Genomic DNA, 115,343 nt, shown 5'->3' with positions numbered 1-115,343 from the left:
TCGGCATCGACACCAGCACGCGCGAAGGTTTTCTGCGCACGGCGTGGCACGGCTGGCATGGCAGCGATGACGTGAAGTGCTGTGCCGCGTGGCTCACTGGCCAGACGGCGTGAAAGCGAAGGGCCAGCAAGCGCCGGCCCCGTACACATCGCCACTGTTGTGTGCTGTTACGAACAGGCCTTGCCGTGATCGCCGTGGTAACCCTTGGCCTTCGCGTCGCCCTCGCTCATGTATGAGCCGGACTTGGTCTTGCCGTACCACTTGTCGCCCTGGCAGTGATAAACCTTGCTGCTCGAATTGACCCAGACCATGCCCGGTCCACCGCCCGGCGCCTGTGTGGCAGGCGGCTGCGGCATGGACTTGCCGGTGGTTGCGGGAGCAGCGGTCTTTGCCGGTGCGGCCGGTGCCGGCGCGGCTGCGGTGGCCGCGGTCGACTTGGTTTCCGTCGCCGCCGGCGATGCTGCCTTGCCGCTCGCGTCGCCGTACCACTCCTTCACGCCCTGGTGTCCGGAACACGCCCCTTTCTTGGTGGCGTGGTTGCTGTAGCTGCCATCCTTGCATTGGCCAGTGGAGCCGGCGGGCGCCGACGCCTGCTGTGCATGGATCGCGGGACCAGCCAGGAAACCCGCAAGCAAGACTGCGATCAAACCATACGATTTCATCTCGATCCCTCCATCGCGAAGTCGTCTGTTCACAAGGAGACGCTGTCCTGGCGGACGTGTTCCCCGTTCGCGTCGTGCAAGGCGGCATGCAGCCGCTCACGACATGCCATGGCGCCGCCTGCCATGAACCATGCATCAGGCGAACGCCGCGCTTTTACCTTGCGCGGCGTGGCGTTCACGCACCGTGAGGCCGGAACGAAACTTCGTGCGGAAGTGCAGCAAGAAATGGCGATAAGCCGCATCGCGACATGCGCGCGATGCGGCTCGCCCGTCAGTGATTGATGACGATATCGGCGATAAGGCCCGTAGCGACGGCCACCAGCACGAACTCACCGTCGTCGCTGCGCACCCACTGATGGTCGCGCGGCGGCGGTGCAAGGCGATAGGTCTGCCAGTCCTCGACGACATAGCGGCGATCGCGATACTCGACCGGAACATAACCGCCCCGGTGATACCAGCCTTCATGACGGCCCCGATCGTGCACGATCACGTAATCGCGACGGTCGTGGTCGTGGTCGCGATGATCACGGTCATGATCGTTGCCATGATCGTGGTCTCTGTCGTGGTCGTGATCGTGATCGTGATCGCGGTCGTGATCATGATCGTAGTGATCATGGTCTTGGTCGTACTGGATCGGCGCGGCCGATACGGCGGCCGATGCCACCAGGGCACCGAGCATCAGTGCGAACAGGGATTGCTTCATGTGTACTCTCCAAGGATGGTGCCGCCCGGTGCGCGCCCCCTGGCGCCCTTTCCTGCGGCGGCGTCATGATGGGAGTCGCAATGACGCACGATGAGTGACGCCGTTCGCAAAACGACGCCGCTTTGCAGCGCAAGTTCATGCGTTGCATTGGCGTTCGGCAAAGGTCCCTGGCACGGCTCCAGCCACTGCGGCCCCAAGGTCCGAACATGAAACGCCCCGAGCAGGCCGGAGCGTTCCACCGTCCACCGCCTTGCGCACTTGAGTTGCCCCTTCGCCGCAGACTCGGCCAAGGCAGCTCGATGCCAATCAGGGCAAGCGCCGGCCTGCACCGTAGGGTGGCCTGTCCTGCTGCCTGATCCAGTCGGCCAGCAAGCGGAAATAGCCGTCCGTGATGCGCGTGACATGACGCGTGCCGTCGGCGTCCTGCGTGAACTCGTACATGCCATGGTCGGTGCGGGGAAATACGTAAAGATCAATCGGCTTGCCCTGGCGTTTCAGGTCGATCAATCGCTGCTGTGTGATGGCGTTGGGCGCCTCGCGATCCTCGCCGGCAAGCACCCACAGCTGGGGAATGTCGAGCGCACGCAACGCGGCAACAGCGTCATATCTCCACAGGATGTTGAGATTGTCGTAGCGCGGTGCACCGGTGCGCCTGAGGTCCGACTCATCCTCCGCGATCAGCTCGCCGGTGAACTCGCCTTCCACCTTGTGCAGCCACGGTTCGCTGGCATAGCGACGCTTTGCGGCGGCCAATTGCTCGTAGCCGCCGGTAAAGTGGGAGGCCATCACCTCACCCGCCGCATCCGCAACCTCGCGCGCATGGGCGACGCTGGCGTCGTCATAACCCTTTTCCTTCATCTCCAGCACGACCTGCTGCTGGTCTTCTTCCAGTGGCGTCATCACCAGGCCGAATCCCACCGCCACATAGTCGGCATGGGCAAGCGCCGCGGCGCGCGGCGCCACCCAGCCGCCCTGGCTGCCGCCGAAGAAGCCCGCGCGCGAGTAGCGTCCATCCGCCAACTTGCGCGCCCGCCCCAGTGCCGCGGCGGCATCGTCGGCCAGCAATTCGAAATTCTGCGTGTAATCGCCGCCGGAAGCGCCGGTTCCGCGCTTGTCGTACGCAAAGACGGCCAGCCCTTCAGCGGCGAATACGTAGGGGTAATAACCGCCTATGCCCGGCGTCTTCTCCGAACCGTGCACGAACACCACCAGTGGTGGCTTGCCGGCTGCCTGCGCCGGTTCGATCAGCATGCCGGCGAGTTCGGTGCCGTGACTCTTGAATCGCGTCGGTGTCTCGCGCAGTGCAACGCGCGACTGCACGACGTAGTTCCCGTCCGCCTGGCGCACGCTCACCGCACCTTCCGCACAACGCACCAGGCCGTCGGCACCGTTCACATCGCCCCGCCGGCCATCGACGAAGGTATAGCGTTCCGGTGCATCGGCGCCGTTGCTGGTGGGATTGGAAATCGCCACCGGTGATTTGCCGATCTCGCCATAGACGCCGTAGCGACAGGCGGTCGGCGCGGCCATGGACAGACCTGCAAACGACAGGCCCAGGAGGCCTGCAGCCAGACGTTTCATGCGAACTCCTGCCACCGTGGGGACGCTGCCACTATAGGCAACGCCCCACGCGAAACGCCCCTGCTATTGGTCAGGGCGCGCCGGCCGCCTTTGCTTCCTTCACCGGAGCAAGGCGCAGATCCTGGAAGTCGAAACTGAAATCGGTGAGCGGGGAAACAGGCTGCATGCGCACCTCGCGCACCTTGCCGTCCGGATCGAGCGTGTAGCTCACGAATGCATCGGCATTGAGCGAGCGATCGTCCCAGCGCACGATGAAGGTGTCGTGCTGCCATGGCTCCATCGTGCCTGCCAGCTGCGCCGTCTTGGCGAACTTCAGGCGCAGCTTGCCGCCCTGCTGGCTCACCTGGATGTCGCCATACCAGGGGTCGCGGAACGTGCCGGCATAACTGGCCAGCGGCAGCGACGGCTTGCCGTTCTTGTCACGCGCCGCCTGGTGTTTCTGCCAGCTGTCGTCGGCGCCGCCTTCGGACTTCTTTACGGCCGCCGCATACGCTGCCACCCAGTCCTTCTTGTCGCGCCCCATGTACGCATCGAGCACGCGATAGGTGACGGCGTTGAATGCGGCGCCCGATTCCTGGTTGGTCAACACCACCACGCCGAGCTTGAGTTCCGGCACCAGCGTGACGCGCGAAACCATGCCGGGCCAGCCGCCGGTGTGCCATACCAGGCGCTGCCCACGGTAATCAGACAGCGACCAGCCTTCACCATAGCCGGCAAAGTTGGGGCGCATATCCTTCAGCTCCGGCACGGGCGGCTCGGAGATCTTTATCGGGATCAGCATCGACCACATCTGCTTCTGGCTGTCTTCGGAGAACAGCGGCTTGCCATTGGGCAACTTGCCGCCTGCCAGTTGCACGTTCATCCATTTCGCCAGGTCGTGCACGCTGGCATAGATGCCACCCGCGCCGGAGTTGTTCGACCAGGCCATGGCCGGCACCGGCTTGAGCTCTGAGAAATTGAACTTGGCATGGCCAGTGGCGACGTCCATGCCGGGCTTCAACGCCGTCATGTCGACCAGCGATGCGTCCATGCCAACGGGCTTGAAGATGCGTTCGCGAATGAAATCCGCGTAGCTCTGGCCGGACACTTCTTCGATGACCAGCGTCGCTACGGCGAACAGGATGTTGTCGTAGGCGTAGCCGCTGCGAAAACCGTTGGCCAAGGGCACGTTGCGCAGGCGCTGGACGACTTCCTTGGTCGAGTACGAGGTCGGCGGCCAGTACAGCAGGTCGCCCGCGCCCAGGCTCAGGCCGCTGCGATGAGCAAGCAGGTCGCGGATGCGCATCTCGTGCGTCACGTACGGGTCGGACATCTGGAACCACGGCAGATGGTCGATCACGCGATCGTCCATCTTCAGCTTGCCTTCCTCCGCCAGCATCTGCAGCGAGGCGGCGGTGAATGCCTTGGTGTTGGACGCGATGGCAAACAGCGTATTCGCGTCCACGGCTTCCGGCTTGCCCAGTTCGCGCGCGCCGAAACCCCGTTCCATCACGACCTTGCCGTCCTTGACGATCGCCACGGCGATGCCGGGCACGTCGAACTGCTTGCGCGCGCTATCCACGTAGGCGGTGAAGTCCTGCAACTGCTCCGGCAGCGCGGGCTGCGCGTCCGACACGACAGCAGCGGGCACCGGGGCCGGCGCGCCGGTTTGCGCCCACAGCGGCGCGGCGAGGACGAACAGGGCACAACAACCCGCCAGGCGCGGGGACAGGCGTCGCTGGGACATCGTGGACTCCAGGGCTGCAAAGCGCATCACTATCGCGGCAAACCCGGCGCAAGGCCAGCACTGGAAGTCATGGCCCGCTCTCGACGTTCCATGCGCCACGAGGGATCATGCCGCGCCGCCCCACGAAGCTTTGCCCGATGAATGATCTGGTGGAATGGATAGCCGGGCACGCGCTGCCGCTTTGGGCCGTGCTGCTGGTATTGGCCTGTCTTGCGGGCGACGCGGCCTGGCAATGGAACCGACGCCAGCATGAAGCCGCACTGCGCGATTCTCGCGAACCCATCGTGCTGCGCGGACGCACGGCCGCCGGCCTGCTGGTCGCCTCCGCGCTGCTGTTCGCCGCGATTGCCCTGGCCGTGGCGGTGGAAGCCCATAGCTGGCTCTCGGGATTCGACCTTGCACTCGCCCAGGATTTGAGTGAACAGATGCAGCCTCCGGCGCTGCGCCTCGTCGCCGCGGTTTCGCACCTGGGTGACCTCGGTTCCGTCGCCGCTGCTGCCGTGCTGGTGCTTGCCGTCCTGCTATGGCGACGCCAACTGCACCTCGCCACCTGCTGGACCATCGCCCTGGCCGGCATCGTGCCGCTCAACAGTGGCCTGAAGGCGTTGTTCCAGCGACCGCGTCCGCTGCACAGCCATGGCTTCATCGTCGAGCACGGCTGGAGCTTCCCCAGCGGCCACGCCTTCGGCGCCATTGTGTTCTACGGCATGTTGGCCTATGTGCTGCTGCGGCTGCTGCCCCATCGCTGGCATCGGCTCGTGGTGGCCGTCGCGGTGGCAATGGTCAGCGTCATAGGGCTGAGCCGCATCGTGCTCCAGGTCCACTACTTCAGCGACGTGATCGCCGGCTATGCCAGTGGATCGGCGTGGCTGGTGCTTTGCATCGCGGGATCGGAGTACTGGCGTGGAAGAACGAAGGACGCCTGACGCCGCATCTTCCCCTGTAGGAGCGCACCCAGTGCGCGATAGGCGCATGGCAAGGCCAGGCAAAGCCTGCGCTCTACTGAGAGTGCAAAGTAAGTGCACAGGCCTATCGCGCACTGGGTGCGCTCCTACAGGGATAGCGTGCAGGCGCGGCCATGCGTGTGGACCGCGCCCTTCCTTCAGACCATCGTGCGCGCCGCCGCCACCACGTCGGCATCGCCCGGCAGCACCAGCAGCGCCGCACCGGCGAGTGGCGTGTAGGTATCGGCGCCCACCACGCGTTGCAGCGGCGTCGCACCGCAACCACCTTCGACGATGGCGGTGATGATGCCCTCGCCCACGCCCGCGCTCTTGCGACCCTCGTCGAGCACGATGATGCGTTTGGCCGTCTTTGCCTGCGCCGCGATGAAGGCGTCGTTGAGCGGCGCGAGCCAGCGCAGGTCGATCACGCGGACCTTCCAGCCAAGCTCGGCCTCGATGGTCTTCGCTGCACGCAGCGACATCGGCACACCGTTGCCGAAGGTGAACACCACCAGGTCGTTGGCGCCTTCATCGTAGATGCGCCCTTCGCCCAACGTCATGGCCTCACCCGGCGCGGGATAGGCGAACTGCCACTGGCCATCGCCCGCTTCGTACAGATCCTTGGTCATGTACAGCGCGATCGGCTCGAGGAACGCGCACACGCGACCATCCACCTTCGACAGCGCCGTCATCGTGCGCAGCATGGTGGCGGCGTCATCGCCACGGCTGGGACAACCCACCACGAGGCCGGGGATGTCGCGCAGCGCGGTAATCGAGTTGTCGTTGTGGAAATGGCCGCCGAAACCCTTCTGGTAGCCCAGGCTCGCCACGCGCATGACGATCGGATTGCGGTACTGGTCGTTGGAGAAGAACTGCAGCGACGCCGCCTCGCCGCGGATCTGATCGCAGGCGTTGTGGAAATACGCGAGGTACTGGATTTCGGGAATGGGCAGCATGCCCATGTTGGCGTAGCCCTGTGCCAGACCGAGGATGATGGTCTCGTCCAGCAACGTGTTGAACACGCGGCTGCCCTTGAAGGCCTTCTGCAGTCCCTTGGTGACGGTATACACGCCGCCCTTCTGCGCCACGTCCTCGCCGAACAGCAGCGATTCGGGATACTTCGCCATGATGTCGTGCAGCGCCTGGCCGATCTGGATGGCCAGATGACGTGGCGGCTGCTTCTCGGGCAGCTTGTCCTCGCTGCCGAACGCAGCAACACGGCGCTCCTGGTAATCCGCGCGCTCCGCTTCTGCCTTCACCGCTGCGGGCGTGTACGGCGCCAGCGGCTTCATTACCTGTTCCAGCGAGGTGATGCGTGGGCGGCGGTCCGCGTCTTCGGCCGCCTCGAAACAACGCTTGCGCGTGGCTTCATACAAGGCCAGCAGCGATTCCTTGGTGTACAGGCCGGAAGCAAGCGCAATCTCCGCGGAGCGAAGCAAGGGATCGCTCGCCTCCACCGCAAACAGTTCTTCCACGCTGCGCCACTCGATCTCGAAATCGGTGCCGGCGTGGCCCATGACGCGCGTGGTCTTGAGATGCAGGAAGGTCGGCCGGCGCGTGGTACGGCAATGCTCCACCGCTTCCTGCACCTGCGCATAGCCCGTCGCGAGATCAAGGCCGTCCGCAAAGAAGTAATCGAGGTCGGCGCGATGACGGAAGTTGTTCGCCACCCATCCGCTCGGCGTCTTCACCGAAATGCCGATGCCGTTGTCCTCGCACACGTACAGCACGGGCGCGGGCAACTTCTGGTAGGCCGTCCACGCGGCCGCATTGAACGCCGTCTGCGCGGTGGCGTGGTTGGACGAGGCATCGCCGAAGGAGCAGATGGCGATGCTGTCCTCGGGGATCGGCAGCCGGTGTCCGATGCGACGCGCCTGCTCGATGGCCACCGCCGTGCCCAGTGCCTTGGGCAGATGCGAGGCAATGGTGGACGTCTGCGGCAACACCCAAAGCGGCTTGCTTCCCCACACCTTGTGGCGACCGCCGGAAGCGGGGTCGTCCATGCTGGCGGCGAACGACAGCGCGGAATCCATCACGGGGTCCATGCCCGGCAGCTTGCGGAAGCGCTCGGCCATGAAACCGCCGGAGCGGTAATGCAGGAAAGCGGGATCGGTATGGCGCGTGAGACGCGCCACCATCGCGTTGCCTTCATGACCGCTGGAACCGATGGTGTAGAACACCTTGTTCTGTACGCGCAGCACGCGCGCCATGAGGTCGAGGTGGCGACTGATCAGCTGCGATTCCAGCAAGTCGCGGAAACCGCGCGCATCGAGCGTGCTGCCCGGCAATACGGGAGAGTGATCGCCGTGCAGCGCACGCACTTCACCGTTCCACAGCTGCACGAACTCGGTGAAGTTCTGGTCGACGATCTCGGCGCGGTTGAAACCCTTGTGGCGTGCCGTGAGGGAGTACGGAATGGCGGTCATGATGTCTCGTCAACGAACGGCCGCGGGAGCGGCGGACAGGGTAAACGACGAATGCCCCTACGGAGCGAATATCCCCTCTCCCCTGCGGGGAGAGGGTTAGGGTGAGGGGCCAATCTTGCGCCAACGCCAATTCGAAGCGTGCTTCGTAGCATCATCATCGCGAGCACCCGCCCCTCACCACCGTAAAGGTGGCCATGCCTCAGTCCTCTCCCCAGAGGGGAGAGGAGGTGAAAGCGCGCAGCGCTTTCGCGCGCGCCCGATCTTTCTCTCGACCAAAACTTTCAAGAATTCGAATCTGGTCTTCAACCGAAGGCATCGGTACCGCAAGTCCGTTCAAGCCGGCCAACGTGAGGCGCCCCGCTTCGACAGGCATCCATCCATCGCCCTGGTTGAGCTCCAGCCCGCCCATCACTTCCACCGGCAAGCCAGGAAAACGGAACCGCGCGAAGTGCGAACGAAAGCGCTCGGCTCCTGCGGGCTCGTGCGCGGGTTCGCGCCGCTCGGCCCACAGCGCCATCAGACGCTCGGCGTCTTCGGGCGAGGTGAGTACGTCGACGTCAGCCACGCTCACCTCGGCACCTGCCAGCAGCGCGGCGGTGCTGCCGATCACGCACCATGGATCGACGCAATGCACGTGCAACTCCGGCACGATCTCGGCCAGTGTGGCGTAGAGCGCGGGCGTGACATGACTCATGCGCGCCGATGCCGCCATTGATCGCGGGACTGGCCCCAGATTTCGACGGGCAGGTGTTCAAAGGGTGCGGGCAACTGGCCCGGTCCGCGCAACGCGGAACCCAGCTTGCGTGCCACCATCTGGGAAGCCGTGTTGTCTGGTGCGATCATGTGGATCACCTCGGTCCAGCCCAGCGTGTCGAACGCCCAGTCGATGGCGGCAATCGCACCTTCGGTGGCATAGCCCCGGCCCCATGCATCACGCACGATGCCCCAGCCGACTTCGGTACCCGGCCAGCCTTCCGGCTGCCACGGCCCCAGACGGCCGATCCAGCGCCCGCTGTCCTTTTCGATCACCGAGAACATGGCGTAACCCTGGATGGCCCAGGCACCGGCCATCGAGAGGAAACCACGCCACGCTGCAGGGCGCGGCTGCGGGCCGCCGATGTGACGCGAGTTTTCCTCGTCGGCCATCAGCGAGGCCCAGCCTTCGAAGTCCTCCGCCTGTGTTGGGCGAAGGATGAGTCGATCGGTTTCGATGCGGATGTCTTGCCAGCTCATGGAATGAATCCAACCATCATCGCCCGGCTACCCTCACAGTCATCCCCGCGAAAGCGGGATGTGCTCCGCAACAGCGAAGCTGGTCATCCAATGACTCTCACGCCTGGGCAAAGGCGCTGGATTCCCGCTTTCGCGGGAATGACGGTGAGGAGTCATTTGCCCTACGGAAATCGCGATTGTCCCCTCAGAACGCGTTGATACCCGTCAGCTCACGCCCCACCACCAGCTGGTGCACCGTCTCGGTACCTTCATAGGTGATGACCGATTCCAGGTTGAGCGCGTGGCGGATGGCGACGTGCTCGGTGGTGATGCCAGCGCCACCGAGGATGTCGCGGCACTCGCGCGCGATGTCGATGGCGATGCGGCAGTTGTTCCACTTGGCCAGCGACACCTGCGTCGGCTGCATGTTGCCAGCGTCCTTCAGGCGGCCGAGCTGCAGCGACAGCAGCTGCGCCATGGTGATGCGGCGGGCCATTTCGGCCAGCTTGAGCTGGATGGCCTGGTTGGAAGCGAGCGGACGTCCAAACAGGATGCGCTCCTGCGTGTAATCGAGCACTTCCTTCAGGCAGGCCTGCGCGGCGCCGATCGGGCCCCACGTGATGCCGTAGCGCGCCTGCGTGAGGCACCCCAGCGGACCCTTGAGACCTTTGACGTTCGGCAGGCGGTTGGCTTCGGGCACGCGCACGTTGTCGAAGAACAGCGCCGAGGTGACCGACGCGCGCAGGCTCATCTTCTTGTGCACTTCCTGCGCGGTGAAGCCCGGCGTATTGGTGGGCACGATGAAACCCTGGATACCGTCTTCGGTCTGCGCCCACACGATGGCGATGTGCGCCACGTTGCCGTTGGTGATCCACATCTTGGCGCCGTTGATCACCCAGTCGCCGCCATCCTTTTTGGCGTTGGTCTTCATGTTGGCCGGATCGGAACCGCCATGTGGCTCGGTGAGGCCGAAGCAGCCGATGATCTCGCCCGCTGCCATCTTCGGCAGGTAATGCATCTTCTGCTCTTCAGTGCCGTAGGCGTAGATCGGGTACATGCACAGCGAGCTCTGCACCGAGGCAAAGCTGCGCAGGCCCGAGTCGCCGCGCTCCAGTTCCTGGCAGATCAGGCCGTAGCTGACGCCGTTCATGCCGGCGCAACCGTACTTCTCGGGAAGGGTGGCGCCCAGCAAGCCCAGGCTGGCGATCTCGGGAACCAGTTCCTTGGGGAAGCGGCCCTGGTCGAAGCAGTCGCCGATGATCGGCAACACCCTCTCGTCGACGAAACGGCCAACCGAGTCCTGCACCATGCGTTCTTCATCGGACAGCAGCGAGCGGACGTCGTAGAGATCGAGCGGGTTCAGGCGAGCGGACATGCGTGAGTTCCGTGACTGGGACAAACCCTCATTGTAGCGGGCACTTGCGTCCGGGTCATGGCGGGGTGCAACAGGGACGGGGTAGGCGACTGCGGCCAGCTGTGGGACCATGCACCATCCCATTCCCGGCTCCGGCCGGGCCAGGGCGCTGCGACCCCGTACAACCACCCCGCAGCGTCCTATCGGGCGCCAGGCCAATGGACTGGCTGCCTCCCCGCCGGATCATCCATGCTCAAAGGTGTTCTTCTAGGCTTCGCCTGCTACGCCGCCTACGCGATCAGCGACGCCTTCGTGAAATCCCTGCACGGGACGCTGCCCGCCTACGAGGCAGTGTTCTTCGGCGCGGTGCTGATGCTCAGCGCGCTGCCATTCATCCGCAAGCCGCAAGACCGCTACCTCCACGTGTTCTCCGCGCGCAAGCCGTCGCTGTGGTGGATTCGCGCCATTACCGGCGCCATCTGCAACATCTCGGCCGTCATCGCATTTACCGCGTTGCCCATGGCCGAGGCGTTTGCGTTGATCTTCCTGCTGCCGATCTTCGTGACGTTGCTGTCAGTGATCTTCCTCAAGGAGCACGTGGGCTGGCGTCGCTGGTCCGCCGTGATCGTGGGCTTCATCGGCGTGTTGGTGGTGCTGCGCCCGGGATTCCGCGCGCTGGGCGCCGGGCATTTTGCGGCGATGAGCTGCGGCCTCTCCGGCGCGGTGTCGGTGGTGGCGCTGCGCATGGCCGGTCCGCATGAGAGACGCATCAGCCTCTATGGGGCGGGAGTGATCGGTCCACTGGTGAGCGGCGGACTGCTGATGCTGCCTGCCTTCACCTGGCCAGACGCGCACCAATGGTTCCTGCTGGCGGGCTATGGTCTGCTGGCGGGCCTCGCCGGCGTGCTGCTGATGCTCGCCACGCATCACGCACCGGCCAATCGCATCGCACCGACGCAATACAGCCAGATGCTATGGGCCATCTTCTTCGGCTATTGGCTGTTCGGCGATCACCTCGACTGGCCGATGCTGATCGGCATCGCGCTTATCCTTGGTTCCGGCCTGTTTACGCTGGTGCGCGAAGAGAAAGTCACTTCGTGGTGGCGCCGGACGAAGATGGTCTGACGCAACGCGCAATCCCCTGCCCTCACAACTGCCACGCGCATGCCTACCCAACCACACACACGCAACGACCTCGCCCTTTCCCCCATCGTCGCCGGCCTGTGGCGCATCACCAGCTGGAAGCTCAGCATCGCCGAGCGCGTGCGCTGGATCGAGCAGGCGCTGGAGCTGGGCATCACCACGTTCGACCTCGCGGACATCTACGGCGACTACGAGGCGGAAGGCCATTTCGGCGAAGCGCTCAAGGTCGCGCCCGCCCTGCGCGGCCGCATGCAACTGGTGACGAAGTGCGGCATCCGCCTTCGTTCAGCGCAGCGGTCCTATCGCGTCAACTACTACGACACCTCGGCCGCCTATGTACGTGCGCAGGTCGAGCAGTCGCTGTGCAACCTGCACACGGAACAGCTCGACCTCGTGCTGATCCATCGCCCTGATTACCTGATGGACGCCGCCGCGCTGGCCCAGACGTTTGCCACGCTGACCCGCGAAGGCAAGGTGGCGCACTGGGGCGTGTCCAACCACACCACCAGCCAGTTCGCACTGTTGCATCAGCACCATCCGCTGCTCACCAACCAGCTGGAACTGTCCCCGCTGCAGATGGATGCGCTGGACGACGGCACGCTGGACCAGGCGCAACAACTGGGGCTGAGGCCGATGATCTGGTCACCCCTGGCAGGTGGCAACCTGTTCAACGGCGAAGACGGGCGCGCCCTGCGCACGCGTGCGGCGATGCTCGAGATCGCCGGCCGCCATGGCATCAGCCTGACCACGCTCGCCTTCGCCTGGATACTGCGCCATCCCTCGCGCCCGCATCCGATCACGGGCAGCGGTCGCATGGCGAACCTGGGCGACGCGGTGAAAGCGCTGGACGTCGTGCTGGATGCGGAAGACTGGTATGCGATCTGGACGGCGAGCAAGGGGCATTCTGTGCCTTGATGTGCCACCTGTAGGAGAGCACCCAGTGCGCGAAAAGCCTATAGCGCGTTGATGCCGTGATGGCACCGCGAGCACCGATCGCGCACTGGGTGCGCTCCTACAAGAGCGAAAGCTAGCGATTGCTCACGCCATGCGGCACGTGGCCGGTGGCCACGTGCTTGCGCGCCGACTCCACATTGGCCGGCGAATCGTCGAAGAAGATGTCCGCACCGAAGGCATCCAGGAACGGCCCCTTGTCGCGGCCGCCCAGGAACAATGCTTCGTCGATGCGCACGCCCCAGCGACGCAACGTGAGGATCACGCGCTTGTGTGCCGGCGCCGAACGCGCGGTGACCAGCGCCGTTCGAATGGGCGAATCTTCCGCCGGGAACGCCGCCTGCAGGCGATGCACGGCGGTAAGGAATCCGCGAAACGGACCGACCGACAGCGGCTCGTCGGCCCGCTCGTGCTCGCTGCGGTGAAACGCTTCCAGCCCCTCCTCGCGTGACACGCGCTCGCCTTCGTCACCAAAGATCACCGCATCGCCATCGAAGGCAATCCGCAGCTGCTCGGTGGCGCGTGGTGGCGCCGTGGACGGAAGGATGGTGGCCGCGGCCACGCCAGCGGCCAGGGCACGACCCACGTCCTCGGCGTTGGCGGAGAGGAACAGATCGGCCTTGAACGGCGCGATGTAGTCGGACGTCGGCGCACCGCTGGTGAACGCGGCGCGGCTGATTTCCAGCCCGTAGTGCTGGATGGCATTGAAGATGCGCAAGCCGGTGTCGCCGGAGTTGCGCGAAAGCAGGATCACCTCCACCGGCGGAACGTCGCCGGCGAGCTTGTTGAGATCCAGCAGCTTCTGCACCAGCGGAAACGCCACGCCGGGCTTCAGTATGTCGTTCTCATGCTCGATCTGGAACGAACGGTACGCATCCAGCCCTTGTTGCTCGAACAGATCGTTGCTTTCGCCGAGATCAAACAGCGCTCGTGACGAAATGGCCACCACCAGGCGATTGTCGCCAACCGAGGTGGGATCGTGGGCGTCTTGGGCGGGGCGGGTCATGAGGGCAATCTAGCAGGAGTGGGCGGAGAGTAGTGAGTGAAGAGGAGTGAGCAGCGAGAGAAGGCCGTTGCACATGCCGGCTTTCTCTCACTACTCACTACTCATTCCTCGCCCCTAGTCCTGCGCGAACTGCTCGTCCAGGATGCGCTGTTCCAGGTTGTGTTCCGGATCGAACAACAGACGTACGCCCTGCCCGCCGGACTGGCGAATCTGCACTTCGCGGATGTCGCGCACCTCGTGATAGTCGGCGGTGGCGCTCACCGGGCGCTTGCCCGGGTCGAGTATGCGCAGCGTTACCAGCGTGCGATGCGGCAGGATCGCGCCACGCCAGCGACGTGGGCGAAACGGACTGATCGGCGTCAACGCCAGCACATTCGCATCCAGCGGCAAGATCGGACCGTGGGCGGAGAGGTTGTACGCGGTGGAACCCGCGGGCGTGGAGACGAGAATGCCGTCGCACACCAGATTGGGCAGCTTCACGGTGTCGTTAAGCTTCACTTCGAGATGAGCGGCCTGGTTGCTCTGGCGCAGCAACGACACTTCGTTGAACGCCAGCGCGTCATGTACTTCGCCATCGGCCGCCATGGTGCGCATTTCCAACGGATAAAGCACCGCGGCGTGCGCACGGGCGATGCGCTCGTCCAGGTCTTCCACCCGATGCTTGTTCATGAGGAAGCCCACGCGGCCCAGCTTCATGCCGTATACGGGTGCAGGCAGCGCGCGATACGCGTGCAGCGTGCGCAACATGAAACCGTCGCCGCCCAACGCCACGATGACGTCGGCTTCCTCGGGCGGCACGTCGTCATAGCGATCAACGAACTTGCGCCGTGCCTGCTGGGCAACGTGGGTTTCGCTGGCAACGAAGGCGAAGCGCATAGGCCGGGCACGTCTGGAGAACAGGCCCTCAGTTGAACGTAGATGGACGAAGGGCGCAAGACCGTCTCCGGCCCGCGCCCTTCGAGGCTGCCCCACGCGATCGATACCGCCGCCCTGCAGGCGGCGGAGATCGCGATGACGCTTACTGGCTCACCGGCACCTGCGCGAGCTGGGCCAGGCGACGGACGGCCACCGAGGCGATCGGATAGTCCGCGTTCTGGGTGAGGATTTCCGCCAGCATGTTGCGGGTGTACTTCAGCGTGGCGTCGTCACGCTGCAGCCACGCCTGCACTGGCGAGATTTCCTTCGAACCACCGGTAAGCGACAACACCTGCAGGGCCAGCGCGCGGTGCTGGTGGTTCAGCTCGTCCAGCAGCGAACCGCGGGCCTGCGCATGCCATGCACCTTCCACCGGCAATGCCTCGATCTGGCTGCGCAGCCATTCCAGGTCCAGCGACTCGCCCAGCTCGTAGAACACGCTCGCCACCTTGCCGATCGGCTGGCCGCTCTGCTGCGCCACCTCGACGATGTCGAGCATCGCGCGCAGCTCGGGAATACGTGCCATGCGCAGCGACAGTTCCACCGGCAGGCCCAGACCTTCCCACTTTTCCTGGCTGGTGGAGAAATCTGCCTTGCCGGTTTCGGTGAGCGCATCGGGCAACGCAGCGCGCAGCTCGGTGACGCCCGCCTGGTAACGCTCGACGTTGGCGTTGATGTCCAGCGTGCCGCCCGGACGGTTGAGCAACCAGCGAGTCATGTGGCGCAGCAGCGACCACACCTGCAGGATGGCGTCGATCTGCGTGCCTTCGGCCACGTTGCCATCCAGCGCTTCGATGCCGGCCCACAGTTCGCGTGCGCCGAGGATCTCGCGTGCCGCCGTATAGGCCTTGGCGATCGCCGCCGGACCCTGCCCGGTGTCTTCCTGCATGCGCATCATGAAGGTGGCGCCCATCCGGTTTATCGTCGAGTTGGTCACCGCGGTGGCGATGATCTCGCGCTTCAGGCGATGGCGCTGCATGTGGTCCGCATAGGGCACGTGCAGCGGCTCGGGGAAGTAGCGCACCAGTTCCTTGGAGAGGTACGGATCCTCCGGCACGTCGGAGTCGAGCAACTGCTGGTACAGCTTGATCTTGTCGTAGGACAGCAGCACCGACAGTTCCGGACGCGTCATGCCGATGCCGCGCGTCTTGCGCTCGGTGAGCTCGGACTCGCTCGGCAGGTTTTCCACCTGGCGATCAAGCAAACCTTCCTGTTCCAGCATGCGGATGAAGTGCGCCATCGAACCGATGCGATGCACCGACTGATGCTCCATCAGGGTGATGGCCTGGTTCTGGCGGTAGTTGTCCCACAGCACCAACTGGCCGACCTCGTCGGTCATGCTGGCGAGCAGTGTGTTGCGCTGGTCGAGCGTGAGCTCGTTGCGCTGCACGGCGTCGCCAAGCAGGATCTTGATGTTCACCTCGTGATCGGAGGTGTCCACGCCGGCGGAGTTGTCGATGAAGTCGGTGTTGAGCAACACGCCGTGCTGGGCAGCCTCGATGCGGCCCTTCTGGGTAAAGCCCAGGTTGCCGCCCTCGCCCACCACCTTGCAGCGCAGGTCGGCGCCGTTGACGCGCAACGTGTTGTTGGCGCGGTCGCCCACGTCGGCATGCGTTTCGCTGGCAGCCTTCACGTAGGTGCCGATGCCACCGTTCCACAGCAGGTCCACCGGCGCCTTGAGGATGGCACTAAGCAGTTCGGCGGGCGGCAGTTGCGTGACGTCGGGCTTGAGGCCCAGCACCACGCGCACTTCTGGCGAAACCGGGATCGACTTCAGCGTGCGCGGATACACGCCACCGCCGGCGGAGATGAGCGACTTGTCGTAGTCCTCCCAGCTCGAACGCGGCAGCTTGAACATGCGTTCGCGCTCCGCGAACGAACGCTCGGTATCCGGGTTCGGGTCGAGGAAGACATGACGGTGGTCGAATGCTGCCACCAGGCGGATGTGGCGCGACAACAGCATGCCGTTGCCGAACACGTCGCCCGACATGTCGCCGATGCCCACGCAGGTGAAATCTTCGGTCTGGCTGTTGCGGCCAAGTGCGCGGAAGTGGCGCTTCACCGACTCCCAGGCGCCCTTGGCGGTGATGCCCATGCCCTTGTGGTCATACCCGTTCGAACCGCCCGAGGCGAACGCGTCGCCCAGCCAGAAGCCGTGCTCGACGGAGATGGCGTTGGCGATATCGGAGAACGTGGCCGTGCCCTTGTCGGCGGCCACCACCAGGTACGGATCGTCGTTGTCGTGGCGAACCACGTCGTGCGGCGGCACCACCTTGCCTTCGATGAGGTTGTCGGTAATGTCCAGCAGGCCGCTGATGAACATGCGGTAGCAGGCGATGCCCTCGGCCAGCTGCGCGTCGCGGTCGCCGTTCACCGGCGGACGCTTGACGAAGAAGCCGCCCTTGGAGCCCACCGGCACGATCACGGTGTTCTTCACCATCTGCGCCTTCACCAGGCCCAGCACTTCGGTGCGGAAGTCTTCGCGACGATCGGACCAACGCAGGCCACCGCGCGCCACCGAGCCGAAGCGCAGGTGGATGCCCTCCACGCGCGGCGCGCTGACGAAGATCTCGCGGTACGGCACCGGCTTGGGCAGCTCGGGCACGCGATGCGAGTCGAACTTGTAGCTGATGTAGGAGCGATGCGCGCCCTCCCACTGCTGGAAGAAGCTCGTGCGCAGCGTGGAGCGGATCAGCGACATGAAGCTGCGCAGGATGCGGTCGTCGTCCAGGCTGGACACCGTTTCCAGCAGCGTGCCGATGGCTTCTTCCACCGAAGCGATCTGCTCGTCGCGCGAGGTGGAGAGTGCCGCCACCAGCCCATCGATCAGGGCCGGATGTGCGCCACGCACGGACTCGGGAATGAGCACCTGCATTTCACCGCGAAGCAGCTCGCCTGCGTGCTTGAGTTCGTCCGCCGAAAGCGTCTCGCGGCGCGGATCGAACTTGGCGAGGAACAGTTCCACCAGCAGGCCGGCGATGGCCGGATAGCGGTTGAACGCGTCTTCCATGTAGCTCTGCGAGAAGGCGACGCCCGTCTGCAGCAGGTACTTGCAGTAGCCGCGCAGCATGGCCACCTGGCGCCAGCCCAGCTTGGCGCCCAGCACCAGGCGGTTGAAGCCGTCGTTCTCGGCGTTGCCGCGCCAGATCTGCTCGAAGGCATCCTCGAACAGCGTGCCCACCTGCTCGACGCTGAAGGCAAGGCTGCCGGCGGTCTGCACCTCGAAATCCTGGATGTACAGCGTAGTGCCGCCCACGTTGATGTCGTACAGGTGCTCGGTGAGCACGCGCAGACCGAGGTTTTCCAGTTGCGGCAGCACTTCGGACAGCGCGATGTCGCCGCCACTGCGGTAGACCTTGAAGCGCAGTTCGTCCGGACGTGCATCCGGGTGATAGAACGACATGCGTACCGCGTCGTCACCCTTGAGCAGCGACAGCTGGTGCACGTCTTCCGCGGCGGCCGCAGGCGCCACGTCTTCGACATAACCGGCGGGAAGGCCCTTGCTGAAACGGTTGGCCAGCACCACGCCGTCGTGTGCACCCAGCTTGGCCACCAGCGCATCGCGCAGGTCGTCGTGCCAGTTGCGCACGATGGCGGCCACGCCCTTTTCCAGTTCGGCAACGTCGTAGTTGATCTGGTCGCCGATGCGCGGGCGCACCACCACGTGCAGGCGCACCAGGGCGGCCTCGCCCATCAGCACGGACGAATCCAGGTGCTCGCCGCGCATGGCGGTACGCAGCAGCGATTCGATGCGCTCGCGCACCGTGGTATTGAAGCGGTCACGCGGCACGAACACGGTGCAGGTAATGAAGCGGCCGTAACGATCGCGGCGGACGAACAGGCGCGTGCGTGCGCGCTGGCGCAGCTCGAGGATGCCCATCGCGATGCTGTAGAGCTCGTCCTCGCTCGCCTGGAACAACTCGTCGCGCGGCAGGATCTCGAGAATGTGACGCAGCGCCTTGCCCGAATGCGAGTCGCGCTTGAGGCCCGAGCGATCCATGACGTATTCGAACTTCTGGCGCACCAGCGGCACGTTCTGCGGGCGCGCCATGTACGCGCTCGACGTGAACAGACCGAGGAAACGGTGCTCGGCGACGGGCTTGCCGTTGGCGTCGAACTTGAGCACGCCCACGTAATCCATGTAGCCCGGACGGTGCGCGTGCGAGCGCGCATTGGTCTTGGTGAGGATGATGGCGTCCGTCGAACCCGACTGCGGCAGGTCGCTCGCCACCAGCGAACGCAGCGAGCGCGGCGCCAGCGAGCGTTCGCTCTTGTGCAGGATGCCCATGCCCGAGCCTTCGTTGGCACGCAGCACTTCCTCGCCGTCGGCCTCGGTCACTTCGTATTCGCGATAGCCGAGGAAGGTGAAATTGTCGTCCGCCAGCCAGCGTAGGAACTCCGCCGCTTCCTTGACGGCTTCGGCGTCGATGGGCAGCTGCCGCGACGGCAGTTCGCCGGCCAGTGCCAACGCCTGGTCGCGCATCTTCATCCAGTCGTCGACGGCGACGCGCACGTCTTCCAGCGAACCCTCCAGCTGCGTCTTCAGCTGCTCCTGTTCGGCTTCGCCCGCCAGGCGGTCGACTTCGAAATGCATGACCGATTCCGACAAGCCACCGTCGGCACCAATCTTTACCAGCTTGCCCGCGGTATCGCGGGTGACCTCGACCACCGGGTGGACCACGGCGTGGATCTGCAGGTGCTCGGCCGCGACCATGGTGACGGTGTCGACCAGGAAGGGCATGTCGTCGGTGACGACTTCGATGTAGCTGCGTCCGGCATGGCCGGTCTGGGGATTGACCACGCGCACCGCGGCGCGGCCCGGTTGGCGCTGCTGCATGAAGCCGATCAGGTCGGCCACCAGCGCGGCCCATTCGGCCGGGGTATGCAATTCAAGATCGCTGTCGGCGATGCGCGCGAAGAAAGCGCTGATAAAAAATTGCGCCTCATCAAGGCGCTGGGTGGGGAATCCGCTTTGCTTCAGTTCTTCAAAAACAACAGTGGGGAATGAGCTGTTGCTAGCCGCACGAATCGCGTTCATGGCATCTACTGTTTTGGGGAGACGGAATGAGGCTAAAAGAGCCCCAAAAGAATACGCCTCGCACCGGGCCTTATCCAGCTTTGCAACCAGACCACTTCAGCTGCGGTGAAGCCATGACGCCACTGCAGCACGACGCATCGATGCATGGCCATGGGCATCCGCAGCACTCCGTCAGCGCCTGATCAAAGCACTCTCGTCGAGCGGAAAAGCACGGCGGCATAGCGTGTTGGCCTCGGCACGCGTCACGCAGACGCTATCCATGCTGCTGCAATACCAGTGCGTATGTCACCGCAACGACATGCTGGAAGCGCTGCGGCGCAACAGGTGTTGCAGGCCGATGACAGCGGGCCGTTCCGATGGATTTCATTCCCCGACGTGCCATGCGCAGGTGCGCTGTACACGCCGATGCGAAACCGGCAAGTGCCCTTGATCCGAACCATCGGCACGGGTCCGGGGTTCCCTTTGCTGTCAGCATGGGGAGGCTCCGGTCACGTCATGCGCGAGTGCTGACACTGTTCCTTCACGGCACTAAGCCAAAATTGTCATCTCCGACAAGCGAAGGGAACTTCCTGGACCACCGCCATCGGCCGAGCCGCGCACCAGGGCCGAAAAAAGCCGCCTGGAGGCCGCGAAACGGCTCTACAAATTTTAAACTGTACGGTATAGTCCAAACTCGTTTGCTTTTGTACTGAGTCACGGCGGCCCCGCCCTGCACCCTGGCCAGGCCCTCCCCGGGGCCTGCGGGCATGCGGGGTCCACGTGCGCTCCCACCTCAAGCCCGACTTTTGCCGATGCCCGGAGAGGCGCCGGCACGCTGCATCCCCGACCACATTACAAGAATGGAGCCCACATGAAGTCCACGTCACTGCGCACACTCCTGCTGTGCCTTGGCCTGCTCTCTCTGGCCGCCTGTGGCAAAGGCAAGGAACAAGGCCAGCAGCAAATGCCCACGCCGGAGGTCGGCATCATCAAGGCCCAGCCTCAGAGCACGCCACTGACCAAGGATCTGGTGGGCCGCCTCTCCGCCTTCCGCAGCGCCGATGTGCGTGCGCGCGTGTCTGGCGTGCTGCTCAAGCGTGTCTACCAGGAAGGTACCGACGTGAAGGCGGGCCAGGTGCTGTTCGAGATCGATCCGGCGGTATACCAGGCCAACCTGAACTCGGCCCAGGGCAACCTGGCGTCCGCGCAGGCCACCTACGAGAACTACCACAAGGCTGCCGAGCGCTTCCGCAAGCTGCGTCCGCAGGGCTTCGTTTCGCAGTCCGACCTGGACCTTGCCGAGGCCAATGAGCGCAGCAGCGCCGCCGCCGTCCAGCAGGCCAAGGCCGCGGTTGAAACGGCCCGCATCAACCTGGGCTTCACCCGCGTGACCGCGCCTATTGATGGTCGCGCTGGCCAGCAGCAGGTGACCGAAGGCGCCATCGTCGGCAATGGCACCACCGACAGCGGCAGCAACGCCACGCTGCTCACCACCGTCGACCAGCTCGATCCGCTGTACGTCAACTTCACCGTGAGCTCGGCCGATCTCGATCGCCTGCGTGCCGCGCAGAGTGCCGGCAAGGTGGTGTTGAGCGACCGTGCCAAGACCACGGTGCAGGTCACCCTGGCCGACGGCAGCAAGTACGACCAGGCGGGCACGCTGGACTTCTCCGGCGCCACCGTCGATCCGACCACCGGCGCGGTGAACCTGCGCGCGCTGCTGCCCAACCCCGAGCATCGTTTGCTGCCCGGCACCTACGTGACCATCGCGGCCAACCTTGGCGAGCAGCAGAACGTGTTCCTGATTCCGCAGCAGGGCATCCTGCGCGATGTCGCCGGCGCCTATGCACTGGTCGTGGGCCAGGATGGCAAGGTCGCTCGCAAGAACGTCACCGCCGACACCATGCGCGCAGGCAACTGGATCGTCACCAACGGCCTCGCTTCGGGCGACCAGGTGATCGTCTCGGGCCTGCAGACCGTGCAGCCGGGTGCGCCGGCCAAGGCCACGCCGTGGCAGCCCGACCAGAAGGCCCCGCAGGGAGCCGCGGGTAACGCCAAGTCTGCTGCCGGCCAGCAGTAAGGGAGTCGACAGACATGCCGAGTTTCTTCATTGACCGCCCCATTTTCGCGTGGGTGGTCGCCATCCTGATCACCCTGGTCGGCACGATTTCCGTGCTGAACATGGGTATCGAGTCATATCCCAATATCGCGCCGCCGCAGGTGGTGGTGTCGGCAACCTACCCGGGAGCCAACGCCGACACAGTGGAAAAGAACGTTACCCAGGTGATCGAGCAGCAGCTCACCGGCATCGACCACCTGCTGTATTTCAGTTCTTCGTCCAGCGCTAGCGGCTCGGCCTCGATCACTCTCACCTTTGAAACCGGTACCAACCCGGACATCGCCCAGGTGCAGGTGCAGAACAAGGTGCAGCTGGCCCAGCCGCGCCTGCCTACCGCCGTGACCCAGCAGGGCGTGGTGGTAGCCAAGAACAATCCTGACTTCCTGATGTTCGTGTCGCTGGTGTCCACCAATCCGGACATCGACGGCAACCGTCTTGCCGACATCATCGCGTCGCAGGTGGCCGACCAGGTCGGCCGCATTCCGGGCGTGGGCAGCACCCGCGTGATCGGTTCCGAGTATGCCGTGCGCATCTGGCTCAACCCGGACAAGCTGCAGGGTTACGGTCTTTCGGCCACGGCGGTGTACAACGCCATCGCCACGCAGAACGTGCAGTTCGCAGCCGGTTCGCTGGGCGCGGATCCGTCGCCGAACGGCCAGGGTTTCACCGCCACGGTCTCGGCGGAAGGTCGTTTCTCTTCGCCGGAGGAGTTCGGCAACATCATCCTGCGTGCCAACAGCGATGGCACGGCCGTGAAGCTCAGCGACGTCGCGCGCATCAGCTTCGGTCCGGGCAGCTACGGCCTGGGTGCGACGTGGAACGGCCAGCAGGTCGGTGGCCTCGGCGTGCAGCTGCTGCCGGGCGCCAATGCATTGGACGTGGCCGATGCGGTCAAGGCCAAGATGGCCGAACTCGCCAAGGACTTCCCGGAGGGCGTCACCTGGTTCGCGCCGTACGACACCACGCCGTTCGTGAAGATCTCGATCGAGGAAGTGGTGCACACGCTGGTGGAGGCCATCATCCTGGTCTTCCTGGTGATGCTGATCTTCCTGCAGAACTTCCGTGCCACGGTGATCCCCACCCTGGTGATCCCGGTCGCGCTGCTGGGTACCTTCGTGGGCCTGGTCGGGCTTGGCTTCACCATCAACCAGCTGACCCTGTTCGGCATGGTGCTGGCCATCGGCATCGTGGTGGACGACGCGATCGTGGTGATCGAGAACGTCGAGCGCATCATGTCCGAGGAAGGACTCTCGCCCAAGGAAGCGACACGCAAGGCGATGGGCCAGATCACCGGCGCCGTGGTGGCCATCACCGTAGTGCTGGCGGCGGTGTTCGTGCCGTCCGCGCTGCAGCCGGGTGCGTCGGGCGTGATCTACAAGCAGTTCGCCCTGACCATCGCCGTGTCGATGGGCTTCTCGGCGTTCCTGGCGCTGTCGTTTACGCCCGCCCTGTGCGCGACGCTGCTCAAGCCCGAGCATGAGCACAAGAAGAACATCATCTACCGCGGCTTCAACCGCATCTTCGATCGGGTCACGCATACCTACAGCGGCCATATCGGCAGCGCGGCGCGCCATGCACCGCGTTGGATGCTGGTGTTCGCGCTGGTCGTTGCACTGGCCGGCTTCCTGTACACCAAGCTGCCCACCAGCTTCGTGCCCAGCGAAGACCAGGGCTTTGCGCTGGCCATCGTCAACCTGCCGCCGGGTGCCACGCTGCACCGCACGCAGCAGGTGATGACGGAAATGCGCGAACGCCTGAAGCAGAGCCCGCAGAACGACAGCATCATCGGCATGTACCAGATCTCGGGCTTCAGCTTCATCGGCCAGAGCGAGAGCACGGGCATGGCCTTCATCAAGTTGAAGGACTGGAAGGAGCGCTCGGTCACCGCGGACGAACTGATCATGCAGTTGAATGGCGTGTTCCACGGCATTCGCGATGCGCAGATCTTCGTGGTGAACCTGCCGACCATCCGTGGTCTCAGCCAGTTCGGCGGCATCGACATGTACCTGCAGGCACGCGCAGGCCAGACGCATGGCGAGCTGATGCAGGCAATGGGCATGGCGCTTGCCAAGGCCAAGGACAACAAGGCCTTGTTCGGCGTACGCCCCAACTCGCTGCCCGATGCCCCGCAGTGGGACCTGAAGGTGGACCGCGTGCAGGCCGAGTCCATGGGCATGTCGGTGAGTGACGTCTATACCGCCATCCAGCTCACGCTGGCGCCGGTGTACGTCAACGACTTCGTCTACGGCGGCCGCGTGAAGCGCGTCTACATGCAGGCGGACCAGCCGTATCGCATGGGTCCGGATGCGCTGCAGCACGTCTACACGCCCAGCAGCCTGTCGAGCGGGTCCACCAGTGCGTCGACGGTGTCGACCACCAACCCGTACAACATGATTCCGATCTCCAGCGTGGTGCATTCGAAGTGGGACATGGGCTCGCCTGCCCTCACCCGCTACAACGGCTACGCGGCGGTGGAAATCGTGGGCAGCGAAGCGCCGGGCTATTCCACCGGCCAGGCCATGTCAGCGCTGCAAGGCATCGTGGAGAACGACCTGCCGAAGGGCTTCGGCTCCGACTGGACGGGTCAGTCGTACCAGGAAATCCTGGCGGGCAACTCGGCCACGCTGTTGCTGGTGCTGTCGATCCTGATCGTGTTCCTGTGCCTGGCCGCCCTGTACGAAAGCTGGTCAATCCCGGTGGCCGTGCTGCTGGTGGTTCCGCTGGGCCTGCTCGGCACCGTGGTGTTCTCGATGCTGCGCGGCCTGCCCAACGACATGTACTTCAAGATCGGCCTGATCACGGTGATCGGCCTGGCGGCGAAGAACGCCATCCTGATCGTGGAGTTCGCGGTGGAGCAGCAGCAGGAAGGCAAGTCGCTGTTCGATGCCGTGGTCGAGGCGTCCCGCCTGCGACTGCGCCCGATCCTGATGACGTCGATGGCCTTCATCCTCGGCGTGTTCCCGCTGGCCATCTCCACCGGTGCGGGCGCCAACTCCCGCCACTCCATCGGCACGGGCGTGATCGGCGGCATGATCTTCGCCACCTTCCTCGGCCTGCTGCTGATCCCGGTGTTCTACGTGACGGTGCGTCGCCTGCTGGGTGACAAGCTGGACGAAGCATCGCGCACCATTCGCCACACCCATGGCCAGGCGCCGAGTGCCGGAACCCCGCCGCAAGGTGGCTCGCCGCAGGACGGTTCGCCCAATGGCATGAAGCCGTTCGACTCCGATCCGCATCGAGGCTCATAAAGCGGCATCGTTCCAACGAAAAGCCCTGGTCGAAAGGCCGGGGCTTTTTCATGTGCAATGACCGCTTCAGTCCTCGGCTTCGGCGACGCGATTGCGTCCCCGCAGCTTCGCCTGGTACAGGCGTCGGTCGACCAGTTCCAGGAAGGCCAGTCGCTCGTCGCCATGCGTGGGAACAACAGTGCCGACACCGATGCTCATCGTCAGTGCCTTGCCGGCCATCGAGCGTTCGTGCGGAATCCACTCCTGCCCGATCAGCTCCTGGCAACGCTCGGCGACGCGACGCGCGGAGGCGGCATCCGTCTCCGGCAGCACCAGCACGAACTCTTCGCCACCAAAGCGCGCCAGGAAGTCGTGGCTGCGGCGCACCGCCTTCTCCAGCACCTTGGCGACCATCTTCAGGCAATAGTCGCCCTGCACGTGGCCATAGTGGTCGTTGTACTGCTTGAAGTAGTCGATATCGAGCATGAGCAGCGAAAGCGGCTTGCCGCTGCGTCGCGCGTTGTCCCAATCCTCCTCGAACACGGCATCGAAGCGGCGGCGATTGGCGATGCCGGTCAGGCCGTCCTTGAACGACAGCGCCTCCAGTTCGCGCTGCAATTCGATCAGGCGCTGCTCGGTGCGCTTGCGCTCACTGATGTCGAACATGAAGCCGACCAGTGCATCCACCGAGCCATCGTCGCGGCGCACCACATGCACCACGTCACGGATCCATACGTAGCTGCCGTCCTTGCACAACGCGCGATAGTCGGCCTCATGGTCGACGCCGGCCTTGGACTGCGCCACGCAGAAGTTCACCGCCCATTCGCGGTCTTCCGGATGGATGCGCTCGGCCCAGTCCTGCACGCCCACCCAACTGGCAGGATCCCAGCCAAGTAGTGCCTCGATCTGCGGACCGATGTAGGAGAACGTCAGGCTGTCCCAATGAATCCGCCACGGAATGGCGTTGGTGGACTCAAGCAGGGTCTTGTAGACCATGCTTTCTTCTTCCAGTGAAACGTCGACATCGGTCATGGGGCGGCGGCTCGCGTCGTGATGGGTAGACCTCAAGGCCTAGCAACCATCATGCCGGTGGTTCGTGACACATGGCGGCCGCGCTGGCAGCCACTTCCAGGCGCCCATCATCCACAGCGCGCGACAAGCCTGGCGGCCATGTGGCCGCATCTGGTCATTTCCGGACACAGCGGGGAGCACCGTGGCCGCTGCGGGATAGCGTGAACTCCTCCGGCCGCTGATGCGTTGCGCCATAGAAGGAGGCCGCGAGAAGCGGATCACCGCGAAGAAAAAAAGTCGCCGTCCTTGGCTGAGGGGGACCATCCGTGGTTATCGCAAGTATTTGCGATCACGCAGCTACCGTCAACCTTTTGCCATGGCGGCTGCGTTGACCGAGCCTGTGATGAGTGCACGGCTTGGCCTTCTCACGACGGAAACAGAAACGCCCGGTCGCCTGCGCGACCGGGCGCTCGGTCGATCAGGCTTAGCGCAGGCCAGTTTCGGCGCGGGCAATCACGATGCGCTGGATCTCGCTCGTGCCTTCGTAGATCTCGGTGATCTTGGCGTCGCGGAAGTAGCGTTCCAGCGGCATTTCCTTGGAGTAGCCCATGCCGCCATGGATCTGCACCGCCTGGTGGGAGATCCACATCGCCGCTTCGGAGGCGGTGAGCTTGGCAACGGAAGCCTCGGTGCCGAAACGGCCGCCGTTCTTGTCCGTTTCGCCCTTGGTCCAGGCTGCACGCAAGGTGAGCAGCGTGGCCGCATCGAGCTTGCACTTCATGTCGGCAATCTTGGCCTGCGTCATCTGGAACGTGCCGATCGGGTGGCCGAACGCCTTGCGGTCACGTGCCCATTGCAGCGTGGCTTCGTATGCGGCGCGGGCAATGCCGACGGCCTGCGAAGCGATGCCGATGCGGCCGGCATCGAGCACGCCCATGCCGATGGAGAAGCCCTTGCCCTCTTCACCCAGAAGGTCTTCCTTGGGCAGCACGTAATCGGTGAACTCGATTTCGCAGGTGGCTGACGCACGGATACCGAGCTTGGGTTCGGACTTGCCGGCATGGAAGCCGGGCAACTGCGTATCGACGATGAAGGCCGACACACCCTTGGCGCCGATGCCCGGCGTGGTGATGGCGAACAGGATCATGTAGCGCGCCACGGGGCCGGAAGTGATCCAGCTCTTCTTGCCGTTGATCACCCAGTCGCCGTCGGTGTTGCGGGTCGCGCGGGTGTGCATGGCCGAAGCATCGGAACCCGAGTGCGGCTCGGTCAGCGCGTACGCACCGATGGCATCGCCCTGCGCGATGGCGCGCACGTATTTCTGCTTCTGCTCTTCGGTGCCGTGCTTGAGGATGCCGTTGCAGAACAGCGAATTGTTGACCGACATGACGGTCGCCGTCGCCGCGTCCGCTGCCGCGATCTCGATCATGGCAAGCACGTAGGCGATCGGATCCATCCCCGCGCCGCCGTACTCGGTCGGCACTTCGATACCCATCAGGCCCAGCTGGCCCATCTCGCGGATGTTGTCCAGCGGAAACTCGCCCTTGGCGTCCAGCTCGGCGGCGACCGGTGCGATGCGCTTCTGTGCGAAGTCACGCGCGATGGCCTGGATGGACAACTGGTCTTCGGTAAAACGGAAATCCATAAACAGCTCCAAGGGGAGGAGGAAGCCGACTATTTTAGCCCGCCGACGCCCACCGCCTGTGTGCGGGTGCAGCAAAGGGGCCGCCGGTATCTCCCTGCAGGGGCGCACGCAGTGCGCGAAAAGCCTATCCCTCAAGGGGACGTCGCGGAGTGGACACACTTAAGCGCCGCGGTCGCGCACTGGGTGCGCTCCTGTAGCAGATCGCCAAACTTGACGCCCCGCGACCCTGGGCCTAGCCTATTGCATCTCTGTATCGCGATATAAGGATGCACAATGGATCTGGCGACCGCCTCCAGCGTCCTGCGCCTGCTGGCGGACCCCACCCGTGTGCGGCTGCTCGCCTTGCTCGAACGGGAAGAGTTGACCGTCGCCGAACTGGCGGCTGTGCTTCACCTCGCCCAGCCACGCGTATCCACGCACCTGGCCAAGCTCAAGGAAGCCGAGCTGGTCCGCGACCGGCGCGCCGGCGTATCCGCCTACTACCGCGCCAACAGCGAAACCGATGAACACCAGCAGGCATTGCTGAAGTCGTTGCGCGAAAGCATCGACGATGCCCTGCTTCGCGAGGATGCTGCGCGGCTGCCCGGCGTGCTGGCCCAGCGCGCCCGCGAGGAAGGCTGGGCGGACACGGTGGCCGGCGACATGGAACGCCACTACTCGCCGGGCCGCACCTGGGAAACCCTGGCGCGCTCGCTGCTGCAGCTGCTCGAAACCGGCGACGTACTCGACATCGCGTCGGGCGACGGCATCACCGCCGAACTGCTCGCGCCGCATGCGCGTTCCATCGTCTGCGTGGACAGCAGCGAACGCGTGGTGGAAGCCGCCGCGCAACGCCTCAAGCCCTTCGCCAACGTCGAGGTATGCATGGGCGACATGCACGCGCTCGAGCTGGGCGAACGCCGTTTCGACCTTGTGCTGATGCTGCACGCCCTTACCTATGCCGAACATCCAGCGAAAGCCGTGGCGGAAGCCTCGCGCCTTATGCGCAGCGGCGGACGCCTGCTCGCCGTGACGTTGGGCAGGCATGACCACCGTGCCGTGGTGGAACCGTTCGATCACCGCAACCTTGGGTTTTCCGCGAACGAGCTGAGTCGCTTCGCCAACGACGCCGGCCTGAATGTCCTCAGCTGCAACCGCCTCAGCCGCGAGCGCAAGGCACCCCATTTCGAAGTGATCAGCCTGCTTGCACGCAAGCCCTGAAGAGAACTGCCCATGAGTACCCTGCCTTGGCTTCATCCCGAACGCGTCGCCTTGCTGCAACGCCTGCTGGGCGAACGCATCCTCATCATCGACGGCGGCATGGGCACCATGCTGCAGCAGCATCAACTCGACGAGACGGCTTTCCGCGGCGAACGCTTCGTCCACGGGCACGACAGCTCACATGCGCATGACCACCCGGGTAGCTGTGACCTCAAGGGCAACAACGATCTGCTGACCCTCACCAATCCGGACATCATCCAGGGCGTGCACGAGGCTTATCTCGAAGCCGGCGCCGACCTGGTCGAAACCAATACCTTCAACTCCACGCGCATCAGCCAGGCGGACTACCACCTGGAACATCTGGCCTACGAACTCAACCTCGAAGGCGCGCGACTGGCTCGCGCCGCCTGCGATGCCTGGGAGGCCAAGACTCCGGAAAAGCCACGCTTCGTCGTCGGCGTACTCGGGCCCACCAGCCGCACGGCGTCCTTGTCGCCTGACGTCAACGACCCCGGTTTTCGCAACGTGACGTTCGAAGAACTGGTGAGCAATTACACCGAATCGGCAAGCGGCCTGATCGACGGTGGCGCCGATCTCGTCATGGTGGAAACCATCTTCGACACGCTCAACGCCAAGGCTGCGCTGTTCGCGTTGAGCGAGTTGTTCCACCAACGCGGTACGCGCGTGCCGGTGATGATTTCCGGCACCATCACCGACCGTTCCGGCCGCACGCTATCGGGCCAGACGGCGGAAGCGTTCTACTACTCCGTGCAGCATGCGCGCCCCATTTCGGTCGGCCTCAATTGCGCGCTGGGCGCCGCGGACCTGCGCCCGCACGTGCAGGTGCTGTCCAACGTCGCCAACAGCTTCGTCAGCACGCACCCCAACGCCGGCCTGCCCAACGCCTTCGGCGAATACGACGAGACGCCGGAGCAGATGGCTTCCGTCATCGGCGGGTTTGCCCGCGACGGCCTGCTCAACATGGTCGGTGGCTGCTGCGGCACCACGCCGGCCCACATCAAGGCCATCGCCGACGCGGTGCGCGACGTCGCGCCGCGCGCCCTGCCCTCCGCCACTGCCAAGGTTGCCTGAGTTCCGATGATGACCCGCCATACCCGTCTCTCCGGACTCGAACCCCTTGTCATCACGCCGGACCTGCTCTTCGTCAACGTCGGCGAGCGCACCAACGTCACCGGCTCGGCACAGTTCCGCAAGCTCATCAAGGAAGAGCGCTACGAGGAAGCGGTGGACGTGGCGCGCCAGCAGGTCGTCAGCGGCGCGCAGATCATCGACGTCAACATGGACGAGGGCCTGATTGATTCGGAAGCCGCGATGACGCGCTATCTGAACCTGATCGCCGCCGAACCGGACATTGCCCGCGTGCCGGTGATGGTCGACTCCTCCAAGTGGAGCGTGATCGAGGCTGGCCTGCGCTGCCTGCAGGGCAAGGGCATCGTCAACTCCATTTCGATGAAGGAAGGCGAAGACGTATTCCTCGAACACGCACGCAAGGTGCAGCAGTACGGCGCCGCCGTGGTGGTAATGGCCTTTGACGAACAGGGCCAGGCCGACACCTGCGAGCGCAAGGTCGAGATCTGCTCGCGCGCCTACGAACTGCTCACCACCCGCCTCGACTTCCCGCCCGAAGACATCATCTTCGACCCGAACATCTTTGCCATCGCCACTGGCATCGACGAGCACAACAACTACGCGGTGGATTTCATCGAGGCCACGCGCGAGATCAAGCGCCGCTTCCCCGACACCCATGTGTCCGGCGGCGTGTCCAATGTGTCGTTCTCGTTCCGTGGCAACAACACGGTGCGCGAAGCCATCCATTCGGTGTTCCTCTACCACGCCATCAAGGCAGGCATGGACATGGGCATCGTCAATGCCGGCGCGTTGATGATCTACGACGACGTGCCCGAGGAACTGCGCGAACGCGTCGAAGACGTCGTGCTCAATCGCCGGGCGGACGCCACCGAGCGTCTGCTGGAGATCGCCGAGAAATTCAAGGCGAAGAAAGGCGAAGCGGTCGTCGAGAACCTGGCCTGGCGCGAGAAGCCGGTACGCGATCGGCTCAGCCACGCGCTGGTGCACGGCATCGACCAGTTCGTGAACGAAGACACCGAGGAAGCGCGCCAACTGTCCACGCGCCCGCTCGACGTCATCGAAGGCCCGCTGATGGACGGCATGAACGTGGTCGGCGACCTGTTTGGCGCCGGCAAGATGTTCCTGCCGCAGGTGGTGAAATCGGCGCGCGTGATGAAGAAAGCCGTGGCCTACCTTCTGCCATATATCGAAGAAGAAAAGCTCCGCACCGGCGACATGGGCAAGAACAACGGCACCATCGTGATGGCGACCGTCAAGGGCGACGTGCACGACATCGGCAAGAACATCGTCGGCGTGGTGCTCCGCTGCAACAACTTCGAGGTGATCGATCTCGGCGTGATGGTGCCGGCGCAGAAAATCCTGGACACCGCGCGCGAGCACAACGCCGACATCATCGGCTTGTCAGGCCTGATCACGCCCTCGCTGGAGGAAATGAGCCAGGTTGCCCGCGAGATGCAACGGCAGGATTTCCACATCCCGCTGCTGATTGGCGGCGCCACCACTTCACGCGCGCATACCGCGCTGAAGATCGAGCCGCACTACAAGTCGCCCACCGTGTGGGTGAAGGATGCCTCGCGTGCCGTCGGCGTGGCGCAATCGCTGGTCAGCAAGGAGCTGGTCGATCAGTTCATGACCAAGATCCGCGCCGAGTACGCCGAAGTGCGCGAGCGCCATCGCAATCGCGGACCCGGCAAGCAGCTGGTATCGCTTGAAAAGGCGCGCTCGCAGCGCTTCACATGCGACTGGGCGAATTACACGCCCCCCAGGCCTCGCCAGCCCGGCATCACAGTATTCAACCACTACGACCTCGCCACGCTGCGCCCGTATATCGACTGGACGCCGTTCTTCAATGCGTGGGAACTGGCCGGCCGCTACCCGGCGATTCTTGCCGACGACATCGTAGGCAGCCAGGCCACGGACCTGTTCCGCGATGCCCAGGCCATGCTGGACAAGATCATTGCCGAGCGCTGGCTCACCGCACGTGCCGTGATCGGTTTCTGGCCCGCTGCGCAAGTGGGCGATGATACCGAAGTGAGCACGCCCGAAGGCGAGAAACTCGCCGTGCTGCATCACCTGCGCCAGCAGGTCGACAAGCCCGTCGAACGGCCCGACTTTTCGCTGGCCGACTTCATCGCGCCCAAGGGTGCCGGCCCGCAGGATTGGATCGGTGGATTCGCCGTCACCGCCGGTATCGGCATCGACGAGCACGTGGCCCGCTTCGAGGCGAACCACGATGACTACTCGTCCATCATGCTGAAGGCCCTGGCCGATCGCCTGGCCGAGGCCTTCGCCGAACATCTGCACGAACGCGTGCGCCGCGAGTTCTGGGGTTATGCGCCAAACGAGGCGCTCGACAACGAGGCGTTGATCGACGAGAAGTACCGCGGCATCCGCCCTGCTCCGGGTTATCCCGCCTGTCCGGACCACACCGAAAAGGCCACGCTGTTCCGTCTGCTCGACGCCACCGCCAATGCGGGCATCGAGCTCACCGAAGGCTTTGCCATGTATCCCACGGCAGCCGTCTCGGGCTGGTACTTCTCGCACCCCGACAGCCAGTATTTCGTGGTGGGCCGCCTTACCCGCGAACAGGTCGACGACTATGCCAAGCGCAAGGGCTGGTCACGCGAGCAGGCCGAGCGCTGGCTGGCTCCCAACCTGGATTACGATCCGGACTGACGGTAGCCACGCGCATCTTTTTTGCGGGAGCGCACCTTGTGCGCGACAGCGCCGCGCCGTCACCGCTTCGTCGGCTTATCGCGCACGGGGTGCGCTCCTGCAAAGGCGCGGGCGCCCTTCGCCTCAGACCTCGCTCTCCACCAGCGAGCGGCGCTTCACCTCGCGCATATGCACGGCGAGGTTGTACACCGAGACGAAGGCCGGGAAGAAGTTCGAAAGAATGCCGACCGAATCGTTCTTGCCAAAGATGAAGTACGAAAGCAGCAGCGCGCTGCCGACCACCGACAACCACCAGAACGACAGCGGCATCACCACCCGCTTGAGCTTGCGCGTGTAGTAAACCTGCACGAACCAGCGGCTGGTGAACATGACCGAGCCCAGCAGACCCACCATTTTCCAGGGCGTCAGTTCGAACCGGTGCAGGGATTCGAGGATGTGGTTGAGCTCGTGCAGCAAGGCGTCCATGAGTCGGCACCGGTGGTCGTGAAAACCGCACATTTTACTCGCCAACCTTTCAGCGAACTGCCTCGCGGGTCATTTTTTATAGCCAACCCTTGACCAGCGTTTCCCCACCCCGTATATTTGCCTGCTCTCGGGGGCGATTAGCTCAGCGGTAGAGCACTGCCTTCACACGGCAGGTGTCGCAAGTTCGATCCTTGCATCGCCCACCACCGAATCAAACAAAAAGCCCGGCACTGCCGGGCTTTTTGTTTTTCTCCGTCCCGCCCACGCCACAGGCCAAGGCACGCAGGCATTTCCATAGCCACAGCCTATGAGTTCGCCAGGATTCATCGGCACTAGCCGGGCAACCGGACATACGCCACCGAGGTGGCGAGATGACGGCTGGATGACGTGCATTTTTCCGATACACAAAGTACCCGCCCGCGTGGAGAATACGCGCTTCACTTCGCAAGGGGGCGGGGACATGGAACAGGGCAACGCAGTGGCGTATCCCGTCGCGCAGCTGCTTATCGTGACGCGCAGTCTGGTGGAGTTGACCGATCGCGCGGTATCCGACAGCGAACTGTCGCATGCGTCCGCCGACGTGCTGGTGTTCGCTGCGAGGCAGGCGGCTCGACTGGTGGAAGATGTCGTCAGCGCACGGTCGCGCGACATCGAGCAGATGCACGAATTCGTGCAATCGAGCAGCAGCGGCGACCTGGACCGCGCGTACAACGACCTGGAGTGCCTCGCGGAAGCCGCGGGCATGATTCGCGCGCATGGCGTGGGCTCCCAGTACCGCGCGCATCTCGCCTACCTCATGCGCTATGCGGCGGAGTCCGCCTGTCAGGCGTTGGAACGCGCCGAACGCTCCATGACACTTTCCGATGTGGTGGGCCATGCGGGCCTGAATCCGGCAACACTGCACGGCTGAGTCGACTGGCTCACGCACCTGCGACGCAGGTGGCCGAGAAAGATGACTTCGTAGTTGGGCGGCGGGACCGCCCTTCCCTGGACGGCTCGCCACCCTGGACATCCGTCTTCCCTGACGGAGCTGGCGAGCGCCTTGCGGCGTGTCGCCCTTCCCCCTTCGCTATGAAGGATTCCTTGGTGCCTCGTCGGGAGATGGCGGACATAAGGCCCAGGCGAATGCCTGCACATCGCACGACGAGGCGGGCGGAATTTTGGGCGGACGCTGACTTCTCTTCCATGAGAGGACTCTCAATTCGATCTTTGCTCGTCAGTCGATGTGCGTTTGTGTGAACCAGATGCCACTGACAACAGCATCAGCACAGCCGCCAATACCATGTAGGCACCTGCGAACTGCCACACCCGCAATCGCGATGCATCCTCGATCAGCCACGGCGCGTAGATGCCTCCGCTGGGCTGCACGGAGTGAATGATGCCGAACAAGCTTAGCGCGCCGCCGAGCAGGAGAATCGCGCAAGCGCGCATCGTCCGGCCGTCGATGAGCGCCACGAGGAAACTGGCCCAGATCATCGACGTGATGATGAATCCGTTACCCAGGATGGTGATCACCGCGAGTTCCGGCATGCCATGGCTCTGGTCGGTGAACAGCGCCTGGAAATGTTCGGGCGCGACGTATGCAGGATCGCTCAGCTTGATGGTGACCATGCGCGCGATAGCCGGAAAGAAACTGAAAACCACGGCCGCGGCGTAGCGCATCGGTGTGGCTTCGAACGCCTGCACGGTGATGCCTATGGCCACGAACACGAGGATCGGCGCCAACACCGACAGCGGCACCAGTTCCACCAGGTTGGACAGATAACCGAACACTCCACCAAGGCCGATGACTATGCCGGTCAACAAGGTGTAGCCGCTGCGCGCGCCCATGGCCTTGTATGAGGGTTGCCCGATGTAAGGCGTGGTTTGGGCCACGCCGCCGCAGAAGCCCGCCACCAGCGTGGCCAGTGCCTCCACCAGCAGAATGTCCCGCGTCCGATAGTCATCGCCCGCCGCGCGCGCGCTCTCGGTCACGTTGATGCCGCCCACCACCATCAGCAGGCCAAACGGAAGGATCAGCGGCAGATAGGGCACGGCGGCGGGGATGCCCTGGAGCCACTGCAAGGTCGGCACCGGCAGCGCAAACCGCCACTGCCACGCGGCGGGCGGCTGGTAGCCATGCCCCAGCCAGCCCAGCGGACCGAGCACGTAATAGAGCAAGGCCCCGACCACGAATGCGACCAGCACGCCCGGCACGTTCCAGGGCATGCGTGCGCGCGCCACCAGCGCGTACAACACCACACCAAGACCGGCAAAACCCACGACCGGCACCTTGAGTATCTCAACCAACGGCAGGAAACCCATCAGCACCAGTGCGATGCCGGCGATGGACCCAAGCAGTCCGGCGCGCGGAACGTGCCGCTGCACCATCCCGCCGAAGAACGAGAGCACGAACTTGAGCACGCCCATGATGACGAGCGCTGCCATGCCCAACTCCCAGGTAGCGACGCCAGCGGCATGCGTGTCCAGCCCCGCCTGCCGGAAATGCAGGAAGGCCGGGCCCAGCACCAGCAGCGCCATGCCGATGCTGGTGGGGGCGTCCAACCCCAGTGGCATCGCGGTTACGTCCTCGCGTCCGCTCTGTCGCGCCAGCCGGCGTGCCATCGCCGTGTACGCGAGGTTGCCCAGCAGCACGCCGAAGGTGGTGCCGGGGAACATGCGCAGGAAAACGATATCGGCGGGGAAGCCGAAGATGCCGATCAGTGCGGTGGCGAGAAAGGCCATGATCGAGAGGTTGTCGACCACCAGGCCCAGGAACCCGTTGAGGTCACCTGAGGAAAATCCGTGCTGCCGAGCCCACGATGCCTTCATCAGAACGATACCTCCGCCGCCTGCGTCACCCGCAATACCGATTGGTCGCCCGTGCGTCGTTTCCACGCCGCACGGATCGCCTCCACCTTGTCGCGTTCGCCCGCCGTGTCGGCATGGGCGATGACCAGTACGCGCGAACGCAGGCGCTCCGGCGATGCCTGCCCCTTGCCTTGCCACTGGCCATACGCGTCGAGCACGGTGAAACCGTCAGGGAAGCGCGGAGTCACTTCGCTGTCGAGGAAGCTTCGCCAAGCCGCATCACCGACACCCCGCGAGGCATCGTCGGCGGGACCGAGTCCGAAATAGAGACGTGTCTCCACCCAGCCCTGCGCCCGATGGCTGGTTTCCGCCGGCGGTACGGCATGAGTGGCCGCACCGGTCGCCACGCATCCCGCCAGCAAGGACACGGACAACAGGAGGATGGCGCAGCGATGGTGATGCATGGACGGTCCCCGATGGCATTTGGACATCCATACGAGTGAACGTCCCTGCCATCGAGTATGGGCAGGTCCCGTTGCGCGGCGCAACACGCCCCTCGCCCTGTGGTTCTCAGCTTCTGCGATGCCTCCCTGCAAAGATGCGGGACATCCCGTGCCCTCTCGGCGAAAATGCCCCCATGAGCGAAGCCGCCCCTTGCCTGTCGTGAGCCATAGCCTGGACTTGCCCCTGGAGGCACCGGTCAATCCGGGCCTGATGGTCATCCATGGCAACCGCATGGAAGACCTGCGCGACCTGCTGACCGCGTGGCTGTCACGCGCGCCGCTGCGACCGCTGGAAGACGAGCTGATGCTGGTCCAGAGCAATGGCATCGCCCAGTGGTTGAAGTGGGCCTTGGCGCGTCCCGCTGACGAAGGTGGCCTGGGCATCAGCGCGGCGGTGGACGTGCAGCTTCCCGGCCGTTTCCTGTGGTCGGCCTATCGCAGCGTGCTGGGGCGCGACGCGGTGCCTACGACCTCGCCGTTCGACAAGTCGCGCTTGCGCTGGCGGCTGCTCCGGCTGCTACCGCAACATCTGCACGAGGCCGATTTTGCGCCGCTACGGGATTTTCTCCGCGACGATCCGGACGAGCGCAAGCGTTTCCAGCTGGCCGAGCGCGTCGCCGACTTGTTCGACCAGTACCAGGTCTACCGTGCCGACTGGCTCGCCGATTGGGAAAAGGGAAACTACACGCTGCGTGACGATCTGCGGGCGCGCCAGCAACCGCTGGCGGGCGACCAGCGATGGCAGGCACGGCTCTGGCAGCTGCTGCTGGACGATGTGGGCGATGAGCGCCACAACCATCGCGCCGCCGTGCACCAGGCATTTCTCGAACGTATCGCGAGCCTCTCCAGCCGCCCCGCGGCGCTGCCGCGGCGCATCGTGGTGTTCGGCATGTCCTCGCTTCCGCAGCAGACGCTGGAAGCACTGACCGCCCTTGCCCGCTTCAGCCAGGTGATGCTGTTGGTGGCCAATCCCTGCCGCCACTACTGGGCGGACATCATCGAGGATCGTGAACTGCTGAAGGCCAGCCAGCGCCGCCACGCGACCAAGCCTGGCCAACCCAGCGAGCCCCGCTACGAAGACCTCCACCTGCACGCCCATCCACTGCTGGCTGCATGGGGAAGACAGGGTCGCGACTACATCCGCCTGCTCGATGCGTTCGATCGCCCCGAACAGTATCGCCAGCAGTTCAGCCAGTGGAATCGCAGCATCGACGTCTTCATCGATACCGATGGCGGCACGATGCTACGGCAGGTCCAGCAGTCCATCCTCGACCTCGAACCACTGCCTTCCGAAGCGGCGCAACGCAAGCCTTGGCGGGCGCTCGATCATTCCATCCGCTTCCAGGTGGCGCACAGTCCGCAACGCGAAGTGGAAATCCTGCACGACCAGCTGCTGGCCATGTTCGAGCGGGCCGAGCGCGATGGCGTGCCGTTGTCGCCACGCGACGTCATCGTGATGGTGCCGGACATCCAGGCCTATGCGCCCCACGTGCAGGCCGTGTTTGGACGCATCACGCCGGACGACTCGCGCCACCTGCCCTACTCGGTGGCCGACCAGCCGACGCGCGGCGCCGTACCGCTGATGGTCGCGCTGGAACATCTGCTTTCGCTGCCCGATTCGCGCTTCGCCGTCAGCAACCTGCTGGACCTGCTCGACGTGCCCGCGCTGCGTCGCCGATTCAACATCGATAGCGCGGGCATTCCCATCCTGCGTCGTTGGATCGAAGGTGCCGGTATCCGCTGGGGCCTGGACAGCGAACAGAAACGGAGCCTGGATCTGCCGGGCATCGAGCAGAACAGCTGGCGTTTCGGTCTTCGCCGCATGCTGCTTGGCTATGCGACAGGCGATGGTGCCGCATGGCAAGGCATCGCCCCTTACGATGAAGTTGGTGGCCTGGACGCCGCGCTGGTCGGCCCGCTCACGCAACTGCTCGACCAGCTCGAAGCCTACTGGCACGCCCTGCGCCAAGCGGCCACGCCAGAGGCATGGCACGCGCGGCTGCATGCGCTGCTGCAGGATTTCTTCGACGCGGACGATCCGGCCGACAGCGACCGCCTCACTCGCCTGGGTGACGCACTGGATGCATGGCGCGATGCCTGTGCGGAAGGCAGCTTCTCGTTGCCGCTGCCGCTGGGAATCGTCCGTGACCACTGGCTGGACGCCATGGATGAAAGCCGGCTTTCGCAACGCTTCATGGGTGGCGCCGTGAGCTTCTGCACGCTGATGCCGATGCGCGCCATCCCGTTCCGCGTGGTGTGCCTGCTCGGCATGAACGATGGCGACTATCCGCGGCAGCAGGCACCGGCCGATTTCGACCTGATGGCACAACCCGGGCAGGCGCGACCGGGCGACCGATCGCGGCGCGAGGATGATCGATACCTCTTCCTCGAAGCGCTGGTGTCCGCGCGCGATGCCCTCTACATCAGCTGGGTGGGCAGGAATGTACGCGACAACAGCGCGTTGCCGCCCTCCGTGCTGGTCGGCCAGCTGCGCGATTATCTCGCGGCCGGATGGTACGAAGCACAAGACACGGCGGAAGAAAGAGACGCCGGCAAGCGACTGCTCGACGCCATGACCACAGTGCATCCGCTGCAGCCTTTCAGCCGGCGCTATTTCGGTGCTGATGCGGATACGCGCCTGTTCACCTATGCCAGCGAATGGCGGCAGGCCCTGCGTCCCCTCGATGGCGCCGCGCCCTCGTCGCCACTGCCTGACTGGCAGCCGGATGCGGCGGAAAGCATCACCTCGCTTGCAGCGTTTCTTTCGAAGCCGGTGCGCGCGTTCTTCAACCAGCGCCTGAAGGTGCATTTCGCCGGGATCGATGAGGATGCGCTGGACGAAGAACCCTTCGTACTGGATGCGCTGGAGCAGCACGTCGCGACGGCCGCCATCGTGCGCGCGGGCGTTCGCGCCGGTGATGCAGGCGCTGCAGTCACCGACGCAGCGCAGCAGCTCGCTCGACAAGGCCAACTGCCGCCCGGTGGATTTGGCGAACTCGCACAACGGACGCTTGCCCACGAAGGCAGCGAACTGGCTGCGGCATGGCTCGACGCCTGCCACCGCTGGCCGCTGCGCGACGAGAAGATCGAACTGCAATACGCCGCCCACGGCGTACGCGTGGAAGACTGGCTGACCGACATTCGCCAGAACGCGACCGGGACGCTGACGCGACTGGAGCTCGCCACGGGACGTCTCCTGCAGAAGAACGGCACGCTGCGCTACGACCGATTGCTTACCGCCTGGGTGATTCACCTGCTGGCACATGCGCAGGGCCTGCGGATGGAGTCGCGAGTAGTGGGCATGGATGCGCGCGTCGTGCTGCGTGCGATGGAAGCAGAGCGTGCACGGTTCCTGCTCGATGCGTTGCTGCATGGCTTGCGGGTGGGCATGACTGCGCCATTGCCGATTGCGCGCCGCACGGCATTTGCATGGCTGCAGGCGGACGACGAAGACAAGGCAACCCGCCAGGCGCTGGCCGCCTACGAAGGCAACACCTTCGCCAAGATCCCGGGTGAACGCGACGACGATGCTTATCTCGCGCGCGCGTGGCCAAGCTTCGAGGCCCTGCAGGCCGGTGGCTTTGGCCAGTGGCTTTCGCTCTACAGCCCACTGCTGGACGTCGCCGGCAAGGATGAGGACGCATGATGGCCAATCAACCCTTGCAGCCACTCCAGCTGCCGCTGCAAGGCATCCAGCTGATCGAAGCAAGCGCAGGCACGGGCAAGACCTGGACCATCGCCGCGCTTTATCTGCGCCTCGTGCTCGGGCACGGAGCGGGTGGAATGCCGCTGCTTCCCGCGCAGATCCTGGTGCTCACCTTCACCAAAGCGGCCACGGCGGAACTGCGCGAGCGCATTCGCGAACGCCTGGCTGATGCAGCCGATGCCTTCCGCGGCCGCATCGCGCCCGACGATTTCCTGCGCGAACTCATCGCAACCTATCCCGGCGAGGATGAGCGCGCCCAGGCTGCGCGCCAGCTCGAACTGGCGGCGCAATGGATGGACGAGGCCGCCATCCACACGATCCATGCGTGGTGCCAGCGCATGCTTGGCCAGCATGCTTTCGACAGTGGCCATCCCTTCGTGCAGGACACCGATGCCGACGAAAGCGAATTGCTCGCCGAGACGGTGCGTGACTACTGGCGCAACCATTTCTTCCCGCTCGATGGCACCGGCGCCGCACTGGTTTCGCGCTGGTGGAAAAATCCCGCCCAGCTGCAGCAGGCGCTTCGCCCCCTGCTGCGCCAGCATGCGGACCATCTGCGCCTCGATGGCAAGCCACTTCCTCCCCCCGCGCAGGTGATGACACGCCTGCGCAGCGAGGTGGAGGCCGCGCGCCTTGCCGAGGAGCGCGCACGTACGCTCTGGCGCGACGATGTCGAGACCATCGAGGCGATGTTTGCCAAAGCGGTGGCGGCGCGTGCGCTCAATGCGCGGAAGATGCCGCCGGAAGCCATCACCGAGCATCTCGTTGCACTGCGTGCGTGGTCGCAAGGTGGACCCGCCAGTCGCGATCTGCTGCAGCGCTATGCACAGGGTGCGCTCACCGCCGCCCTCAACAAGAACGCCCAGACACTGGCGCACCCAGCCTTCGTGGCCATCGAACAGTGCGCGGACCTGCAATCACAACTCGATACGCAGGAACCGGCCGTGCTGTCCCAGGCGTTGCGCTGGGTGTCCGAGCGACTGGAGCAGACGAAACAGCGGCGCGCCCTGATGGGTTTCGACGACATGCTGCAACGCCTCGACCATGCGTTGCACGGCGCCTCGGGAACCCGGCTGGCCGATACCATCGCACGGCAGTATCCGGTCGCGCTCATCGACGAATTCCAGGACACGGACCCACTGCAGTGGCGCATTTTCCGCACCATCTATGCGCGACGCGCAGGCACCGGGCTGCTGCTGATCGGTGACCCCAAGCAAGCCATCTACGGTTTCCGCGGCGCCGATATCCACACCTATCTGCGCGCGAGGGAAAGCGCGCAACAACCGACGTGGACGCTCGACACCAATTATCGTTCGACCCAGCCCTTGGTGGATGCCGTCAATCGCGTATTCGAACATGCCGACCGACATCCCGAGGGCGCATTCGCTTTCGGACACGATGCCCTGCCGTTTCAGCCGGTAAAGGCGCGTGGTCGCCACGATCGACTCGTGCTTGACGGACAACCGCTGCCGCCGGTGTCGTTGGCGGTATCGGAAAGCGACGAGCCCATCAGTGGTTCGGCCTATACGCACGTGATGGCGCAGCATGCCGCTGCCCATATCGCGCAATGGCTATCCGCCGCAGCGGAAGGCCGCTGCGGATTTGCGGTGGAAGACGGACAACTGATACCGCTGCGGGCCAGCGACATCGCGATCCTCGTGCGCAGCGGCACGGAGGCCCGGCGCGTGCGCGATGAGTTGCGTCGGCGAGGGCTCAAGAGCGTTTACCTGTCGGATCGGGATTCTGTCTATGCCTCTCCTGAGGCAGGCGACCTGTTGCGCTGGCTCCAGGCGTGCGCCGCACCGGGCTCCGATCGCGCCATGCGCGCTGCGATGGCAACGCCAACGCTGGGACAGAGCGATGCCGAGCTGGATCGTCTCAACGTGGACGAACAGCACTGGGAAGCCTGCGGCGAACGCTTTCGCCAGTTGCATGACACATGGCGGCGACACGGCGTGCTGGCCATGCTGCACGATCTGCTGCATGCGTTCGATTTGCCTGCGCGCCTGCTGTCGCGACTGGACGGTGAGCGAGCGCTGACCAACCTGCTTCACCTGGCCGAATTGCTTCAGCATGCGGCATCGAGCCTCGACGGCGAGCACGCGCTGATTCGCCATCTTTCCGCCCAGATGGCCGCGATAGCCGATGGCCACGCCGACACGGCGGACGAGCAGGTCGTACGACTGGAAAGCGAAGCCGAATTGATCAAGGTCGTGACCATCCACAAGTCCAAGGGACTCGAATATCCGCTGGTGCTGCTGCCATTCGTGTGCTCGGCCCGCGAGATCAAGGCGGACGACAGTTTCAGCTGGCACGACGCCAACGGCGAAGTGCGCATGGACCTGCGCGCCGACGATGCGGCCCGCACCCTGGCCGACCGCGAACGCCTGCAGGAAGACTTGCGCCTGCTGTACGTGGCGCTTACACGCGCCCGCTACGCGTGCTGGCTAGGCATCGCGTGTTGCAAGTCGGGCAACAGCAAGACGCCATCCCTGCACAAATCCGCGTTCGGTCACGTGCTGTCCGGTGGTCAGGTCATCCAGGCAGGCGAGTTGAAGCAACAGCTGCGCGAACTGCGCGGCGACCATGCCGGCATGCACATCGAAGTCCTTGGTATGCCGGATGCCCGTCCGCTGGAACCCACCGGTGGAGACATCACGCCATTGTGGGAGGCTCGCAACTACACCGGCTCCGCCCAGGAACGGTGGTGGGTGGCCAGCTACAGTTCACTCAAGGTGTCTGATGAAGCACTGCCCTCGCCCGCCCCCGAAACCCCGGAACAGGATGTGCTGGCCGAACTGGACAGCGAGCAGCCTCCACTCATCGCTCCGTCCACCGCGCAGCCCGAAGGCATCCACGCTTTCCGCGCTGGCGCCGAGCCAGGCACCTTCCTTCACGATTTGCTGGAATGGTCGGCAGCCGAAGGTTTCGCCGCCGTCGCGGCCGATCCGACACCTCTGATTGCTGAAATCGCCCGCCGTTGCCAGCGACGCGGATGGCAATCCGAGATCGATCTGCTGTCACGCTGGTTTCCGACGCTGCTGCGCACACCGCTCACTCTTGCGGACGACGCAACGGCCAGCCTCGCCGATTTGGACGGCTATTACGCCGAAATGGAATTCTGGTTCGAGGCCAGGCGGGTCGACACGCTCGCGCTGGATCAGCTGGTCACCACGCATACGCTGGGCGGATCACCGCGGCCGCCGCTGATGGCCGAACGCATCCATGGCCTGCTCAAGGGATTCATCGATCTGGTAGTGGAGCATCAAGGGCGTTACTACGTCATCGACTACAAATCGAACAAGCTCGGCAATGACGCCAGCGCCTATGCCGACACGGCCATGCGCGAATCGATCCTGCGCGAACGTTACGACCTGCAGTACGCCCTCTATACGCTTGCGCTCCATCGCCAGCTGCGCGCGCGCCTTCCGCACTACGACTACGAAAGACACATGGGTGGCGTGGCTTACCTGTATCTGCGCGGCGTCGATGGCCAGGGCTATGGTGTGCACCGAGAGCGCCTGCCTTTCGCCTTGATCGATGCCATGGACCGCCTGTTTGCCCAGGGAGCACACGCGCATGCAGCCTGATGCCCGCATGGCCTCCATCGAGCCTGCGATCGAGCGCGGATGGTTGCGTCCTCTGGACGTGGCGTTTGCCCGTCTCCTGGCTTCCGAAGACGCGCGTGCACCCGAGGTGCTGCTTCTGCTGGGCGCCTTGACCAGCCGACAGCAGGCGGACGGCCATTTGTGCATGGACCTGTCCGCATGGCCATCGATAGCCGACGAAGCAGGATGGCCGCCAGCATGGCGGACGCAGGTCGCGGCCGTCGCCGGCGATCCGCTGACCCTGGAATCATCGCTCCTGCTCGCCCATGCGGGCGATGCCACGCAACGCCAGACACCGCTGGTACTCGATGGCAGCCGGCTTTACCTGCGCCGCTACTGGAACCATGAGCAACAAGTCGCGCTGGCCATCAGTCGCCGGTTGGCACGTACGGCGGACACGCTCGCGCATCTGCAAGAGCAACTTTCCCGCCTGTTTCCCACGCCCGCCAACGGTGCTCCCGACTGGCAACGCGTGGCGTGCGCGCTCGCCGCGCGCAGCGCATTCACCGTCATCACCGGCGGTCCCGGTACCGGCAAGACCACCACGGTCGTGCGCCTGCTGGGCTTGTTGCAGACCCTGCACCGCAAGGATGCAGCGCGGCCGTTGCGTATCCGTCTGGCCGCCCCCACCGGCAAGGCGGCGGCCCGACTGCAATCGTCAATCGGAACGCAGATCGCACAGCTGGACGTGGACGACCATGTGCGCGACAGCATCCCGAGCCAGGTGGATACGCTGCATCGGCTGCTCGGTGCGCGGCCTGACACGCGCCACTTTCGCCATGACCGCAGCAATCCGCTGCACCTGGACGTGCTGGTCGTGGACGAGGCATCGATGATCGACCTGGAAATGATGTCGGCCGTGCTCGACGCCCTGCCCGACGATGCGCGCCTGATCCTGCTGGGTGACAAGGACCAGTTGTCTTCCGTCGAAGCCGGCGCGGTGCTGGGCGATCTTTGCCAACGAGCGGAAGCGGGCCACTACAGCGAGGACACCGCGAACTGGTTGCGGCAAACCAGTGGCGATCAGGTCGATACCTGGGTGCGCAACGATGCGCTTGCGTTGGACCAGCACGTCGCCATGCTGCGCCAGAGCCATCGCTTCGGTCCCGACAGCGGAATCGGCCTGCTCGCCCAACACGTGAACCAGGGCAACGCGGTGCGCACGCGCCAGCTGCTTGCGCAGGCGCATGCCGATATTGCATGGGGGGATGCTACGGCCGATACGAAACGATTGGCCGAACTCGTCCTCAATGGAGGTCGCGCGCACTTTGCCATTCGGCCCGATGGCATCGAACCGCATGGTTATCGCCACTACCTGGAATGGCTGCGGCACCACCGGCCGGCGGCGCATGCCGATGCCGCCGCATTCGAGGCCTGGGCGCGCGGCGTGCTCCAGGCCTTCGGCAGCTTCCAGCTGCTCTGCGCGTTACGCCAAGGTCCCTTCGGAACCGAGGGGCTCAACCGGCAGATCAGCAGCATCCTGCAGAAGGAAGGGCTCGTCGATGCGAGTCACGAATGGTACGAAGGTCGTCCCGTGCTGGTCACGCGCAACGACTACAACCTCGGACTGATGAACGGAGACGTCGGTATCGCGCTGCGCCTGCCCGACGGCCGCGGTGCATGGCATCTGCGCGTGGCGTTCGAGGTTCCGGGACAAGGTGACGACAAGCGCACGCGCATCCGCTTCGTCCTGCCTTCCAGGTTGGGCGAGCGCGAAACCGTCTACGCCATGACGGTGCACAAATCGCAAGGCTCCGAGTTCGATCATGCCGCACTCGTACTGCCTGCCGCATGGAGTCCGGTGCTTACGCGGGAACTGCTGTATACCGGCATCACACGCGCGCGTAAGTGGTTCAGCCTGCTGGGCACGGAAGAAGTTCTCACGCAGGCTGCGGAGCAATCGACTCGTCGCCACTCCGGCTTATGGCATCGCCTGTCGTCCATCGGCAAGTGACCTCCACTCAGGGCGATGGATCGCAGGCTTCGCCCTCGGCCAGCCGACGCTGTTGCACACTGCCCATGCCATTCAACACGAGTTCGAAACCAATCACGGCTGAGGTCGACGCACCATCCACGGCCTTGGCGTTTCGCATACATACGCGCCACGACTGTTCGCTGCGTCCCTCCACTGCCTTGAGTTGGCCCTGTGGGCCAAAGGTCACTCGATTGCCATCGGCAGCACGTAGCGCGACATTTCCCTGGCGCGTGACGCGCTTCAGCAACCTCAGTTGCGCAATGGATTCATCAAAGGAAACATCGGCCGCGCTGCCATCCGTGCTGGTGTAAATGATCCAGCCTTCGTCATAGGACGCGCCCTGCGAACAGCGTGTGCCGTTGCCTGGGCACAGCGATACGGACGTCCCGCGCTGTACAGCCTCCTGTCGCGCATAGGCCAGGTCGCCCCGCAACGCATTCAACGCCGTATTCACCTCATGGTTGAACCAAAGGCTGCGCAGTTCGGGCGTTGCCACCATGGCAAGGATCGCCAGTACGGCCACGGTAACTAGGAGCTCGATCAAGGTCACACCGTCAGCCACATGGGACCGCTTCATCACCAGCACCGCCCATTGCTGTTGCGGGATGTGTCCGTCGAGGCAGGCGAACGGTTGCCCGTGTCGTCGATCGAAAGATCACCGCACGCGTCGCCCGCCTGCGCTCCCTGCCCCACCGCCTTCGCTACGTACGACTGGCCGGCACCGTGGTCATCGCCAAGCTCGACGTGCGCCATATAGTGGCCAGCCTCCGACATGGCGGTGGTGGTCGCCGAGAAGCCGATCACCTGCAGGTCGCCATAGCGATGACTCACCGCGTAATAGCGTTCCTGTGCATTGGCAATGTGCATCAGCAAGGCCTGGCCATCGGCGCGCCGCGCGCGAAACACATAGCGGCCGTAGGAAGGAATCGCCACCGCGGCGATGATGGCAATGATGGCGACGACAACCATCAGCTCGATCAAGCTAAAACCTCGTCCCTGGTTCACCTCGTGCTCCCTGGTCATTGCCCGTCGATCAGCGCCCGCCATGAACGACGGCGCCATAGATCGTCGCCAAAGGAGACGGTGCTGCCATCGGATGCCAGCGTTACGCCCGGCAGGTAGACCTGGCCACCGCCAACGCTGACCGCCGCCGGCAAATAGCCTCCCGTGGGTGCATTGGTAATGCGTGCACCGGCCTGCGCGAAGTTGGCATTCCAGCCATCCACGGTGCCGAAGCCGACGCCCTTGGCGGCGCCACCTGTCGCTGCGTCGACAACCAGCACGGCTCCCTGCGGCGCCGGATTGCACGGATCGGACTTCTGGGGGATCAAGGTGGTGATGACGGCGCGATTGCTATCGAACAGGGCCGTGGCATCCACCACCACACGTTCGCCCTGATTGGTCGGTTGCCCGCTGCCATCCACGATGTTTAGAAGCACGAACCAGCCGCCGATACGATCACCCGCCGGTGTCGTCGCGGGTACGGCGCGCGTGGTCAGTCCGCGCACGTTGCCCTGTTCGTACAGTGTCTGTTCGACCATGGGTGTTCTCCCCTCGATCACCGGTGCGGCATTCGCCACGCCCGGATCGCGGATGCCATAGATGGCTTGCACCTTGGTTGAGGCGTCAATGACGTTGTCGCTGCTGCCAAGGTATTTGCCCGTGCCGAAGACGACGATCAGGTTTTTCGTGCCCGGCTCGGGAAATAGCCGCGGCATGACGGTGATGGGCCGGTCGCCGGCGGCTGCCGGCTTGAACAGCAGGTCCACCTTCCAGTTCGCCGGGTTTTCATCCTTCAAGTCGAAGCGCCACAGGTTGCCGACCAGATCGCCAGCAAACGCCACGTCATCGATCTGGTCACCGTCGTAGTCACCCAGCACCGGACTGGTCAGCCCGTAGCTGACGATGTTGGAGCCACCACCGCTGGTAGGTGTGCGCAACTCCCTGAGCAGCGCGCCGGTCCGGGCATCGAGCACGAACAGCGAACTGGCGTTGCTTGACGCTGCGGGATCCGTTTCTCCATCGGGAAAATAACCCCCAGGCACGAGAACGACCCATTCTCCGTTAGACAGGCGTCCTACGTTCGGACGTCCAAACGTATACCCAAGGTTGACAGTGGCTTCCTCCGTGCTGCCCGCCACATGGCTGAACTCCCATAGCACCTTGCCAGCCGGTCCCCTCGCCGTGTCGTTGCCGTCCTCGCTTGCGTCCGCATCGGTGACATCGAGCGCATAAACGCCCCGCCCGCCCAGCCGCAGGCCGGCGACCAGCAGGCTGTGCCAGCCCATCTGGCTGCCTTCGCTGAAGAACACATCGCGAACCACAGGCGTTCCGTCCACCGTCGGCGTGTACTGGAAACCGGCAAGCGCGCTCATGCTTCGCAAGTTTCCATAGACGGCGTGGGGCACGTAGGCCCACCGCTCCCGGCCGGGCTGCGAAGGCAAGTCGATCCGGGTCGAGGCAATGCCTTCCACCGTGGCATCAAAGGCGTGCAACATCCCGTCGTTGGCGGCGACATACAGGGTCGGCGCACGCTTGAGATGATCGGCCACGAACTGCTCGTAGCTGTGAAGCAGGCGACCATCCGGAGCCTTGGCCATCTCCGGCGCTGCCACACTGGGCTGGCTGCGCCTGGGAGGAAATGCATCCCGATATCCGCTGATGGGACGCGCCAGGTACACCGCCTGCGCGTTCACCACCGCGCCCAGCGCCGAGCCGCGCTGGCGGAATTGCGTTCCCTCTTTTGTGCGTTCTCCACGAATCCAGTTCAGACGGTCATTGGCCACCGTGCCCACGCCGAATGCCGGGTCAACGGCATGAATGGCATCGACAACGCCGAGGCCCATGAATGCCGCGCCATGCCCCGCGCCCGACGCGGTACTGGTCAATATGACCCGGTCATTGGCACCCGACACGCGCGCATCCAGCAAGGTACCGGCGCTCCACAGCGTGGCGCCAAGGTTGCCCGATTCGTCCAGGCCCATTGCCTGCACGCTACCGCTCCAGTCATCGCTGCTGAAACCGGTGCGGAAATACGAAGCACCTCCGCCCAGCACCGTCGCGCTGATGGCCCCTGCCGCCGCCGATCCATTGCGCGCCACAACGCTGTTGATCACTCCCTTGATCTGGTCGACCAGTTGTTGCGGACTGCGGGCGCTGAACAACGCGCCGCGGCTGTTGATGGCGGCATGCCACGTGTCGTCGGTCTTGGCCGGTGTGTCGGTATTTTCGTTGTTAGGACTGGTCGCCCAGTCGGACCATGTCTTGCCGCCCTTGCGCAGTGCCGTCAGATCGTCCGGAAAACTCAGCTGCCCGCCCAGGCCAAAGGCGACCACGAACTGCACCAGATGCTGCCAGGTGGCGGGGTCGTTCGCCGGATTGAAGTAGACCTCCTCAGGAAGCGTCCTCGGATCGCTTCCGATGGCGGTGGTAATCAGGGTGCCGGTTACTCCGGTGGAACGGTCGGGAAGATACGGGACGACATTGTTGGGCAGATCGGGACGCAGGTCCGTCGCCCAGTAATGAAACGCGACATCCGCGAAGCCCGAAAGATTGCCCTGCGAAGGCCCGCCGCCGTAGATGGTGGCCGAAGGAGACGCGGGATCGTACCGGCGCCCATCCGGAAGGGTCGCCTGACGTTGATCGGGGTTGGCAGGCACGGGCGTGCTCGAACCACCGGCACCGAGGTCGGCCCATTTGCCGGTGAAACCACCGTCATCTTTCCAGCCGCCGTCCGTCACCAGCAGGCTGTAGTTGCGACGACAACTCAACTCCTTGCCGGAGCCAATGTCGAAATAGGGATTGTTCTCCGCGGCAGCCCTGTTGGATGCCCCAAAATAATTGGCAACCCGGGTCATTGCCCCGCGCGTGGGCGTGCCACCGGAAGGTTGGCTGGCGTAGATGAAATCGATCAGCGCCTTGTACTGCGTCTCATCCGAAAGGGGCCTGATTGCGGACGAGTTGCTCAACAGGCCCGTGCTCAGACGCTGCCATTGCATGCGCACGGTCTTGGGGACGCTGGTGAGCGCCAAGCCAAGTGACGATCGCGCGGCATGGTTGCGCGTGCGATAGAAGCCATACCAGATGGCGAAATTTTTCTGCTGATCGGCGCCCAGCCGGGATACATCGACGGCTACGTATTTGCTCGGATCCAGCAAATCGTAGGGATTCCCCGCGTCGCCCGTGAAGCGGTAGAAAAAAGCGTGCGGATTGCCGCCGTTCGGATCGGTAAAGGGAAACGGCATGTACCCGCTCGCCGGATTGCAGCTGGTAGAGGCCGCATGACTGGCATCCGCCGCGTAGATGTTGTCCGGCTTTGGCGTATTGCCGCCCGACCAGGTGATCGCGTAGTTGCTGGACAAATTGCGGGTAGTTCGCGAGCCGCCGGTATTGGCGGCGATGCCATCACTCCAGGCGGCAGTGAAGCTTCCAGGGTCCATGTCGGTGCCATCCCTTTTCTTTGGAACGGCATACGTCTGGCTCTCGTCGTAATACAGCGTGTTGAAGGCTGGTGAAAAATTCCATGGATGGATGCCCTTCATGCCATCGGCACTGAACCATCCGCAGATACGCGCTCCGCTTCGCAAATCGGTGATGTACCCAGAATTTGCGCCATAACGCGCCTCACCCTCACCGATGTAGCCGGGAACAAATCCCTCAAGCATGCTGATCGAATCATCGTAGGTAAGGATGATGTTGGGAGCCACGGCAGGCGTGAGATCAGGCGGCGTAGCGGAGAGATCCACCGTTCCTGCCACCAATCCCGTGGCCTGCATCCAAAAGGCGATCGCCGCCATGGCCGATGTCTTCATCGAGCGCATATGAACTCCTTTCAGTCGCCCTTTGCCGAAAACGTGCTTTCCAGGACCCGCACCATGTCTTCGCTGCCGCCGGTGGATCGCGCCGTAATGCGATACACGTGGCGCGTCGTCGAGCCATAGTCGGCGATGTCGGTGCCGGTAGCGCCGGATTCATGCTGGCCCATCGTGCCCGATGGCAATTCCGGTCCCAGGTCTTCGATGACGTAGCGAGGATTGCGTGCCAGCGCGGCATTGGCGAAATTCGTCGATGGATTGGTGAAATCCATGCCGCCACGGCCTGTGTTGTATTCGGTGCCGTATCCAGCGATCCAACCCGTGCTGTTTCGAAAGACACCCACGGGTGTCAGAGTGGATTCGGAAGGGTCGTAGGGATAGCAGTCCGTCAGGATGTCCGTGCCACAGCGTAAGTTCGATGCCGTGACACTTGCCGTCCACAATCGCCATTCCGCTCCGCGCAGTGCGGCTTCCGCCCCCATCTCGGCGAGCTGCGCGTTGCGCAGGCTGCCAGCCATGCGTTCCTGCAGCAGCGAGCGATTGGCCGCCGCAACGCCCAGCAGCGTGAGAAGGATAAGGATGATCAGCGCGACCACCAGCACGGCGCCCTGCTGGCGGCTGGATGGCTTTCCCGTGACTTGAATATCTGCCTGTCGAACCATGATGCTTCCTGCATTCACGTTGATTCAACCACCGACGTGCAGGTCAGGGGTTGTAGTTACGCACCGAAACCAGCGCGACGAACTCACGCCTCACCTTCTGGCTGAGGAAGCCTTGTGCGCGGGGTGTTACCCGCCGGCCCGGTGCATCGGGCGCGGCAGGCTCGGCAATGCCATCCAGCTGGTACGCGAACATCTGCTCGCTGGGCGTCAAGGTGTAGAGCGGCATCTCTGCACTCACCAAGAGGTGGACTTCGATACTCTTGATTGCCCGCCATAGGCACCCCGGATCTGTCGGCAATGGCAACGGTGCAGGAGGAGGACAAGCAATGGATCCCCCTGCATTGCTATCCACTTCACCGGCCGACAGGTAGCGCGTGTTGCCATTGTTGTCCTCAACGCCATACAGGAAGTCGAGACGCTCGACGCCTCGCACGATTTCCTGATCGCTACCCTTGTCCTTGCGGATCAAGGCACCCGTCGTCGTGCCGTCGTCGTTGGCGATGACCTTCAGGTAATACGTCACCACGACGAAGTCCGTGTTGAAGTCGAACAAGCGAAGCGGTGACTTCGCATGACGCACAACAGGCGCGGCAAAGTTGAGATTCGCATCGGGAACGAAATCGGGGTTGCCATTGACGGCAAACACCTGCGACCCGGAACAGTCCGCCAACAGCGCCAGATGAGCCGATTCGAACTCACTCAACGCCGGCTCGCCAGCGGATGGCGCCACGTGGATCGAAGTAACGGCGCCGCTAGTCGGTTCGGTGACCACATAGCTGCCGCCACCCAACGTCCAACCGCGAGCGGGGTCGACGTAGCGCAACGTCAGTACGCCGCTGCCCACGACACGATTGTCGGCCTGCCTGCCCATGGCGGGAAGGAACGATGTCGGCGGCGTGACCGGCTTGCAGTTTTTTTCGTCGCAGTCGTATCCGCGCATCCACAAGAACGATGGCAACGCATAGGGTGCCGTGGGTGCCTGCGGATAGGTATTACTGCCCGAAGTCTGGCCCCAGCGCGTAGTGAGGTCTTTCGTGTTGATCGCGGCCGCAAGGTTCCTGGCGTAGACCACTGGAGCACGCAGTCCATCGAGGTAGATGCCCGCGCCACCTTCAGAAGCTATGCCGCCCGTGCCGGTGCAGAACTGTGCATTGGCCATGCGCAAGTCTTCGGCCATGCGCTCGACGGCATACCGACCTGTCTCCTGAACCTGCGCAAGCTGATTGTGTGCACGGTAGCTGGACGAGGTGGACAGAAAGACATTGATGATGCCGGCCGCCACCAGCAAACCAAGGACCATGGCCACCATCAGCTCGATCAGCGAAACACCGGCCTGCCGCGCTACAGAAGCTCGCGCGCTCATGGCTGAAACGCCCAGGTGAAGACCTGCTTGGCGGCGCTGGCATGCTCACGGTCCCCTGCGCCACGTTCGACCCAGGTGACCGACATCGCGCAGCTGCCACCATAAGGTGGCCTTCGTCCCAGTCGGCTGACCGGATTGAAGCCGACCTCGCTCATGCCCTTGCATTGGATGGTTGCGCTTGCGCCGGGTAGCTGGCTTCCCAGCAACTGGCTCCATAGCAGCTTGTCGCGCGACGCCACGTCGACCGGCCCGCACGGCTTGACGGCGTCGCACGCCATCGCGCTTCCATTGATCGGATAACCATTGCCGTTGTAGCTGCCGCTCCACACCCCGATGGGATTGGCGCGCATGCGCTCGGCCATGTTGTTGGCGAGAAACGCGACCTGCGTCCGCAGGTAAGCCGACTGGCTTGATCTCGCCGCCATCACCATCAGCCCGGCCATCCCGACCAGTCCAACGCTGAACACGAATACCGCGACAAGTACTTCGATCAGCGAGACGCCTCGCTGCTTGCTATGGCCATCCATGACCGGTTCTCCCACTCGGGTGGAAGAACTCTATGTTGCGAGCGTCGCCAATCAACGCATGCCCCGACGAGCGGACGCGAAAAGCTGACGAACGACGCGGGGCGATGCCGCGATCGATGACTCAATCAAAGGGGTGCGGCACGCTGCCGCGGAGAATTCACGACCATGGGATGCAGACAAAGAGTCGCGCGACCTCAGGGGGAAACCACCTGAGTCCAGGAATGCTCACTACGCCGCGAATGCGCACCGCACCTTCGAAGGACCGGATCGCCACCATGGTGGCGATCCGCGGCCAGTTACGTACAGCTTCCGCCCGATGCCAATGACTTGTTGACGACGCTGCCAGTGGCACTCACGTTAAGCACGGCGCCCGGCACGGCCATCGTGTTGACCGGAGTGCTGCTGGCGTTCTGCTGGAAGCACGTGGTGAAGGTCAGCGTCGTACCCGCGGGCAGCAACTGCCCCTGTTGACCGACGCTAAGCACGGACGTGCTGCTGGCAGTGACGGAAGCATTGGGTCGTGCAGTGGTGTAGCGCAGCAGGAGGTTGCCGTCACTCGCCACCGAACTGTATTTGGTGTTCGCGACAGCCTTGCCAGCGGTGTAGGTGTAAACAATCCAGCCCGATCCGTAGGCCGCGCTGGAGTCCACGCAGCTCTGCCCATCCGTCGATGGACAGATGGACACGACGGTACCTCGCGTAACCGCCTCGCCCCTAGCGTAGGCGAGATCCGCCAACAATGCGTTGCTGGCGGCGCTCACGTCGCCCCGCTGAATGACATTGCGGAAATTCGGCACCGCAATGGCTGCAAGAATCGCCATCACGAAAACCGTAATCATCAGCTCGATGATGTTGAACCCATGTTGGCGTGATGGCTGCATCTTCATGTCCATTACCAACAACTGCCATTGGTCGTTGTGTTTGCAGACGTCTTGTTGCCGACGTTGTTGATGGCGAGACTGCCACAATCATCCTTGGCCTGCGGCCCCAGTGGCCCCGCCGTCGCCGTGAATGTCTGGGAAGTGCTGCCGGATGCGGGAACCGACGTGACCGAGTAATACCCCTTGTTGGATCCTTGGGGGTCGTTGAACCCGATCTCCTGAAGAGACCCATAGTGGTTGGCCGTCGAGTAATAGCGCTCCTGTGCATTTGCGACGCGAAGAAGCACTTCCTGACCGTCAGCTCGCCTGGCCCGATAGCTGTAGCGCAGGTAAGACGGTACGGCGATCGCCGCGAGAAGAGCGATCACCGCCACCACGATCATCAACTCCACCAACGTATAGCCGCGTTTGCGTTGCATGTATGCGCCCCTTTTACTGGCTATTGATCAGCTGGCGCCACGAGCGGCGACGCCAGATGGCATCGTCGATCGACAGGCCGTTGCCGTTGGTGAAGGTGAGGCCAGGAATCAGCTTCTTGCCGCCGCCAACTGCGGAAGCCACCGGCAACCCACCGCTGGTCGGAGGATTGTTCACGCGGCCACCGACCACCGTGATGCCCTGCCCTGCCCATGCACCCACCACCGGCTGGCTGATGCCTGCCGCGCCGCCGCCGGTCGTCGCATCGACCACCATCAACGCACCCTGCACGGTGCCGCTGCAGATATCCGTCGTGCCAGGAATCAGTGTCGTGATGATCGCGCGATTTGTGTCGAACAATGCCGTCGGCGTCACCACCACGCGCTCGCCAGCCACGACATTGAGGTCGAAGTACCAGCCATCCTTTGTCGACGGCACGGCGTTATTGGTCAGGCCGCGCGCAATGGTCGAGCCATCGTCCGCCTTGAGTTCGCTCAACGTCTGCGATACCAGGCCGGAACGCGCCTTGGTACCCGCCGTATCGCGAATGCCGTACACCGACTGGGTGGCCACGCCCGAACTGCTCTTGTCGTTCGAGCCCAGATACTTGCCTGTGCCGAACACCACGATGAAGCGGTTGGTCACCGGGTCAGGGAACAGTCGCGGCATCGAGGTGATGGGCTGGTTACCGGCCGTATCTGGCTTGAACAGAAGCGTCACACTCCAGTTGGCCGGATTGGGATCCGTGAGGTCGTAGCGCCACAGATTGCCGTCCAGATCGCCAGCGAAAGCAACATCATCGACCTGGTCGTCGTCGTAGTCGCCGAGGACAGGTGTGGCCAAGCCATGGCTGAAAAGCCCCTTGCCCGAATCCGTAGTGTCATCCGAAGTCTTGAGTTCGCGGATGAGCTTGCCGGTTTCCGCATCCAGTACGAACAGCGAGCTGAACGCATTGCCCGCAGCCGATGGGGTCTTGCAGTTCGGCAAGGCGTCATTGGACACCGTGCAGTCAGGAAAGTAGCCACCCGGTACCAGCACCACCCAGTGGCCATCGCTCAATCGGCCGATATTGGGCTGGCCATAAGTGAAGCCGAGATTGGCCGGAGAGCCGCCCGGATTGGACGTAGTTGTGGTCATCCAGTCCGACCACGACGCAACATCCGCCATGTCGGCATTGAATTCCCACAGCACCTGCCCGGTACCCACGCTGGTTGGGTCGGTGACGTCGATCGCATAAATACCACGGCCACCGAGGCGCAGCCCTCCCACCAGGATGGTGTGCCAGCCTTTTGTCGTCGAACTCTTGGAGAAGAACACGTCGCGCGTGATCGGCGTGGAATCCACCGTCGGTGCAAACTTGAAGTCGGTGGTGGTGTTGCCGTTGAAGGTGATCTCGCCCAGGTTGCCATAGGCCGAACGTGGCACATAGGCAAACAGCTCGGTACCCGACGTCGACGTCTTGATCATGTTGCCGGAGCTGTCGGTGGTCCATGTGGCATCGAACGCATGCATCATGCCGTCGTTGGCGCCCACGTAGACGGTAGGCCTACGGCTGAGGTTGTTCTGGATGAAGGCCTCATACGTATGGCAGGTCAAAGGCGTCTTGGTCGCGCAATCTGTTGCATCCGCCGTGATGGCGGTCGCCTCGGCCGATCCGGACGGCCACGTATCGCGGTAACCGTCCGCCGGATAGGCCACGTATTCGACCTGCGAGTTGATGATCGCGCCCAGCACCGAACTGCGGTTGCGGAAGATGCCACCGGTCTGGCTGGCCTCCAGCGTACGTACACCGGTGAGGTAATCCACGCGCGCCTGGCCGGTGTCCTTCGTGCCGTTGCTGGCCGGAGTACCGCTAATAAGAGTCTGTCCGGCTGAATCCAGGCTGCTGAATGTGCCGAACGTGATGCCGGTAAAGGTGCCGTCCGAGTTCTGCGTCGCAGTGAGGATGTTGCGCTTGGTCGGGTCCGCTGCCGTGAGGTCGGCTCCCGCGTCGTAGAAGTTAGCCCCCAACGTGCCGTCGGAATTGACCAGGTTCGCCAGGAAGCTGCCACTCCAGTCACTGGAGCTGTAACCCGTGCTGAAGCCCAGCGAATTGGCTGTCAGTACACCCACGTTGAGCGCGCTGGTGATGGAGGGCGAGTTGCGCGCGCTGATGCTGCTCAGCACATTGGATAGCTGATTGATCAGATCTGCGGGGCTGCGGGCGCTGAAGAACTGGCCTCGACCGGACAACGCGGCATGCCATGTATCGTCGATGTTCTGCGCTTCACCTGCGTTGCTGTTCGCCGCCGCACTGGGAGTCGGCCAGGTCGTCGTTCCCTTGCGCAGGCCGCAGGCATCTGAGCTGGTGGATACCAAGCAGTCCGTATCCGTCGAAGCGTTCAGCGTTCCATCCACGCCCAGGCCAATCAGGTACTGCGACATGTGTGGCCACGTCGCCGGATCGTTGGCCGGATTGAAGTAGATCTCGTTGTCGATGTTGTTGGTCGTGGAGACCGTCGTCGTGGACTTGCTAGGTGTCGCGGTGATCACCCCGGTGGTCTTGTCGTGCAGATAGGCCGGCACGAACTTGCCGTTCGTCGGATCGTAAAGATCGGGACGCAGGTTGGTAGCCCAGTAATGGAAGGCCAAATCGGACAGGGACGGATCGCCTGAAGCGTCAGCAACGTCCTTATAGATAGGTGCGCCGCCGCTGGGATAGCTGTTGCCATCAGGTAGCTTGCTGATGGTGCTGGGTAGATTGAGCCCGCTACGCGTGGGCAAGGTGCTGCCGCTTGGCTCAACGTTCCAGATACCGTCGGTCACCAGCATGTGATAGTTCTGGCGGCAGGACAGTTCACTGCCCGAATCACCGGTAGCCGCCGGCGGCTGCCAGTAAGGATCTTCCAGGTTCGACGTGTTGGTGCGTGAGAAGAATTTGCCAGCACGATCGAGAGCACCGCGCGACGGCGTGCTCCCGCTCGCGGGTACCTGGAAAATCCAGTTGAAGAATGCACTGCGATAGCAGGTCGGGGCCGTGGTCGTGCCACCTTGCTGCTGAGTCGCCAGCGGGTCTGCCGCATTGCTGAGCGTACTGGTACACGTACTCGTGTCATCAAGCAGTGCGCTGATGATGGCGCCGCCGATAGCTGAAGTTCCGGTACCCGTCTTGCAACCACCGCCGCTCTTCGGCACACAAGCGATGGCGGCAATGTCGCCCGTCAGCTTGTAGTTGCTGTCGTTGAGGTTCTGCCACGCCACGCGAATGGACGTACCGAACGTACTATGACTGGGTGAATGCAGCCCATCCTTGCCCGAGGCGGCGATGCTGCTGTCACCAAACACCCGCGAAATTGTGGTTCGTGCCATCAGGTTGCGGGTGTGGTAGTACGCCCACCAGTTGGCGAAGTTGGTCTTCTCCGAGTCCTTGATGGGCACCGCCGTCCAGTTCGAAGCGGTATAAAGATTGGTCTGGCTCGCCGAATTCGGCTTGCCCGTGGAGTCGGCGACGAGTGCCGGACCGGTGTACTTGTAGTAATAGCCACCGGTGGAAGCACCCGCAACTGCCTTTAGCGGGTCAGTGGTATTGCCCGAACTGTCGCCAGCGGGGTTGTTGTCGTTGGCACGCGATACGTCGTAAGGGCACCCGACTGGACTGGTACCCCAGCGGTAGCGCCAGCTACCGTCAGATCTCTTCGTTGCCGTGATGGACACCGGCTTGCTGAAGTCGGTGGTGGGCGGACTCGCTCTAGGGTTCAATGGCCGATTCGCGGTGACGCCATCGTTCCAGAGCGCATTGAAATTACCGGTCGTGGACGTCCACGCATCGGGCATGTTGCCACCCTGCGCAAGCGCCGGCGGCGAATAGACAATGTTCGGGTTGTAATACACGCCGTTCATCGGGAGGGCACCCACCGTACCCGCTGTCGCCGTGGGATCGATCACGCCCGCGCATTCCCACGGACCCGACCAGCTACCGTTGTTATACGGGCTGTTGTCGCCCATGTAGGCATTGGCCATGGAGCCGGAGTCGTCGAACGTCACCACAATGTTTGGCGGCGCCGCCTGCGTGATGTTCGGCGGTGCCGGACTCAGGTCGACCACCTGCGCGGTGCTCGAAGATGCCGCAGGCATGGCGGCGCCGAGTACGGCAAAGGTGGTTGGAGCAATCTGCGCCTCGGCGACGGGAGTGAACGGCACCGAGAGGCCGGCCACTAGCGTTAGCGCCATGGCGGCGACGATCGGCGTTTTGGGATGGGAAAAGACGCGACGGATACGCATTGCAGTCATGCTCCGCTCAGTTGCTCTTGGCTGCGAACGTGCTTTCAACGACACGCATCGTGTTGGCGCTCGCGCCCGTGGCGCGCGCGGTAATCCGGTAGATATGCCGGCTGGAGCTGGCGTAGCCGGTGCCGGTACTGCCGGTGGCGCCTGACTCATGGAGCGAGCCCGTCACACCGGGCGGCAGCTCCACGCCAAGGTCTTCGATCATGTAAGCCGGATTCTGCGCGAGCTTCGCCCCGGTCTTGGTGAAATCCACGCTTCCCGCGGGCCCCTTGTAGACGGCTGCACCGGTGGTGGTCCAGGCCGCGCTGGTGCGGAACTTGGTGACCGTGCCCGAGGCGCCGTAAAGCGCGGTGTTGCCCGGGTCATAGACATAGCAGTTGCCGGCAAGCACACCCGTACCACAGACCAGTGGCGCGGCCGCCGTGTTGCTCGTGCTTGCCCACAGCGTCCATTCTGCGCCGCGCACAGCGGACTCTGCGGCCTGCTCGGCGAGCTGCGCATTACGCAGGCCGCCCACCATGCGTTCCTGCAGCAATGACCGCCCGGACGCGCTGATCGCAAGGATCGTCAGCAGCAAGAGGAAAATGAGCGCAACGACCAGCACGACGCCACGTTGGCGGGATGCTATGGCTCGGTGAATCATCGGTCGCATGACAGTCTCCACCATCACCGGTCGCCAAGGCGGCCGGTGCAAGATCAAGGGTTGAAATTGCGTACGGACACCAGAGCGCTGAACTCGCGGCGCAGCATCTGGTCCGGAAAGCCCTGTGCGCTGGGCGTAATGGCATGGCCGCTGGGAGCCGCCAAGGCCGTGGTCGTCGCGTCCGAGCCATATGAATACTGCATGTCGCTGGACAGCAACGTGTACAGCGGGATCTGGCCGTCCATCAGGACATTCACTTCGATGCTTTTCACCGAACGCCACATGCAGCCCGGGTCGCTCGACAGAACGCCTGGCGCCGCGGTCGTGCAAGCGGTTCCCGCATCCACCTTGTCCGCGGTGAGATAACGCGTATTGCCATTGCTGTCTTCCACGCCGTAGAGGAAGTCCATTCGCTCGATGCCGCGCACCAGTTCCTGGTCCACGCCATTGAGGCGGCGAATCAGCGCACCCGTGGTCTGGCCGTTGCCGTTGTCCACCACCGCCAGGTAGTAGGTGACTGTCTGGTAGCTCTTGTTGAAATCGAACACGCGCGCTGCGGACATTGGTTGCTGTGACGCGGGCGTGCCGAGGTTGTTCGTGCCATCCGGCGTGATCACGCCGCTGGCAATCGACGCGGCGAAGATCTGCGAGCCGGAGCAATCGGCCACCATGGCCAGGTCGCCGCTCTTGAAGGCCGCCGCGGTCGATTCGTTGGAAGCGGGCACCAGGGTGATGCTGCTGATGGAGCCGCCGGACGCTGTGATGGACGTACCTGCGCCACCGGTCACGGCCCAGCCACCCGACGAGTCGAGATAACGCAATGTCAGGACGTCGGCGCCGATGACGCGAGAACCGACCGCCTTGCCCATTGCAGGCAAAGTGGTGCCTGTTTCGGGCTTGACCGGCGTGCACGTTGAGCTGTCGCAGTCATAGCCGCGCATCGAAAGGAACGACGGAAACGCATAGGGAGACGTGGGCACGCCGGGATAGGAACCCGACCCCATCGTTGTGGTGTTGTCCGACAACGCAGCGGTGAGGCTCTTTGCGTACACCATGGAGGCACGCAAGCCATCTACATAGGTGCCGCTGTTGGTGGCCTTCGCCACGCCGCCCGTGTTCGTGCAGTACTGTGCGTTGGCCATCTGCATGTCGGAGGTGAGGCGATTGATTGCAAAACGCCCTTCTTCCTGCAGGCGTGCCAACTGCGTCTGCGCGCGATTGCTGGACGAGGTGGACATGAAGACGGTGACGATGCCGGCCGCCACAAGCAGACCCAGTACCAACGCCACCATCAACTCGATGAGGGTGACGCCCGATTGATGCTTCTGAGTGACGCGCACGATCACGGCTGGAACTCCCATGTGAACGACTGCGTGGAGCTTCCACTGTAGGTCTGGTTGTTGCGGGCATTGGCCGGGTCCGCGGCGTCGCGCTCGGACCAGCTGACCGTCATGGTGCAGACGCCACCGTAAGGCGGCCGCATTCCGACCTGTCCTGGCACTGCAGCCACGGCGGCCGTAGAGCCTGAAGCTGGCACGCCCGGCGACCACGGCGCTGGAGTGAATGTGAGCTTGCTCTTGTCGCAAGCAATCGTTGCCTGCGGATTGGGCAGGAACAATTTCAGCTGGGCAACCCAAATCTGCTGATCACGCTTGGCCACTTGGCCCGGATCGCACGGCGTGGTGTCGTTGCACGTCGTGGTACCGGTGATCGCGGCATAGTTGGTGGAGTCGTACTTGCCCGCCCACACGCCAACGGTGTTCGCGCGCATGCGATCCGCCATGCTGCTGGACAGGAACGTCGCCTGCGTACGGATGTAGGCAGCCTGATTGGACCGGGTGGCCATGACCAGCAACCCTGCCATGCCGATAAGGCCAATGCTGAAAATCAGCACGGCCATCATGACCTCGATCAGCGAGACGCCTCGCTGACGCGATAGAACCTGCATGGCGTTTTCCCCTTAATGCCCCTTGGGCGCACTCTAGCCCGCTGGCCGGTACCGTGAAGGGTTCCGCCGACAAGCGGTAAGGGTCACCCGACGAGCGGCAAGAAGAAAGAGGACAAAGGTGAACGGGGTCACGAGGGCGGGAAGTGGCTATGCCGGCGAGTGACGGGCAACAAAAAAGCCCGCATGGCTGCGGGCTTCTTTGGAAACTGGTGCCGGAAATAGGAATCGAACCTACGACCTACGCATTACGAATGCGCCGCTCTACCAACTGAGCTATTCCGGCGAGGAACCGCTAATTCTACGGAGCCGGGGCAAGCGGCGCAAGCCGTCAGAGGCTGGCCGAGGTGCTGCCGGCCAGGCGCAGTTCCTTGGGCAGGGCGAAGGTGATGGTCTCCGGTTCGCCGTCCAGTTCCCGCACGGAACCGGCGCCCCACGACTGCAGGCGGGCGATGACGTCCTTGACCAGTTTTTCGGGGGCCGAGGCGCCCGCCGTGAGACCGATGCGGGTCACGCCATCGAGCCAATGGCGCTCGATATGCTCGGCGCCGTCGATCAGATGGGCACGCACGCCCTGCTTCTCGGCCAGCTCGCGCAGGCGGTTGGAGTTGGAACTGTTGACCGAGCCCACCACCAGCATGAGATCAACGGCATCGGCCAGGCGGCGCACGGCGTCCTGGCGATTCTGCGTGGCGTAGCAGATGTCGTCCTTGCGCGGACCGTCGATATCGGGGAATTTCTCGCGCAAGGCCTCGATGATGGCCTTGGTGTCGTCGACCGAGAGCGTCGTCTGGGTGACGTAGGAAAGCTCGTGCGGGAACCGGGGCTCAAGGTCCGCCACGCATTCCACCGACTCCACCAGCAGGATTTCGCCGGTGTTGGCCGGATTCCACTGCCCCATGGTGCCTTCGACTTCCGGATGGCCGGCATGGCCGATCAACACCACGCTGCGGCCGGTACGGCCGAGGCGCGCGACTTCCATATGGACCTTGGTCACCAGCGGACAGGTGGCATCGAAGACCTTGAGACCGCGCTGGTCGGCCTCCTCGCGCACGGCCTTGGAGACGCCGTGGGCGCTGAAAATCACGGTGGCGCCGTCAGGTACCTCGTCGAGCTCTTCCACGAATACCGCGCCATCCGCACGCAGCTTGTCGACCACATAGCGGTTGTGCACGACCTCGTGCCGGACATAGATGGGCGCGCCATAGGACTCCAGCGCGCGCTCGACGATGGCGATGGCTCGGTCCACACCGGCACAAAAGCCGCGAGGGTTGGCAAGCAGGATGTCCACGAGTGCTCCGGACCCGGCTGGGTCGACTGACGGATCGACATTATCGCACGCCCCATCGGGCGCACAGGACACTGCGTTCAGGCTTTCTTCTGACCCGAAAACAGGCCAAACACTACTAGCATCACTGCACCCACCGTGATCCCACAGTCGGCGAGATTGAATACGGGGTAGTTCCATTCGCGGAAATACACGTGGATGAAATCGGTGACCTGCGCGGCATGCAGGCGATCGATCAGGTTACCCAGCGCACCGCCCACGATCAGCGCCAGCGGCAGCGCGGTTTTCCAGTCGCCACGCGGCGTACGCGCCAGCCAGACGACCAGCACGCCACTGATGACCACCGCCAGCAGCACGAAGAACCAACGTTGCCAGCCTGCGCCGGTGGCGAGGAAGCTGAAGGCTGCGCCCGTATTGAAGGCCAGCGTCCAGTTGAGGAAGCCGGGGATCACCGGATGCGGCAAGCCAGCAGGCTGCAGGGCGGTGAGTGCCCACCACTTGCTGAGCTGGTCGAGGACGATGACCAGAACGGAAAGCAGCAGCCAGGAGAGGGCGTTGGGTTTGGGATTCATGGGCAACCGATCTTGCGAGCCATACTCCCTCTCCCTAGTGGGGAGAGGATTGGGGCATTGCCACCTTCATGGTGGTGAGGGGCCAATCTTGCGACGAGTTGCAGGCGAAGCGACGTCTGGTCTTTTGAAGCTTCATCGCGAGCACCCGCCCCCACCTCGGTCCTCTCCCAAAGGGGAGAGGAAGAAGTGTTGTTCTACTCAGAACCAGCGACGATCCTCGCCCGGTCCTTCGACGTTGCCGATACAGCGGTCGCACAGTTCCGGATGGTTCGCGTGGGTGCCGACATCATCACGACGATGCCAGCAGCGCACGCACTTGGCGGCATCGCTGACAGTTGCCGAAACCCACACGTCCGCGCCTTCCAGTTCGGTCAGCACGGCATCGGCCGGCTGGCCACCGGCCAAGTCCAGGCGCAGGTCCGAGGTGATGAAGAAGAAGCGCAACTCCGAAACCGCCGGCTGGTAACGCGCAACGATCGCCGGATCGGCATGGATCGCCAGCTTCGCTTCCAGTGAGGCGCCGATCTGCTCGCCCTTGCGCATGCCTTCGAGCACGCGCGAGGCGGTCTCGCGGATAGCCAACAAGTCGGACCAGTAGCGACGCTGCTCTGGCGAGCCCTGCGTGGCGGCGAGGCCGTCGTACCAGGTTTCGAACAGCACGCTCTCGCTGCGCTCGCCCGGCAGGTGCTGCCAGATTTCTTCGGCAGTAAAGGTCAGCACCGGCGCCAGCCAGCGCACGAGCGCCTCAGCGATGCGATACATCGCGCTCTGCGCGCTGCGGCGACCGTGGCTGTCGGTCGGCATCGTGTAGAGGCGATCCTTGGTGATATCGAGGTACAGCGCGCCCAGCTCGTTGGTGCAGAAGTTCTGCACACGCTGCACGATTTCGGGGAAGTCGTAGCGGTCATACGCCGCGGCGACTGCTTGCTGCACGTCGTACGCCTGCTGCACGGCCCACTGGTCCAGCAACAGGCTCTGTTCCACCGGCACCAGGTGCCTGGTGGGATCGAAGCCGTCGAGGTTGCCGAGCAGGAAGCGCGAAGTGTTGCGGATGCGGCGATAGGTGTCGGAGACGCGCTTGAGGATTTCGTCCGACAGCGACATCTCGTTGCGGTAGTCGGTCGAGCAGATCCACAGGCGCAGGATGTCCGCACCCAGGTTCTTCATGATGTCCTGCGGCTCGATGCCGTTGCCCAGCGACTTGGACATCTTGCGGCCCTGCGCATCCACGGTGAAACCGTGGGTGAGCACGTCGTTGTACGGCGCCTTGGCGAACATGGCCGACGAGGTCAGCAGGGACGACTGGAACCAGCCACGATGCTGGTCCGAACCTTCCAGGTACATCACCTTGTAGCTCGACGCCTTGCCCTGCTGCAGCTCGGCACGCTGGCCGACCACGGCGAAGTGGCTGACACCGGAATCGAACCACACGTCGAGCACATCGAGGACCTTTTCATAGTCCTTCGCCTGGTCGCCCAACAGCTCGGCAGCATCCAGCGCATACCAGGCGTCGATGCCGCCCTGCTCCACGCGCCTGGCCACCTGCTCCAGCAGCGCGACGGAATCCGGATGCGGTTCCTGCGTGCCCTTGTGGATGAACAGCGCAATCGGCACGCCCCAGGTGCGCTGGCGCGAGATGCACCAGTCGGGACGATCGCCGACCATGCCGGCGATGCGCTCTTCGCCCCAGCCCGGCACCCAACGCACGTGCTTGATCGCATCGAGTGCGGTCTTGCGCAGGCCTTCCTTCTCCATGCTGATGAACCACTGCGGCGTGGTGCGGAAGATCACCGGCGTCTTGTGGCGCCAGCAATGCGGATAGCTGTGTTCGATCTTCGCGAAGGCCAGCAGCACGCCACGACGGCGCAGCAGTTCCACGATTTCGTCGTTGGCCTTCCACAAGTGCTTGCCAGCGATGACGGTGCCATCCAGCGCGACCGGTGTGTCGGCGCGGTAGGTGCCGCGCGCCTCGGTGTAATTCAGTGTCTCGATGCCGTACTTGCGCGAGACGACGAAGTCTTCCACGCCGTGGTCGGGCGAGGTGTGCACGGCGCCGGTACCGTCTTCGGCGGACACGTGGTCGCCGATCAGCACAGGCACTTCGCGTGCGTAGAACGGATGCTTCAAAAGCACGCTTTCCAGCGACTGCCCGGCAACATGGCCGAGCACCTTTGCTTCGCCTTCGATGCCGTAGCGCTGCGCCGCTTTTTCCACCAGCGCGCTGGCAACGACCAGCAGCACGCGATGGCCGTCGCGCGACGGACCTTCGATCAGCGCGTATTCGAGCTCACCGCCCAACGATACCGCCAGGCTTTCCGGCAGCGTCCACGGGGTAGTGGTCCAGATCGGAATGGCGACGATGGCATCGCCCGCGTCAACGCCGAACCTCTGCGCAAGCGCCTTGGGATCGACGGCGTCATAGGCGACATCGACGGCAGGCGACACCTTGTCGGCGTATTCAATCTCGGCCTCGGCCAATGCGGAGCCGCAATCGAAACACCAGTACACCGGCTTGGCGCCACGCACGACGTGACCGTTGCCGACGATCTTCGCCAGCGCACGCACCATGTCGGCTTCGTACTTGAAGTCCATCGTGCGGTACGGGTTTTCCCAGTCGCCGAGCACACCGAGGCGCTTGAAGTCGGTGCGCTGCAGGTCGATCTGCTGCTGCGCGTATTCGCGGCATTTCTGGCGGAATGCGGCGGCGTCGAGCTTGTCGCCCACGCGGCCGAACTTCTTTTCCACCGCCACTTCGATCGGCAGGCCGTGGCAGTCCCAACCCGGCACGTAGGGCGCGCGGTAACCGGCCAGCAGGCGCGACTTCACCACCACGTCCTTGAGCACCTTGTTCACTGCATGGCCCAGGTGAATCGCACCGTTCGCGTACGGCGGGCCGTCATGCAGCACAAACACCTTGTCGCGATTCGCCGCGCGCTCCTGGATCTGCACGTAGCGGTTCACCTGCTGCCAGTCGGCCAGCCACTTGGGCTCGCGTTTGGGCAGGTCACCGCGCATCGGGAATTCCGTCTGCGGCAGGTTGATGGTGTTCTTGTAGTCCTGGGTCATTGCCTGGGGATGCTCTGATCGGGGTCTGGCGCGATCCTGCGGGCGCCGTCATTGCCTGGCGCCGCCATGGACACGGCGGAAACGCCAACGTTACCGGATTTGGCGCCGTTACGCCTCGCTGAGGCGCGGATTCATGCCCAGCAGCTCTCGGGCCTGGCGGGCGTCTTTGGCCATCTGGACGGTCAAAGCGTCCAGTCCGTCGAACTTCTGCTCGTCGCGCAGCTTGGCCACGAATTCCACCGCCATGCGCTGCCCGTAAAGGTCACCGTCGAAATCGAACAAGTGGACTTCCAGCAACGGCTCGGGCACCTCGTTGACGGTCGGTCGCACGCCGAGACTGGCCACGCCCGGCCAACTGCACTCGCTCTCGCCCAGCCCCACCCGCACCGCGAAAATGCCGTGCACGGGACTGGAGCGGTCACGCAGGTGGATATTGGCCGTGGGATAGCCCAACTCGCGCCCCAGCTGCTTGCCGTATTCGACCTTCCCTTCCATCACGAACGGACGTCCAAGCAGGGGCGAGGCACCCGCGAATTCCCCGGAAGCGAGCAGCATGCGCACGCGGGTCGCGGAAACCCGCGCACCGTCGAGCAGCACGGCGGGCATGGTGCGCGCCGTGAAGCCAAGCTCCCTGCCCATCGATTCGAGCAACGGCACGTCGCCGCCGCGCTTGTGGCCAAAGCGGAAGTCGCCGCCCACCCACACCTCGCGTGCCCCCACGCGATCGACCAGCACGCGGCGCACGAAATCTTCGGCCGACATGGCCGTCAACCGGCCGTTGAAGCGCAGCAGCAGCGCTTGCTCCATGCCCGCCGCGTGAAAGCCGCGCAGCTTCTCGCGGACACTGGAGAGCCTCGCCACCGGCTCCGGCGAGAAATACGCGCGAGGCAGCGGCTCGAAGCTCACCACCACCGGCGTCAGGCCGAGTTCGGTCGCGCGCTGGCGAACCTCCGCAAGCAGCGCCTGGTGTCCTCGATGCAGGCCGTCGAACGCGCCAACGGCCACCACGCTGCCGCCCGGCGCCAGACAAGGGCCGGCGACATCCCTGGAAAGTCTCATCATCGGGCGAGTATAGCGGGTGACGGCTGCCATCCCGCCCTGCGGGAGCGCACCCGGTGGGCGATCAAGGCAAGGGAAATGCGGTATGGCATATCGCCTTGGAAACGAATCAGGAGGCGGTTCGGGCCGTCATCGCGCACAGGGTGCGCTCCTGGCGAGGGGTCTGTGGCTGGCGCCTCAGACTCCGCGCAATTCGCGCACGCGGAAGCCGGCCGCAAACAGCGTGGCCACATAGGCACCGCCGCCTGCGCCAACCAGCACGGCCAGGCGCCAGATGCGCGTCCGCGTGTCCGCGCCAGTCCAGTCCGGCCAGATCCACATGCCGACCAGCAGCACGGCGATCATGACCACGGAGGCCGCAGCAAGCCGTCCGAGGTGCCGCGCCCAGCCCGGCTGGCGCCGGTATACGCCGGCCTTTTTCAGCCAGTGCCACAGCAGCCCCAGGTTGATGTAACTGGCCAGCGCACTCGCCATGCCCAGCGCCATGTGCAGGCCAGGCACCGCGGCGATGCCGTCCAGCCAAGGCAGTTGCCGTTGCTCCGGCGTCGCCCACAGCGTGAACAGCGCGGCCACGAACAGGATGTTCAACACCATGTTCGCGACCAGCGACGCGACGCCGGCGCGCACCGGCGTCCTGGTGTCCTGGCGCGCGTAGAACGCCGGCAACGCCACCTTGACCAGGGCAAACGCCGGCAGGCCAAAACTCAGCGCGGTGATGGACAACGTGGCCATCCGCGTATCAAACGGGGTGAACTGGCCGTGCTGGAACAGCGTGGCGACCAGCGGGCGTGCCAGCAACATCAGGGCAAACATGGCCGGCACCGCAATCAGCAGTGTGATGCGCAAGCCCCAGTCCAGCGCCTTGGAGAATCCCTCGCGATCCGTGGTGACGTGATGGCGCGACAAGGACGGCAGGATCACCGTGCCCAAGGCCACGCCAAACAGCCCCAGCGGTAGCTCCAGGAACCGGTCGGCCTGCGACAGCCAGCTCTGCGAGCCCGTCATCAAGTAGGCGGCGATGACCGTGTCGAGCAAAAGGTTCACCTGGGCCACGGAGGAACCGAACAGTGTCGGCACCATCAGCTTGAGGATGCGTCGCACATCCGGGTGGCTCCAGCCCCAGCGCGGCAGGGTGAGCAGGTTCAGCCCCTTCAGGGACGGCAACTGGAACAGCAGCTGCAGGATGCCCGCCAGCAAGATCGCCCACCCCATCGCCATGATGGGCGGCTGCAGGTAGCGCGACAGCCACAGCGCGCCGCCGATCATGCACAGGTTGAGGATCACCGGCGTCAGTGCCGGCAGGGCGAAGCGGTGGAAGCTGTTGAGCGCCCCGCCGCACAGCGCGGTCAGCGATACGAACAGCAGGAACGGAAAGGTCAGGCGCAGCAGGCTGGTCGTCAGCGCGAATTTTTCCGGCGTGTCCGCGGCGCCCTGCGAGAACAGCGCCGCCACCTGCGGCGCAAAGATCACGCCCAGCGCAGTGATCAGCAGCAGCACCGCTCCCAGCGTGCCTGAGACGCGCGACATCAGCTGCCTGAGATCTTCGTGGCTGCGCTTCTCCTTCACTTCCGTGAAGACCGGCACGAAGGCCGTGGAGAACGAGCCCTCGGCAAACAGCCGGCGCATGAAGTTGGGGATGCGAAAGGCGACCCAGAACGCGTCGGTGGCCGCGTTGGCGCCGAATACCGTGTTGATCGAAACGTCCCGGACCAGGCCAAGGACGCGCGAGATCATGGTCATGCTGCTGAACGAGAGCAGCCCACGCAACATGCTGGGGGACTTCATGCCTGAAAACGGTGCCTATGTTGATGGCGACCCGGCGGCAATATCCCTGCCCCGGCCCGAAAGGCGCGTAGTGTGACAGCCGAAAGGGCCAAGTTCACGACCCGCTCGTGGCATAATGGAGGCCCCGCTTGCTGCAGGCGGTCACCGCGAGTGAGCGGTCCGGCGCGCGATCGCGCCTTGACAAACACCTAAGCTATTGACGCAACGATGCATTGACCGCATAATTGTCGTCTTTTTCCAACCCAGTCATTCATTTCGGAGTTCTACCTTGGCCAACATCAAGTCCGCGAAGAAGCGCGCGCGCCAGTCCGAGCAGCGCCGCCTGCGCAACGTCAGCGCCCGTTCCATGGTGCGCACCGCCCTCAAGAAGGTCGTCAAGGCCATCGAGAACAAGGACAAGGCTGCTGCTGTCGAGGCGTTCACCGCCGCGCAGCCGGTCATGGATCGCTACGCCGCCCGCGGCCTGATCCACAAGAACAAGGCCGCTCGCCACAAGAGCCGCCTCAACGCGAAGATCCGCGAGCTGGCGTAAGCCGGCTCCGCGTATTGCATCTCGGGTTGGTAGGGAAGCCGGCGAGAGCCGGCTTTTCTGTGCCTGAATGAAAGAAGCCGGCGAAAGCCGGTTTTTTTATACGCGGGCTACCGGATTGGGAACGCCCGACCCCTTCCCCGTCATTCCGGCGCAGGCCGGAATCCAGTAACGAGAGAGGCGAGCTGCAGCCTGGCGCTAGTTGCCCTTTTACGCATCGCAAAACCGTACTCACGCAACCTGGATTCCGGCCTACGCCGGAATGACGGCAGAAAAAAAGCGGCCCGAGGCCGCTTTTTTTGTCGATGTCGTCCCGCCCTCCGGCTTACTCGCCGCGCAGTCGCACGTCACCCGGCGCCATGTCGTCGCGCTCTGCGCGCGCCATCTGCTCAGCCTCAAGGAAGCGCCATACCTGCTGGCACACCGGCATCGTATTTTCACGCGCAATAGCCGACACCAGGAACCACGGCTCCTTCCATCCCAGCCGCTTTACCACCTCTTCGGCGATCGCCTTGCGCTCGTCTTCCAGCAACACGTCGGCCTTGTTCAGCACCAGCCAGCGCGGACGCGCAAGCAGTTCGGGGTCGAACTTCTCAAGCTCCTGCTCGATGGCCTGCACCTGCTCCACCGGGTCCGAGCCATCGATCGGGGCGATATCCACTACGTGCAGCAGCAGGCGCGTGCGCGACACATGGCGCAGAAACTGGATGCCCAGGCCCGCGCCATCGGCGGCGCCCTCGATCAGGCCCGGGATGTCGGCGATGACGAAGCTCTGGTCGGTGCCCACGCTTACCACGCCCAAGTTCGGGTGCAGGGTGGTGAACGGGTAATCGGCCACGCGCGGCGTGGCGGCCGACACGGCGCGGATGAAGGTGGACTTGCCTGCGTTCGGGAATCCGAGCAGGCCCACGTCGGCCAGCAATTTCAGCTCCAGCTTCAGCTCGCGCACGTCGCCCGGCGTACCCGGCGTGGACTTGCGCGGCGCGCGGTTCACCGAGCTCTTGAAGTGGATATTGCCAAGCCCACCCTTGCCACCCTGCGCCACCAGCAGGCGCTGGCCGTGCTGGGTAAGGTCGCCAATGGTCTCGTCGGTGTCGACGTTGCAGATCACGGTGCCTACCGGCACGCGGATGAAGGTGTCTTCGCCGCCCTTGCCGTACATCTGGCTACCCATGCCGTTCTGGCCGCGCTCGGCCTTGAACATGCGCTGGTGGCGGAAGTCGATCAGCGTGTTGAGGCCTTCGTCGGCCACCAGCCACACCGAGCCACCGCTGCCGCCGTCGCCGCCGTCAGGGCCGCCAAAGGGAATGAATTTTTCGCGGCGGAAGCTGATGCATCCGTTGCCGCCGTCACCGGCCTGGACCTTGATGATGGCTTCGTCGACGAACTTCATGGGAGGGGAATCCGGGGAAAGGGAGACGGGGAATCGGACGCGCAGCCGTGCTGCATGATAAGGGAATACGGGCGCCGCGCCTCGCGCGACCCACTCCGTCAGTCCACTTCCCGATAAAAACAAAAGCCCCGCCGAGGCGGGGCCTTCGCTGCCGCATCGAGAAGGATTAACCCTTGACGACGCTGACGAACCGGCGGTTGTTCTCGCCGCGAACCTTGAATTCGACGGTACCGTCGACCAGCGCGAACAGGGTGTGATCGCGACCCAGGCCCACGCCCTGACCGGGGTGGAACTTGGTGCCGCGCTGACGCACGATGATGTTGCCGGCCTCAATGGCCTGGCCACCGTAGATCTTCACGCCGAGGTACTTCGGGTTCGAATCGCGACCGTTGCGGCTGGAACCTACGCCTTTTTTATGTGCCATGACTCAGTGCTCCAGTTGCTCAGGCGTTGATGCCCGTGATCTCGACTTCGGTGAAATGCTGACGATGTCCCTGCTGCTTCTTGTGGTGCTTGCGGCGGCGGAACTTGATGATGCGGATCTTGTCGGCACGGCCGTGCTTGCGCACGGTGGCGCTGACGGTGGCACCGGCCACGATGGGCGCACCGACGGTGATCGACTCACCGGCGCCGACCAGCAGGACCTGGTCGAAGGTGAAGGCAGCGCCTTCTTCGGCGTTCAGCAGTTCCACGCGCAGGACGTCGCCCTGCTGAACGCGGTACTGCTTGCCGCCGGTCTTGATGACTGCGTAACTCATGGGAATATCCCTTCTGTCGTTATTCTCTTGGGCTCGCCGCGCCCAAACAGGCACCGGCGAACTCGGGAGTATAGCGACTGTTATGACCGCTGGTCAATTACTGACCAGCCTGACTCCCTGGCACCTACGGGCCACCGGGAGAACCGCTGGCCGGGGTGGGCACCTTGGCTGGAACGGCCTTGCTGTCTGCGGACGACGTGGTAGCAGACGACGTGGACTTGCTCTCCGTCTTTGCCGGGGTTTTCGCGGGAACTGGTTTCTTGGCGGCCGGCTTGGGTGCTGGCTTCTTGGCCGGCGCCTTGGCGGCGGCCTTCTTTGCCGGAGCCTTTGCCGCGGGCTTGGCCGGGACGTCTTCTGCATCGCCCTCGGCATCCCCTGCCGCCGCTCCGATGGCGGGAGCCGTGACGGCCTTGCTGGCCGGGCAACGGCCGGCGGCATCCAGGCTGCCCTTCTGCTTGAGCTCGGCGATCATCTGCTCGCTGCGTTCCTGGCTCCACTGGCGGCCGGCCTGATTGGCCTCGGCCATGGTGGTGGGCATCTCGTTGATGACCTTCTGCCCCAGCGGTGAGCGGTAGAACTTCAGCAGGCCATCCAGTTCGTCGGAACTGAAATGCTTCTGGTAGACCGGCACCAGCCGGCCGATGAACTGCTGTGTGCCATTGGCATCGATGTAGTTCTGCCAGTAGTCGGCCGGGACACAAGGCAGCGACTGCTGCATGGTGGCCACCGCCTGGTAGTTCATCTGGCTCAGCATCTTGCCGACGCCCACCGCCTCCATCAGCTGCCGCACCTGCGCCTCGCTGGCCGGTGCTGTCGCGGCCTGAGCCGCGGCCCCAGCCATTGCAAGCGCCAGGGTGGCGCCCCATCTCTTCCACTTGCCCATCCGCACGCTCTGTTGCCTCGATCCGATTCGATCAAAGGCCGTATTAAGCCACAGTCGCGCCGGCACTCCCTGAAGGGCGCCGCCAAGAGCTCGTCAGGCAATAACTGACCTGGGTAGTTTGCTATAGTACAGTTTTCCCCTTTCCACCCCACTCTTTCCCGAGCGACATGGACACCATCCGCATCCGCGGCGCGCGCACGCACAACCTGAAAAACGTCGACCTGGACCTGCCCCGCGACAAGCTGATCGTGATCACCGGCCTGTCCGGCTCCGGCAAGTCCTCGCTGGCGTTCGACACCATCTATGCCGAAGGCCAGCGCCGGTATGTCGAGTCGCTATCGGCTTACGCCAGGCAATTCCTCTCGATGATGGAAAAACCGGACGTGGACCACATTGAAGGTCTCTCGCCGGCTATTTCCATTGAACAGAAGTCCACCTCGCACAACCCGCGCTCCACCGTGGGCACGATCACCGAGGTGTATGACTACCTGCGTCTGCTTTATGCCCGCGTAGGCACGCCGCGCTGCCCCGATCACGGCATTCCGCTGGAAGCGCAGACAGTGAGCCAGATGGTGGACGCCACGCTCGCGCTCGACCCCGAAAAGCGCTTCATGCTGCTTGCGCCGGTGATCCGTGAGCGCAAGGGCGAGCACGTGCAGGTGTTCGACCAGCTGCGGGCGCAGGGTTTCGTGCGCGCGCGCGTGGACGGCGCCGTCTACGACCTCGATGCGGTGCCGCCGCTCACATTGCGCCAGAAGCACACCATCGAAGTGGTGATCGACCGCTTCCGTCCGCGCGACGACATCAAGCAACGCCTGGCCGAATCGTTCGAGACCGCGCTGCGCCTGGGCGATGGCCTGGTGATCTTGGCCGACATGGACGATGCCAAGGCACCGGAGCAACTGCTTTCCTCGCGCTACTCCTGCCCGGTTTGCGATTACTCGCTGCCGGAGCTGGAACCGCGCCTGTTCTCGTTCAACTCCCCGGTCGGCGCCTGCCCCACCTGCGACGGCCTGGGCGTGACGCAGGTATTCGATCCTGCGCGCGTGGTGGCACATCCGGAACTGTCGCTTGCCGGCGGTGCCATCCGTGGATGGGATCGCCGCAATGCCCATTATTTCCAGCTGATCATGTCGCTGGCCGGCCATTACAAATTCGACGTCGACACGCCGTGGCGCAAGCTGCCCGCGGACGTCCAGAAGGCCATCCTGTACGGCAGCGGCAAGGATCGCATTGCCTTCAGGTACCTCACGGAGCGCGGCGGTCGCGTGACGCGTGAGCATGCCTTCGAAGGCATTCTTCCGAATATGGAGCGTCGCTACAAGGAAACCGAATCCCCCGCCGTGCGCGAGGAGCTTTCCAAGTACATAAGCGACCAGCCATGCCCGGAATGCGAAGGCCAGCGCCTCAACCGTTCGGCGCGCAACGTGTTCGTCGCGGACCACGCCATTCCCTCGCTTACGTCGCGCTCGATCGACGATGCGCTGGCCTTCTTCGAGAAGCTTTCGCTTACCGGCTGGCGCGGCGAAATCGCGGTGAAGATCGTCAAGGAAATCCGCGAGCGACTCACCTTCCTCAACGACGTGGGCCTCAATTACCTCACGCTGGATCGACAGGCCGACACGTTGTCGGGCGGCGAGGCGCAGCGCATCCGCCTTGCCTCGCAGATCGGCGCGGGCCTCGTGGGCGTGATGTACGTGCTCGACGAGCCGTCCATCGGCCTGCACCAGCGCGACAACGAACGACTGCTGGGTACGCTCACGCGGCTGCGCGATCTGGGCAATACGGTGATCGTGGTCGAGCATGACGAAGACGCCATCCGCATGGCGGACCATGTGCTCGACATCGGCCCGGGTGCCGGCGTGCACGGCGGCGAAGTGGTGGCGCAAGGCACGCTGAAGGACATCCTGGCCACGCCGCGATCCGTCACGGGCCAGTACCTGTCGGGCAAGCGCGGCATCAAAGTGCCCATCGAGCGCCGGCAACAGCTCGATGCCGATTCTTGGCTGCACTTGAAGGGTGCCAGCGGCAACAATCTGAAGCATGTGGACCTGGCGATTCCTGCGGGCCTATTCACCTGCGTCACCGGCGTGTCCGGCTCGGGCAAGTCGACGCTGATCAACGACACCTTGTTCCGCCTCGCCGCCACCGAACTGAACGGCTCCAGCGCTCAGGCTGCGCCGCACGCCTCGGTCGAAGGTCTGGAGCTGTTCGACAAGGTGGTGGACATCGACCAGTCGCCGATCGGACGCACGCCGCGCTCGAATCCGGCAACGTACACGGGTCTGTTCACGCCGTTGCGCGAGCTGTTCGCGCAGGTACCCGAGGCGCGTGCGCGTGGCTACACGCCGGGCCGCTTCAGCTTCAACGTGCGCGGTGGTCGCTGCGAGGCCTGCGAGGGCGACGGCATGATCAAGGTGGAGATGCACTTCCTGCCTGACGTGTACGTGCCGTGCGACGTGTGCCACGGCAAGCGCTACAACCGCGAAACGCTGGAAGTCCACTACAAAGGCCATACGATTGCCGACGTGCTCGACATGACGGTGGAGGATGCGTTCAAGCTGTTCGAGAACGTTCCGACCATCGCCCGCAAGCTCGAAACGCTGCGTGCCGTGGGCCTGGATTACATCAAGCTTGGCCAGAGCGCGACCACGCTCTCCGGTGGCGAAGCGCAGCGTGTGAAACTGTCCAAGGAACTGTCCAAGCGCGATACCGGCCGCACGCTTTACATACTCGACGAGCCGACCACCGGCCTACACTTCCACGATATCGAGCAGTTGCTCGACGTGCTGCACCAGTTGGTGGAACAGGGCAATACCGTGGTCGTGATCGAGCACAATCTCGATGTGATCAAAACCGCCGACTGGCTGGTCGATCTGGGCCCGGAAGGCGGTGCTGGTGGTGGTCGCATTCTGGTTTCAGGCACGCCGGAAACCGTGGCGGCGACGCCCGGCTCGCATACCGGTCACTTCCTTGCCCCCCATCTGGACATGAAGCCCGCCAAGATGGCCAAGGTCCAGAGCAACGGCAAGAGCAAACCCGCACTACGGAAGAAGACTGCATGAGTTCCACCCAACCGGCGCCCGAGAAACGCACGCGGGCCCGCAAGGCCGAAGCGCAGGAAAGCGCTTCGGTCATCGTGGCTGAACAGCCTGTCGGCGCATCACAAACATTGTTCGTCGCCTCCATCGGCGTGCGATGGCGCGATCTTGACGCGTTCAACCACGTCAACAATTCCAACTACCTCACTTACCTCGAAGAGGCTCGTTTGCAGTGGCTGCGCCACGTGCCGGGCTGGTTCGACGAGCAGTCGATGCCGGTGCTGGCCGCCAGCGAGATCAACTACCGCCGCCCCATCGAATGGCCTGCCCAATTGCACGTGGAGCTGAGCTGCGAGCGCCTGGGCAACAGCTCGATCACGCTGGCGCATCGCATCCTTGATGCCAACGACGACAACGCGTTGTACAGCGACGGCAAGGTGGTAATGGTGTGGATGAACCCGGCCACCGGCAAGCCCGTGCCACTGCCGCAGTCGATCCGCGGCGCCGCCGAAGGCCTCGCTTGAACGACGTATCCGGCGTTCGGGGTTAAGCGACACCGAACGCCGGATGCCCCAGCTTCATGCGGCACACGTAACATCCACGGCGACCACCCGAAAGGAGTTCGACCGTGAGCCCGCTTCCCCTCCGCACTCTCGCCTTCGCTATCGCTGCCAGCATGACGGCGGCGGCCTCCGCCGCATCGACCACCAGCCTCACGCTCTACCGCAGCGACGACGCGGCATTGTTCAGCGCCAATGACGACGGCGGCGTGCAGGCAGGCTATGCCGTGGCGCGTGAACCTCGCGAGCTTCAGCTCAAGGGCGGCATGCAGGACATCAGCCTTGGCGGACTGCCGCGATACCTCGACCCCGAAGCCATGGCATTGAGCGTCGAGGGAGATGCGGCCCGCGTCGTTTCGCAGCGATTGCTGCTGGCCCAGGGCCCGAACGCCGCGCTCGGCAGTCTGGTGGGGCAGCCCGTGGAAGTACTCGCCAGCAGCGGCCAGACGCTTGCCAGCGGCACACTGTTGCGCGCGGGCGAGGGCTTGCTGGTGCAGGACGCCTCGGGCCGCACGAGCCTGATCCGCGAGTTCGCCTCCGTGCGTGCCCAGGGCACCTTCCAGACCGGCTCCAGCCTGCAGCTGCGCGTGGAGGCCAAGCGTGCCGGCAACGCGCAGGCGACCCTGAGCTACACCACTGCCGGGCTTGGCTGGCGCTCGGCGTATGTCGGCACGTTGGCGCCGGGCGACGGCTGCAGCATGCAGTTCGAAGCGCGCGCCAGCATCGCCAATCGCAGCGGGCGCGACTGGAACGGCGTGAAGCTCACCCTGATCGCCGGCGAGCCGCAGATCGCCAAACCCACGTCACCGCGCGGAGCACCCGCGCCAATGATGTACGCCGCGCGCGCCAAGGCAGACGTGGCGTTGCCCGAGCAATCGACGCTGGCCGACTACCGCAGCTATACCCTGCCCTCGCCGGTCGACCTGCCCGACGGCAGCGTGAGCCAGGTGCCGCTGTACGAGAGCCGTTCTCTCGAATGCAAACGCACGATGCTTTACGAATACGGTGGAGCATGGACATCGCCCCAGCCGATTCTCCAGCGTGACTACGGCACCAACTATGGCAACACCATCGCGAGCATTTTGCAGTTCCGCGCCTTCGACAGCCTGCCCGCCGGATACCTGCGCGTGTTCACCAGCGATCGCAGCGGCACGCCGCAATTCATTGGCGAGGACCGGATCAACGACACGCCCAAGGGGGACGAGGTGCGCGTCGTGCTGGGTACTGCGTTCGATCTGCGCGGTGAACGCGAGCGCACTGCCTTCAGCGTGGACAAGGCCGGCCATACGATGGATGAGGCCTTCCGCATCACGCTGACCAATGCGAGCGACAAAGCCCGTGTGGTGACGGTGCGCGAACATCCGTCGCGCTGGCGCCAGTGGAAGCTGGTGTCCTCGAGCGGGAAGCCGAGCCAGCAGACGACCGACACACTGGAATTCCAGGTCACCGTGCCAGCCGGAGGCAAGGCCACCCTGGACTACGCAGTGCGTTACCAGTGGACCGATGAGGACCACCCGCAGGGTTGAGCGAGAACCGCCGGAGGCGAGAGACACCGACCATGCACTGCCGGTTTGCTACTCTCGCCTCCCCAGCTCGTTCTTCAATCCGGATCCCGCCATGCTCAACGTCATCACGCACGACGCCGTTACCGAAATCAACCTCGCCCGCCTGCCGGTCAATGCGCTCAACGTCGACCTGCTTCGCGCGATCCGTGATGCCGTCGATGGCGCTTTGGCCGCGGGTGCGCGCGGCCTGGTGTTGTCGGGTGCGCCTGGCATGTTCTCGGCGGGCGTGGACGTGCCTGCCCTGCTTGGCTGCGACGAAAGCGGCGTACGCGACTTCTGGCGCGAATTCTTCCGCACCTGCTCGAAGCTGGCGTTGTCGCCGGTGCCGGTAGTGGCGGCCATCACCGGGCACAGCCCCGCCGGCGGCGCCGTGCTGTCCCTGTTCTGCGACTACCGCGTGATGGCCGAGGGTCCGTTCAAGATCGGCCTCAACGAAGTGCAGGTTGGCCTGGTGGTGCCGGAAAGTATCCAGCTGGCCCTGCGCCGCATTGTCGGCCCGTATCGCGCCGAACGCCTGATGGTGGCGGGCGCCATGGTCGATTCCTCGCAGGCGCTGGCCCATGGCCTGGTGGATGAACTTACCAATGTCGAACAAGTGGTGACGCGCTCGCTGCATTGGCTGGAAGGCATGCTGGCCTTGCCGTCGAACGCCATGCTCACCACGCGGGCCATTGCACGCGCCGACCTCACCGACATCTGGGGCGACCCCGATGCGCTTCCGATCGACCAGTTCCTGGAGGCTTACTTCAAGCCGGAAACGCAGGCCGTGTTGCGGGCGCTGGTGGCGCGGTTGAAGAAGAAGGACTAAGCGCCAGCGCGACAAGCCGCACGTGCAGGAGCGCACCCGGTGCGCGATCGGCGAACGGCAGCGTTGCAGTTTTGCGATCGCGCATCGGGCGCACTCCTACAACACGAAGAGGCTGCGTCAGCCTGGCTGTTCGCCCTTCGCCACCGGTCGCTCGGGATCGCTGACCCATCCGCTCCACGAGGGCGCATACAGTCGCGATCCGACCAGTCCCGCGTGCTCCATCGCCAGCAGATTGTGGCAGGCAGTCACTCCCGAGCCGCACATGTGCACCACGTCCGCCGGCGCGCGCGCGCCAAGCAGGGCGAGAAATGCTTCGCGCAACTCGCCCGCCGGCCTGAAGCGACCATCCGCAGCGAGGTTCTCCGAAAAGGGACGGTTCAGTGCCCCCGGCACATGCCCGCCCACGCGATCGATCGGTTCCACCTCGCCGCGGTAGCGCGGCGCGGCGCGCGCATCGAGCACCACGTTGCCCGCATCGCGCAGATGCGAATGGTCCGTCAGGTAACGGCTGGCATCGAAGTGCAGGTCCACACGCGTAGGCGCGCGCGCCACGTCGCCCGATTCGACAGGCAGGCCCGCTGCGGTCCACGCAGGAAAGCCGCCATCGAGCACCGCCACGTCACGCACGCCCGCTAGCTTCAGCAGCCACCATAAGCGAGCCGCGGCGAGCGCACCGTTGGCCGCGTCGTAGCAAACCACCTGCAGCCCGGGTCGCCAGCCCCACCGCGAGAGTGCCGAAGAAAAAGCGGTTTCCAGCGGCAACGGGTGACGTCCGAGCCCTTCGGATTGACGCGAGAGATCGGAGAGATCCGTATCGAGGCTCGCATAGACGGCGCCCGGGATGTGCGCCTCGCGGTAGTCGCGCTCGCCTTTGCCGGTATCACGGCTGCCGTTGCCGGGCGCCATCAGCTCGAAGCGACAATCGACGATGAGTATCGCATCCATCGGCAGCGCGGCCAGTTCATCGACATCGATCAGCGTGGTCTTGACGGTCATGCGCGTCCCATCCTCTTCAGCAGGTTCAACACCATCGCGGCCGTGGCGCCCCAGATGCGGTGGCCGCCATGCACGAACTCCACCATGTCGCGGCGGTGGCCACGAAATTCCATCGTGTAGCGCCGCAGGTTCGCTGGTTCCAGGAAGAACGACAGCGGCACTTCGAAGACTTCGGCCACTTCGGCCGGTGCCGGGTACAGCCGCGCGTCCGGATCGATGCGCGCGACCACAGGCGTGATGTTGTAGCCGCTGATGGTTTCGAAGCGATCCAGGAAACCCAGTGGCGTGACCAGCCGACGTTCCAGTCCGATCTCTTCCTCACTCTCACGCAAGGCCGTGGCGATGGCATCGACGTCCTCGGGGTCGGTGCGTCCACCGGGAAACGCCACCTGTCCCGCGTGCGAAGGCAAGTCATTGGTGCGAACGGTCAGTACGAGGCGCGGCTGCACACCTTCACGCACACCAACCAGCACCGCGGCGGGGCGGCGCGGCGTGTTGCCGAGCAGGTCGGCCATCTCCAGATGATTCCAGCCGTTGCCGCTGGGCGGTGAAGACAGCGGCAGCAGCGCGGAGTCCAGGGCGGCCAGCAGCTCTGTCATGGCGGTGTCTTGCGCGTAGGCAATACGTCGCGCATCAGGCGCTGCCGCTCCGCATCATTCATGCCGCGCCAGCGGGCGATTTCGTCACCGGTGCGCTGGCATCCCAGGCAATAACCCCGGTCATCGAGTTTGCAGATGCCGGTGCACGGTGTCAGCGGCGAAGGAGCAAGGGGAGCGGGATCGTTGTACATGAGCCTGTCCATGCTAGCCGATCCGGCCATGCAAAGCCCGGCCTGGTGGTCCGTCATGCGTTCGCATCAGGTGCAGGTACGCCGGGCGAGGTTATTGCTGGATATCGAGCAACTCGATTTCGAACACCAGCGTCTCGTTCGGACCAATGCGTGGCAGCATGCCGCGCGGTCCGTAGGCCAGCTGCGGCGGAATCACCACCTTCCAGCGGTCGCCGACGTGCATCCGCGGGATCACGTCTTGCCAACCGGGAATCACCTTGTCCACCACGAAGCGTACCGGCGCGCCATGGGCCCAAGTGCTGTCGAACTCGGTGCCATCCACCAACATGCCGCGATAGTTCACGGTGACCTGGCTGGTGACCTTGGGATTGGTCGTGCCTTCGCCCTTCTTCAGCACCGCGTACTGGATGCCGGAAGGCAACTGGACCACGCCCGGCTGCTTGCGATTGCGTTCGAGAAATTCCGCGCTCTTGCGCGCATTGCTGTCCGCGATGCGCTTGAACTCGGCCAGCGCCTTGGTGTGCATCTCCTGGTCGAGCTTCTGCAGCTGGTCGTGCATGTCCTGCATGGACACGCTGGGCTGTTTCTTCGCGTAGGCGTCCTGGATGGCGCGTTGCAGGACGGCGATATCCACATCCGGATCGCCGCTCGCGAACTGGCTGCCGATCTGGAACCCGATGGCATAGGAAAGTTTGGCCTTGTCCAGGCGGACACTCGATGTATCCGACGGAGCACCATCCTGCGCATGCGCCATCACACCCCAACACAGGATGCCCAGAGCCAGCCAACGCAGTTGTGCCATGCCTATCTCCATTCCTGCCGGAGCTCCCATCGTAAGTGGTCCGGGCCGATCGTACAGCGGACGGCCGCCGACGGGGCGTCCTTGCTGAGAACGCCAGGGGCTTCAAAGGTTCCCACTGGTACCATGGCGCTTTGCCTGTGGAGTGGACTCATGGCTTACCGGAACCTGGATATCGCCAACCGCGGCGCGGTGCGCACGATCACCGTCAATCGCCCGGACAAGCTCAACGCGCTCAATCGCGAAACGCTCAACGAGCTGACCCTGGCGTTCACCCAGGCCGCCCAGGACGATGCCGTGCGTGCCGTGGTACTGGCAGGCGCTGGCGAGAAGGCCTTCGTGGCTGGCGCAGACATCGCCGAAATGAATGGGTACACGCCGGTGCAGGCGCAGGGTTTCTCGCGCGCGGGGCAACGGCTGATGAGCCTGATCGAACGCCTGGGCAAGCCGGTCATCGCGCGCGTGCAGGGTTTTGCGCTCGGCGGCGGCATGGAGCTGGCCATGGCCTGCCATCTGCGCGTGGCCAGCGAGAAGGCCAAATTCGGTCAGCCGGAAATCAACCTCGGCCTGATCCCCGGCTTTGGTGGCACCCAGCGTTTGCTGCGCCTTGCGGGTCGCAGCGCCGCGCTGGAACTGTGCCTGCTGGGTGCACCCATCAATGCACAGCGTGCGTATGAATTGGGCGTCGTCACCCGCGTGGTGGCACCCGAGGCACTGGACGAAACGGTCAACGCCATCGCCGACCAGCTCGCCGCCTCTGCACCGTTGGCCGCCGCCGGCATCCTCGACGCGGTGCTGCAGGGCGGAGAGACGGGCATTGACCAAGGCCTGGAGTTTGAAACGCAGGCATTCGCCCTCGCCTTCTCCACTGAAGACATGCGCGAAGGCACCACGGCATTCCTGGAAAAGCGCAAGCCCGTATTCAAGGGCCAGTAAAAAGGCCAGCAAATAGCAGAGAGGAGTGAGAAACGAGAGAGAGCCTCTCTCACTACTCACTCCTCTTCACTCACTCCTCTTCACGCACTCGTCGCCTCTTCACTCGCTCCTCGCTCAGTGCCCGCCGCGGTACTTTTTCTCGCCCGCCGTCACGGCAAGATCCATGCGGTTTTCCGGCGGTGCCAACGGGCATGTGGCGTAAGGCGTGAATGCGCACGGCGGGTTGTAGGCGCGATTGAAATCGAGCACCACCTTGCCGTCCTTGGGCAGGTCGGCATAGAGGAAACGCGCCGCGCCATAGGTTTCGCGCCCGGATGTGCGATCGGCAATGACGAAGAACAGCGAATCGGGTTCTTCCTGGATCGGCATCAGCTCGTAGGTGTGGCCATCACGCTTGAACACGGCCTTGCCCGGCACCTTTTCCTTGTTGATCGTGCCCAGCACCGAACCGATCTCCAGTTCGCGCGGCGGATCGAACGGCACCCAGTCCGCCACGATGCGCCAGGACGGATCGGCGGGGAAATAATCGAGGCCGAGGAAATGCGTGCGCGTTTCCGCCTGGCTGTCTTTCACGCGGAGCGCCTTGCGCCCGTCGCGCTCGATCACCAGGAAGCTCGTGCTTCCAAAGGCGACCACCGTCGGTGCGGCCTCGCCAGCGTGCATGTCGTCGATCAGGTCGGCCTCGGACACGACCTTGCCGTCGACGGTGGCGCCGCTGTTCTTGTCCAACACCATGTGCAGCGCGCCGTCCTTCCACAGCGACACCACGCCAAGATGCGCGGGTCCGGACTTCAGCACGATGTCGTTGTCGCTGGCGCTTCCCACGCGATTGGCGCCCTGCTCCAGCCAATCAAGGCCAATGAGGCTCAGCCAGCCGTTGGGCGCGGCGAGGTTGGCGAGGCGCTTGTCGCGCCACTGCTGGTTCTGCTGCGGGAAATCGTTGGTTGTCTGGGCGTGCACGGCGGCAATTCCAAGGCTCAAGGCAAAAGCGAAAACGGCGGTACGCAACATGGCAGGCCCCGTCTGGATAGGGTTCCGAGTATGGACGTCCATTTGAGGCCCATGCAAGCGTGCCGGGGAACGATCAACGGCCGCGCAGGAACAACTTGTCGAGTTCGGACATGCTCAGCTGCGTCCAGGTCGGCCGACCATGGTTGCACTGACCGGACCGCTCGGTGGCTTCCATCTCCCGTAGCAAGGCATTCATTTCGGGCAGCGTGAGGCGCCGGCCTGCGCGCACGGAACCGTGGCAGGCCATGGTGGAGAGCAGCTCGTTCTCCAGCTCCTGCAGGCGGCGCGAACTGCCATGCTGCGCGAGTTCGGCCAGCACATCGCGGCAAAGCTGCGCCACGTCCGCGCCTTCCAGCAAGGCTGGAATGCGCCGCACCACCACGCCGGCCGGACCGCTGCGCGAAAGCTCCAGGCCCCATTCGGCCAGCGCGTCGCCATGCTCTTCCGCGGCCGCGGCTTCCCTTGCGCTTACCGATACGTTCAAGGGCACCAGCATCAGCTGCGATCGCAGGTTGCTGCATGCGCGGCCGTTCTTCAGCTTTTCATAGGTAATGCGCTCATGCGCGGCGTGCATGTCCACCAGCACGAGGCCGTGGATATTCTCGGCAAGGATATAGATGTTCTTGAGCTGCGCCACGGCAAAGCCGAGCGGCGGCGCCTGGTCGTCGGTTGCCTCAGGCATCGGCGTGTTGGCGGCGAAGCCCAGCGGAGGCGGCGGCGCGTGAGTTTCGCCAAGCAAGGCCGCGTACCCGGCAAGCGGCTCCTCGCGCACGCCCAGGCTGAGGCGGCTCTGGCTCAAGGCATTGGGCCATGCAGGCGTGGATGACGCGTATGCCGGCGACATGCTGTAAGCAGGCGCCTGCAGCGGGGCCGCCTCCGCGACCGGCATGCCCACCTGTCCCGCACGCGTCTGCGCCAGCGCTTCGTGCAGCGTACGGAACAGGAAATCGTGCACGAGGCGCTGCTCGCGAAAGCGCACTTCGTGCTTGGCCGGATGCACGTTCACGTCCACGCCTGCCGGATCGAGTTCCAGATACAGCACGAACGCCGGATGCCGACCATGGAACAGCACGTCCGCGTACGCCTGGCGCACTGCGTGGGCGACCACGCGATCACGTACCAGACGCCCGTTCACATAGAAATACTGCGAATCAGCCTGCGAGCGCGATGCCGTCGGCAGGCCGACCCAGCCGGAAAGGTGCAACCCCGCAGCCGCATGGTCGATGCGCAGGCTCTGGCCGGGGAAATCTTCGCCGAGCACCTCGGCCACGCGCTGCAACGCGGCGTTCTCGTCTCGCGCAGCTTTCCAGATGCGTACCGGCTTGCCGTTGTGGCTGAGCCGGAATTCCACCGAACCTCGTGCCAGCGCCAGCGATTTCAACAGGTCGTCGATGTGTGCGAACTCGGTGCGTTCGGCGCGGAGAAATTTCCTGCGCGCCGGCACGTTGTAGAACAGGTCGCGCACTTCCACGCTGCTGCCCTGCGGATGCTGTGCGGGACGTGCCGCCTGCATCTTGCCGCCGTCGACTTCGATGCGGAACGCCGTGTCCTGGCCGTGTGCGCGCGAGGTCAATGCAAAGCGCGCCACCGACGAGACGGACGCCAGCGCTTCGCCGCGAAAGCCCATGCTGGCGACATGTTCGAGGTCGTCGAAACTGCCGATCTTGCTGGTGGCATGCGAAGCCACTGCCAGCCGCAGTTCGTCATGCGCGATGCCGCAACCGTCGTCGCGCACGCGGATCAGGCGCGCACCGCCCTGCTCGATGTCGACTTCGACGCGCGTAGCGCCAGCGTCGAGGCTGTTTTCCACCAATTCCTTCACCACGGACGACGGTCGTTCGATGACCTCGCCGGCAGCAATCTGATTGATGAGTTCGGGCGGAAGAGGACGAATGACGGGCATCGGCGAAGCTTAAGGCCTGCTGCCCCGGGGTAAAAGCGCAGCGACCACCGCGCGCGAACGGAAACCAGGCAAAGCAACGGCTTAGCGCGCCTTCCCGAATTTCCGCGTGCCTTCGTTCAGATCGCGGGTATCAGCCGGCCGGAATGGTCAGCATCATGCCGACCCGCATGCCGGTATCACCGCTCAGGCGATTGGCGGACTTGAGCGCATCCACGCTCACGCCGTACTGCCGCGCGATGCTGCGTAGGCTCTCGCCACGCTCGACGCGGTGCAGGTCACGTACGCCATCGTCGGCGCGCGCGCTGTCGCTGCCCTTGGATGACGCCATGGCCTGCGCCACAGCCTTGCCTGCGCGGGACGAGGTGTCGTCGTCGCCCTGCGAGGTGGCGACGTTGGCTACGCTATTGCGGCGCGAGGCCTGCGCCGCGAACCAGCTACCCGGTGGCGGCGTGGCCTCGAAGTAACTCCGCACGCCATTCATGACCGCCGTCGCGAGACGCGACTGATGCGAGGGATCACGCAGCTTGCGCTCTTCTTCAGGATTGCTGATGAAAGCCGTCTCGACCAGGATCGACGGCACATCCGGCGAGCGCAGCACCACGAAGTTGGCCCGCTCCACATAACCGCGATGCGTGGGACCGAGGTTGCCCAGCGCCGTCAGCACGTTGCTCGCCACGGTTTCGCTGGCTTGCATGGAATAACCCTGCTGCAGGTCGAGCAGCACGGCAGCCAGGCCGTCGTTCTTGTCGTCCAACGTGACGCCGCCGATGAGGTCGGCACGGTTCTGGCCATCGGCGAGCCAGCGCGCGGCCATGCTGGTTTTGCCGCGAGGGGAAAGCACCCACACGGACGAACCCTTCGCATCACCGTTGATGAAGGCGTCGGCGTGAACCGATATGAACAGGTCCGCCGAGTTGTTGCGCGCGATTTGGTAGCGCTGCGCCAGCGGAATGAAGAAATCCGCGCTGCGGGTGAGTACCGCGCGCATGCCGGGCTGCTGATTGATCTGGTCCGCCAGCTGGCGAGCCACCGCGAGGGTGACGTTCTTTTCCAGCGTACCGCCGGGACCGTGCGCGCCAGGGTCATCGCCACCGTGGCCGGCATCGATGGCAATCACCACCTTGCGCTCGCCATTGAGCAGCGCTGCCGCAGCGCGCGTCGAGGCCATGCCGCTCTGCGTGGGCTTGAGGCTGGACTTGCCCGTCGTGCGCACCGAGGACGCCACCGGCTCGGGCGCCTGGGGCGGCAGCGGGGCCGCATCGACGACCGCCGAGGCGGACGAAACCGACGCCCCTGCTTCGTCGTCATCGCTGCCAGCGGAGGACCGTACCGGAGCCGGCGTGCTCGAAGGCGACGCCTTGGCGACGGAACCGCTGCCGGGATACAGGTCAACCACCAGGCGGTAGCCGTAGTCGGCCTGCGGCTTCAGCAGGAAGCTCTTCGCGTTGGAGGCGGGATCGACCTTGGCCGTCAGCCGGACGTTGTTGCCTTGCTTGGAACCAGTCAGCCCCTTGTAGAGCCCCTGCGCCGCCGGCGAGCTGAAAGTGCCGCTGATGGAGCTGCTGTTGACGTCGATAGTGAGCTGGTCGCCATCCTGCTTGACCCGGTAGGTGACTGGGCCAGATACGTCGAGCACGACCCGGGTGTATTCAGGGCCCGCCCAGACGCGAGCCGACTTCACGTCGGCGGCGTGCGAAAGGCAAAACGGTGCCATGGCCAGCAAGGCCGCGGCGCCGAATCGAACAGGATGCGTCCTATATCCCTTCATGGGGCCGAATTGAAGCCCAGCAGGCCGGGGAAAGCAAGAGGTTTTCCTTGAATATCCATAACCTGCAGGAGATTTGTCAGGCAACCTCCAGCTATCGGCCGCAACCCGCGCAAACTGAAGGGTAAGCAGGTCGCGCTCGCCACCGAAAAAATCTCAAGCGCTATCGATACTTAGCCGAGAGGCGTGGCCTCAGGCCACATGGGGATCAGGCTCACCCAAGCGGGAAGCCACCCCTGCACCGCGCGACGTCCGTGGTTCCATCACGGCCCTGCGTCCCGTCCCGGCATAGCTCAGGTGCACGACCAGATCCGGTGCCGGCAGCGCGCCCGCCCCACGCTCGGGCCACTCCACCAGCACCAATGCAGCCGGATCGGAAAGGGCGTCGAGTCCGAGCCATTCCAGTTCGCCCGGGTCGGCGATGCGGTACAGGTCCAGGTGCCATGCCGGTCGGCTGCCGGCCCGGTAGGACTCGACCAGGCTGTAGGTCGGGCTCTTGATGCGTTCGCCCACGCCCAGTGCGCCCAGCAAGGCACGCGCGAAGCTGGTCTTCCCCGCGCCGAGATCGCCATGGAGATAGACCACCAGGCCTTCGTCGAGCATCCCGGCCATGCGTACGGCCAGTGCGGACGTGGCGGCTTCGTCGGGAAGCTCCCAGGCGTGAGGCGTCATGATTCCTTTCCGTTGAGGATCAGGCGAAGGGGTTCGAGCAGGTCGCTGGCCATGAGGCCGCGTTCACCATGATGCCTTGCCGCAAGGTCGCCCGCCCGCGCATGCAGGCTCACGCCGAGGCAGGCTGCCTCCCATGCGCCGCAACCCTGGGCCAGCAGGGCGGCGATGACGCCGGTCAGCAGGTCACCCATGCCACCGGATGCCATGCCGGGATTTCCCCATGGACAGACCGACACACGCGCCTGCGGATCCGCCACGAGGCTGCCGGCCCCCTTCAGCACGGCGACCGTATCGAACGTGCGCGCAAGCTCGCGTACGGCGCCGAAGCGGTCGGCCGCAATCGCGGCGGTGTCGCACCCCAGCAATCGCGCCGCCTCGCCAGGGTGAGGGGTGATCACCGTTTCACCCTTGAGCGGTCGAGGTTCCAGCGCAAGCAGGTTCAGCCCGTCGGCATCGAGCACCATCGCCTTGCCTGCCTCCAGTGCCGTAAGCCAAAGCGCGTGGCCCCAGGCGCCCTGTCCCAGCCCGGGACCCACGGCCAGCACGGTGGCCCGAGGCAGCAGGGACTCCAGTTCCTGCGGTCCGTGCACGCCGTGCGCCATCAGTTCGGGGCGCGCGCTGTTGAGGGCCACGAGGTTGTCGGCACGCGTGGCCACGCTGGCCAAGCCAGCACCCGCATGCAGTGCCGCTTCACCGCACAAGCGAATCGCACCCGCGGTGCCGTGCTCGCCGCCAATGGCGAGCACGTGGCCGTTGTTGCCCTTGTGCGCCTGGCGCGGGCGCGCCGGCAGTGTGGAAGGCTGCAGCAGTCGCGCATCCGGTGTCGCGCCTTCCCAGAGCGTCACCGGCAAGCCCAGCGGCTCCCACTGCACATGGCCCACGTAACCCGGGGCATCGCTCGTATACAGGCCACGCTTGCCGGCAATGAAGGTGACCGTGACGTCGGCGCGCACCGCCTCACCAGGCACAGCGCCTGTATCGGCGTTCACGCCGGAGGGAACATCCAGTGCGAGGACCGGGGCGCCCGTCGCGTGCATGCGGCGAACGAGCTCAGCCACATCGGGTGCCAACGCGCGCTGCAATCCCGTGCCAAACAGTGCGTCCACATGGACGTCCGCTTCGGGAAACTCAAAATCCTCGTGCCACGCACGCACGATGCCGCCGCCATGCTCGTACTCGCGTCGCGCACGAATGGCATCGTCACCGCGACTTTCGTCGAGCGCGATCACCTCGGCATGCAGGCCGGCATCGCGCGCCAGCGCCGCCAGCAGAAAGCCATCGCCGCCGTTGTTGCCCGGACCGCAATACACCGCCATGCGCGTGGCGCGCGGCCAGTGCTGGCGCAGGCAAACCAGCGCGGCCGCGGCGGCGCGCTGCATGAGTTCGTAGCCGGGAATGCCCAGTTCGTGAATGGCGCGCCGATCGAGCGCACGCACCTGGTCGACGGTATAGAGCTCGTGGCGGTGGGCGCTGGCAGTCATGCACGAATTATAGGCATGCACGACGGGAGCGCCGCCGCAACACCACCTACAATGGCGACATGCCCCACGCCGCCCCTCCCTCGACCGACTATGCCGCGCTCGCCCGCGACATCAAGCTGTGGGCGCGCGAGCTGGGCTTTGCCGATGCAGGCATTGCAGGCGTGGAGCTGGGCGAAGACGCCATGCATCTCCAGCGCTGGCTGGAGGCAGGCCACCACGGCGAGATGGATTACATGGCACGCCACGGCGACAAGCGCAGCCGGCCCGCCGAACTGGAGCCCGGCACTCTGCGCGTGATCACCGTGCGCATGGACTACGTGCCGCCCGGCACACGCAACGCGTGGAACGTGCTTGAGGATGCCCAGGCCGGCTATGTCGCGCGTTATGCGCTGGGTCGCGACTACCACAAGCTGATGCGCAACCGGTTGCAGAAGCTGGCCAACCGCATGCACGAGGTCGTCGGCGATTTTGGTTATCGCGCCTTCGTCGATTCCGCGCCGGTGCTGGAAAAAGCACTCGCACGCAATGCAGGCCTGGGCTGGATCGGCAAGCACACGGTGCTGATCAACCGTCGCGCGGGCTCCTATTTCTTCCTCGGCGAGCTGTACACCGACCTGCCCTTGCCCATCGACGAACCCGCCAGCGCGCACTGCGGCAGTTGCCGCCGCTGCATCGACATCTGCCCGACGCGGGCGATCATCGCGCCGTACAAGCTCGACGCTCGCCGCTGCATCTCCTACCTCACCATCGAATTGCGCGGCAGCATCCCGGAAGAACTCCGTGCGCCGATGGGCAACCGCATTTTCGGCTGCGACGATTGCCAGCTCATCTGCCCGTGGAACAAGTTCGCGCAGGACGCCACCGAGCCCGACTTCGCGCCACGCCACAGCCTCGACGGCGCCAGGCTGGTGGAACTGTTCGGCTGGAGCGAGCAGGAATTCCTGCAGCGCACCGAAGGCATGGCGATTCGCCGTACCGGATACGAAGGCTGGTTACGCAATATCGCCGTGGCGCTGGGCAATGCGCCGGATTCGCCGGAAGTGCGCGAGGCATTGCGAGCGCGCGCCGATCATTCGTCGCCGATCGTGCGCGAACACGTTGCCTGGGCGCTCGCCAGGCACGCCGCCTAGCGAGCACGCAACACGCCTCAGCGGTTGTGCTTGTCCAGGGTCAGGCGACGCTGGTGGATGGCCTCGATCAGCGCCTGCGTGGAGGAGTCGAACGACGACGCGTCCGCGCCCTCGCCTTCCAGCGCGGGAAGAATCTGCCGCGCGATCGACTTGCCGAGCTCCACGCCCCACTGGTCGAACGCATTGATGCTCCACAGATGGCCGAGCATGAACACCTTGTGCTCGTACAGGGCGATCAGCGCACCGAGGCTTTCCGGCGTCAGCTGATCCATCAGGATCACCGTGCTCGGGCGATCGCCGGGAAACGTGCGCTGCGCTGCCAGCACGCGGCGTTCCTCTTCGCTGCCCTGCTTCGCTTCGGCCAGCGCTTCGTCGAACGTCTTGCCCAGCGCCAGCGCCGCCGCCTGCGCGAGCAGGTTGGAAAGCAGCGCGTCGTGGTTGGCCACGAGATCATGCGCCGGCTTCACCACGCCAATGAATTCCAGCGGCACTACATCGGTGCCCTGGTGCAGCGACTGGAAATACGCGTGCTGGGCATTGGTGCCCACGCTGCCCCACACCACCGCCGAGGTCGATTGCAATACCGGCTGGCCTTGCGGCGTCACCTGCTTGCCGAGGCTCTCCATCTCCAGCTGTTGCAGATAGGAGGTGAGATCGGTGAGCAGATCTGCATACGGCACTACGGCGCGACTGCCGCGTCCCTGCGCGTTGCGGTTCCACATTTCAACAAGGCTCAACAACACGGGCAGGTTTTCCTGCCAGGGCGCGGAGCGGAAATGGTCATCCATCGACGCCGCGCCTTTCAGCAGCCCGTGGAAGTTGTAACAACCGATGGCGAGCGCCAGCGAAAGGCCGACCGCCGACCACAGCGAAAAACGGCCGCCGACAAAATCCCACATCGGATAGACCTGCGCCGCCGGTACGCCCCACGCTTCGGCCGCGGAAACATTCGCGCTCACGGCAAGGAAGTGGCGCGATACCTTGTCGGCATCGCCGTGGTACGCGCGGCTGATCCATTCGCGCATCACGTTGCCGTTGAGCAGCGTTTCCTGCGTGGTGAACGTCTTGGAAACCACCACGACCAGGGTGCGCGTAGGATCGAGCCGATGCATCAGCTCATAGGCCGACTGGCCGTCGACGTTGGTGAGAAAATGACTGCGCAGGCCCGGCACGTGATAAGGCGCCAACGCGCGCTCCGCGAGACGCGGGCCAAGGTCCGAACCGCCGATGCCGATATTCACCACATCGGTGATACCCGGCGCCACACCGAAGGCTGAGGCATCGCCCAGGCCAACGGCGTGGACCAGCGCATCAATGCGATGCAGCGTCTCGCTGATTTCGTCCAGCGCCTCGCGTGGCGCTGGCGAAGGCAGGTGGGAACCGGCAGCACGCAGCGCCGTATGCAGCACCGCGCGGCCTTCGGAGGTATTGATCGGCTCGCCCGCGAACATGGCGTCGCGCGCGGCCTGCCAGCCGCTGGCTTCCACGTGCGCGCCGAGTGCGTCGAGCGCGGCACCGTCCAGCTTCTGTCGGCTCAGGTCCAGCAACAGCGGGCCCACGCGGTGGCGTAGGCGTTTGCCGCGCGCATCATCCTTCAGCAATTGGCGCAGGTGCGTGCCCGCAAGACGATCGACGTGCTCTGCCAGGAAGGACGAACGGCGTTCGGACGACATGGTTGCTCATGCGTGGCGGGGAGGGACGCCGATCTTACGCAGCATCCGGCGTCCCGCGCCAGCAGATTGTTGCAGTGCAACCGTGCCCTGCCGACGGCAGGGCGGCCAGGCTTAGACGGCGGCCATCTGCTTGGGAATGGAGCGGTTGGTGTGCGAGATGCCGTTATGGGCATCCGCGTACACCAGCGTCGGCTGGAACTGCGCCAGCTCGGCTTCGGACAGCTGGGCGAAAGCGGCGATAATGATCAGATCGCCCGGCTGGGCGCGATGCGCGGCGCTGCCGTTCACCGAGATGATGCCGGAGCCTTCTTCGGCACGCAGTGCATACGTTACGAAGCGCTTGCCATTGTTGATGTTCCACGCATGGATCTGCTCGTACTCGCGGATGCCGGAAGCATCGAGCAGCAGGCCGTCGATGGCGATGGAGCCTTCGTAGTGAAGCTCGGCATGGGTCACCGTCGCGCGGTGGATCTTGGCCTTGAGCATGTTCAGGTTCATGACTTCATTTTCCGCAGGTACAGCCCGCTTAGCACGCCATTATCCGGCCGGGGAACGTCGCACCGCAACATCGCCCGGCTCGCTCCTAGATGGGGGCGTTCAGTCGAACGGCAAGTTGTCGATGAGGCGCGTCTTGCCAATCCGTGCCGCGATCAGCGCCACCAGGCCGTCGGAGCTGCCTTCGGCGGGCTCCGAAAGATCTTCGGCGCGGCGGATCGCAGCGTAATCCACCTCGAAGCCCGCGCGCGCCAGCTTGGATGCCGCGGCCTGCTCTACCACCGGCCACGCGTGTCCCTTGGCGATGAGATCGCGCATCTGATGCAGGGTGGCGTTGATCTGTGGCGCCAGCGCCCGCTCCTCCGCCGACAGGTACTGATTGCGCGAACTCAGCGCCAGGCCGTCGTCGGCGCGCAAGGTCGGCGCCGCCATGATCTTTATCGGCAGTGACAGGTCGCGCACCATGCGCTCGATCACCTTGAGCTGCTGGAAATCCTTCTGGCCGAACACGGCCAGGTCCGGCTGCACGAGGTTGAACAGCTTGCACACCACGGTGGCCACGCCGTCGAAATGACCGGGGCGATACGCGCCCTCCAGCGTCTCGGTCAGCTGCGGCACGCGAATGCTCACGCTGCCGTCCGCGCCGAACGGGTACATGGTGGCCACTTCAGGCGCAAACAGCAGATCGCAATCCTGCTCGGCGAGGCCGACCTGGTCCTGCACCAACGTACGCGGGTAGCGCTCGAAATCCTCGTTCGGACCGAATTGCGTCGGATTGACGAACACACTGGCCACCACGCGATCGGCACGTGCGCGCGCCAGCTTGATCAGCGAATGATGACCCGCGTGCAGGTTGCCCATGGTGGGCACGAAACCCACGGTCTGGCCCTGGCCGCGCCATCCGCGAATCAGGGCGCGTAGCGCCGCGGCGTCTTGCACTGTCTGCATGGTTTTAGAACCTGTTCAATGCTTGCACCTGGCCCGCGCCGTGGTCTGTTTGCGCGCAAGCCAGGGAAGAACGATGGAATGGATGTCGAAACACGACAGCGATGACGCGGAATCGTGGGCTACACGGAGACACCGAACAGGCTCCTTGGCGCCTGGCTTCAATCGAAGCCATGTTCCGGGGCCGGGAAGGCGCCATTGCGCACATCCTCGGCGTAGGCCGCGATCGCCGCAGCCACCGAGTCGCGTCCTGCGAGGAAATCCTTGCTGAACTTCGGACGCTTGCCCGGAGTGACGCCCAGCATGTCGTGCAGCACCAGCACTTGGCCATCGCACTGCGGGCCGGCGCCGATGCCGATGGTGGGGATGGACACCGCCTTGGTGATGCGTTCGCCGAGCACCGAGGGAATGCCCTCCAGCACCAGCAGTTCCGCGCCGGCTTCCTCGACGGCCTTGGCCTGGGCCACCAGATGGTCCGCGGCATCTTGGGCGCGGCCCTGGATGCGGAACCCACCGAACTTGTGCACCGACTGCGGCGTGAGGCCTAGGTGCGCGCACACCGGGATGGCGCGATCCACCAGCGCCGAAATCGCCTCAAGGATATGCGGCGCGGCGCCCTCGATCTTCACCATCGCCGCACCGCCCTCGCCCACCAGCTGCGCGCCGGCTTCCAGCGCGTGTGCCACGTCGCGATCAGCCATGAACGGCAAGTCCGCCACCAGCAGCGTGGCGTGGAGGCCACGGGCCACAATGCTGGTGTGATAGACCATGTGATCCAGCGTCACAGGCAGCGTGCTGGATCGACCCTGCACCACCATGCCCAGCGAATCGCCGACCAGCGCAACGTCTACGCCCGCCATTTCCAGTTGCGCCGCAAAGCTGGCGTCGTAGACGGTCAGCATGACGATGCGACGGCCTTCCGCCTTCATGGTGCGCAGCGACGGCACGGTAACGGCCTTGCGTGCAGGTGCATTCGCTTTCTGTGCGTACACAGGGTTTCCTAGGGAGCGGAAGCAGACGGTGATTATCCCGCGTGGAGCGTGAAGGGCTCAAGGCAGGCGTTCGAGGCCGGTCACATCCAGCGATGCCAGCAGGTCGGACACGCGTCCCTGATCCGGCAGCAGCAGGTCCGGCGCAAGATCGTTCAGCGGCAGCAGCACGAAGGCGCGTTCATGGATACGCGGATGGGGCAACGCAAGCCGCTCGTCCGACACGGTCGTGCCGTCCATGTGCAGGATGTCCAGGTCCAGTGTGCGCGGTCCCCATCGCTCACCGTCGCGCACCCGACCCGCCGCCCGCTCGGTGGCCAGCAAGGCATCCAGCAAGGCATGCGGCGCCAGCGTCGTGTCGAGGCATGCCACTGCGTTGATGAACGACGGTTGTTCCAGCACGCCCCAGGGAGGCGTGAGGTAGAGCGGCGAGCGCCCCGTCAAACGGGTATGCGGCAGACGGTCCAGCGCATCGAATGCGGCCAGCACCTGGCCACGCGCGTCGCCAAGGTTGCTGCCCAGAGCGATATAGGCTGTGGTCACGCGTTGTCCGGCTTCGCCCCGGATTTGCCGGCCGGCTTGCGGCGGCGACGCTTGCGTGGCCTGGCTGCCGCTGCCGGCTCAACGGCGCCCGCCGGAGTGCTGCCAGCCAGCGCAGCAGCCAGCGTTTCGTGCGGCAGCTGTTGCGCGTGCGCCCACCAATCGCCCAATTCCTTCACGGCCGGCGATTCGGCGGCGCGCAGCACCAGGAAATCGAAGGCCGCACGGAAACGCGGGTGCGCCATCAGGCGGAACACGCGCTTGCGCTGCACCTGCTCGAAGCGCGGCTGCAGGGCCCAGATTTCTTCCATGGTAAGCGTGAAGCGTCGCGGGATGGCCACGCGCTGGCACTGCTCGCCCACCACATGCATCGCTGCGCGTTCCCACGCTGCGTTGGGTTCCACGCCCTTGCCGATCCAGGTATGCGCCAAGTCGCGCACCTCCCCCCACAGCAGCACGGCGAACAGGAACGCCGGCGTGACCGACTTGCCTTCGGCGACGCGTGCATCGGTATTAGCCAGGCCCCGCTCGACCAGCGCGCGCAGCGCCTCGTCACCGCGCTTGAGCGCACGCGCCGTGGCCGGAAACATGAACTTCAGCAAGCCCGTCTGCTCGAGCATGTGGAAGCTCTTGAGTCCGTGGCCAGCCAGGAACAGCTTTAGCGATTCGTCGAAGAGGCGTGCCGGCGCGGCATCGGCCAGCAACGGTCCCAGCTCGGTGAACGGCGCTGCGGCCGCGGCATCGATGCGGAAATTGAGCTTGGCGGCCAGACGCACCGCACGCAGCATGCGCACGGGATCTTCGCGGTAGCGCGTGGCCGGATCGCCGATGAGGTGCAGCACGCGGTCTTCCACGTCCTGCATGCCACCGACGTAATCGCGCACCGAGAAATCGCTGATGTCGTAGTAGAGCGCGTTGACGCGGAAGTCGCGGCGAATGGCGTCTTCCTCGATGGAGCCCCACACGTTGTCGCGCACGATGCGGCCATCGACGATGTGACGATCGCCCTCGCCTTCCTCCTCGCCGGTGCCGCGGAACGTGGCGACCTCGATGATTTCCGGCCCGTACACCACGTGGGCCAGGCGGAAGCGGCGACCGATCAGGCGCGAGTTGCGGAAAAGCTTCTTCACCTCGTCCGGCGTCGCGCTGGTCGCCACGTCGAAGTCCTTGGGATGGCCGCCGAGCAGAAGGTCGCGCACGGCGCCTCCCACGAGATAGGCCTGGTAGCCCGCCTCGTTCAGCCGATAGAGCACGCGCAACGCAGCCTTGCTGATGTTCTTGCGCGAAATCACGTGCTGCTCGCGCGGAATGATGCGCAGTGCAGTCGTAGTGGTGGTCCTTGCGTCCTGAGTCAAGCGGTCTGGATCCTTGCAGGCGCGGCGCGCCGTTCTAAGCGATCTATCGCGGCCAATTCACCGCGTCCACATCCCGCCGCCCTCTAGGTCGACAGGTCCGTTCCGCGCAAGGGCCCAAAGCCGCCCCCGGGCATTGCCGGGCGAAACAATTCCGTTATACTAGCGCGCTCCGGTGCATTTCGCTCCCTTCGTCTAGTGGCCTAGGACACCGCCCTCTCAAGGCGGGAACACGAGTTCGAACCTCGTAGGGAGCGCCACTTCCGGCCTGGCACGGGCCGCAGCCCTTCTGAACAGGCCGCGACAGCATGACTTTTGTCGTCACCGACAACTGCATCAAGTGCAAATACACCGATTGCGTCGAGGTTTGCCCGGTCGACGCCTTCCATGAAGGTCCCAACTTCCTCGTGATCAATCCGGACGAGTGCATCGACTGCACCCTGTGCGAACCGGAGTGTCCGATCAACGCCATTTATCCCGAGGACGATGTGCCCGCCGGCCAGGAGTCGTTCGTGGCGTTGAATGCCGAGCTGGCCAAGGGCTGGCCGGTGATCACGGAACGGAAGGATGGCCTGACCGACGCCAAGGAATGGGAAAACAAACCCAACAAGATCGACTTGCTGCAGCGCTGAATCACGCGCGGCGCAGGCATTCCCACCTGGAAGAGTCGATATCCGAAGGATAAGAAAACGCCGCCCGTGGGCGGCGCTTTTCATGGAGCGAAGCGTCGGTATCAACCGCCGCCCAGGCGACCCTTGAGCGTATCGATCACCTTGGCCACGGCCGCGGCGTCACCCTGCGCGCGCACTTCACTGGCCTTCTCGCCGCTGCTGCTCACGGTCAGCTGAACCTGGCGCGGCGTCGCGCCCGGTGCATCTTCCGTCTTCTTGGACTTGCCGTTGAACATGCTGCTGAAAAAGCCCTTCTTGTCGCTCGGCTCGTCCGTCGCGATCACATTCAGCGCATAGGTATGGGCGTCGTCGTCATGCGACACCACCGTGCCGATGTCACCCTTCTCAAGCGCCTGCGCCAAGCGACGATAGGTGTTTTCAACGGTGTCGTTGAGCACGAAGCCGTCGGCGATCTGGTTGCCGGTGTTGCCCGTACGCGCCGTGGCACCGTTGGAGGTCGGGTTGTTGGCGCCCTGCTCCGGGATGACCAGTGCGGCGTTGGAAGACGGCGTGTCCAGACCCGGCGGGATCTCCAGCGGCGTTTCCTGTTTGGCTTTCTCCCAGGCCTTCTCCGAACGGAACATGCCGCAGCCGGAGAGCAACAGGGCAGACAGGGCCAGCAACGGCAGAGCCACGACGAGCAGGGATTTCTTCATGTAAGCAGATTCCGTAGGAGTATCAGTTGCCCGAAATGTCAGGCCGCATTCGCCAAGGATGCCAGAGCCGACAGCGCTTCGCGAAGCCGCATGCGTTCTGGACCCTCTTCCAGCTCAACCAAAGGCAGGCGTGGCGCCGCCAAACCCAGCCCCAGCGACGGCAGCCCCGCCTTGACCGCGATGGGGTTCGGCGCGCAATTGAGCGCCTCCACCAGCCGGGCAAGCACCGCGTCGCAACGCTGCGCTTCGCCCCGGTCACCAGCGGTGGCCGAGTCGCACAGCATGCGGAACGCGCGAGGCGCCAGATTGGCTACCACCGAGATGGTGCCGGCACCTCCGGCCAGCATGGCCTTGCAGGCCGTGCCGTCGTCACCGGACAGATAGACGAAATCCGGGCGCGCAAGTTCCGCACAGGCGCGGATCCGCTCGTCCGTGGACACGGCTTCCTTGATACCAACGATGGCCGGGTGCTCGCGCAGCGACGCCACGGTCTCCGGCAGCAGGTCGCAAGCCGTGCGGGTCGGCACATTGTAGAGCACCACCGGCAGGCGGCCCTGCTCGGCCACCTCCAGGAAATGGCGACGAAGGCCTTCCTGGGTGGGACGCACGTAATAGGGAGCCACCACCAGCGCCGCATCGGCGCCCAACGCCTGCGCGCGACGGGTCAGGGCGACCGTCTTGGCGGTGCCCGCATCGCCGGTACCGGCAATGACAGGCACGCGACCGGCCACGCGCTTGACCGCGAAAGCCAGCAGTCGATCGTATTCATCGTGCTCGAGCATGTGGGCTTCGCCCGTGGAGCCGGCGACGACCACGCCTTCCGTGCCGCCATCGAGCTGGTAGTCAAGCACGCGCCCGAATGCCTCCAGATCGAGCGAGCCGTCGGCCGCGAACGGCGTCACCAGCGCACAGATGCTTCCACGAATGTCCAAGACCCACTCCGCCCAAAATCCAAGCCCTGCATATTACTTGCGGCTTTGCAGGGGCCACAAGTAAGCTCGTTCGATCATCGCTCCGCCCGCCGCGGAGCCGCCACAGGTGGACTTCCTTGAACCGTTCTTCCGCGCGTGCGGGCACTGACAACCAGCTGCTCATCCAGACGCTAACCCCTTCGCCGCGCACGCCACTGTTGACGCTGGCCCGGCGGATCGCGGAGGCCGGGTGCAATCTGGCCGACGCAAGGGTGTCCACCATCGGCACGGATACGTCGCTGACCCTGCTCGCCACCGGAGCCTGGGACGCCATCGCCAAGCTGGAGACCGCGCTGGCCAAGCTGGCGCGCGACGAGGAATTGCGCCTGGTGCACTACCGTACCGGGCCGCGCGAGCATCACTCTCACCTCCTGCCGTATTTGGTCGAGGTGATCTCGGCCGATCGCCCGGGCATCCTGGTGAAGATCATCGATTTCTTCGACCGTCGCGACATCGTCATCGAGCAACTGAGCTCGATGCGCTATCAGGCGATGCAGACGGGTGCGGAGATGTTCCAGGCGCAGATCACCATCGGCATTCCCTCGGCGACGCATATCGCCGCCCTGCGCGATGACTTCCTGGAATTCTGCGACGGGCTCAACCTGGACGCGATCATGGATCCCGTGAAGTTCTGAGTTCCGCTGCTCCCACGCAGCGGCAGGCTATTCACGGAACCGAATTTCGGGACATGCCGTCGGGTTCTTGAGCATGCTCCCTGCTGCCAAGAGGCGCAAGGACTGGTAATCCCCGACGCAGGCGCTAGTCTCTGATCCCAGGCAGCACCGGAGAGCGCGCATGCAATTGGCGGGTCGAGCAGCACCGATCACCGGGCACATGCCTCCTGCCAGCACGCCTCCCCTCGCCGTCCTTTTTTTTCCTTGATTCCCATGATCAGTCGAAGCCGGTAACGGCTTCGCAGGAGAACCCATGCCCGAAGTTGGCAAGAAAGTCCCCAAGCTCAAAGGCGCGACCGGCGATGGCGGCGAGCTGAAGCTCGACAGCCTCAAGGGCCAGTGGGTGGTGGTGTACTTCTACCCGAAGGACAGCACGCCAGGCTGCACCAACGAGGCCAGGGATTTTCGCGATCTCTATCCGAAGTTCCAGAAGCGCAACGCTCAGGTCATCGGCGTGTCGCGTGACTCCGTGAAATCCCATGCCAATTTCGCGGCCAAGCAGGAACTGCCGTTTCCGCTGGTCTCCGACCCCGACGAAACCTGGTGCCAGGCCTTCGACGTGATCCACGAGAAGGTGCTGTATGGAAAACGTCACATGGGTGTCGTACGAAGTAGCTTCCTGATCGATCCCGAAGGCAGGCTGGTCCAGGAATGGCGCAACGTGAAAGTCCCAGGACACGCCCAGGCCGTGCTCGACGCCATCCCCGCCAAGTGACTCTCGACCGTTCCCGCAGCTGCGCCCCTGCCCGCGACACCGGGCGGGCAGGCGACGCATCGCTCGGTAGCCCGCGGCATTCGCCCAGCCGCGGCACTTCCACTCCGCACGACCAAGAGGTTCCGTCCGCATGACCGGAAGCAAGCGCATCTACGCCCTCGACACCAATGTGTTGTTGCACGATCCGACCTCGCTGTTCCGCTTCGAAGAACACGACGTCTTCATTCCCATGACGGTGCTGGAAGAGCTGGACGAAAAGAAAAAGGGCGCATCGGAAGTCTCGCGCAACGGTCGCCAGGTCAGCCGTTTTCTCAACGAACTGATCGTGCGCGGCAATGGCCACGGCATCAGCAATGGCCTGGAACTGGCCAACCCGGAAGGCGTCAACCTCAAGCGCGGCGGCGCCGTGGGCCGGCTGTATTTCCAGCAGCGCACCACCAATGGTCACGGCAAGGCGGACAACCTCATCCTGTCGGCGGTGATCGAGCTGCGCGACCAGAACCCCGATCGTTCGGTGGTGCTGGTCAGCAAGGACATCAACCTGCGCATCAAGGCCAAGATCTATGGCATCGATGCGGAGGATTACGAGAACGATCGCGCGCTCGACGACTTCACCCTGCTGTACACGGGCTCGGCGGAGCTGCCCGAGGATTTCTGGGACCGCCATCCCGAGGTGCAGTCATGGAATGAGCGCGGCCGCACCTTCTACAAGGTAGACCGTCGCGATGACGAGGACTGGTACGCCAACCAGTGCCTGTTCCTGCCTGGGGACAACAGCGTGGAACTGCGCGTGCTGCGCGTGGACGAAACTCGCGCGACGCTGGTGCTGCTGGATGACCACAGCCACGCCAACCACGGCGTGTGGGGCATCGCGGCACGCAACCGTGAGCAGAACTTTGCGCTGAACGTGCTCATGGATCCGGACGTCGACTTCGTCACCCTGCTCGGCACCGCGGGCACCGGCAAGACGCTGCTGGCGCTCGCCGCCGGATTGGCGCAAGTGATGGACCAGCAGCGCTATCGCGAAATCATCATGACGCGCGCGACAGTGTCTGTCGGCGAAGACATCGGTTTCCTGCCCGGCACGGAAGAGGAAAAGATGACGCCCTGGATGGGTGCGCTCACCGACAACCTCGAAGTGCTCGCCAACCCCGAGGAAGGCGGCAGCTGGGGACGACAGGCCACCAACGACCTGCTCGCCTCGCGCATCAAGATCCGTTCGCTCAACTTCATGCGCGGACGTACCTTCCTGTCGCGCTACCTGATCATCGACGAGGCGCAGAACCTCACGCCCAAGCAGATGAAGACGCTGATCACCCGCGCAGGTCCCGGCACCAAGATCGTGTGCCTGGGCAACGTGGAGCAGATCGACACGCCATACCTGACGGAAACCACCTCGGGCCTGACCTACGCGGTCGATCGCTTCAAGCACTGGGAACACTCCGCACACATAACGCTGCGCCGCGGAGAGCGTTCGCGACTGGCCGATTTTGCGTCCGAGGTGCTGTAGTTCTTTGAACAGCCTGCCGGCTTCTGCCGGCGGGCTGTGCGGTCCGTGCCGTCAGCAGCGGAATGACGCATGGGTACCCGTGCTCGTTCGCGTCACCTGTGCGGTTTTTCGCCCGCCATTGCCGACACCAGATTCCGGCCTGCGCCGGAATCCAGTAGCGTCAGGGTTCGAGTGTCACGTCGAGCTTTCACCGGCGACAGATGGGCGTGACGCCTCAGTCGCCTGCGATAATGATCCCGTTCCGCAAGGCAAACCCGACCATGCCCCGCACCGCCCCTCCCATCGCCCTCACCATCGCCGGCTCCGACTCCGGTGGCGGCGCAGGCATCCAGGCCGACCTGAAAGCCTTCCATGCGCACCAGGTGCACGGCCTTTCGGTCATCACCGCGATTACCTCGCAGAACACGCAGGGCGTGACGGCCGTCCATACGGTGCCGCTCAAGCACATCCGCAGCCAGCTCGAGGCCGTGTTCGACGACTTCCCCATCGCCGCCGTGAAGACCGGCATGCTTGGCAGTGCCTCCGTCACGCGGTTGGTGGCGAAAGAAATGCGCGCGCGCAAGCCCGCATGGCTGGTGGTCGACCCGGTGATGATCTCCACCAGCGGCGCGCGACTGCTCGATGAGGACGCCGTTGAGGCCATGGTCGAAGAACTCATTCCCCTGGCCGACGTGTTGACGCCGAACCTTCCGGAAGCGGAAGCCCTGCTGGGTCGCAAGCTGCGAAAGCCCGAGCAATTCGATCGCGCGGGCGAGGCCTTGCTGGCGCTTGGCGCCCGTTCGGTGTTGCTCAAGGGCGGTCATTCGAACGAGCGCGACGTCGTGGACCGTTTCTACGATGAGAACGGCGTGATGGAGCTGCGCCATCCGCGCCTGCCGCTGGAAGGCCATGGCACGGGCTGCACGCTGGCATCCGCCATCGCCGCGGAGCTGGCTCGAGGCCGCCTGCCCCGCTCTGCCGTGCGTCGCGCCGTGGGCTATGTGCACCGGGCGCTGGAACGCGGCTATCAGCCGGGCGGCGGCGACCTTCACGTGCTGGGCCACTGAAGGGCAAACCCGCACGCACGCTGAATCGCCAAGCCGGAACGGGACGGCCAGAGAGTAGAATGAGCGCTTACGCCCCTCGGCCGTGCCACCGTCCATGATCCTCGCCCCACGCCTTGTCCTGCTGATCCTGTTCGCCGTGTTCGCGTTCTGCGTGCTGCTGGTGCACCTGCGCGGCCGCGCGAGGTTGCGCTTTGATCGCCAGCTGGTGGATCACTCGGCGGTATTCGCGCCCTACAACCTGCTGATGTATGCGTTCTCGGCGGTGCCGGCCACGCCCATCCTCGATCGTCGCGGATTCCCCCAGCTGGACCTGCTGCAGGCGAACTGGCAGGCCATCCGCGAGGAAGCCCTGCATCTGTTCGACGAGGGCTATATCCGCGCGGCGGAAAAACACAACGACGCCAGCTTCAACAGCTTCTTCAAGCAGGGCTGGAAGCGTTTTTACCTCAAGTGGTACGGCGAGCCGTTGTCTTCCGCCGAAGCGCTGTGCCCCAAGACCGTGGCCTTGCTCAACGCCATTCCCAGCGTGAAGGCCGCGATGTTTGCGCTGCTGCCACCGGGCAGCAAGCTCAATCCCCACCGCGATCCGTTCGCAGGCTCCTTGCGCTATCACCTTGGCCTGATCACGCCCAATTCCGAGGATTGCCGCATCTTCATCGACGGCGAAATGCACAGCTGGGGCGATGGCAAGGACGTGGTGTTCGACGAGACCTACGTGCACTGGGCCGAGAACCGCACCGACCAGACGCGCGTGATCCTGTTCGCCGACGTCGAGCGGCCGTTGCGCACGCGACTCGTGAGCGCGATCAACCATCGCGTCGGCGCCTTCATGGGCAAGATCACCGCCTCGCCCAATACGGAATCGCCCGAGGAAAAAACCGGTTTCGTCAACCGCATGTTCGCGCTCAACCAGCGCAGCCGCGAACGCAACCGCGCCTTCAAGAGAAAACATCCGAAACTGTTCCGCGCCATCAAGTACGTTGGCATGTTGTTGCTGATCTGGCTCGTTTTCCTGGCACCCTGGCCGTTGGTGCACTGACGGTCACATCCGACCGGCCTCGCACGTCCTTGCATGGAGCCTCCCCGAGGAACCTGACATGGACCACGCAACCGCAACGTTCCAGAAACACCGGCCACGCCTGCTCGGGCTGGCCTATCGCATGCTTGGCACGCAAGCCGATGCCGAGGATGTCCTGCATGACGCATGGCTGCGTTGGCACCAGCAGGACGCCAACGTGCTGGACGATGCCGAGGCGTGGTTGGTCACGGTCACCACGCGCATCGCGCTCGATCGCCTGCGCCGCGCCAAGACCGAGCGCCAGCACTACACGGGTCCATGGCTTCCCGAGCCCCTGGTGGAAGAGACCGAGCAGCCGGAAGCGCAGCTCGAACGCAACGAAAGCCTCAGTCTGTCGTTCCTTGCCCTGCTCGAACGCCTGACAGCCGAGGAACGCGCCGCATTCCTGCTCAATCAGGTGTTCGATTACAGCCACGCAGAGACGGCGACGATGCTGCAGATCAGCGAAGACGCATGCCGTCAACGCGTGCATCGCGCACGCCAGCGCCTGCGTGAGGGCCGCCCGCGTTTCACGCATGCGCCGGACGTGCAGCGCCGGCTGCTGGAAAAATTCCGCGATGCGCTGGAAGAGGCCAGCGTCCCGTCACTGCAGGCGTTGTTCGCAGAAGATGCCGTGCATCTTGCCGACGGCGGCGGCAAGGTGAGGGCCACGCTGCGGCCCCTGCACGGCGGCGAACGCATCGTACGCCTGTATTCCATCATTGCTCAGCGTTATCAGGCTCTTCCGATCGTGCATCGCCTGCAGTGGCTCAATGGCGCGCCTGCCCTGCTGACCTGGGTGGATACGAAGCTGGCCACGGTGGCATGGATCGACACCGACGGCGAGCGCATCACCGGCATCCATTCGCTGCGCAACCCCGAGAAGCTCGCGCGACTGGAAGCTGTCACGAATCCAGGCGCCGATACGTCCTTGTCATGAGCGGCCATGGTGGCCGCACTTCGAGGAGTCTTCCCATGTCCAAGCGTCTTTCGATCATGAAGTATTCCAAGGCTCTGAAGCCGGTGCTCGACTTCAGCGCGGCCGTCCACGACACCGGCCTGGAACCGATGATGGTGGATCTTGTCCTGCTGCGCGTTTCGCAGATCAATGGCTGCGCCTATTGCATCGACATGCACAGCAAGGACGCGCGCGCCGCAGGCGAAACCGAACAGCGCCTCTATCTTGTCTCCGGTTGGCACGAGACCTCGCTCTACTCCGATCGCGAGCGCGCAGCACTGGGTTGGGCCGAGGCCGTCACGCGACTGGGCGACCACGGTGTGTCCGACGCGCTCTACGAGCAGGCACGCGCGGTGTTCAGCGAAGAGGAGCTGCTGAACCTCACGGTGATCGTGGGCATGATCAACACTTGGAACCGCATCAATGTCGCGTTCCAGACACCGGCCGGCAGCTACAAGCCTGCGGCCAAGCACGCTGCGTAAGGCACAAAAAAGCCCCTCGGAAGAGGGGCTTTTTACTTTCGTGCGGCGAAGCGATCAGGCGCGCACGCGCTTGACGATGGCGTCACCGAAGCTGTCCGTGCTGCCCTTGCCACCGATGTCCGGCGTGACGCTGTCGCGGTCGTGGGTCATGGTGTCGCGGATCGCGTCGCGCACCTTGTTGCCCTTGTCCACCATGCCGAGGTGATCAAGCATGTCGGCCGCGGCGAGCAGCAGCGCGCAGGGATTGGCGATGCCCTTGCCGGCGATGTCCGGCGCAGAACCGTGCACGGCTTCGAAAATCGCCGCATCAGTGCCGATGTTGTCGCCCGGAGCCAGGCCCAGGCCGCCGACCAGGCCTGCGCACAGATCCGACAGGATGTCGCCGAACAGGTTGGTGGTGACAATCACGTCGAACTGCTCGGGCTTCATCACCAGCTGCATGCAGGCGTTGTCCACGATCATCTCGTTGAACTCGATCTGCGGGTATTCCTTGGCGATTTCACGCGCCACGTTGAGGAACAGGCCCGACGCGGTCTTGATGATGTTGGCCTTGTGCACGGCCGTGACCTTCTTGCGGCCCTTCTTCACGGCCAGCTCGAAGGCGTAGCGCACGATTCGGCTGGAGCCCTTGCGCGTGTTGCGCACCATCGAGATGGCGGTCTCGCCGTCTTCGGACAGGGTCTGGCCTTCGGACAGGTATGCACCCTCGGTGTTCTCGCGCACCGTGATGATGTCGATGTTCTCGAAGCGCGCCTTGGTGCCCGGGAAGCTGATCGCCGGACGCACGTTGGCGTACAGGTCGAAGTGGCGGCGCAGCGTGACGTTGATCGAGGTGAAGCCGCCACCGACCGGCGTGGTCAGCGGGCCCTTGAGGGCCACTTTGTGCTTGGCGATGGCGTCGAGCGTCGGCTGCGGCAGGAGGTCACCGCTCTTTTCCAGCGCAACCATGCCGGCGTCGACGAACTCGTAGGACAGGCCGCAGTCCAGGGCGTCGAGCACGCGCAGCGTGGCGTTCATGATCTCGGGGCCGATACCGTCGCCCGGAATCACGGCAATGGTCTTGCTCATGGGGACACTCCTTGGGATAAGAATCGTGCAACCCTGAAGCGGGGGACATCAGGGCCATAATCCCTTTAATTATCCCCCATGCCGCATCGAGCAGCCAGAGCGAACGCCCCGGCGGCCGTTGCAAATCCTCGCATGCAGCATTGAATAAACTCGCACGCGTCAAGATCGCGGCAAGAGGCGACGACAAGGAGTAACCGCCGCCCCGCCCGGATGCTCAGCTGTGGCTGGCGCAATCAGCCGTGGCGGCGCTGCCCGACTCGAGCTGGTCGAGGAAGTCCACTGCGCGACGCAAGTGCGGAATCACGATGGAACCGCCCACCACAAGGCCCACGCTGAAGGTCTCGAAGAACTCCTCGCGCGTCACGCCAGCATCCTTGCACTGCGCGACGTGGTAGCTGATGCAATCGTCGCAGCGCAGCACCATGGAGGCGACCAGGCCCAGCAGTTCCTTGGTCTTCACGTCGAGCGCGCCGGGCTTGTAGGTCTGCGTGTCCAGCGCGAAGAAGCGCCGTACCACCTGGTTGTCCTCGGACAGGATGCGCTCGTTCATGCGATGTCGGAACGCCGTGAATTCCGCCAGGCGATCCTTGCCGGCCTGTTCGTCGGTAGGCTTGCTCATGCGACGGTCTCCAGCAGTTCGGCCAGCTTGCCGTTGCGATCGGCGGCGGCGAGGTCGTCGAAGCCGCCCACGTGGTGGCCATTGATGAAGATCTGCGGCACCGTCCGACGACCGCCACTGCGCGCCAGCATGGCATCGCGCTGGGCGGGGTCCATGTCCACGCGCACTTCCGTCCACTCCAGCCCCTTGGCCTTGAGCAAATTCTTGGCGGACACGCAGTACGGACATACGGCGGTTGAATAGATCTCGATCTTGGGCACGACTCACTCCGGCATCGAAAATTAATACGACTGTTTGAAAGTGGGGGCAACGGCCTTGGGAAACAACCCGCAAGGCACTGAACTGACGCCTTCGGCCGCTGTCACTGGTGGTATTGTCCCTGACCTATGCGAATGGCACCACGCCCTCCCCACTACGCTTCCGGAAACCGCCTGACGCCGTGCCTGGAAAGGCCGGCACATGTCTCTTCCACGGACAGCCCAACGCATGTCGACGCCGCTTAACGCGGGCAGGATGCCCATGACGAAACGCTTCGTGCCCACCCGCCTGCTGGTCGCCCTGCTCTGCGCCGGCCTGACGATGGGCAGCCAGGCCCAGGACCACGACGTGCGCCTGCCCGATCTGGGCAGTTCGGCCAACGCGCTGATCTCCCCGCAGGAAGCCAAGGATTATGGCGCCGCCATGCTGCGCCAGATGCGCGCGCTCGACATGGTGCTGGACGACCCCATGCTCGACGACTACATCAACGACCTGGGTTATCGACTGGTCTCGGGCAGCGAGAAACCGAAGGACCATTTCTCGTTCTTCATCGCCAAGGACAACATCATCAACGCGTTCGCCGCGCCGGGCGGCTATATCGCGGTGAACTCCGGGCTCATCGTGCTCACCAACAGCGAGAGCGAACTCGCTGGCGTGATCGCGCATGAAATCGGCCATATCACGCAGAACCATCTGGAGCGCGCCTTCGAAGCCTCGAAGAAGGACACGCCGCTGATGGCGCTGGTACTGCTGGGCGCGATTGCCGCCGGTGCCGGTGCCGGCGCAGGCGATGCCGCGGGTGCCGTGCTGATGGGCGGCCAGGGCCTGCTGATGCAGCGCCAGATCAACTTCACCCGCAAGGACGAGATCGAAGCCGACCGCGCAGGCATCCAGACGCTCTCCAATGCAGGCTACGACCCCAACGCGATGGCCTCGTTTTTCGCCCGCATGGAAGACACGCTGCGCGTGGGTTCGGGCGGCGACCTGGGTGACACGCCGGCGCTCTTGCAGGACCACCCCGTCACGCTGGACCGCATCAGCGACGCCAAATCACGTGCAGGCGCCCTGGCTGCGCGGCAGAAGCAGCGCCCCTCCGGCTCCACCCTGGACAAGACGCAGTGGGAAAAAAGCACGGCACCCATCGCCTTCGTCAAGGATGCCACCGCGCTCGCCTCCCGCGACGGCAAGGGCGGGCTGGATACGTTCCTGCTGATGCGCGAGCGCGTGCGCGTGCTCTCGCAGGATGCCGGCCAGTTGGCCACGTATTACGCCACCAGCCTGCAGAACCAGCACGGTTTCGACACGCCTTCCAACCGTTATGGTTACGCGCTGGCCCTTGTACGCAGCAATCGGGGCGCCAAGGCCATCGACGAGTTGCAGCCGCTGCTCACCGCGCATCCAGACAGCCAAGTGCTTCGCCTGGCGATGGCGGATGCGAAGCTGCAGGCGGGGCGTCGAGCTGAAGCATTGGCCATGTACGCCGATCTCAACCAGCAATCGCCACGCAATCGAGCGATTGCCCTGGGTTATGCCAAGGCGCTGACCGAAGGCGGCACGCAGGATGACGCGCGCCAGGCCGGTGCGATGCTGATGCCCATGCTCGACAACAACGACGAACCCGAGCTTTACCGCGCATTCGCCCAGGCAAGCGACAAGGCCGGCGACACCGTGCGCGCAGGCGAGGCGTACGCCGATGCGTCCTACCTGTCCGGCCGTCCCTTCGACGCCATGGAACAGCTCAAGCGCCTGCTGCAGCGTCCGGACCTGGACTACTACGCACGCGCCCGCATCCAGGCGAGGATCAACGACCTCACGCCGCTCGTCATGGAACTACGCAAGCGCAAAGTGCAGACGGACGACAACCCGGATGGTCGCAGCCAGCAGCCGCTGCAAAACGGCGCCAACTGCCAGGGACGCCTGTGTTTCTCCGCGCGGGAAACCGTTCGCTGAGCGAACTTCAGGGGCGCCAAGACGCACAATCGCGTTGCCCGGACGTGAAATGTCATGCTGGCGTAACATTTCCCCGTTGCAATAATTGCGTCACAGGCCTACCCAGCGGACCCCACGCGTGCACAAACGCATCCTGATCGTCGAAGACGAAGCTTCGATCCGCGACATGGTCGCCTTCGCCCTGCGCAAGGCCGGCATGGACGCTATCCACGCGGCCGACGCCCGTGCCGCCCAGCTCGCCATTGCCGAACAGGTGCCGGATCTCATCCTGCTCGACTGGATGCTGCCCGGCACCAGCGGTCTGGAACTGGCCCGTCGCCTGCGCAAGGAAGAACTCAGCCGCGAAGTCCCCATCATCATGCTCACCGCGCGCGGCGAGGAGATGGATCGGGTCAACGGTCTGGAGGCGGGCGTGGACGACTACGTGGTCAAGCCGTTCTCCACCCGTGAACTGGTGGCACGCATCAAGGCCGTGCTGCGCCGTAGCCAGGGTGATGACGGCTCGGGCATGGTCGAGCTCGGCGGCCTCCGCATCGACGGCCCCGCGCACCGCGTATTTGCCGGCGACGATCCGGTGACCATTGGCCCCACCGAATACCGCCTGTTGTATTTCTTCATGACCCATCCGGAACGCGTCTACTCGCGTGCGCAGCTGCTCGACCATGTATGGGGTGGCAGCGTCTACGTGGAAGAACGCACCGTGGACGTGCACATCCGTCGACTGCGCAAGACGCTCGAACCATGGAAGCTGGACGACATGGTGCAGACCGTGCGCGGTGCGGGCTACCGCTTTTCCGCCAGCGTCTGACGCGCCCAACGGCACTATTGCGGGCGCGCAGGCTTTTGCCGATGCTGGCGCACCGCCAGCCCGGCGTCTTCGACTGACCGCCCATGCCCATCCTCTTCGACCGCTCCTGGAAGCTGCCGGCCGCCATCGTTGCCGGGCTGCTGGTGGGTGCACTCGCGGGTGGGCTTGCAGGCGGCCATGTCGCTACCGGCGTAGCACTCGTTGCGATCGTGGAAATCGTCTTGCTGCTGACCCGAATCCGTCATCAAGCACGGCACATGATGACGCAAAATTCCACGGCACACTCCCTACAGCATGACCGTTTCATGACGCGCTCCCGCCGCATTGCCTCCAGTTTGCGCGACCTGCGCAGTGCCGCCGGCAGCCTGCCGGACGCAGTCGTCCTGCTCGACAACGAGCAGCACGTCCGCTGGTTCAACCACGCCGCCGAAGACCTGCTGGGCCTGCGTCGACCGCAGGACCGCGGCGCGCACCTGGACGAACGCCTCAGCACGACCGAACTGGCCACCTGGTTGAAGGACGGCGCACGCGAGCCGCTCAACGACGTCGCCGCACCCGGCCATCCAAACCGCCACATCAACGTCACGCTGCTGCCGTTCGGCCGCCGCCAGCGCCTTTTGCTGGCGCGCGACGTGAGCCATCTCACCCGGCTGGAGCAGATCCGCCGCGACTTCGTGGCCAACGTGTCGCACGAGCTGCGCACGCCGCTGACGGTGATCCACGGCTACCTCGAACTTATCGATCCGGAAGACGTGCCGGAACTCGCGCCAGTGCTCAACGAGATGCGCGCGCAGTCCAAGCGCATGGGCCAGATCGTCGAGGACCTGCTGACGCTCTCGCGCCTGGAAACGCAGGAGCACGTGCAGGATGAGCGCGTGCAGATGGCGCCATTGCTCGCCACCATCCGCAAGGAAGCCGAAGCGCTGAGCCAGGGACGGCACCAGATCGCGGTGGAATCCACCGCCGAGGCCGACCTGCTCGGCTCAGTGAAGGACCTGCACAGTGCGTTCTCCAACCTGGTGAGCAACGCCGTGCGTTACACGCCCACCGGCGGACGCATCACCATCCGCTGGCGCCGCACACCCGAGGGCGCGGTGTATTCGGTGACGGACACCGGCTACGGCATTCCCGCCGCGCACCTGGCGCGTCTCACCGAGCGCTTCTACCGCGTGTCGTCCAGCCGCTCGCGCGAGAGCGGCGGCACCGGCCTGGGCCTGTCGATCGTCAAGCATGTGCTGAACCTGCACCAGGCCCGCCTGGACATCCAGAGCGAGCCCGGCCAAGGCTCAACGTTCGCCTGCTGGTTCAGCAGCGAACGCCTGCTGGTGCCGGGTGGCAGCGATCCGGACTGAGCCGTCCGCCGCCCTCTTCGCCCTTAGCTGAACGCTCGTCACAGTCCGCGGCACTGCGCCATGTAACAAATCGCCGCATCGGCCAGAATGGGCCAATGCGCCGTAAACCTGCCACTCCCTCGCCGGTCGCCGACCGTGCCGCCCCCGAGTTTTACCTGAGCCGTGAACTGGCGGCGCTCGAGTTCAATTTCCGCGTGCTGGCACAAGCTCGCGATACGCGCATGCCACTGCTGGAGCGGTTGCGTTTCCTCAGCATCGTGGCCAACAACCTCGACGAATTCTTCGAGGTGCGCGTGGCGATGCTCAAGCATCACCACATGTTCGGCTCGGCCGCGCCCGGGCCGGATGGCCTGTCGTCCGGTGAATTGCTGGGGCGCATACGCAAGCGCGTGCTCGACCTGGTGGCCGAGCAGTACACCACCTGGCAAGAGGAACTGCGTCCTGCGCTGGACGCCGAAGGCATTCATTTCCTCACCCGCGATCGCTGGACAGACGTGCAGCGTCGGTGGCTGCAAGGCTATTTCGAAAACGAAGTGATGCCGGTGCTGTCGCCGTTGGGTCTCGACCCGGCGCACCCGTTCCCGCGCATTCTCAACAAGACGCTCAATGTCGCCGTGGTGCTGAAGGGCCGCGATGCGTTCGGGCGAGAAGGACACATGGCGCTGGTGCGCGCGCCGCGTTCATTGCCGCGCATCATCCGCCTGCCCGATGAAGTCTCTGGTGACGGCACGCACTACATCTTCCTCGCCGAGCTGCTGCAGGGTTTCGTCGACCTGATGTTCCCCGGCTTCAAGGTGGCCGGCTCGTATCAGTTCCGCGTCACCCGCAATAGCGAGCTGATGGTGGAAGAGGCCGAAGTGGACAACCTCGCCCGCGCGTTGAGCGAGGAACTGCTGGGCCGTGGCTACGCTCGCCCGGTCAGGCTGGAGATCGGCAACGACTGTCCCAAGTCGATCGTCGCCATGCTCATCGCCAACTTCGAGCTGGAGGAATCGGACGTCTATCGCTGCGACGGCCCGGTCAACATCATTCGCGCCGGCACCATCTACGATGGGTTGGAGCGGCCGGAACTGAAGTTCCCGCGCTTCATTCCGCAACTGCCGCACGTATTCAAGGACAGCCGCTGCAAGTTCGAGGTGCTGCGCCAGCAGGACGTGTTGCTTCACCATCCGTACGAATCGTTTGCGGCGGTCGTGGACCTGCTGCGTCAGGCAGCACAGGATCCCGCGGTGCTGGCGATCAAGCAGACGCTCTACCGCGCCGGCGTGGATACGCCGCTGGTGGACCTGCTGGTGGAGGCGGCCCGCAACGGCAAAGACGTCACCGTGGTGATCGAGCTGCGCGCGCGCTTCGACGAGGAGGCCAACATCCGCCTCGCCACGCGCCTGCAGGAAGCCGGCGTGCAGGTCGTCTATGGCGTGGTGGGCTTCAAGACGCACGCGAAGATGCTGCTGGTCGTGCGCCGCGAGGACGACAGCCTGCGCCGCTACGTGCACTTGTCGACGGGCAACTACCACCAGGCCAACAGCCGCAGCTATACCGACATCGGCCTGATGACGGCGCATCCGGGCATCGGCGAGGACCTGCACAAGGTATTCCAGCAGCTCTCCGGCCTGGGACCGGTGATCGAGCTGCAGCACCTGCTGCACTCACCGTTCACGCTGTACAAGGGTGTGTTGGAGAAGATCGAGCGCGAGACAACCCACGCGCTCGCGGGCAGGCCAGCACGCATCGTCGCCAAGCTCAATGCGCTCAATGAGGCGCACGTGATCCAGGCGCTTTATCGCGCCTCGCAGGCGGGCGTGGAGATCGACCTGATCGTGCGGGGGGCATGCACGCTGCGTCCCGGTCTGCCGGGCGTGTCCGAACGCATCCGGGTGCGCTCGATCGTCGGGCGCTTCCTGGAACACAGCCGCGTGTACTGGTTCGCCAACGATGGTTCGCCGGAGATTTACTGCGCCAGCGCCGACTGGATGGAGCGCAACCTGATGCGCCGCATCGAAGTGGCTTTTCCCATTCTCGATCCCGCGCTGGCCAAACGCGTGTACGAGGAGACGCTGGCCAACTACCTGGCGGACAACACCGACGCCTGGTTGCTGGATCACAAGGGCCGCTACAGCCGGGCTCGAGCGGGCGACCAGCCACCGCACAGCGCGCAGCAGTGCCTGCTCGACAAGCTGGTGCCCGTCACCACCTGAATTTGCGACTTCGCGAGCTGGCGATGGCGTGAGAGAATCCACGCCTTGCAGCCCGACTAGAGCCCCGCATGAGCCAAGGCGATCAGATCCAGATCAAGGACGGCGAACTGATCGCCGCCGTGGATATGGGGTCCAACAGCTATCACATGGTGGTGGCGCGGGTAGAGCACGGTGAGCCGCGTGTGATCGACCGGCTGCGTGAGACCGTGCGCATGGCCGCCGGCCTACGCGCGGACGGCACGCTCGATTCCGAACACCGCAGCCGCGCGCTCAACTGCCTGGCCCGATTCGGCCAACGCATCGCTGGCGTGCCTTCGATTCGCATCCGCGCGGTTGCTACCAACACCGTGCGCCGACTGGCCTCGCCGCAATCCTTCCTCACGGCGGCGGAAGCCGCGCTTGGCCATCCGGTGGAAATCGTCTCCGGCCGCGAGGAAGGCCGCCTGATCTTCCTGGGCTCCTCGCATGACCTGCCCGCCTCGCGCGAAAGCCGCCTGGTGATCGACGTGGGTGGCGGCAGCACGGAGTTCATCATCGGCCGCGGCTTCGCGCCGATGCACACCGAAAGCGTGCAGGCCGGCTGCATCGCCTCCACGTTACGCTTCTTCCCCGGCGGCAAGCTCAACCGCAAACGCTGGCAGCGCGCCAACAACGAAATCGGCGTGCTGCTGCAGCAGTTCGCGGAGGACTACCGCGAATCGGGCTGGGTGGAAGCTTATGGCTCCTCCGGCACCGCCAAGGCCATCGGCTCCGTCGTACAGGCCATGAAATTCTCCGACGATGGCATTACGCCTGCATCGTTGGCGGCACTGCGCGACGCGCTGCTGGCACAGGGGCAGATCAGCGATCTGAGGCTGCCTGGCCTGACCGAAGACCGCGCGCCGGTCATCGCCGGTGGCGTGGTGATCTTCGAGGCGGCGTTCGAGGCTTTGGGCATCGAACGCATGCGCGTGTGCGAAAGCTCGATGCGCGAAGGCCTGCTATGGGACCTCATCGGCCGCGCCGGAGGCACCGATCCGCGCACTTCCAGCATCGACGCACTGGCAAACCGTTACGGCGTGGATCGCGCCCAGGCGCGCCGCGTGGAATCCACCGCACTGATGCTCTTCGACCAGGTCGCACGCTCGTGGCGGCTCGATGCGGAAGCGCGCGAATGGCTGTCGTGGGCCTCTCGCGTGCACGAGATCGGCCTCGCCATCGCGCACAGCCAGCACCATCATCATGGCGCCTATATCCTGCGCCACGCAGATCTCGCCGGCTTCTCGCGGCAGGAGCAGCAGCTGCTGGCCGCGATCGTGGAATCGCATCGCCGCAAGCCCGACAAGGCCACTTTCTCCGCGTTGCCGCAGCGTTACCGCCAGCTCGCGCGCTACATCACCGCCCTGCTGCGCCTGGCCGTGTTGTTCCGTCGCGCACGCCGCGCCGAGTCGTTGCCGCAAATGCAGCTGGCGGCCACCAGTCAGCGCATGCGCCTGGTGATGCCGTCGGCGTGGCTGGAGCAGCACCCGCTGAGCGAGGCCGACCTGGAACAGGAACAGGCCCCGATGAACGAGCTCGGCATGCTGCTGGAAGTCCATCCGGCCTGACCCGGGCCCGTACGTCTGCCGGCCAGCGTGGTCCACAGCGCACCTTCGCCGCGTATCATGTCCCGATGCCACATGCCGCCATGTCTGCCATGACCCGATTCCTGCTCGCCGCCCTGCTGATGTCGCCGCTTGCGCTCCAGGCCCAAGCCAACAAGCCCGCTGCGGCGCCCGTCGCCCAGCCACACCCGGAAGTCGTGCTGCACACCTCGCAGGGTGAGATCACGATCGAACTGTTCCCGGACAAGGCACCCAAGAGCGTCGCCAACTTCCTGCAGTACGTGCGCGATGGCTTTTACAGCGGGACCGTGTTCCACCGCGCCATCCAGGGTTATCTCGTGCAGGGCGGCCTGTACACGCGTGACCTGCAGGCCAAGCGCACGCGTTCGGCCATTCCCAGCGAAGCGGACAACGGCCTTTCCAACCTGCGCGGAACCGTGGCCGTGGCGCGCGCCGCTGATCCCAACTCCGGCACGGCCCAATTCTTCTTCAACCTGGTCGACAACCGTCGCCTCGACTTCGTCGGCAACCAGAGCGGGTTGACTTGGGGTTACGCGGTGTTCGGCAAGGTGGTCAAGGGCATGGACGTGGTCGACAAGATCGCGGCCCTTCCCACCCGGGGGCTGGGTCCCTTCGCTACCGACGTGCCCAATCCCATGGTCGTGATAGACAGCGCTAACGTCGTCGGCGAGCAAGCTGCCAGTGCCGAGCCCGCCAAGGCCGCCACGGAGAAAGCACCCTCCGACAAGCCGGCGGCGGCACCCGCGAAGCCCGAAAAGCCCAAGACCAA

The 115,343-nt window shown here is 64.5% G+C and carries 90 protein-coding genes, 3 tRNA genes and 1 pseudogene (1 of these 94 running past the window's edge); 37 read left to right on the top strand and 57 right to left on the bottom strand.

Annotated features, from left to right (window positions below):
* Positions 1 to 113: the end of an aminotransferase class V-fold PLP-dependent enzyme gene (locus VFG49_RS07645; RefSeq protein ID WP_324859084.1), read on the top strand. 1,096 nt of this gene lie to the left of the window's left edge; 113 of the gene's 1,209 nt are visible here — the last part of the coding sequence; the start codon falls outside the window, past its left edge; the stop codon is at positions 111 to 113.
* Between the two features lie 54 nt (positions 114 to 167).
* Here the strand turns inward: VFG49_RS07645 and VFG49_RS07640 are convergent, their stop codons facing one another.
* From VFG49_RS07640 to VFG49_RS07625, 4 genes are all read right to left on the bottom strand, one after another.
* Positions 168 to 662 (bottom strand): DUF3761 domain-containing protein, encoded by a 495-nt coding sequence (locus VFG49_RS07640; protein ID WP_324859082.1) that lies wholly within the window; start codon positions 660 to 662, stop codon positions 168 to 170.
* Positions 663 to 933: 271 nt separating this feature from the next.
* Entirely contained in the window at positions 934 to 1,365 is a 432-nt protein-coding gene (locus VFG49_RS07635) for an RcnB family protein (protein WP_324859080.1), read from the bottom strand.
* A gap of 306 nt (positions 1,366 to 1,671) precedes the next feature.
* Positions 1,672 to 2,946, bottom strand: coding sequence for an alpha/beta hydrolase family protein (locus VFG49_RS07630; RefSeq protein ID WP_324859078.1), 1,275 nt, complete (start codon positions 2,944 to 2,946; stop codon positions 1,672 to 1,674).
* A gap of 70 nt (positions 2,947 to 3,016) precedes the next feature.
* On the bottom strand, positions 3,017 to 4,672 hold the full coding sequence (locus VFG49_RS07625) for a serine hydrolase (protein ID WP_324859077.1): 1,656 nt from the start codon (positions 4,670 to 4,672) through the stop codon (positions 3,017 to 3,019).
* 137 nt (positions 4,673 to 4,809) lie between these two features.
* On the opposite strand from VFG49_RS07625, the gene VFG49_RS07620 reads away from it, so the two are divergent.
* A complete protein-coding gene (locus VFG49_RS07620) occupies positions 4,810 to 5,598 on the top strand; it encodes a phosphatase PAP2 family protein (RefSeq protein ID WP_324859075.1) in 789 nt (262 codons plus the stop codon).
* Between the two features lie 176 nt (positions 5,599 to 5,774).
* On the opposite strand, the gene VFG49_RS07615 is transcribed toward VFG49_RS07620, so the two are convergent.
* From VFG49_RS07615 to VFG49_RS07600, 4 genes are all read right to left on the bottom strand, one after another.
* Entirely contained in the window at positions 5,775 to 8,042 is a 2,268-nt protein-coding gene (locus tag VFG49_RS07615) for a thiamine pyrophosphate-dependent enzyme (RefSeq protein WP_324859073.1), read from the bottom strand.
* A 199-nt stretch (positions 8,043 to 8,241) separates the two neighbouring features.
* Positions 8,242 to 8,736, bottom strand: coding sequence for a hypothetical protein (locus VFG49_RS07610; RefSeq protein WP_324859071.1), 495 nt, complete (start codon positions 8,734 to 8,736; stop codon positions 8,242 to 8,244).
* Complete coding sequence (locus tag VFG49_RS07605) at positions 8,733 to 9,275, bottom strand: GNAT family N-acetyltransferase (RefSeq protein ID WP_324859069.1); 543 nt, start codon at positions 9,273 to 9,275, stop codon at positions 8,733 to 8,735. Before VFG49_RS07605 ends, VFG49_RS07610 begins: the two co-directional genes overlap by 4 nt.
* A 184-nt stretch (positions 9,276 to 9,459) precedes the next feature.
* A complete protein-coding gene (locus VFG49_RS07600; protein WP_324859067.1) occupies positions 9,460 to 10,629 on the bottom strand; it encodes an acyl-CoA dehydrogenase family protein in 1,170 nt (389 codons plus the stop codon).
* A gap of 228 nt (positions 10,630 to 10,857) precedes the next feature.
* Here VFG49_RS07600 and VFG49_RS07595 point away from each other — a divergent pair, with 228 nt between their 5' ends.
* Together VFG49_RS07595 and VFG49_RS07590 are read left to right on the top strand one after the other, a co-directional pair.
* Positions 10,858 to 11,733, top strand: a complete 876-nt coding sequence (locus VFG49_RS07595; protein WP_324859065.1) for a DMT family transporter — start codon at positions 10,858 to 10,860, stop codon at positions 11,731 to 11,733.
* Positions 11,734 to 11,772: 39 nt separating this feature from the next.
* Positions 11,773 to 12,666 (top strand): aldo/keto reductase, encoded by an 894-nt coding sequence (locus VFG49_RS07590; RefSeq protein ID WP_324859063.1) that lies wholly within the window; start codon positions 11,773 to 11,775, stop codon positions 12,664 to 12,666.
* 112 nt (positions 12,667 to 12,778) lie between these two features.
* On the opposite strand, the gene VFG49_RS07585 is transcribed toward VFG49_RS07590, so the two are convergent.
* The 3 genes from VFG49_RS07585 to VFG49_RS07575 all read right to left on the bottom strand — a co-directional run bounded on the left by VFG49_RS07585 (position 12,779) and on the right by VFG49_RS07575 (position 19,532).
* Positions 12,779 to 13,708, bottom strand: coding sequence for a 5'-nucleotidase (locus tag VFG49_RS07585; RefSeq protein WP_324859061.1), 930 nt, complete (start codon positions 13,706 to 13,708; stop codon positions 12,779 to 12,781).
* A gap of 114 nt (positions 13,709 to 13,822) precedes the next feature.
* Positions 13,823 to 14,584: an NAD kinase gene (locus VFG49_RS07580; protein WP_324859059.1), complete on the bottom strand. Its 762-nt coding sequence runs from the start codon at positions 14,582 to 14,584 to the stop codon at positions 13,823 to 13,825.
* Positions 14,585 to 14,726: 142 nt separating this feature from the next.
* Positions 14,727 to 19,532, bottom strand: coding sequence for an NAD-glutamate dehydrogenase (locus tag VFG49_RS07575; protein ID WP_414649079.1), 4,806 nt, complete (start codon positions 19,530 to 19,532; stop codon positions 14,727 to 14,729).
* Between VFG49_RS07575 and VFG49_RS07570 the strand changes: the two genes are divergently transcribed.
* From VFG49_RS07570 to VFG49_RS07560, 3 genes are all read left to right on the top strand, one after another.
* Positions 19,506 to 19,631 (top strand): hypothetical protein, encoded by a 126-nt coding sequence (locus VFG49_RS07570; protein WP_324859055.1) that lies wholly within the window; start codon positions 19,506 to 19,508, stop codon positions 19,629 to 19,631. The genes VFG49_RS07575 and VFG49_RS07570 overlap by 27 nt on opposite strands.
* Before the next feature lie 880 nt (positions 19,632 to 20,511).
* On the top strand, positions 20,512 to 21,720 hold the full coding sequence (locus VFG49_RS07565) for an efflux RND transporter periplasmic adaptor subunit (protein WP_324859054.1): 1,209 nt from the start codon (positions 20,512 to 20,514) through the stop codon (positions 21,718 to 21,720).
* A 14-nt stretch (positions 21,721 to 21,734) separates the two neighbouring features.
* On the top strand, positions 21,735 to 25,007 hold the full coding sequence (locus tag VFG49_RS07560) for an efflux RND transporter permease subunit (RefSeq protein WP_324859052.1): 3,273 nt from the start codon (positions 21,735 to 21,737) through the stop codon (positions 25,005 to 25,007).
* A 66-nt stretch (positions 25,008 to 25,073) separates the two neighbouring features.
* Here the strand turns inward: VFG49_RS07560 and VFG49_RS07555 are convergent, their stop codons facing one another.
* Together VFG49_RS07555 and VFG49_RS07550 are read right to left on the bottom strand one after the other, a co-directional pair.
* Positions 25,074 to 26,018: a sensor domain-containing diguanylate cyclase gene (locus VFG49_RS07555; RefSeq protein WP_324859049.1), complete on the bottom strand. Its 945-nt coding sequence runs from the start codon at positions 26,016 to 26,018 to the stop codon at positions 25,074 to 25,076.
* 463 nt (positions 26,019 to 26,481) lie between these two features.
* Positions 26,482 to 27,642, bottom strand: a complete 1,161-nt coding sequence (locus tag VFG49_RS07550; protein WP_324859047.1) for an acyl-CoA dehydrogenase family protein — start codon at positions 27,640 to 27,642, stop codon at positions 26,482 to 26,484.
* A 273-nt stretch (positions 27,643 to 27,915) separates the two neighbouring features.
* On the opposite strand from VFG49_RS07550, the gene VFG49_RS07545 reads away from it, so the two are divergent.
* The 3 genes from VFG49_RS07545 to metH are packed head-to-tail and all read left to right on the top strand — an operon-like array spanning position 27,916 to position 32,628.
* Positions 27,916 to 28,842: a metalloregulator ArsR/SmtB family transcription factor gene (locus VFG49_RS07545; RefSeq protein ID WP_324859045.1), complete on the top strand. Its 927-nt coding sequence runs from the start codon at positions 27,916 to 27,918 to the stop codon at positions 28,840 to 28,842.
* Between the two features lie 12 nt (positions 28,843 to 28,854).
* Positions 28,855 to 29,934 carry a homocysteine S-methyltransferase family protein gene (locus VFG49_RS07540; RefSeq protein WP_324859043.1) on the top strand — a complete coding sequence of 360 codons (1,080 nt, stop codon included), beginning with the start codon at positions 28,855 to 28,857 and terminating at the stop codon, positions 29,932 to 29,934.
* A gap of 6 nt (positions 29,935 to 29,940) precedes the next feature.
* Positions 29,941 to 32,628, top strand: coding sequence for a methionine synthase (metH, locus tag VFG49_RS07535; protein ID WP_324859041.1), 2,688 nt, complete (start codon positions 29,941 to 29,943; stop codon positions 32,626 to 32,628).
* A 123-nt stretch (positions 32,629 to 32,751) separates the two neighbouring features.
* On the opposite strand, the gene VFG49_RS07530 is transcribed toward metH, so the two are convergent.
* Complete coding sequence (locus VFG49_RS07530; protein WP_324859039.1) at positions 32,752 to 33,093, bottom strand: lipid-A-disaccharide synthase N-terminal domain-containing protein; 342 nt, start codon at positions 33,091 to 33,093, stop codon at positions 32,752 to 32,754.
* A 131-nt stretch (positions 33,094 to 33,224) separates the two neighbouring features.
* Between VFG49_RS07530 and VFG49_RS07525 the strand changes: the two genes are divergently transcribed.
* Both VFG49_RS07525 and VFG49_RS07520 read left to right on the top strand, forming a co-directional pair.
* Positions 33,225 to 33,299: transfer RNA gene (locus VFG49_RS07525), tRNA-Val, on the top strand.
* Positions 33,300 to 33,553: 254 nt separating this feature from the next.
* Positions 33,554 to 34,003 (top strand): hypothetical protein, encoded by a 450-nt coding sequence (locus VFG49_RS07520; RefSeq protein WP_324859037.1) that lies wholly within the window; start codon positions 33,554 to 33,556, stop codon positions 34,001 to 34,003.
* A gap of 287 nt (positions 34,004 to 34,290) precedes the next feature.
* Here the strand turns inward: VFG49_RS07520 and VFG49_RS07515 are convergent, their stop codons facing one another.
* Positions 34,291 to 35,904 carry a hypothetical protein gene (locus tag VFG49_RS07515; RefSeq protein ID WP_324859035.1) on the bottom strand — a complete coding sequence of 538 codons (1,614 nt, stop codon included), beginning with the start codon at positions 35,902 to 35,904 and terminating at the stop codon, positions 34,291 to 34,293.
* Positions 35,904 to 36,347, bottom strand: a complete 444-nt coding sequence (locus VFG49_RS07510) for a DUF3574 domain-containing protein (protein ID WP_324859033.1) — start codon at positions 36,345 to 36,347, stop codon at positions 35,904 to 35,906. Before VFG49_RS07510 ends, VFG49_RS07515 begins: the two co-directional genes overlap by 1 nt.
* A 199-nt stretch (positions 36,348 to 36,546) precedes the next feature.
* Here VFG49_RS07510 and recC point away from each other — a divergent pair, with 199 nt between their 5' ends.
* Genes recC through recD form a run of 3 tightly spaced genes read left to right on the top strand, consistent with a single transcriptional unit; the run spans position 36,547 to position 45,654 of the window.
* Positions 36,547 to 40,032, top strand: coding sequence for an exodeoxyribonuclease V subunit gamma (recC, locus tag VFG49_RS07505; RefSeq protein WP_324859031.1), 3,486 nt, complete (start codon positions 36,547 to 36,549; stop codon positions 40,030 to 40,032).
* The gene (gene recB, locus VFG49_RS07500) at positions 40,029 to 43,682 is read left to right on the top strand and encodes an exodeoxyribonuclease V subunit beta (RefSeq protein ID WP_324859029.1); all 3,654 of its coding nucleotides are present in this window, start codon (positions 40,029 to 40,031) and stop codon (positions 43,680 to 43,682) included. The genes recC and recB overlap by 4 nt, the downstream gene beginning before the upstream one ends.
* A complete protein-coding gene (gene recD / locus VFG49_RS07495) occupies positions 43,672 to 45,654 on the top strand; it encodes an exodeoxyribonuclease V subunit alpha (protein WP_324859027.1) in 1,983 nt (660 codons plus the stop codon). The genes recB and recD overlap by 11 nt, the downstream gene beginning before the upstream one ends.
* A 7-nt stretch (positions 45,655 to 45,661) precedes the next feature.
* On the opposite strand, the gene VFG49_RS07490 is transcribed toward recD, so the two are convergent.
* From VFG49_RS07490 to murJ, 18 genes are all read right to left on the bottom strand, one after another.
* A complete protein-coding gene (locus VFG49_RS07490; protein WP_324859025.1) occupies positions 45,662 to 46,252 on the bottom strand; it encodes a GspH/FimT family pseudopilin in 591 nt (196 codons plus the stop codon).
* Complete coding sequence (locus VFG49_RS07485) at positions 46,252 to 46,680, bottom strand: type IV pilin protein (RefSeq protein WP_324859023.1); 429 nt, start codon at positions 46,678 to 46,680, stop codon at positions 46,252 to 46,254. The genes VFG49_RS07490 and VFG49_RS07485 overlap by 1 nt, the downstream gene beginning before the upstream one ends.
* A gap of 14 nt (positions 46,681 to 46,694) precedes the next feature.
* Entirely contained in the window at positions 46,695 to 50,495 is a 3,801-nt protein-coding gene (locus tag VFG49_RS07480) for a pilus assembly protein (RefSeq protein ID WP_324859021.1), read from the bottom strand.
* 11 nt (positions 50,496 to 50,506) lie between these two features.
* On the bottom strand, positions 50,507 to 51,151 hold the full coding sequence (locus tag VFG49_RS07475; protein ID WP_324859018.1) for a pilus assembly PilX family protein: 645 nt from the start codon (positions 51,149 to 51,151) through the stop codon (positions 50,507 to 50,509).
* A gap of 43 nt (positions 51,152 to 51,194) precedes the next feature.
* Entirely contained in the window at positions 51,195 to 52,514 is a 1,320-nt protein-coding gene (locus VFG49_RS07470) for a PilW family protein (RefSeq protein ID WP_324859017.1), read from the bottom strand.
* The gene (pilV, locus tag VFG49_RS07465; RefSeq protein WP_324859015.1) at positions 52,511 to 53,041 is read right to left on the bottom strand and encodes a type IV pilus modification protein PilV; all 531 of its coding nucleotides are present in this window, start codon (positions 53,039 to 53,041) and stop codon (positions 52,511 to 52,513) included. The genes VFG49_RS07470 and pilV (VFG49_RS07465) overlap by 4 nt, the downstream gene beginning before the upstream one ends.
* 296 nt (positions 53,042 to 53,337) lie before the next feature.
* A complete protein-coding gene (locus tag VFG49_RS07460; RefSeq protein ID WP_324859012.1) occupies positions 53,338 to 53,928 on the bottom strand; it encodes a GspH/FimT family pseudopilin in 591 nt (196 codons plus the stop codon).
* 5 nt (positions 53,929 to 53,933) lie between these two features.
* A complete protein-coding gene (locus tag VFG49_RS07455) occupies positions 53,934 to 54,341 on the bottom strand; it encodes a type IV pilin protein (RefSeq protein ID WP_324859010.1) in 408 nt (135 codons plus the stop codon).
* A gap of 13 nt (positions 54,342 to 54,354) precedes the next feature.
* Complete coding sequence (locus VFG49_RS07450) at positions 54,355 to 58,608, bottom strand: pilus assembly protein (protein WP_324859008.1); 4,254 nt, start codon at positions 58,606 to 58,608, stop codon at positions 54,355 to 54,357.
* Positions 58,609 to 58,615: 7 nt separating this feature from the next.
* The gene (locus tag VFG49_RS07445; RefSeq protein WP_324859006.1) at positions 58,616 to 59,257 is read right to left on the bottom strand and encodes a pilus assembly PilX family protein; all 642 of its coding nucleotides are present in this window, start codon (positions 59,255 to 59,257) and stop codon (positions 58,616 to 58,618) included.
* A gap of 44 nt (positions 59,258 to 59,301) precedes the next feature.
* A complete protein-coding gene (locus VFG49_RS07440) occupies positions 59,302 to 60,609 on the bottom strand; it encodes a PilW family protein (RefSeq protein ID WP_324859004.1) in 1,308 nt (435 codons plus the stop codon).
* Complete coding sequence (pilV, locus tag VFG49_RS07435; RefSeq protein ID WP_324859002.1) at positions 60,591 to 61,196, bottom strand: type IV pilus modification protein PilV; 606 nt, start codon at positions 61,194 to 61,196, stop codon at positions 60,591 to 60,593. The genes VFG49_RS07440 and pilV (VFG49_RS07435) overlap by 19 nt, the downstream gene beginning before the upstream one ends.
* 207 nt (positions 61,197 to 61,403) lie before the next feature.
* Positions 61,404 to 61,479, bottom strand: a tRNA-Thr gene (locus VFG49_RS07430).
* Positions 61,480 to 61,524: 45 nt separating this feature from the next.
* Positions 61,525 to 62,484: a 4-hydroxy-3-methylbut-2-enyl diphosphate reductase gene (gene ispH / locus VFG49_RS07425; protein WP_324859000.1), complete on the bottom strand. Its 960-nt coding sequence runs from the start codon at positions 62,482 to 62,484 to the stop codon at positions 61,525 to 61,527.
* A gap of 77 nt (positions 62,485 to 62,561) precedes the next feature.
* Positions 62,562 to 63,053, bottom strand: a complete 492-nt coding sequence (gene lspA, locus VFG49_RS07420; RefSeq protein WP_324858998.1) for a signal peptidase II — start codon at positions 63,051 to 63,053, stop codon at positions 62,562 to 62,564.
* A gap of 198 nt (positions 63,054 to 63,251) precedes the next feature.
* The gene (gene ileS, locus VFG49_RS07415; RefSeq protein WP_324858996.1) at positions 63,252 to 66,119 is read right to left on the bottom strand and encodes an isoleucine--tRNA ligase; all 2,868 of its coding nucleotides are present in this window, start codon (positions 66,117 to 66,119) and stop codon (positions 63,252 to 63,254) included.
* A 108-nt stretch (positions 66,120 to 66,227) separates the two neighbouring features.
* Positions 66,228 to 67,181: a bifunctional riboflavin kinase/FAD synthetase gene (locus VFG49_RS07410; protein ID WP_324859125.1), complete on the bottom strand. Its 954-nt coding sequence runs from the start codon at positions 67,179 to 67,181 to the stop codon at positions 66,228 to 66,230.
* 174 nt (positions 67,182 to 67,355) lie between these two features.
* Positions 67,356 to 68,963 carry a murein biosynthesis integral membrane protein MurJ gene (gene murJ, locus VFG49_RS07405; RefSeq protein ID WP_324858994.1) on the bottom strand — a complete coding sequence of 536 codons (1,608 nt, stop codon included), beginning with the start codon at positions 68,961 to 68,963 and terminating at the stop codon, positions 67,356 to 67,358.
* Between the two features lie 268 nt (positions 68,964 to 69,231).
* On the opposite strand from murJ, the gene rpsT reads away from it, so the two are divergent.
* Entirely contained in the window at positions 69,232 to 69,495 is a 264-nt protein-coding gene (gene rpsT / locus VFG49_RS07400; protein ID WP_324858992.1) for a 30S ribosomal protein S20, read from the top strand.
* A gap of 322 nt (positions 69,496 to 69,817) precedes the next feature.
* Here the strand turns inward: rpsT and cgtA are convergent, their stop codons facing one another.
* The 4 genes from cgtA to VFG49_RS07380 form a co-directional block, all read right to left on the bottom strand.
* On the bottom strand, positions 69,818 to 70,885 hold the full coding sequence (gene cgtA, locus VFG49_RS07395; RefSeq protein ID WP_324858989.1) for an Obg family GTPase CgtA: 1,068 nt from the start codon (positions 70,883 to 70,885) through the stop codon (positions 69,818 to 69,820).
* A 166-nt stretch (positions 70,886 to 71,051) separates the two neighbouring features.
* Positions 71,052 to 71,309, bottom strand: a complete 258-nt coding sequence (gene rpmA / locus VFG49_RS07390) for a 50S ribosomal protein L27 (RefSeq protein WP_324858987.1) — start codon at positions 71,307 to 71,309, stop codon at positions 71,052 to 71,054.
* Positions 71,310 to 71,328: 19 nt separating this feature from the next.
* Positions 71,329 to 71,643: a 50S ribosomal protein L21 gene (rplU, locus tag VFG49_RS07385; protein ID WP_038616498.1), complete on the bottom strand. Its 315-nt coding sequence runs from the start codon at positions 71,641 to 71,643 to the stop codon at positions 71,329 to 71,331.
* 124 nt (positions 71,644 to 71,767) lie between these two features.
* Entirely contained in the window at positions 71,768 to 72,484 is a 717-nt protein-coding gene (locus tag VFG49_RS07380; RefSeq protein ID WP_324858984.1) for a DUF2059 domain-containing protein, read from the bottom strand.
* Between the two features lie 209 nt (positions 72,485 to 72,693).
* Between VFG49_RS07380 and uvrA the strand changes: the two genes are divergently transcribed.
* The 4 genes from uvrA to VFG49_RS07360 all read left to right on the top strand — a co-directional run bounded on the left by uvrA (position 72,694) and on the right by VFG49_RS07360 (position 78,500).
* Positions 72,694 to 75,591, top strand: a complete 2,898-nt coding sequence (gene uvrA, locus VFG49_RS07375; RefSeq protein ID WP_324858982.1) for an excinuclease ABC subunit UvrA — start codon at positions 72,694 to 72,696, stop codon at positions 75,589 to 75,591.
* The gene (locus VFG49_RS07370) at positions 75,588 to 76,091 is read left to right on the top strand and encodes a thioesterase family protein (protein WP_324858980.1); all 504 of its coding nucleotides are present in this window, start codon (positions 75,588 to 75,590) and stop codon (positions 76,089 to 76,091) included. Before uvrA ends, VFG49_RS07370 begins: the two co-directional genes overlap by 4 nt.
* A gap of 104 nt (positions 76,092 to 76,195) precedes the next feature.
* Positions 76,196 to 77,653, top strand: a complete 1,458-nt coding sequence (locus VFG49_RS07365; protein WP_324858978.1) for a DUF4139 domain-containing protein — start codon at positions 76,196 to 76,198, stop codon at positions 77,651 to 77,653.
* 91 nt (positions 77,654 to 77,744) lie between these two features.
* Positions 77,745 to 78,500, top strand: coding sequence for an enoyl-CoA hydratase/isomerase family protein (locus VFG49_RS07360; RefSeq protein WP_324858976.1), 756 nt, complete (start codon positions 77,745 to 77,747; stop codon positions 78,498 to 78,500).
* A 117-nt stretch (positions 78,501 to 78,617) separates the two neighbouring features.
* Here the strand turns inward: VFG49_RS07360 and VFG49_RS07355 are convergent, their stop codons facing one another.
* The 3 genes and pseudogenes from VFG49_RS07355 to VFG49_RS07345 all read right to left on the bottom strand — a co-directional run bounded on the left by VFG49_RS07355 (position 78,618) and on the right by VFG49_RS07345 (position 81,088).
* On the bottom strand, positions 78,618 to 79,496 hold the full coding sequence (locus VFG49_RS07355) for a sulfurtransferase (protein WP_324858974.1): 879 nt from the start codon (positions 79,494 to 79,496) through the stop codon (positions 78,618 to 78,620).
* Positions 79,493 to 80,298 (bottom strand): annotated as a pseudogene (locus VFG49_RS07350) (CoA pyrophosphatase). Before VFG49_RS07350 ends, VFG49_RS07355 begins: the two are co-directional and overlap by 4 nt.
* Positions 80,299 to 80,377: 79 nt before the next feature.
* Positions 80,378 to 81,088: an FKBP-type peptidyl-prolyl cis-trans isomerase gene (locus VFG49_RS07345; protein ID WP_324858972.1), complete on the bottom strand. Its 711-nt coding sequence runs from the start codon at positions 81,086 to 81,088 to the stop codon at positions 80,378 to 80,380.
* Between the two features lie 150 nt (positions 81,089 to 81,238).
* On the opposite strand from VFG49_RS07345, the gene VFG49_RS07340 reads away from it, so the two are divergent.
* Positions 81,239 to 82,021, top strand: coding sequence for an enoyl-CoA hydratase/isomerase family protein (locus VFG49_RS07340; protein ID WP_324858970.1), 783 nt, complete (start codon positions 81,239 to 81,241; stop codon positions 82,019 to 82,021).
* A 114-nt stretch (positions 82,022 to 82,135) separates the two neighbouring features.
* Here VFG49_RS07340 and VFG49_RS07335 read toward each other — a convergent pair whose 3' ends face one another.
* The 5 genes from VFG49_RS07335 to VFG49_RS07315 form a co-directional block, all read right to left on the bottom strand.
* Positions 82,136 to 83,032, bottom strand: a complete 897-nt coding sequence (locus tag VFG49_RS07335; RefSeq protein ID WP_324858968.1) for a DUF1684 domain-containing protein — start codon at positions 83,030 to 83,032, stop codon at positions 82,136 to 82,138.
* Positions 83,033 to 83,105: 73 nt separating this feature from the next.
* Positions 83,106 to 84,935, bottom strand: a complete 1,830-nt coding sequence (gene mutL / locus VFG49_RS07330; protein ID WP_324858966.1) for a DNA mismatch repair endonuclease MutL — start codon at positions 84,933 to 84,935, stop codon at positions 83,106 to 83,108.
* 130 nt (positions 84,936 to 85,065) lie between these two features.
* Entirely contained in the window at positions 85,066 to 86,703 is a 1,638-nt protein-coding gene (locus VFG49_RS07325) for an N-acetylmuramoyl-L-alanine amidase (RefSeq protein WP_414649076.1), read from the bottom strand.
* A 189-nt stretch (positions 86,704 to 86,892) separates the two neighbouring features.
* Positions 86,893 to 87,372 (bottom strand): tRNA (adenosine(37)-N6)-threonylcarbamoyltransferase complex ATPase subunit type 1 TsaE, encoded by a 480-nt coding sequence (gene tsaE, locus VFG49_RS07320; protein WP_324858962.1) that lies wholly within the window; start codon positions 87,370 to 87,372, stop codon positions 86,893 to 86,895.
* Positions 87,369 to 88,853 carry an NAD(P)H-hydrate dehydratase gene (locus tag VFG49_RS07315; protein WP_324858960.1) on the bottom strand — a complete coding sequence of 495 codons (1,485 nt, stop codon included), beginning with the start codon at positions 88,851 to 88,853 and terminating at the stop codon, positions 87,369 to 87,371. The genes tsaE and VFG49_RS07315 overlap by 4 nt, the downstream gene beginning before the upstream one ends.
* 59 nt (positions 88,854 to 88,912) lie before the next feature.
* Between VFG49_RS07315 and queG the strand changes: the two genes are divergently transcribed.
* On the top strand, positions 88,913 to 89,983 hold the full coding sequence (gene queG, locus VFG49_RS07310; RefSeq protein WP_324858958.1) for a tRNA epoxyqueuosine(34) reductase QueG: 1,071 nt from the start codon (positions 88,913 to 88,915) through the stop codon (positions 89,981 to 89,983).
* Between the two features lie 17 nt (positions 89,984 to 90,000).
* Here queG and pgi read toward each other — a convergent pair whose 3' ends face one another.
* The 6 genes from pgi to pcnB form a co-directional block, all read right to left on the bottom strand.
* Positions 90,001 to 91,656, bottom strand: coding sequence for a glucose-6-phosphate isomerase (pgi, locus tag VFG49_RS07305; RefSeq protein ID WP_324858956.1), 1,656 nt, complete (start codon positions 91,654 to 91,656; stop codon positions 90,001 to 90,003).
* Between the two features lie 111 nt (positions 91,657 to 91,767).
* Entirely contained in the window at positions 91,768 to 92,154 is a 387-nt protein-coding gene (gene panD / locus VFG49_RS07300) for an aspartate 1-decarboxylase (protein WP_324858954.1), read from the bottom strand.
* Between the two features lie 99 nt (positions 92,155 to 92,253).
* Positions 92,254 to 93,099, bottom strand: coding sequence for a pantoate--beta-alanine ligase (gene panC, locus VFG49_RS07295; protein WP_324858952.1), 846 nt, complete (start codon positions 93,097 to 93,099; stop codon positions 92,254 to 92,256).
* A gap of 158 nt (positions 93,100 to 93,257) precedes the next feature.
* A complete protein-coding gene (gene panB, locus VFG49_RS07290; RefSeq protein ID WP_324858950.1) occupies positions 93,258 to 94,088 on the bottom strand; it encodes a 3-methyl-2-oxobutanoate hydroxymethyltransferase in 831 nt (276 codons plus the stop codon).
* Positions 94,089 to 94,145: 57 nt separating this feature from the next.
* Positions 94,146 to 94,628: a 2-amino-4-hydroxy-6-hydroxymethyldihydropteridine diphosphokinase gene (gene folK, locus VFG49_RS07285; protein WP_324858948.1), complete on the bottom strand. Its 483-nt coding sequence runs from the start codon at positions 94,626 to 94,628 to the stop codon at positions 94,146 to 94,148.
* A complete protein-coding gene (gene pcnB / locus VFG49_RS07280) occupies positions 94,625 to 95,980 on the bottom strand; it encodes a polynucleotide adenylyltransferase PcnB (protein WP_324858946.1) in 1,356 nt (451 codons plus the stop codon). Before pcnB ends, folK begins: the two co-directional genes overlap by 4 nt.
* Positions 95,981 to 96,161: 181 nt before the next feature.
* Between pcnB and VFG49_RS07275 the strand changes: the two genes are divergently transcribed.
* Both VFG49_RS07275 and fdxA read left to right on the top strand, forming a co-directional pair.
* A tRNA-Glu gene (locus VFG49_RS07275) sits at positions 96,162 to 96,237 on the top strand.
* 48 nt (positions 96,238 to 96,285) lie between these two features.
* Positions 96,286 to 96,609 carry a ferredoxin FdxA gene (gene fdxA / locus VFG49_RS07270; protein ID WP_324858944.1) on the top strand — a complete coding sequence of 108 codons (324 nt, stop codon included), beginning with the start codon at positions 96,286 to 96,288 and terminating at the stop codon, positions 96,607 to 96,609.
* A gap of 101 nt (positions 96,610 to 96,710) precedes the next feature.
* On the opposite strand, the gene VFG49_RS07265 is transcribed toward fdxA, so the two are convergent.
* Positions 96,711 to 97,304, bottom strand: a complete 594-nt coding sequence (locus VFG49_RS07265; protein WP_324858942.1) for a hypothetical protein — start codon at positions 97,302 to 97,304, stop codon at positions 96,711 to 96,713.
* A gap of 38 nt (positions 97,305 to 97,342) precedes the next feature.
* Entirely contained in the window at positions 97,343 to 98,236 is an 894-nt protein-coding gene (dapA, locus tag VFG49_RS07260) for a 4-hydroxy-tetrahydrodipicolinate synthase (RefSeq protein WP_324858940.1), read from the bottom strand.
* Between the two features lie 116 nt (positions 98,237 to 98,352).
* Between dapA and VFG49_RS07255 the strand changes: the two genes are divergently transcribed.
* The 7 genes from VFG49_RS07255 to VFG49_RS07225 all read left to right on the top strand — a co-directional run bounded on the left by VFG49_RS07255 (position 98,353) and on the right by VFG49_RS07225 (position 104,717).
* A complete protein-coding gene (locus tag VFG49_RS07255) occupies positions 98,353 to 98,910 on the top strand; it encodes a glycine cleavage system protein R (protein ID WP_324858938.1) in 558 nt (185 codons plus the stop codon).
* 292 nt (positions 98,911 to 99,202) lie between these two features.
* Positions 99,203 to 99,664: a peroxiredoxin gene (locus VFG49_RS07250; protein ID WP_324858936.1), complete on the top strand. Its 462-nt coding sequence runs from the start codon at positions 99,203 to 99,205 to the stop codon at positions 99,662 to 99,664.
* A 130-nt stretch (positions 99,665 to 99,794) separates the two neighbouring features.
* Positions 99,795 to 101,174, top strand: a complete 1,380-nt coding sequence (locus VFG49_RS07245) for a PhoH family protein (protein ID WP_324858934.1) — start codon at positions 99,795 to 99,797, stop codon at positions 101,172 to 101,174.
* A 260-nt stretch (positions 101,175 to 101,434) separates the two neighbouring features.
* Positions 101,435 to 102,220 carry a bifunctional hydroxymethylpyrimidine kinase/phosphomethylpyrimidine kinase gene (gene thiD, locus VFG49_RS07240; protein ID WP_324858932.1) on the top strand — a complete coding sequence of 262 codons (786 nt, stop codon included), beginning with the start codon at positions 101,435 to 101,437 and terminating at the stop codon, positions 102,218 to 102,220.
* A 94-nt stretch (positions 102,221 to 102,314) separates the two neighbouring features.
* On the top strand, positions 102,315 to 103,259 hold the full coding sequence (locus VFG49_RS07235; RefSeq protein ID WP_324858931.1) for an aspartyl/asparaginyl beta-hydroxylase domain-containing protein: 945 nt from the start codon (positions 102,315 to 102,317) through the stop codon (positions 103,257 to 103,259).
* A 58-nt stretch (positions 103,260 to 103,317) separates the two neighbouring features.
* Positions 103,318 to 104,217: an RNA polymerase sigma factor SigJ gene (gene sigJ, locus VFG49_RS07230; RefSeq protein WP_324858929.1), complete on the top strand. Its 900-nt coding sequence runs from the start codon at positions 103,318 to 103,320 to the stop codon at positions 104,215 to 104,217.
* A gap of 35 nt (positions 104,218 to 104,252) precedes the next feature.
* Positions 104,253 to 104,717, top strand: coding sequence for a carboxymuconolactone decarboxylase family protein (locus VFG49_RS07225; RefSeq protein ID WP_324858927.1), 465 nt, complete (start codon positions 104,253 to 104,255; stop codon positions 104,715 to 104,717).
* A gap of 54 nt (positions 104,718 to 104,771) precedes the next feature.
* On the opposite strand, the gene VFG49_RS07220 is transcribed toward VFG49_RS07225, so the two are convergent.
* From VFG49_RS07220 to grxC, 3 genes are all read right to left on the bottom strand, one after another.
* The gene (locus tag VFG49_RS07220) at positions 104,772 to 105,785 is read right to left on the bottom strand and encodes an isocitrate dehydrogenase (protein WP_324858925.1); all 1,014 of its coding nucleotides are present in this window, start codon (positions 105,783 to 105,785) and stop codon (positions 104,772 to 104,774) included.
* A 214-nt stretch (positions 105,786 to 105,999) separates the two neighbouring features.
* Positions 106,000 to 106,404, bottom strand: a complete 405-nt coding sequence (locus tag VFG49_RS07215; RefSeq protein WP_324858923.1) for a carboxymuconolactone decarboxylase family protein — start codon at positions 106,402 to 106,404, stop codon at positions 106,000 to 106,002.
* On the bottom strand, positions 106,401 to 106,664 hold the full coding sequence (grxC, locus tag VFG49_RS07210) for a glutaredoxin 3 (RefSeq protein ID WP_324858921.1): 264 nt from the start codon (positions 106,662 to 106,664) through the stop codon (positions 106,401 to 106,403). The genes VFG49_RS07215 and grxC overlap by 4 nt, the downstream gene beginning before the upstream one ends.
* A 253-nt stretch (positions 106,665 to 106,917) precedes the next feature.
* On the opposite strand from grxC, the gene VFG49_RS07205 reads away from it, so the two are divergent.
* The 6 genes from VFG49_RS07205 to VFG49_RS07180 form a co-directional block, all read left to right on the top strand.
* Positions 106,918 to 108,612 carry a M48 family metalloprotease gene (locus tag VFG49_RS07205; RefSeq protein ID WP_324858919.1) on the top strand — a complete coding sequence of 565 codons (1,695 nt, stop codon included), beginning with the start codon at positions 106,918 to 106,920 and terminating at the stop codon, positions 108,610 to 108,612.
* A gap of 118 nt (positions 108,613 to 108,730) precedes the next feature.
* Positions 108,731 to 109,420 (top strand): phosphate regulon transcriptional regulator PhoB, encoded by a 690-nt coding sequence (gene phoB, locus VFG49_RS07200; protein ID WP_324858917.1) that lies wholly within the window; start codon positions 108,731 to 108,733, stop codon positions 109,418 to 109,420.
* An 83-nt stretch (positions 109,421 to 109,503) separates the two neighbouring features.
* Positions 109,504 to 110,772: a phosphate regulon sensor histidine kinase PhoR gene (gene phoR / locus VFG49_RS07195; protein ID WP_324858915.1), complete on the top strand. Its 1,269-nt coding sequence runs from the start codon at positions 109,504 to 109,506 to the stop codon at positions 110,770 to 110,772.
* Between the two features lie 95 nt (positions 110,773 to 110,867).
* Entirely contained in the window at positions 110,868 to 112,970 is a 2,103-nt protein-coding gene (ppk1, locus tag VFG49_RS07190; RefSeq protein ID WP_324858913.1) for a polyphosphate kinase 1, read from the top strand.
* Positions 112,971 to 113,038: 68 nt separating this feature from the next.
* Positions 113,039 to 114,556, top strand: a complete 1,518-nt coding sequence (locus tag VFG49_RS07185; protein WP_324858911.1) for a Ppx/GppA phosphatase family protein — start codon at positions 113,039 to 113,041, stop codon at positions 114,554 to 114,556.
* 89 nt (positions 114,557 to 114,645) lie between these two features.
* On the top strand, positions 114,646 to 115,343 hold a 698-nt coding region (locus tag VFG49_RS07180), incomplete at its 3' end, for a peptidylprolyl isomerase (protein WP_324858909.1).

The organism is Dyella sp. (assembly GCF_035685885.1).
Taxonomy (GTDB): domain Bacteria; phylum Pseudomonadota; class Gammaproteobacteria; order Xanthomonadales; family Rhodanobacteraceae; genus Dyella.
Note: the sequence above shows the minus strand (reverse complement) of the source record. Positions and strands in the feature narration are given on the sequence as shown.

What these genes read in the sequence shown, in the direction of transcription:
- VFG49_RS07640 (WP_324859082.1), bottom strand. Translation starts at nt 662, where the DNA reads ATGAAATCGTATGGTTTGATCGCAGTCTTGCTTGCGGGTTTCCTGGCT.
- VFG49_RS07635 (WP_324859080.1), bottom strand. Translation starts at nt 1,365, where the DNA reads ATGAAGCAATCCCTGTTCGCACTGATGCTCGGTGCCCTGGTGGCATCG.
- VFG49_RS07630 (WP_324859078.1), bottom strand. Translation starts at nt 2,946, where the DNA reads ATGAAACGTCTGGCTGCAGGCCTCCTGGGCCTGTCGTTTGCAGGTCTG.
- VFG49_RS07625 (WP_324859077.1), bottom strand. Translation starts at nt 4,672, where the DNA reads ATGTCCCAGCGACGCCTGTCCCCGCGCCTGGCGGGTTGTTGTGCCCTG.
- VFG49_RS07620 (WP_324859075.1), top strand. Translation starts at nt 4,810, where the DNA reads ATGAATGATCTGGTGGAATGGATAGCCGGGCACGCGCTGCCGCTTTGG.
- VFG49_RS07615 (WP_324859073.1), bottom strand. Translation starts at nt 8,042, where the DNA reads ATGACCGCCATTCCGTACTCCCTCACGGCACGCCACAAGGGTTTCAAC.
- VFG49_RS07610 (WP_324859071.1), bottom strand. Translation starts at nt 8,736, where the DNA reads ATGAGTCATGTCACGCCCGCGCTCTACGCCACACTGGCCGAGATCGTG.
- VFG49_RS07605 (WP_324859069.1), bottom strand. Translation starts at nt 9,275, where the DNA reads ATGAGCTGGCAAGACATCCGCATCGAAACCGATCGACTCATCCTTCGC.
- VFG49_RS07600 (WP_324859067.1), bottom strand. Translation starts at nt 10,629, where the DNA reads ATGTCCGCTCGCCTGAACCCGCTCGATCTCTACGACGTCCGCTCGCTG.
- VFG49_RS07595 (WP_324859065.1), top strand. Translation starts at nt 10,858, where the DNA reads ATGCTCAAAGGTGTTCTTCTAGGCTTCGCCTGCTACGCCGCCTACGCG.
- VFG49_RS07590 (WP_324859063.1), top strand. Translation starts at nt 11,773, where the DNA reads ATGCCTACCCAACCACACACACGCAACGACCTCGCCCTTTCCCCCATC.
- VFG49_RS07585 (WP_324859061.1), bottom strand. Translation starts at nt 13,708, where the DNA reads ATGACCCGCCCCGCCCAAGACGCCCACGATCCCACCTCGGTTGGCGAC.
- VFG49_RS07580 (WP_324859059.1), bottom strand. Translation starts at nt 14,584, where the DNA reads ATGCGCTTCGCCTTCGTTGCCAGCGAAACCCACGTTGCCCAGCAGGCA.
- VFG49_RS07570 (WP_324859055.1), top strand. Translation starts at nt 19,506, where the DNA reads ATGCAATTCAAGATCGCTGTCGGCGATGCGCGCGAAGAAAGCGCTGAT.
- VFG49_RS07565 (WP_324859054.1), top strand. Translation starts at nt 20,512, where the DNA reads ATGAAGTCCACGTCACTGCGCACACTCCTGCTGTGCCTTGGCCTGCTC.
- VFG49_RS07560 (WP_324859052.1), top strand. Translation starts at nt 21,735, where the DNA reads ATGCCGAGTTTCTTCATTGACCGCCCCATTTTCGCGTGGGTGGTCGCC.
- VFG49_RS07555 (WP_324859049.1), bottom strand. Translation starts at nt 26,018, where the DNA reads ATGACCGATGTCGACGTTTCACTGGAAGAAGAAAGCATGGTCTACAAG.
- VFG49_RS07550 (WP_324859047.1), bottom strand. Translation starts at nt 27,642, where the DNA reads ATGGATTTCCGTTTTACCGAAGACCAGTTGTCCATCCAGGCCATCGCG.
- VFG49_RS07545 (WP_324859045.1), top strand. Translation starts at nt 27,916, where the DNA reads ATGGATCTGGCGACCGCCTCCAGCGTCCTGCGCCTGCTGGCGGACCCC.
- VFG49_RS07540 (WP_324859043.1), top strand. Translation starts at nt 28,855, where the DNA reads ATGAGTACCCTGCCTTGGCTTCATCCCGAACGCGTCGCCTTGCTGCAA.
- metH (WP_324859041.1), top strand. Translation starts at nt 29,941, where the DNA reads ATGATGACCCGCCATACCCGTCTCTCCGGACTCGAACCCCTTGTCATC.
- VFG49_RS07530 (WP_324859039.1), bottom strand. Translation starts at nt 33,093, where the DNA reads ATGGACGCCTTGCTGCACGAGCTCAACCACATCCTCGAATCCCTGCAC.
- VFG49_RS07520 (WP_324859037.1), top strand. Translation starts at nt 33,554, where the DNA reads ATGGAACAGGGCAACGCAGTGGCGTATCCCGTCGCGCAGCTGCTTATC.
- VFG49_RS07515 (WP_324859035.1), bottom strand. Translation starts at nt 35,904, where the DNA reads ATGAAGGCATCGTGGGCTCGGCAGCACGGATTTTCCTCAGGTGACCTC.
- VFG49_RS07510 (WP_324859033.1), bottom strand. Translation starts at nt 36,347, where the DNA reads ATGCATCACCATCGCTGCGCCATCCTCCTGTTGTCCGTGTCCTTGCTG.
- recB (WP_324859029.1), top strand. Translation starts at nt 40,029, where the DNA reads ATGATGGCCAATCAACCCTTGCAGCCACTCCAGCTGCCGCTGCAAGGC.
- recD (WP_324859027.1), top strand. Translation starts at nt 43,672, where the DNA reads ATGCAGCCTGATGCCCGCATGGCCTCCATCGAGCCTGCGATCGAGCGC.
- VFG49_RS07490 (WP_324859025.1), bottom strand. Translation starts at nt 46,252, where the DNA reads ATGAAGCGGTCCCATGTGGCTGACGGTGTGACCTTGATCGAGCTCCTA.
- VFG49_RS07480 (WP_324859021.1), bottom strand. Translation starts at nt 50,495, where the DNA reads ATGCGCTCGATGAAGACATCGGCCATGGCGGCGATCGCCTTTTGGATG.
- VFG49_RS07475 (WP_324859018.1), bottom strand. Translation starts at nt 51,151, where the DNA reads ATGGTTCGACAGGCAGATATTCAAGTCACGGGAAAGCCATCCAGCCGC.
- VFG49_RS07470 (WP_324859017.1), bottom strand. Translation starts at nt 52,514, where the DNA reads ATGAGCGCGCGAGCTTCTGTAGCGCGGCAGGCCGGTGTTTCGCTGATC.
- pilV (WP_324859015.1), bottom strand. Translation starts at nt 53,041, where the DNA reads ATGGATGGCCATAGCAAGCAGCGAGGCGTCTCGCTGATCGAAGTACTT.
- VFG49_RS07460 (WP_324859012.1), bottom strand. Translation starts at nt 53,928, where the DNA reads ATGAAGATGCAGCCATCACGCCAACATGGGTTCAACATCATCGAGCTG.
- VFG49_RS07455 (WP_324859010.1), bottom strand. Translation starts at nt 54,341, where the DNA reads ATGCAACGCAAACGCGGCTATACGTTGGTGGAGTTGATGATCGTGGTG.
- VFG49_RS07450 (WP_324859008.1), bottom strand. Translation starts at nt 58,608, where the DNA reads ATGACTGCAATGCGTATCCGTCGCGTCTTTTCCCATCCCAAAACGCCG.
- VFG49_RS07445 (WP_324859006.1), bottom strand. Translation starts at nt 59,257, where the DNA reads ATGCGACCGATGATTCACCGAGCCATAGCATCCCGCCAACGTGGCGTC.
- VFG49_RS07440 (WP_324859004.1), bottom strand. Translation starts at nt 60,609, where the DNA reads ATGGGAGTTCCAGCCGTGATCGTGCGCGTCACTCAGAAGCATCAATCG.
- pilV (WP_324859002.1), bottom strand. Translation starts at nt 61,196, where the DNA reads ATGCAGGTTCTATCGCGTCAGCGAGGCGTCTCGCTGATCGAGGTCATG.
- lspA (WP_324858998.1), bottom strand. Translation starts at nt 63,053, where the DNA reads ATGAATCCCAAACCCAACGCCCTCTCCTGGCTGCTGCTTTCCGTTCTG.
- ileS (WP_324858996.1), bottom strand. Translation starts at nt 66,119, where the DNA reads ATGACCCAGGACTACAAGAACACCATCAACCTGCCGCAGACGGAATTC.
- VFG49_RS07410 (WP_324859125.1), bottom strand. Translation starts at nt 67,181, where the DNA reads ATGATGAGACTTTCCAGGGATGTCGCCGGCCCTTGTCTGGCGCCGGGC.
- murJ (WP_324858994.1), bottom strand. Translation starts at nt 68,963, where the DNA reads ATGAAGTCCCCCAGCATGTTGCGTGGGCTGCTCTCGTTCAGCAGCATG.
- cgtA (WP_324858989.1), bottom strand. Translation starts at nt 70,885, where the DNA reads ATGAAGTTCGTCGACGAAGCCATCATCAAGGTCCAGGCCGGTGACGGC.
- rpmA (WP_324858987.1), bottom strand. Translation starts at nt 71,309, where the DNA reads ATGGCACATAAAAAAGGCGTAGGTTCCAGCCGCAACGGTCGCGATTCG.
- rplU (WP_038616498.1), bottom strand. Translation starts at nt 71,643, where the DNA reads ATGAGTTACGCAGTCATCAAGACCGGCGGCAAGCAGTACCGCGTTCAG.
- VFG49_RS07380 (WP_324858984.1), bottom strand. Translation starts at nt 72,484, where the DNA reads ATGGCTGGGGCCGCGGCTCAGGCCGCGACAGCACCGGCCAGCGAGGCG.
- uvrA (WP_324858982.1), top strand. Translation starts at nt 72,694, where the DNA reads ATGGACACCATCCGCATCCGCGGCGCGCGCACGCACAACCTGAAAAAC.
- VFG49_RS07370 (WP_324858980.1), top strand. Translation starts at nt 75,588, where the DNA reads ATGAGTTCCACCCAACCGGCGCCCGAGAAACGCACGCGGGCCCGCAAG.
- VFG49_RS07360 (WP_324858976.1), top strand. Translation starts at nt 77,745, where the DNA reads ATGCTCAACGTCATCACGCACGACGCCGTTACCGAAATCAACCTCGCC.
- VFG49_RS07355 (WP_324858974.1), bottom strand. Translation starts at nt 79,496, where the DNA reads ATGACCGTCAAGACCACGCTGATCGATGTCGATGAACTGGCCGCGCTG.
- VFG49_RS07345 (WP_324858972.1), bottom strand. Translation starts at nt 81,088, where the DNA reads ATGGCACAACTGCGTTGGCTGGCTCTGGGCATCCTGTGTTGGGGTGTG.
- VFG49_RS07340 (WP_324858970.1), top strand. Translation starts at nt 81,239, where the DNA reads ATGGCTTACCGGAACCTGGATATCGCCAACCGCGGCGCGGTGCGCACG.
- VFG49_RS07335 (WP_324858968.1), bottom strand. Translation starts at nt 83,032, where the DNA reads ATGTTGCGTACCGCCGTTTTCGCTTTTGCCTTGAGCCTTGGAATTGCC.
- mutL (WP_324858966.1), bottom strand. Translation starts at nt 84,935, where the DNA reads ATGCCCGTCATTCGTCCTCTTCCGCCCGAACTCATCAATCAGATTGCT.
- VFG49_RS07325 (WP_414649076.1), bottom strand. Translation starts at nt 86,703, where the DNA reads ATGAAGGGATATAGGACGCATCCTGTTCGATTCGGCGCCGCGGCCTTG.
- tsaE (WP_324858962.1), bottom strand. Translation starts at nt 87,372, where the DNA reads ATGACGCCTCACGCCTGGGAGCTTCCCGACGAAGCCGCCACGTCCGCA.
- VFG49_RS07315 (WP_324858960.1), bottom strand. Translation starts at nt 88,853, where the DNA reads ATGACTGCCAGCGCCCACCGCCACGAGCTCTATACCGTCGACCAGGTG.
- queG (WP_324858958.1), top strand. Translation starts at nt 88,913, where the DNA reads ATGCCCCACGCCGCCCCTCCCTCGACCGACTATGCCGCGCTCGCCCGC.
- pgi (WP_324858956.1), bottom strand. Translation starts at nt 91,656, where the DNA reads ATGTCGTCCGAACGCCGTTCGTCCTTCCTGGCAGAGCACGTCGATCGT.
- panD (WP_324858954.1), bottom strand. Translation starts at nt 92,154, where the DNA reads ATGAACCTGAACATGCTCAAGGCCAAGATCCACCGCGCGACGGTGACC.
- panC (WP_324858952.1), bottom strand. Translation starts at nt 93,099, where the DNA reads ATGCAGACAGTGCAAGACGCCGCGGCGCTACGCGCCCTGATTCGCGGA.
- fdxA (WP_324858944.1), top strand. Translation starts at nt 96,286, where the DNA reads ATGACTTTTGTCGTCACCGACAACTGCATCAAGTGCAAATACACCGAT.
- VFG49_RS07265 (WP_324858942.1), bottom strand. Translation starts at nt 97,304, where the DNA reads ATGAAGAAATCCCTGCTCGTCGTGGCTCTGCCGTTGCTGGCCCTGTCT.
- VFG49_RS07250 (WP_324858936.1), top strand. Translation starts at nt 99,203, where the DNA reads ATGCCCGAAGTTGGCAAGAAAGTCCCCAAGCTCAAAGGCGCGACCGGC.
- VFG49_RS07245 (WP_324858934.1), top strand. Translation starts at nt 99,795, where the DNA reads ATGACCGGAAGCAAGCGCATCTACGCCCTCGACACCAATGTGTTGTTG.
- thiD (WP_324858932.1), top strand. Translation starts at nt 101,435, where the DNA reads ATGCCCCGCACCGCCCCTCCCATCGCCCTCACCATCGCCGGCTCCGAC.
- VFG49_RS07235 (WP_324858931.1), top strand. Translation starts at nt 102,315, where the DNA reads ATGATCCTCGCCCCACGCCTTGTCCTGCTGATCCTGTTCGCCGTGTTC.
- sigJ (WP_324858929.1), top strand. Translation starts at nt 103,318, where the DNA reads ATGGACCACGCAACCGCAACGTTCCAGAAACACCGGCCACGCCTGCTC.
- VFG49_RS07225 (WP_324858927.1), top strand. Translation starts at nt 104,253, where the DNA reads ATGTCCAAGCGTCTTTCGATCATGAAGTATTCCAAGGCTCTGAAGCCG.
- VFG49_RS07220 (WP_324858925.1), bottom strand. Translation starts at nt 105,785, where the DNA reads ATGAGCAAGACCATTGCCGTGATTCCGGGCGACGGTATCGGCCCCGAG.
- VFG49_RS07215 (WP_324858923.1), bottom strand. Translation starts at nt 106,404, where the DNA reads ATGAGCAAGCCTACCGACGAACAGGCCGGCAAGGATCGCCTGGCGGAA.
- VFG49_RS07205 (WP_324858919.1), top strand. Translation starts at nt 106,918, where the DNA reads ATGCCCATGACGAAACGCTTCGTGCCCACCCGCCTGCTGGTCGCCCTG.
- phoR (WP_324858915.1), top strand. Translation starts at nt 109,504, where the DNA reads ATGCCCATCCTCTTCGACCGCTCCTGGAAGCTGCCGGCCGCCATCGTT.
- ppk1 (WP_324858913.1), top strand. Translation starts at nt 110,868, where the DNA reads ATGCGCCGTAAACCTGCCACTCCCTCGCCGGTCGCCGACCGTGCCGCC.
- VFG49_RS07185 (WP_324858911.1), top strand. Translation starts at nt 113,039, where the DNA reads ATGAGCCAAGGCGATCAGATCCAGATCAAGGACGGCGAACTGATCGCC.